This is a genomic window from Pseudaestuariivita sp., assembly GCF_052825805.1.
Window position 1 is genome coordinate 504753 of the sequence record NZ_JBRBVB010000003.1, and the last position, 112561, is coordinate 617313.

Annotated in this window: 109 protein-coding genes (2 of these 109 only partly in view); 48 read left to right on the top strand and 61 right to left on the bottom strand. The window is 64.4% G+C overall.

All coding sequences use genetic code 11. The features are described 5' to 3' along the window. Window positions 1-47 carry the 3' portion of an aldose epimerase family protein gene (locus ACU0B3_RS06710; RefSeq protein WP_446260051.1) on the top strand. Its footprint begins 913 nt before the window's first position, so only the last 47 of its 960 coding nucleotides appear in the window; its start codon lies off the left edge, out of view; it ends in the stop codon at window positions 45-47. Next, window positions 44-1297, top strand: coding sequence for a cytochrome-c peroxidase (locus tag ACU0B3_RS06715; protein ID WP_446260052.1), 1254 nt, complete (start codon window positions 44-46; stop codon window positions 1295-1297). The genes ACU0B3_RS06710 and ACU0B3_RS06715 overlap by 4 nt, the downstream gene beginning before the upstream one ends. Before the next feature lie 19 nt (window positions 1298-1316). On the opposite strand, the gene ACU0B3_RS06720 is transcribed toward ACU0B3_RS06715, so the two are convergent. Continuing rightward, window positions 1317-2813 (bottom strand): CRTAC1 family protein, encoded by a 1497-nt coding sequence (locus ACU0B3_RS06720; RefSeq protein WP_446260053.1) that lies wholly within the window; start codon window positions 2811-2813, stop codon window positions 1317-1319. Continuing rightward, complete coding sequence (locus tag ACU0B3_RS06725; RefSeq protein ID WP_446260054.1) at window positions 2803-3993, bottom strand: ROK family protein; 1191 nt, start codon at window positions 3991-3993, stop codon at window positions 2803-2805. Before ACU0B3_RS06725 ends, ACU0B3_RS06720 begins: the two co-directional genes overlap by 11 nt. A gap of 167 nt (window positions 3994-4160) precedes the next feature. Between ACU0B3_RS06725 and ACU0B3_RS06730 the strand changes: the two genes are divergently transcribed. From ACU0B3_RS06730 to ACU0B3_RS06745, 4 genes are all read left to right on the top strand, one after another. Next, entirely contained in the window at window positions 4161-5192 is a 1032-nt protein-coding gene (locus ACU0B3_RS06730) for a substrate-binding domain-containing protein (protein WP_446260055.1), read from the top strand. Between the two features lie 146 nt (window positions 5193-5338). After that, window positions 5339-6652 (top strand): sugar ABC transporter permease, encoded by a 1314-nt coding sequence (locus tag ACU0B3_RS06735; RefSeq protein ID WP_446260056.1) that lies wholly within the window; start codon window positions 5339-5341, stop codon window positions 6650-6652. A gap of 12 nt (window positions 6653-6664) precedes the next feature. Then, window positions 6665-7414, top strand: a complete 750-nt coding sequence (locus tag ACU0B3_RS06740) for an ATP-binding cassette domain-containing protein (protein WP_446260057.1) — start codon at window positions 6665-6667, stop codon at window positions 7412-7414. Window positions 7415-7694: 280 nt separating this feature from the next. Further along, window positions 7695-8489 carry a HalD/BesD family halogenase gene (locus ACU0B3_RS06745; protein ID WP_446260058.1) on the top strand — a complete coding sequence of 265 codons (795 nt, stop codon included), beginning with the start codon at window positions 7695-7697 and terminating at the stop codon, window positions 8487-8489. 47 nt (window positions 8490-8536) lie between these two features. On the opposite strand, the gene ACU0B3_RS06750 is transcribed toward ACU0B3_RS06745, so the two are convergent. The 19 genes from ACU0B3_RS06750 to bchF form a co-directional block, all read right to left on the bottom strand. Beyond that, the gene (locus ACU0B3_RS06750; RefSeq protein ID WP_446260059.1) at window positions 8537-9322 is read right to left on the bottom strand and encodes an FAD binding domain-containing protein; all 786 of its coding nucleotides are present in this window, start codon (window positions 9320-9322) and stop codon (window positions 8537-8539) included. 85 nt (window positions 9323-9407) lie between these two features. Then, on the bottom strand, window positions 9408-11777 hold the full coding sequence (locus tag ACU0B3_RS06755; RefSeq protein ID WP_446260060.1) for a xanthine dehydrogenase family protein molybdopterin-binding subunit: 2370 nt from the start codon (window positions 11775-11777) through the stop codon (window positions 9408-9410). A 1-nt stretch (window position 11778) separates the two neighbouring features. Continuing rightward, window positions 11779-12255 carry a VOC family protein gene (locus ACU0B3_RS06760; RefSeq protein WP_446260061.1) on the bottom strand — a complete coding sequence of 159 codons (477 nt, stop codon included), beginning with the start codon at window positions 12253-12255 and terminating at the stop codon, window positions 11779-11781. A 110-nt stretch (window positions 12256-12365) separates the two neighbouring features. Beyond that, the gene (locus ACU0B3_RS06765; RefSeq protein ID WP_446260062.1) at window positions 12366-12851 is read right to left on the bottom strand and encodes a (2Fe-2S)-binding protein; all 486 of its coding nucleotides are present in this window, start codon (window positions 12849-12851) and stop codon (window positions 12366-12368) included. Window positions 12852-12895: 44 nt separating this feature from the next. Then, complete coding sequence (locus ACU0B3_RS06770; RefSeq protein ID WP_446260063.1) at window positions 12896-13411, bottom strand: CoxG family protein; 516 nt, start codon at window positions 13409-13411, stop codon at window positions 12896-12898. Window positions 13412-13558: 147 nt separating this feature from the next. Beyond that, the gene (hemA, locus tag ACU0B3_RS06775) at window positions 13559-14773 is read right to left on the bottom strand and encodes a 5-aminolevulinate synthase (RefSeq protein ID WP_446260064.1); all 1215 of its coding nucleotides are present in this window, start codon (window positions 14771-14773) and stop codon (window positions 13559-13561) included. Further along, on the bottom strand, window positions 14763-15563 hold the full coding sequence (puhE, locus tag ACU0B3_RS06780) for a putative photosynthetic complex assembly protein PuhE (protein WP_446260065.1): 801 nt from the start codon (window positions 15561-15563) through the stop codon (window positions 14763-14765). Before puhE ends, hemA begins: the two co-directional genes overlap by 11 nt. A 49-nt stretch (window positions 15564-15612) precedes the next feature. After that, on the bottom strand, window positions 15613-16728 hold the full coding sequence (gene acsF, locus ACU0B3_RS06785; protein WP_446260066.1) for a magnesium-protoporphyrin IX monomethyl ester (oxidative) cyclase: 1116 nt from the start codon (window positions 16726-16728) through the stop codon (window positions 15613-15615). Then, complete coding sequence (locus ACU0B3_RS06790; protein WP_446260067.1) at window positions 16725-17024, bottom strand: hypothetical protein; 300 nt, start codon at window positions 17022-17024, stop codon at window positions 16725-16727. The genes acsF and ACU0B3_RS06790 overlap by 4 nt, the downstream gene beginning before the upstream one ends. A 15-nt stretch (window positions 17025-17039) precedes the next feature. After that, window positions 17040-17501 (bottom strand): photosynthetic complex assembly protein PuhC, encoded by a 462-nt coding sequence (gene puhC, locus ACU0B3_RS06795; RefSeq protein ID WP_446260068.1) that lies wholly within the window; start codon window positions 17499-17501, stop codon window positions 17040-17042. A gap of 6 nt (window positions 17502-17507) precedes the next feature. Further along, window positions 17508-18131: a photosynthetic complex putative assembly protein PuhB gene (puhB, locus tag ACU0B3_RS06800; protein WP_446260069.1), complete on the bottom strand. Its 624-nt coding sequence runs from the start codon at window positions 18129-18131 to the stop codon at window positions 17508-17510. A gap of 40 nt (window positions 18132-18171) precedes the next feature. Continuing rightward, a complete protein-coding gene (gene puhA, locus ACU0B3_RS06805) occupies window positions 18172-18939 on the bottom strand; it encodes a photosynthetic reaction center subunit H (RefSeq protein ID WP_446260070.1) in 768 nt (255 codons plus the stop codon). Window positions 18940-18960: 21 nt separating this feature from the next. Continuing rightward, window positions 18961-20397, bottom strand: coding sequence for a PucC family protein (locus ACU0B3_RS06810; protein ID WP_446260071.1), 1437 nt, complete (start codon window positions 20395-20397; stop codon window positions 18961-18963). Then, window positions 20394-21143 (bottom strand): magnesium protoporphyrin IX methyltransferase, encoded by a 750-nt coding sequence (gene bchM / locus ACU0B3_RS06815; protein WP_446260072.1) that lies wholly within the window; start codon window positions 21141-21143, stop codon window positions 20394-20396. The genes ACU0B3_RS06810 and bchM overlap by 4 nt, the downstream gene beginning before the upstream one ends. Continuing rightward, window positions 21143-22042: a ferredoxin:protochlorophyllide reductase (ATP-dependent) iron-sulfur ATP-binding protein gene (bchL, locus tag ACU0B3_RS06820; RefSeq protein WP_446260073.1), complete on the bottom strand. Its 900-nt coding sequence runs from the start codon at window positions 22040-22042 to the stop codon at window positions 21143-21145. Before bchL ends, bchM begins: the two co-directional genes overlap by 1 nt. 109 nt (window positions 22043-22151) lie before the next feature. Continuing rightward, entirely contained in the window at window positions 22152-25658 is a 3507-nt protein-coding gene (locus tag ACU0B3_RS06825; RefSeq protein WP_446260074.1) for a magnesium chelatase subunit H, read from the bottom strand. Then, entirely contained in the window at window positions 25648-27210 is a 1563-nt protein-coding gene (gene bchB / locus ACU0B3_RS06830) for a ferredoxin:protochlorophyllide reductase (ATP-dependent) subunit B (RefSeq protein ID WP_446260075.1), read from the bottom strand. The genes ACU0B3_RS06825 and bchB overlap by 11 nt, the downstream gene beginning before the upstream one ends. A gap of 97 nt (window positions 27211-27307) precedes the next feature. After that, window positions 27308-28594, bottom strand: coding sequence for a ferredoxin:protochlorophyllide reductase (ATP-dependent) subunit N (locus ACU0B3_RS06835; protein ID WP_446260076.1), 1287 nt, complete (start codon window positions 28592-28594; stop codon window positions 27308-27310). Then, window positions 28591-29079: a 2-vinyl bacteriochlorophyllide hydratase gene (gene bchF, locus ACU0B3_RS06840; protein ID WP_446260077.1), complete on the bottom strand. Its 489-nt coding sequence runs from the start codon at window positions 29077-29079 to the stop codon at window positions 28591-28593. The genes ACU0B3_RS06835 and bchF overlap by 4 nt, the downstream gene beginning before the upstream one ends. Before the next feature lie 328 nt (window positions 29080-29407). On the opposite strand from bchF, the gene ACU0B3_RS06845 reads away from it, so the two are divergent. The 8 genes from ACU0B3_RS06845 to ACU0B3_RS06880 all read left to right on the top strand — a co-directional run bounded on the left by ACU0B3_RS06845 (window position 29408) and on the right by ACU0B3_RS06880 (window position 37220). Further along, window positions 29408-30187 carry a cobalamin B12-binding domain-containing protein gene (locus ACU0B3_RS06845; RefSeq protein ID WP_446260078.1) on the top strand — a complete coding sequence of 260 codons (780 nt, stop codon included), beginning with the start codon at window positions 29408-29410 and terminating at the stop codon, window positions 30185-30187. After that, window positions 30184-31602, top strand: coding sequence for a transcriptional regulator PpsR (ppsR, locus tag ACU0B3_RS06850; RefSeq protein ID WP_446260079.1), 1419 nt, complete (start codon window positions 30184-30186; stop codon window positions 31600-31602). The genes ACU0B3_RS06845 and ppsR overlap by 4 nt, the downstream gene beginning before the upstream one ends. A gap of 71 nt (window positions 31603-31673) precedes the next feature. Further along, window positions 31674-32573, top strand: a complete 900-nt coding sequence (gene chlG, locus ACU0B3_RS06855) for a chlorophyll synthase ChlG (protein WP_446260080.1) — start codon at window positions 31674-31676, stop codon at window positions 32571-32573. Then, window positions 32570-33838 (top strand): MFS transporter, encoded by a 1269-nt coding sequence (locus tag ACU0B3_RS06860; protein WP_446260081.1) that lies wholly within the window; start codon window positions 32570-32572, stop codon window positions 33836-33838. Before chlG ends, ACU0B3_RS06860 begins: the two co-directional genes overlap by 4 nt. Window positions 33839-33840: 2 nt before the next feature. Then, on the top strand, window positions 33841-35019 hold the full coding sequence (locus ACU0B3_RS06865) for a geranylgeranyl diphosphate reductase (protein ID WP_446260082.1): 1179 nt from the start codon (window positions 33841-33843) through the stop codon (window positions 35017-35019). Then, on the top strand, window positions 35016-35540 hold the full coding sequence (gene idi, locus ACU0B3_RS06870) for an isopentenyl-diphosphate Delta-isomerase (protein ID WP_446260083.1): 525 nt from the start codon (window positions 35016-35018) through the stop codon (window positions 35538-35540). The genes ACU0B3_RS06865 and idi overlap by 4 nt, the downstream gene beginning before the upstream one ends. Before the next feature lie 94 nt (window positions 35541-35634). Further along, entirely contained in the window at window positions 35635-36315 is a 681-nt protein-coding gene (locus ACU0B3_RS06875) for a D-lyxose/D-mannose family sugar isomerase (RefSeq protein WP_446260084.1), read from the top strand. Further along, the gene (locus ACU0B3_RS06880; RefSeq protein ID WP_446260215.1) at window positions 36312-37220 is read left to right on the top strand and encodes a carbohydrate kinase family protein; all 909 of its coding nucleotides are present in this window, start codon (window positions 36312-36314) and stop codon (window positions 37218-37220) included. Before ACU0B3_RS06875 ends, ACU0B3_RS06880 begins: the two co-directional genes overlap by 4 nt. 34 nt (window positions 37221-37254) lie before the next feature. Here ACU0B3_RS06880 and dxs read toward each other — a convergent pair whose 3' ends face one another. The 14 genes from dxs to ACU0B3_RS06950 all read right to left on the bottom strand — a co-directional run bounded on the left by dxs (window position 37255) and on the right by ACU0B3_RS06950 (window position 50468). After that, window positions 37255-39174, bottom strand: coding sequence for a 1-deoxy-D-xylulose-5-phosphate synthase (gene dxs, locus ACU0B3_RS06885; RefSeq protein ID WP_446260085.1), 1920 nt, complete (start codon window positions 39172-39174; stop codon window positions 37255-37257). Window positions 39175-39378: 204 nt separating this feature from the next. Continuing rightward, window positions 39379-40416: a photosynthetic reaction center cytochrome PufC gene (gene pufC, locus ACU0B3_RS06890; RefSeq protein ID WP_446260086.1), complete on the bottom strand. Its 1038-nt coding sequence runs from the start codon at window positions 40414-40416 to the stop codon at window positions 39379-39381. Between the two features lie 3 nt (window positions 40417-40419). Continuing rightward, a complete protein-coding gene (gene pufM, locus ACU0B3_RS06895; RefSeq protein ID WP_446260216.1) occupies window positions 40420-41397 on the bottom strand; it encodes a photosynthetic reaction center subunit M in 978 nt (325 codons plus the stop codon). 6 nt (window positions 41398-41403) lie between these two features. Next, window positions 41404-42246 carry a photosynthetic reaction center subunit L gene (gene pufL / locus ACU0B3_RS06900; RefSeq protein WP_446260087.1) on the bottom strand — a complete coding sequence of 281 codons (843 nt, stop codon included), beginning with the start codon at window positions 42244-42246 and terminating at the stop codon, window positions 41404-41406. 96 nt (window positions 42247-42342) lie between these two features. Beyond that, a complete protein-coding gene (gene pufA, locus ACU0B3_RS06905) occupies window positions 42343-42504 on the bottom strand; it encodes a light-harvesting antenna LH1, alpha subunit (protein WP_446260088.1) in 162 nt (53 codons plus the stop codon). A gap of 14 nt (window positions 42505-42518) precedes the next feature. Beyond that, entirely contained in the window at window positions 42519-42668 is a 150-nt protein-coding gene (gene pufB / locus ACU0B3_RS06910) for a light-harvesting antenna LH1, beta subunit (RefSeq protein WP_446260089.1), read from the bottom strand. A 129-nt stretch (window positions 42669-42797) separates the two neighbouring features. Then, complete coding sequence (pufQ, locus tag ACU0B3_RS06915) at window positions 42798-43016, bottom strand: cytochrome PufQ (RefSeq protein ID WP_446260090.1); 219 nt, start codon at window positions 43014-43016, stop codon at window positions 42798-42800. Then, window positions 43013-44485, bottom strand: coding sequence for a chlorophyllide a reductase subunit Z (bchZ, locus tag ACU0B3_RS06920; RefSeq protein ID WP_446260091.1), 1473 nt, complete (start codon window positions 44483-44485; stop codon window positions 43013-43015). Before bchZ ends, pufQ begins: the two co-directional genes overlap by 4 nt. Window positions 44486-44639: 154 nt before the next feature. Beyond that, window positions 44640-46205: a chlorophyllide a reductase subunit Y gene (gene bchY / locus ACU0B3_RS06925; protein WP_446260092.1), complete on the bottom strand. Its 1566-nt coding sequence runs from the start codon at window positions 46203-46205 to the stop codon at window positions 44640-44642. Next, window positions 46202-46372 (bottom strand): hypothetical protein, encoded by a 171-nt coding sequence (locus ACU0B3_RS06930; RefSeq protein ID WP_446260093.1) that lies wholly within the window; start codon window positions 46370-46372, stop codon window positions 46202-46204. Before ACU0B3_RS06930 ends, bchY begins: the two co-directional genes overlap by 4 nt. Next, the gene (locus ACU0B3_RS06935) at window positions 46365-47345 is read right to left on the bottom strand and encodes a chlorophyllide a reductase iron protein subunit X (RefSeq protein ID WP_446260217.1); all 981 of its coding nucleotides are present in this window, start codon (window positions 47343-47345) and stop codon (window positions 46365-46367) included. Before ACU0B3_RS06935 ends, ACU0B3_RS06930 begins: the two co-directional genes overlap by 8 nt. A gap of 50 nt (window positions 47346-47395) precedes the next feature. Then, a complete protein-coding gene (gene bchC / locus ACU0B3_RS06940; RefSeq protein WP_446260094.1) occupies window positions 47396-48337 on the bottom strand; it encodes a chlorophyll synthesis pathway protein BchC in 942 nt (313 codons plus the stop codon). A gap of 119 nt (window positions 48338-48456) precedes the next feature. Further along, entirely contained in the window at window positions 48457-49593 is a 1137-nt protein-coding gene (locus ACU0B3_RS06945; protein ID WP_446260095.1) for a methyltransferase, read from the bottom strand. Between the two features lie 5 nt (window positions 49594-49598). Further along, entirely contained in the window at window positions 49599-50468 is an 870-nt protein-coding gene (locus ACU0B3_RS06950) for a polyprenyl synthetase family protein (protein WP_446260218.1), read from the bottom strand. 103 nt (window positions 50469-50571) lie between these two features. On the opposite strand from ACU0B3_RS06950, the gene crtD reads away from it, so the two are divergent. Next, complete coding sequence (crtD, locus tag ACU0B3_RS06955; RefSeq protein ID WP_446260096.1) at window positions 50572-52125, top strand: 1-hydroxycarotenoid 3,4-desaturase CrtD; 1554 nt, start codon at window positions 50572-50574, stop codon at window positions 52123-52125. Between the two features lie 26 nt (window positions 52126-52151). Beyond that, window positions 52152-52997, top strand: a complete 846-nt coding sequence (gene crtC / locus ACU0B3_RS06960) for a carotenoid 1,2-hydratase (RefSeq protein WP_446260219.1) — start codon at window positions 52152-52154, stop codon at window positions 52995-52997. Between the two features lie 180 nt (window positions 52998-53177). Here the strand turns inward: crtC and tspO are convergent, their stop codons facing one another. From tspO to ACU0B3_RS06975, 3 genes are read right to left on the bottom strand one after another with little or no spacing between them, the layout of a single operon-like run. After that, window positions 53178-53642: a tryptophan-rich sensory protein TspO gene (gene tspO, locus ACU0B3_RS06965; RefSeq protein ID WP_446260097.1), complete on the bottom strand. Its 465-nt coding sequence runs from the start codon at window positions 53640-53642 to the stop codon at window positions 53178-53180. A 31-nt stretch (window positions 53643-53673) separates the two neighbouring features. Beyond that, a complete protein-coding gene (crtB, locus tag ACU0B3_RS06970) occupies window positions 53674-54678 on the bottom strand; it encodes a 15-cis-phytoene synthase (RefSeq protein WP_446260098.1) in 1005 nt (334 codons plus the stop codon). After that, a complete protein-coding gene (locus ACU0B3_RS06975) occupies window positions 54675-56225 on the bottom strand; it encodes a phytoene desaturase (protein WP_446260099.1) in 1551 nt (516 codons plus the stop codon). The genes crtB and ACU0B3_RS06975 overlap by 4 nt, the downstream gene beginning before the upstream one ends. A gap of 77 nt (window positions 56226-56302) precedes the next feature. Between ACU0B3_RS06975 and crtA the strand changes: the two genes are divergently transcribed. The 5 genes from crtA to ACU0B3_RS07000 all read left to right on the top strand — a co-directional run bounded on the left by crtA (window position 56303) and on the right by ACU0B3_RS07000 (window position 60894). After that, window positions 56303-57034, top strand: coding sequence for a spheroidene monooxygenase (gene crtA, locus ACU0B3_RS06980; protein ID WP_446260100.1), 732 nt, complete (start codon window positions 56303-56305; stop codon window positions 57032-57034). Further along, entirely contained in the window at window positions 57034-58038 is a 1005-nt protein-coding gene (gene bchI / locus ACU0B3_RS06985; RefSeq protein WP_446260101.1) for a magnesium chelatase ATPase subunit I, read from the top strand. The genes crtA and bchI overlap by 1 nt, the downstream gene beginning before the upstream one ends. A gap of 10 nt (window positions 58039-58048) precedes the next feature. Next, entirely contained in the window at window positions 58049-59665 is a 1617-nt protein-coding gene (locus ACU0B3_RS06990) for a VWA domain-containing protein (RefSeq protein ID WP_446260102.1), read from the top strand. After that, the gene (gene bchO, locus ACU0B3_RS06995) at window positions 59665-60543 is read left to right on the top strand and encodes an alpha/beta fold hydrolase BchO (RefSeq protein ID WP_446260103.1); all 879 of its coding nucleotides are present in this window, start codon (window positions 59665-59667) and stop codon (window positions 60541-60543) included. Before ACU0B3_RS06990 ends, bchO begins: the two co-directional genes overlap by 1 nt. A 135-nt stretch (window positions 60544-60678) precedes the next feature. Next, window positions 60679-60894, top strand: a complete 216-nt coding sequence (locus ACU0B3_RS07000) for a hypothetical protein (RefSeq protein WP_446260104.1) — start codon at window positions 60679-60681, stop codon at window positions 60892-60894. A 2-nt stretch (window positions 60895-60896) separates the two neighbouring features. On the opposite strand, the gene ACU0B3_RS07005 is transcribed toward ACU0B3_RS07000, so the two are convergent. From ACU0B3_RS07005 to ubiE, 3 genes are read right to left on the bottom strand one after another with little or no spacing between them, the layout of a single operon-like run. After that, window positions 60897-61913, bottom strand: a complete 1017-nt coding sequence (locus ACU0B3_RS07005) for an NAD-dependent epimerase/dehydratase family protein (protein WP_446260105.1) — start codon at window positions 61911-61913, stop codon at window positions 60897-60899. Window positions 61914-61931: 18 nt separating this feature from the next. After that, the gene (ubiB, locus tag ACU0B3_RS07010; protein ID WP_446260106.1) at window positions 61932-63470 is read right to left on the bottom strand and encodes a 2-polyprenylphenol 6-hydroxylase; all 1539 of its coding nucleotides are present in this window, start codon (window positions 63468-63470) and stop codon (window positions 61932-61934) included. A gap of 38 nt (window positions 63471-63508) precedes the next feature. Next, window positions 63509-64255 carry a bifunctional demethylmenaquinone methyltransferase/2-methoxy-6-polyprenyl-1,4-benzoquinol methylase UbiE gene (ubiE, locus tag ACU0B3_RS07015; RefSeq protein ID WP_446260107.1) on the bottom strand — a complete coding sequence of 249 codons (747 nt, stop codon included), beginning with the start codon at window positions 64253-64255 and terminating at the stop codon, window positions 63509-63511. Between the two features lie 141 nt (window positions 64256-64396). Between ubiE and mutM the strand changes: the two genes are divergently transcribed. The 6 genes from mutM to recF all read left to right on the top strand — a co-directional run bounded on the left by mutM (window position 64397) and on the right by recF (window position 70636). Beyond that, window positions 64397-65248: a bifunctional DNA-formamidopyrimidine glycosylase/DNA-(apurinic or apyrimidinic site) lyase gene (gene mutM / locus ACU0B3_RS07020; protein ID WP_446260108.1), complete on the top strand. Its 852-nt coding sequence runs from the start codon at window positions 64397-64399 to the stop codon at window positions 65246-65248. A 64-nt stretch (window positions 65249-65312) separates the two neighbouring features. Continuing rightward, window positions 65313-66089 (top strand): enoyl-CoA hydratase-related protein, encoded by a 777-nt coding sequence (locus tag ACU0B3_RS07025; protein ID WP_446260109.1) that lies wholly within the window; start codon window positions 65313-65315, stop codon window positions 66087-66089. 98 nt (window positions 66090-66187) lie between these two features. Then, window positions 66188-66451, top strand: a complete 264-nt coding sequence (gene rpsT, locus ACU0B3_RS07030) for a 30S ribosomal protein S20 (RefSeq protein WP_446260110.1) — start codon at window positions 66188-66190, stop codon at window positions 66449-66451. 440 nt (window positions 66452-66891) lie between these two features. Further along, window positions 66892-68265, top strand: coding sequence for a chromosomal replication initiator protein DnaA (gene dnaA, locus ACU0B3_RS07035; RefSeq protein ID WP_446260111.1), 1374 nt, complete (start codon window positions 66892-66894; stop codon window positions 68263-68265). Between the two features lie 111 nt (window positions 68266-68376). Then, a complete protein-coding gene (gene dnaN, locus ACU0B3_RS07040) occupies window positions 68377-69495 on the top strand; it encodes a DNA polymerase III subunit beta (protein WP_446260112.1) in 1119 nt (372 codons plus the stop codon). A 43-nt stretch (window positions 69496-69538) separates the two neighbouring features. After that, window positions 69539-70636: a DNA replication/repair protein RecF gene (recF, locus tag ACU0B3_RS07045; RefSeq protein WP_446260113.1), complete on the top strand. Its 1098-nt coding sequence runs from the start codon at window positions 69539-69541 to the stop codon at window positions 70634-70636. 2 nt (window positions 70637-70638) lie between these two features. On the opposite strand, the gene ACU0B3_RS07050 is transcribed toward recF, so the two are convergent. Continuing rightward, entirely contained in the window at window positions 70639-71292 is a 654-nt protein-coding gene (locus ACU0B3_RS07050) for a DUF2848 domain-containing protein (protein WP_446260114.1), read from the bottom strand. Window positions 71293-71391: 99 nt separating this feature from the next. Between ACU0B3_RS07050 and gyrB the strand changes: the two genes are divergently transcribed. The 3 genes from gyrB to ACU0B3_RS07065 all read left to right on the top strand — a co-directional run bounded on the left by gyrB (window position 71392) and on the right by ACU0B3_RS07065 (window position 76748). Continuing rightward, complete coding sequence (gyrB, locus tag ACU0B3_RS07055; RefSeq protein WP_446260115.1) at window positions 71392-73809, top strand: DNA topoisomerase (ATP-hydrolyzing) subunit B; 2418 nt, start codon at window positions 71392-71394, stop codon at window positions 73807-73809. A gap of 138 nt (window positions 73810-73947) precedes the next feature. Then, the gene (locus tag ACU0B3_RS07060) at window positions 73948-76092 is read left to right on the top strand and encodes a YjbH domain-containing protein (RefSeq protein ID WP_446260116.1); all 2145 of its coding nucleotides are present in this window, start codon (window positions 73948-73950) and stop codon (window positions 76090-76092) included. Then, the gene (locus ACU0B3_RS07065) at window positions 76089-76748 is read left to right on the top strand and encodes a YjbF family lipoprotein (protein WP_446260117.1); all 660 of its coding nucleotides are present in this window, start codon (window positions 76089-76091) and stop codon (window positions 76746-76748) included. The genes ACU0B3_RS07060 and ACU0B3_RS07065 overlap by 4 nt, the downstream gene beginning before the upstream one ends. Here ACU0B3_RS07065 and ACU0B3_RS07070 read toward each other — a convergent pair. Continuing rightward, complete coding sequence (locus ACU0B3_RS07070) at window positions 76745-77368, bottom strand: sugar transferase (RefSeq protein WP_446260118.1); 624 nt, start codon at window positions 77366-77368, stop codon at window positions 76745-76747. The genes ACU0B3_RS07065 and ACU0B3_RS07070 overlap by 4 nt on opposite strands. Beyond that, window positions 77365-78168 (bottom strand): NAD-dependent epimerase/dehydratase family protein, encoded by an 804-nt coding sequence (locus ACU0B3_RS07075; RefSeq protein WP_446260119.1) that lies wholly within the window; start codon window positions 78166-78168, stop codon window positions 77365-77367. The genes ACU0B3_RS07070 and ACU0B3_RS07075 overlap by 4 nt, the downstream gene beginning before the upstream one ends. Window positions 78169-78425: 257 nt before the next feature. Between ACU0B3_RS07075 and ACU0B3_RS07080 the strand changes: the two genes are divergently transcribed. Next, window positions 78426-79427, top strand: coding sequence for a polysaccharide biosynthesis/export family protein (locus tag ACU0B3_RS07080; RefSeq protein ID WP_446260120.1), 1002 nt, complete (start codon window positions 78426-78428; stop codon window positions 79425-79427). A 21-nt stretch (window positions 79428-79448) separates the two neighbouring features. Here ACU0B3_RS07080 and ACU0B3_RS07085 read toward each other — a convergent pair whose 3' ends face one another. Then, window positions 79449-80777: a UDP-glucose dehydrogenase family protein gene (locus ACU0B3_RS07085; RefSeq protein WP_446260121.1), complete on the bottom strand. Its 1329-nt coding sequence runs from the start codon at window positions 80775-80777 to the stop codon at window positions 79449-79451. Between the two features lie 119 nt (window positions 80778-80896). Next, window positions 80897-81355 (bottom strand): c-type cytochrome, encoded by a 459-nt coding sequence (locus ACU0B3_RS07090; RefSeq protein WP_446260122.1) that lies wholly within the window; start codon window positions 81353-81355, stop codon window positions 80897-80899. Window positions 81356-81463: 108 nt separating this feature from the next. Between ACU0B3_RS07090 and ACU0B3_RS07095 the strand changes: the two genes are divergently transcribed. After that, a complete protein-coding gene (locus ACU0B3_RS07095; protein ID WP_446260123.1) occupies window positions 81464-82699 on the top strand; it encodes an MFS transporter in 1236 nt (411 codons plus the stop codon). Here the strand turns inward: ACU0B3_RS07095 and ACU0B3_RS07100 are convergent. The 3 genes from ACU0B3_RS07100 to ACU0B3_RS07110 are packed head-to-tail and all read right to left on the bottom strand — an operon-like array spanning window position 82683 to window position 84969. Continuing rightward, window positions 82683-83264 (bottom strand): Smr/MutS family protein, encoded by a 582-nt coding sequence (locus ACU0B3_RS07100; protein WP_446260124.1) that lies wholly within the window; start codon window positions 83262-83264, stop codon window positions 82683-82685. The two genes, ACU0B3_RS07095 and ACU0B3_RS07100, sit on opposite strands and share 17 nt — an antisense overlap. Further along, window positions 83264-84310 carry a murein transglycosylase A gene (gene mltA / locus ACU0B3_RS07105; protein ID WP_446260125.1) on the bottom strand — a complete coding sequence of 349 codons (1047 nt, stop codon included), beginning with the start codon at window positions 84308-84310 and terminating at the stop codon, window positions 83264-83266. Before mltA ends, ACU0B3_RS07100 begins: the two co-directional genes overlap by 1 nt. Next, a complete protein-coding gene (locus ACU0B3_RS07110) occupies window positions 84307-84969 on the bottom strand; it encodes a Tim44/TimA family putative adaptor protein (RefSeq protein WP_446260126.1) in 663 nt (220 codons plus the stop codon). The genes mltA and ACU0B3_RS07110 overlap by 4 nt, the downstream gene beginning before the upstream one ends. Before the next feature lie 120 nt (window positions 84970-85089). On the opposite strand from ACU0B3_RS07110, the gene ACU0B3_RS07115 reads away from it, so the two are divergent. Next, complete coding sequence (locus ACU0B3_RS07115) at window positions 85090-85611, top strand: FxsA family protein (protein ID WP_446260127.1); 522 nt, start codon at window positions 85090-85092, stop codon at window positions 85609-85611. A 57-nt stretch (window positions 85612-85668) separates the two neighbouring features. Beyond that, a complete protein-coding gene (gene secB / locus ACU0B3_RS07120) occupies window positions 85669-86181 on the top strand; it encodes a protein-export chaperone SecB (protein WP_446260128.1) in 513 nt (170 codons plus the stop codon). 20 nt (window positions 86182-86201) lie between these two features. Here the strand turns inward: secB and dnaQ are convergent, their stop codons facing one another. Genes dnaQ through ACU0B3_RS07140 form a run of 4 tightly spaced genes read right to left on the bottom strand, consistent with a single transcriptional unit; the run spans window position 86202 to window position 88900 of the window. Further along, window positions 86202-86894 (bottom strand): DNA polymerase III subunit epsilon, encoded by a 693-nt coding sequence (gene dnaQ, locus ACU0B3_RS07125; protein WP_446260129.1) that lies wholly within the window; start codon window positions 86892-86894, stop codon window positions 86202-86204. After that, window positions 86887-87480: a dephospho-CoA kinase gene (gene coaE, locus ACU0B3_RS07130; RefSeq protein WP_446260130.1), complete on the bottom strand. Its 594-nt coding sequence runs from the start codon at window positions 87478-87480 to the stop codon at window positions 86887-86889. Before coaE ends, dnaQ begins: the two co-directional genes overlap by 8 nt. Continuing rightward, window positions 87477-88307 (bottom strand): shikimate dehydrogenase, encoded by an 831-nt coding sequence (locus ACU0B3_RS07135; RefSeq protein ID WP_446260131.1) that lies wholly within the window; start codon window positions 88305-88307, stop codon window positions 87477-87479. Before ACU0B3_RS07135 ends, coaE begins: the two co-directional genes overlap by 4 nt. Beyond that, entirely contained in the window at window positions 88304-88900 is a 597-nt protein-coding gene (locus ACU0B3_RS07140; RefSeq protein ID WP_446260132.1) for a Maf family protein, read from the bottom strand. Before ACU0B3_RS07140 ends, ACU0B3_RS07135 begins: the two co-directional genes overlap by 4 nt. Before the next feature lie 387 nt (window positions 88901-89287). On the opposite strand from ACU0B3_RS07140, the gene hemJ reads away from it, so the two are divergent. The 7 genes from hemJ (at window position 89288) to ACU0B3_RS07175 (ending at window position 96577) form a co-directional block, all read left to right on the top strand. Next, on the top strand, window positions 89288-89737 hold the full coding sequence (gene hemJ, locus ACU0B3_RS07145; RefSeq protein WP_446260133.1) for a protoporphyrinogen oxidase HemJ: 450 nt from the start codon (window positions 89288-89290) through the stop codon (window positions 89735-89737). A 112-nt stretch (window positions 89738-89849) separates the two neighbouring features. Continuing rightward, entirely contained in the window at window positions 89850-91121 is a 1272-nt protein-coding gene (rho, locus tag ACU0B3_RS07150) for a transcription termination factor Rho (protein ID WP_446260134.1), read from the top strand. Between the two features lie 15 nt (window positions 91122-91136). After that, window positions 91137-92414, top strand: coding sequence for a tRNA uridine-5-carboxymethylaminomethyl(34) synthesis GTPase MnmE (mnmE, locus tag ACU0B3_RS07155; protein ID WP_446260135.1), 1278 nt, complete (start codon window positions 91137-91139; stop codon window positions 92412-92414). An 11-nt stretch (window positions 92415-92425) separates the two neighbouring features. Continuing rightward, complete coding sequence (gene mnmG, locus ACU0B3_RS07160; RefSeq protein WP_446260136.1) at window positions 92426-94285, top strand: tRNA uridine-5-carboxymethylaminomethyl(34) synthesis enzyme MnmG; 1860 nt, start codon at window positions 92426-92428, stop codon at window positions 94283-94285. Next, window positions 94282-94875, top strand: coding sequence for a 16S rRNA (guanine(527)-N(7))-methyltransferase RsmG (rsmG, locus tag ACU0B3_RS07165; protein ID WP_446260137.1), 594 nt, complete (start codon window positions 94282-94284; stop codon window positions 94873-94875). Before mnmG ends, rsmG begins: the two co-directional genes overlap by 4 nt. Then, the gene (locus tag ACU0B3_RS07170; protein ID WP_446260220.1) at window positions 94871-95683 is read left to right on the top strand and encodes a ParA family protein; all 813 of its coding nucleotides are present in this window, start codon (window positions 94871-94873) and stop codon (window positions 95681-95683) included. The genes rsmG and ACU0B3_RS07170 overlap by 5 nt, the downstream gene beginning before the upstream one ends. A gap of 15 nt (window positions 95684-95698) precedes the next feature. Beyond that, on the top strand, window positions 95699-96577 hold the full coding sequence (locus ACU0B3_RS07175) for a ParB/RepB/Spo0J family partition protein (RefSeq protein WP_446260138.1): 879 nt from the start codon (window positions 95699-95701) through the stop codon (window positions 96575-96577). Between the two features lie 3 nt (window positions 96578-96580). Here the strand turns inward: ACU0B3_RS07175 and hemW are convergent, their stop codons facing one another. The 3 genes from hemW to rph are packed head-to-tail and all read right to left on the bottom strand — an operon-like array spanning window position 96581 to window position 99052. Then, on the bottom strand, window positions 96581-97738 hold the full coding sequence (hemW, locus tag ACU0B3_RS07180; RefSeq protein ID WP_446260139.1) for a radical SAM family heme chaperone HemW: 1158 nt from the start codon (window positions 97736-97738) through the stop codon (window positions 96581-96583). Next, the gene (gene rdgB / locus ACU0B3_RS07185; RefSeq protein WP_446260140.1) at window positions 97731-98342 is read right to left on the bottom strand and encodes an RdgB/HAM1 family non-canonical purine NTP pyrophosphatase; all 612 of its coding nucleotides are present in this window, start codon (window positions 98340-98342) and stop codon (window positions 97731-97733) included. The genes hemW and rdgB overlap by 8 nt, the downstream gene beginning before the upstream one ends. Further along, window positions 98339-99052 (bottom strand): ribonuclease PH, encoded by a 714-nt coding sequence (gene rph / locus ACU0B3_RS07190; RefSeq protein WP_446260141.1) that lies wholly within the window; start codon window positions 99050-99052, stop codon window positions 98339-98341. Before rph ends, rdgB begins: the two co-directional genes overlap by 4 nt. Before the next feature lie 104 nt (window positions 99053-99156). Here rph and hrcA point away from each other — a divergent pair, with 104 nt between their 5' ends. Further along, window positions 99157-100212 (top strand): heat-inducible transcriptional repressor HrcA, encoded by a 1056-nt coding sequence (gene hrcA / locus ACU0B3_RS07195; protein WP_446260142.1) that lies wholly within the window; start codon window positions 99157-99159, stop codon window positions 100210-100212. Window positions 100213-100221: 9 nt separating this feature from the next. Beyond that, window positions 100222-100782, top strand: a complete 561-nt coding sequence (locus ACU0B3_RS07200) for a nucleotide exchange factor GrpE (RefSeq protein ID WP_446260143.1) — start codon at window positions 100222-100224, stop codon at window positions 100780-100782. A 134-nt stretch (window positions 100783-100916) separates the two neighbouring features. Here the strand turns inward: ACU0B3_RS07200 and mutS are convergent, their stop codons facing one another. Further along, window positions 100917-103529: a DNA mismatch repair protein MutS gene (gene mutS, locus ACU0B3_RS07205; protein ID WP_446260221.1), complete on the bottom strand. Its 2613-nt coding sequence runs from the start codon at window positions 103527-103529 to the stop codon at window positions 100917-100919. 91 nt (window positions 103530-103620) lie between these two features. On the opposite strand from mutS, the gene ACU0B3_RS07210 reads away from it, so the two are divergent. Beyond that, the gene (locus ACU0B3_RS07210) at window positions 103621-105873 is read left to right on the top strand and encodes an NADP-dependent malic enzyme (protein WP_446260144.1); all 2253 of its coding nucleotides are present in this window, start codon (window positions 103621-103623) and stop codon (window positions 105871-105873) included. Here the strand turns inward: ACU0B3_RS07210 and msrA are convergent. Next, a complete protein-coding gene (gene msrA, locus ACU0B3_RS07215; RefSeq protein ID WP_446260145.1) occupies window positions 105870-106508 on the bottom strand; it encodes a peptide-methionine (S)-S-oxide reductase MsrA in 639 nt (212 codons plus the stop codon). The two genes, ACU0B3_RS07210 and msrA, sit on opposite strands and share 4 nt — an antisense overlap. Before the next feature lie 102 nt (window positions 106509-106610). Between msrA and ACU0B3_RS07220 the strand changes: the two genes are divergently transcribed. Beyond that, entirely contained in the window at window positions 106611-107330 is a 720-nt protein-coding gene (locus ACU0B3_RS07220) for a sulfotransferase-like domain-containing protein (protein WP_446260146.1), read from the top strand. Window positions 107331-107357: 27 nt separating this feature from the next. Here ACU0B3_RS07220 and ACU0B3_RS07225 read toward each other — a convergent pair whose 3' ends face one another. Further along, window positions 107358-108575 carry an argininosuccinate synthase gene (locus ACU0B3_RS07225; RefSeq protein ID WP_446260147.1) on the bottom strand — a complete coding sequence of 406 codons (1218 nt, stop codon included), beginning with the start codon at window positions 108573-108575 and terminating at the stop codon, window positions 107358-107360. Between the two features lie 116 nt (window positions 108576-108691). On the opposite strand from ACU0B3_RS07225, the gene ACU0B3_RS07230 reads away from it, so the two are divergent. Further along, on the top strand, window positions 108692-109441 hold the full coding sequence (locus tag ACU0B3_RS07230; RefSeq protein ID WP_446260148.1) for a hypothetical protein: 750 nt from the start codon (window positions 108692-108694) through the stop codon (window positions 109439-109441). Next, on the top strand, window positions 109438-110676 hold the full coding sequence (gene ilvA / locus ACU0B3_RS07235; RefSeq protein ID WP_446260149.1) for a threonine ammonia-lyase IlvA: 1239 nt from the start codon (window positions 109438-109440) through the stop codon (window positions 110674-110676). Before ACU0B3_RS07230 ends, ilvA begins: the two co-directional genes overlap by 4 nt. A gap of 2 nt (window positions 110677-110678) precedes the next feature. Here ilvA and ACU0B3_RS07240 read toward each other — a convergent pair whose 3' ends face one another. After that, a complete protein-coding gene (locus ACU0B3_RS07240; RefSeq protein WP_446260150.1) occupies window positions 110679-111011 on the bottom strand; it encodes an Hpt domain-containing protein in 333 nt (110 codons plus the stop codon). A 187-nt stretch (window positions 111012-111198) separates the two neighbouring features. Here ACU0B3_RS07240 and ACU0B3_RS07245 point away from each other — a divergent pair, with 187 nt between their 5' ends. Further along, window positions 111199-112455 carry a PP2C family protein-serine/threonine phosphatase gene (locus ACU0B3_RS07245; protein ID WP_446260222.1) on the top strand — a complete coding sequence of 419 codons (1257 nt, stop codon included), beginning with the start codon at window positions 111199-111201 and terminating at the stop codon, window positions 112453-112455. Here the strand turns inward: ACU0B3_RS07245 and ACU0B3_RS07250 are convergent. Then, on the bottom strand, window positions 112445-112561 hold the 3' portion of the coding sequence (locus ACU0B3_RS07250) for an NUDIX domain-containing protein (RefSeq protein ID WP_446260151.1). Its footprint extends 336 nt past the window's final position; 117 of the gene's 453 nt are visible here — the last part of the coding sequence; its start codon lies off the right edge, out of view; its stop codon occupies window positions 112445-112447. The two genes, ACU0B3_RS07245 and ACU0B3_RS07250, sit on opposite strands and share 11 nt — an antisense overlap.

A 112561-nucleotide genomic window follows, 5' to 3' on the forward strand; every position in this document is an offset into this window, starting at 1 on the left:
GACCGGACAAGCCCTACCGCCAAGTCACCGAGATTGAGATCACATGAGACGTCTTGCGCTCTGTTTCGCCCTGCTCGCCGCGCCCGCGTTTGCGGACACGCCCGTCATCAAGCTCGGCCAGGCGCTCTTTTTCGACCCGATCCTGTCCGGCTCCAAGACCGTCGCCTGCGCCACGTGCCACCACCCGGACCACGGCACCGGGGACGGGCTGTCGCTCGGCATCGGCGACGGCGGTATCGGCCTTGGCCCGAAACGCACGCTTGACGCGGCCAACATGCCCGAGCAGCGCATCCCCCGGAACGCGCCCGCGCTCTTCAACCTCGGCCAGCCCGAGTTCACCGTCATGTTCCACGATGGCAGGCTCGAGGCCGACGCCTACCGCCCCTCCGGCATCCGCACACCCCTCGGCGCAGATATGGAGGACGGGTTCGCCGGCGTCATCTCCGCCCAGTCGATGTTTCCCGTGCTCTCGGGCGACGAGATGGCCGGGCACTACGCCGAGAACGAGATTTCCAAGGCCGTCCGGCAGGGCCTCATCACTGGACCCGGCGGCGCCTGGGCTCTGCTTTCCGCAAGGTTAGAGACGATTCCGGCCTACCGCGCGCAGTTCGATGCCGCCTTTGGCCCCGGCCCGATCCACTTCACCCAAGTCTCCGACGCGCTCGCATCCTTCATGGAGTTCGAGTGGGAAAGCACGGACAGCCCCTACGACCGCTACCTCGCCGGAACGCCCCTGCCCGAAGCCGCCGAACGCGGGCGCGTCCTCTTCGAGGGCAAGGCGCAATGCAGCACCTGCCACGCCGGAAAATTCCAGACCGATCACAAGTTTCACGCCATCGCCATGCCGCAGCTGGGACCCGGCAAGGCTGCCCGGTTCGAGCGCCACGCCCGCGACACCGGACGCATGCGCGTGACGGGTGACCCGGCCGACGCCTACGCCTTCCGCACCCCCTCCTTGCGCAACGTGACGGCAACCGCGCCCTATGGCCACGCCGGCGCCTACGCGACGCTCGAGGCCGTGGTGCGCCACCACCTCGACCCCGTGGCGAGCCTCACCAGCTACGACCGAACTCAAGCCATCCTGCCCGACCTGCCAGGCGCCAACGACTGGCGCGTGCTCGACGACCCGGCTGAGCTTCAAGCCATTGCAGATGCGAACACGCTGGAGCCGATCTCTCTCACCGATTCCGAGGTCGAGGACATCCTCGCCTTCCTCGAGGCGCTCACCGATCCCGCTTCGATCAAGGGAAAGCTGGGGGTGCCGGTGTCTGTGCCGAGCGGGTTGGCTGTGCCGTAGGATGGGTGCTTGCACCCATCTACCTGTCCAGCGTCACCGTTTGTTGGACGGAGACCGTCTGCCAGTCTGAGGTCTCACCATCCGGCCAGACCACGCGCAGCTCAGCCTCCTGCACATCCCCAAGCCCGAAATGCGCCGGCCCCAAAGTGCCGCCCGCATGTCCTCCGCCCAGTGTCACCTCCCGCCGGATCACGGCGCCTGCGACCTTCACCTCGATCCAGGCACCGATCCCGAACACGTTGCCCGACCCCCCATCGCGCAGCGCGACCTTGAGCCACGCGCCATCCGCCCGACTCACGTTCTGCCAGACCTCCAAAGGCGCGCGGCGGTTCACCACCGCCACATCGAGCAGGCCGTCGCCGTTGAAATCCTCCAGCGCCGCGCCGCGACCGCGATGGAAAGAGGCAAGCCCAGCGCCCTCCGTCACGTCGTCCCACCGCATCGGAGCCGTCTGCACAAGCAAGGCGTTGGGATCCTCCATCGCCAGCCCCGGCATCTGGTCGACGTTGCCCTTGGCCACAAAGATGTCGTCGCGCCCGTCGTTCGTGACGTCGCCAAACGCCACATGCCAACCGGTCGAGGGGCGCCCGTCCCCGCCAAAGGCCGGGCGGTGCGTGGTGGTCCCCAGATCGAACGGCACATCGGCATAGGTCGGCAAATCAGGATCAACGCGCCGCTGCATCCGCTGATCTCCCATCGAGGTCAGATAGACCTCCTGCAGGCCGTCCCCGGTCATGTCGCGGGCGGCAATCCCCATCCCCCAAAGGCGGTGCCGCTGCCAGCCGTCCGCTTCGGTGAGCAGGCGCGGCACGTCGTCCAGCCGCCACATCTGCTCCTCGCCTTCGGAGACGTAATAGTGCCGGTCATTTGACACGCGCAGGTCGAGAACACCCGCGCCCCAGTCGGAGAACAGGATCGACAGCGGGCAGTATCCCGGCGCCAGCTCAGTCACGACATAACCGTCGCCCTCGGGGCGCATCAGGTGGTTGACGTCACACGCCTCGAACGGACCCTCGGGATCGCTGCGGTCCACGTAATTGCCAAAGGCCAGCGTCGGGCGCGTCTGACCCTGCTCCCACGTGGCGCTGAAGGCGGTGGTCCAACGATCGCCCAGGTCCGGGATCAGATCCGTCTCGGCAAAGGTGCAGTCCGGGCCGCCAAGAAATGCCTTGTTCGGGCCAGCGCGCAGCACGATCAGGTCGGAAAAGGTGTTGCCGTCGAGGTCCACGGGATACGCACCCGTCACCGAGGTCAGCGCAAGAAGATCGGGCGTTACCGCCTCGAAGTGCACCGCTTTCGCCGTGCTCACATTGGCAAAGAGCGTCGCGGGGTTTGCACCGCCAGCGGCATAAAGCTCGGGCAAACCGTCTTCGTTGCAGTCGAAGACCGCCAGGCCGCCGCCGACAAAATGCTCCCACCCGCCGCCGTAGACATGTTCCGGCATGGTCACGGGAACGAACCTCGGCTCGGCGCTTGCGGCGCCGGCCAGCAGGACAAGACACGCGCTACGCCACATGATCGGTCTCCGCCTTGAGCGTCAGGTCCAGCACACCGTCGAGCGCAAACGCGCCAGCGCCTTGCGCCCACATCAGGTCGTCCCAGGTGTGCCGGATCACCTTGGGCGGTGCGAGGTCCACTTCAACGATGGAGGCGCGGATGAGCTCGAGCATATCGTCAGACTGCAGATGCTCGGACTGCAGCTGCTCACCCGCCACGATGATCAGCTGCGGGTCGAATATGTTGACGATGTTGGCCAGACCCATCGCGAACATGCGCGTCGCACGGGTGAGGATCGAGCCGGCCATCTGGTCCCCGGACCGCGCGAGCGACAGGAGCGCGTCGATCGTCGGCACCCCGCGCCCGCCGTTGAGGATCTGCGCCTCCCGCATCAACGCGTAATCGGCGACGTAGGCTTCGAGGCAACCGCGCTGACCACAGCGGCAGAGCGCTCCGTCAAGCTGCACCTTGGTGTGACCGAACTCGGCGCCGCATCCGCGTGTGCCGCGGTAAAGGCGGTTGCCGAGGACGATGCCCATACCGACGCCTGCCTCGACCGTGACCACGACAAAGTTGGTGACCCCACGCCCGGCGCCAAAGTACTGCTCGGCCATGGCCACCAGGTTGGCGTCGTTGTCGAGGAAAACCGGCAGCGCCAGCGTGCGCGAGAGCAGGTCGCGAAACGCGACGTTGCGCCGGTCGAGCGAGGGCGACCAGTGGCAGAGCCCGGCCAGCGCGTCGATGAACCCGGCGATGCCGACGCCCACGCCGCTCAGCTGCGACAGGCGCACGCCGGCCTTGCCCGCCGCGGCCTCGACGGCCTGCCGCACGATCCAGCCCAGCGCATCGGGCGGACGCGACAGATCGGCGAGCGGGACCTTGTGATGGGCGCGCTGGGTGCCCTCGAAATCAAGCACCACGACCGAGACGGAGCGCCCGGCAATCTTGACCCCCGCGACCAGATGCGCATCGCCGCGCAGCTTGAGGTCGACACGCGGACGGCCCCGGCGCGTCGCCTTTCCCTCGCCCTCAGCGACCTCCTCGATCAGGCCCTGGCGCAGCATCTCGGCGGTGAGCGTCGTCACCGTCGCCTGGCTGATGCCCGACGCGCGCGCCAGATCGATCCGCGCGATCCGGCCCGCACGGCGGATGTGATCCAGAATCACCCGACGCGATCGGGTGCGCTGGTCCTGGCTCATCGGTGGTCCTCCCCCTCCCGTGCTAAATTAATTTAGCCGCCAAATCAAATATCAAGCCGCGTCAGCCCGCCGCAGGCCAAGATTTAATTTGCTTTACGAATTTAATCTGCTACCGCTAAGCTACTCGAGGGGCATCCGGTGTGATGTCCCCATCAAGGGAGGACATCATGAAGAAACACATCACTGCTCTGGCAGCAGCATTCACCATGTCCGCGGCCACGTTTGCCTATGCAGACGGCCACGGCGTGACGGTCGGCGTGAGCTGGTCGAACTTCCAGGAAGAGCGCTGGAAAACCGATGAAGCCGCGATCAAGGCAAAGCTGGACGAGCTTGGCGCCAACTATATCTCGGCAGACGCGCAAGCCTCGGCAGCCAAGCAATTGACCGACGTCGAAGCGCTCATCGCGCAAGGCGCGGACGCGCTTATCATCCTTGCAATGGACAAGGACGCGATCGGTCCCGCGGTCGATCAGGCCGACAACGAAGGCATCCCGGTCGTCGGCTATGACCGCCTGATCGAAGATGACCGCACGTTCTACCTGACATTCGACAACAAGGGCGTTGGCCGGATCATCGCCGAAACCGTGAAAGCGGCGCAGCCGGAAGGCAACTACGCGATCATCAAAGGCGACAAGGGCGACCCGAACGCGGGCTTCCTGCTCGAAGGCATGATGGAAGTCATCGGTGACGACGTTGCCGCGGGCAAGATCACCATCGTCGGCGAGGCGTTCTCGGACGGCTGGAAGCCGGACAACGCGCAAAAGAACATGGAGCAGATCCTGACCGCCAACAACAACAACGTTGACGCGGTTCTGTCCCAGAACGACGGCATGGCCGGTGGCGCGATCGCAGCCCTCGAAGCGCAAGGTCTGGCCATCCCGGTCGGCGGCCAGGACGGTGACCACGCCGCTCTGAACCGTGTGGCACGCGGCACGCAAACCGTGTCGGTCTGGAAGAACTCCAACGACCTGGGCGCGGCCGCAGCTGAAATCGCAGTTGCTCTGGCAGGCGGTGCCGCACTCGACAGCGTCGAAGGTGCGGTCAAGTGGTCCGGCGGTGAGAACGGCGTCGAGATGAACGCCATCTTCCTCGACCCGACGCCGATCACCAAGGACAACATCTCGGCCGTGATCGACGCAGGTCACATCGCCAAGGACAAAGTCTGCGAAGGCGCAATGGACGGTGTGGACGGCTGCTAAGCCCTCCACCAGACCTTTCGGCTCGGCGAAGTTCCTTCGCCGGGCCACCTCCACCCACGGGTGGATCACAGATTTTCCCACTCCATTTCTGACGCTGAGCGTGCCTCTCACTGGCCCGCACGGGTGTCGTGCATCCGGGTGATACGATGACGGACACAACCTCTTCCTCGACGCCAAAGGCGGGCTCGCGGGTCAAACGGTTCATGACAGCGACCGAGCTCGACAGCCGCCTTTTGGGAATGCTGGGCGCGATTGCGCTGATCTGGGTCGGCTTTCACCTTTATGGTGCGCTGGTCAACGGGTTCGGCGCCTTCCTGACACCGCGCAACCTGTGGAACCTCAGCGTGCAGACCTCTTCCATCGGGATCATGGCCTGCGGGATGGTTCTGGTCATCATCACCCGCCACATCGACCTTTCGGTTGGCTCCTTGCTCGGGTTCTGCGCTGTCGTGATGGGTACGCTGCAGGTCTGGGTGCTGCCGGACATTCTGGGCCTGGGCCATCCGATGATCTGGGTGATCGCCGTCATCGTCGGCTGCATCACCGGCACGATCATCGGCGCCTTCCACGGCTGGCTCGTCGCCTATCGCGGCATCCCCGCATTCATCGTGACGCTCGGCGGATTGCTCGTCTGGCGCGGCGCTGCCTTCCTGATCACCCGGGGCGAGACCATCTCTCCGGTCGATGAGACGTTCAAGCTTTTGGGCGGCGGACCCTTTGGTGCCGTCGGCAACCTCGGCAGCTGGCTCATCGGCATTGGTGTGTCGCTCATCGCGGTGACGCTTGTGGTCATGGGACGGAAGCAACGTCGAAAGCACGGTTTTGCCCTGCGTCCTGTCTGGGCTGATGCCTTCATCGCCGGGCTCTGCGTGGTCGCCGCCATCGGCGCAACGCTCCTCGTGAACGCCTACCCCTGGCCTCGCGGCATCGTCCGCCGTTACGCCGCTGCCGAAGGGATCGAAATTCCCGAGGGCGGGCTCTTTATCAGCCATGGCTTTGCCATCCCCCTCCTGATCCTCGGCGCCGTCGTCGTGGTCATGACCATTGTCATGCGCCGCACAAGGTTCGGGCGCTACGTCTACGCCATTGGCGGCAACCCCGAGGCGGCAGCCTTTGCCGGGATCAACACCAAGTGGATGACGGTCAAGATCTTTGCCCTCATGGGGTTCCTCTGCGGGCTCTCCGCCTGCGTCGCCTCCGCGCGGCTCGGCTCGGCCACCAACGCGCTTGGCACTCTTGACGAGCTTTACGTGATCGCCGCCGCCGTGATCGGAGGCACGTCCCTCGCGGGCGGGGTCGGCACAATCTACGGCGCGGTGCTTGGCGCATTCGTCATGCAATCGCTGCAGACGGGCATGGTGCTGATCGGCTTCGACGCCGCCGTGCAGCAAGTCGTCGTCGGCTCGGTGCTGGTGCTCGCGGTCTACCTCGACAACCTCTACCGCAACGCAGCCAAATAAGGAGACGAGACCATGAGCACACCACTTGTCGAACTCAAGGACATCTCCATCGCCTTTGGCGGGATCAAGGCGGTCGACCAGGTGTCGGTCGATCTGCACCCGGGCGAAGTCGTCGGCCTCCTCGGTCACAACGGCGCCGGCAAATCCACGCTGATCAAGTGCCTCTCGGGCGCCTATCAGATGGACTCGGGCGAGATACGGATCAACGGCGAAAAGGCAACGATCAACAACCCCCGCGACGCGCGCAAATACAACATCGAGACGATCTATCAGACGCTCGCGCTGGCCGATAACCTCGACGCGGCGTCCAACCTCTTCCTCGGGCGGGAGCTGGTGAACGGCCTCGGCATGGTCGACGACGACGCGATGGAGGCGGAAACGCGCAAGATCATGGCGCGGCTCAACCCGAACTTCAAAAAGTTCGCTGAGCCGGTGTCAGCCCTCTCGGGCGGTCAACGCCAGTCGGTGGCCATTGCCCGCGCCGTCTACTTCAACGCGCGCATCCTGATCATGGACGAACCAACCGCCGCACTGGGTCCACACGAGACGCAGATGGTGTCCGAACTGATCCAGCAGCTCAAGGCCGAGGGGATCGGCATCTTCCTGATCAGCCACGACATCCACGACGTGATGGACCTTTGCGACCGCGCTTCGGTGATGAAGAACGGCCAGCTTGTCGGCACGGTCGACGTCAAGGAGGTCACTGACGACGACCTGCTTGGCATGATTATCCTCGGCAAACACCCGCACCAGCAGGGCTAAAGCGGGCGGCCTTAAATCTGATACATGAGAAACAGAAGTTCACGCGCCGTCCCGCGGGGTGGCGCAATCGCGCCGCCCGTTTTGCCGGAGGCAAACCTTCGGTTTGACGGGGGCGGGTCATGCCGGAGGCATGCCTTTGGCATGACGCGGCCTGACGTAAACGTCAGGCGGGCGCTTTGATTAAAGCCAGCGTGTGTCAGGTTTAAGGTGGGCTGCTTTAGGCGCCTCTTGAACCCGGGCGTCACCTTGCGTCAGATGCTTTGCAAACGGAGGAGCTGCCATGCGTGACGCCCTGAACCTCGCCGCCTTCCCCCTCGATGCGCCCGGGACGGACGCCTATGCCGCGCTCGTGCAGCGCTGTAAACGAGAGATGGCGTCAGGCGGCATGTTCAATCTCGATGCGTTTGTGCACGCAGGCGCCGCGCAAGCCGAAGCCGACCGACACAAGCCCAAGATGGCGGCCGAAAGCTTCAACCACGCGCGCACGCACAACGTTTACTTCAAGAAAGAGGTGCCCGGCCTCGCCCCCGATCACCCCGCGTTGCAGCTCTTCGAGACGTCAAACAATACGCTCTGCGCCGACCAGATCAAAGGCTCGCTCGTCGATCAAATCTACCGCTGGCCGCCTCTGACCCGCTTTCTGGCGGAGGTGATGGACAAGCTCGCGCTCTACCCGATGGATGACCCGCTCGCCGCCTTCAACGTGATGCAATATGCCGAAGGGCAGGCGCTCAACTGGCACTTCGACCGGTCCGAATTCACCGTGACGTTGCTTCTGCAAGCCCCCTCCGCCGGTGGCGCGTTCGAGTACCGCACGGACCTGCGCACTCCGGAGGACGCCAACTACGATGGCGTCGCCCGGCTGCTGCAAGGGAAAGACCCGGCGATGCGGTCGATGTCCGTGGTCCCCGGCACACTTAACGTCTTCAAAGGGGTCAACACACCTCACCGCGTGACGCCCGTGCAAGGCGACCGCCCGCGCATGATCGCTGTGCTCACCTACTACGAAGAGCCCGGCGCCATGTTCACCCGCGAAGAGCAGCTCGGCTTCTACGGACGCACCACCTACGCGTAAAAAGGGCGCGCGAGCCTCGCCCACGCGCCTCCATCATCTGCCTTGGATCAGCTTGCCGCTGCCACAGCCCGTGCCGTCAGAACCTTCACCAGATGCGCGCGATACGCCTTGGACCCGTGCAGGTCGGCAATCATCCCATCCGCTGACGGCGCGTCCGGCACCGCGCTTGCATCGAAGTTCGACGACAGCGCCGCCTCCGCCTCGGACCAGCGGAAGACACCGTCCTCCGACGCGCCCGTCACCGCAACGCGCACTCCATCCGCATACTTGGCGACAAACACCCCGACGAGCGCGAACCGCGATGCGGGCTGGACAAACTTCTGATAATTCGCCTTTTCCGGCACCGGAAACCGCACTTCGGTGATGATCTCACCCTCGTCGAGCGCAGTCGCGAACATGCCCTGAAAGTAATCGTCCGCCGCAATCTCACGCGTGTTCGTCACAATCGTCGCGCCCGAGCCCAGCGCCGCCGACGGATAACAGGCCGACGGATCGTTGTTGGCCAGCGACCCGCCAATCGTCCCGCGGTTGCGCACCGCCGGATCACCGATATGCGAGGCCATCGCCGCCAGCGCCGGATACGCACCTGCACCCGCCGCAACCTCGGCGTGCGTCGTCGCACCGCCAATGCAGAGCGCGCCGTCGTCACCCGTACAAATGCCCTGCATCTCGGAAATGCCCGACAGGCTCACCAACGTCGCGGGCGACGCCAAACGCTGCTTCATCGTCGGAAGCAAAGTCTGCCCTCCGCCCAACGCCTGCGCCTCGTCGCCTTTGAGCGCCGCCACCGCATCCGCGACCGAACCCGGCTTCACAAAGTCAAAGTTGTACATCTCATCCTCCCGGCCAGTCTCTTCTTCTGGCCCAAAATATCCCGGGGAGCGCGAGGGGCTGGCCCCTCGCACCTGTCCTCAAAACCTACTGCATCGCGGCCCAAACGCGATCCGGCGACAACGGCATGTCGATGTGCATGACACCTGTCTTGCCCCCCGAATGCAGCGCGTCGATCACAGCGTTTACGACCGCCGGCGGCGAGCCAATCGCGCCGGCCTCACCGCAACCCTTCACCCCAAGCGGGTTGTGCGTGCAGGGCGTCTGGCAGGAATGATCGACGTCATAGAACGGCACATCATCCGCCCGCGGCATCGCGTAATCCATATAAGACGCACTGAGCAGCTGCCCGGTCTCGTCGTACGCACAGTTCTCGAGCAACGCCTGCCCGATCCCCTGCGCCAGACCGCCGTGCACCTGACCTGACACGATCATCGGGTTGATCACGTTGCCAAAGTCATCCGCCGCCGCAAAGCGCTCGATGGTGACCTTGCCCGTGTCCGGGTCGACCTCCACTTCGCAGGCATAGGCACCCGACGGATAGGTAAAGTTGGCCGGATCGTAGAACGCCGTCTCCTCGAGCCCCGGCTCGATGTCCTCGAGCGGATAGTTGTGCGGCACATAGGCCGCCAGACAGACGTCGCCCCAAGCCACGGACTTGTCCGTGCCAGCGACGCTGAACGCCCCGTCCTTCAGCTCGATATCCGCCTCCGAGGCTTCCATCAGGTGCGCTGCGATCTTCTTGGTCTTGTTGATGATCTTCTCCGCGGCCCGCACCATGGCAGAGCCTCCGACCGCGATGGACCGCGACCCGTAGGTCCCCATCCCCATCGGCACCTTGTCGGTGTCGCCGTGCACGATCTCGACCATATTTTCGTCGATCCCAATCATCTCGGCAATCACCTGCGGGAAGGTCGTCTCGTGCCCCTGCCCGTGGCTGTGCGAGCCGGTCATCACGACCAGACCGCCCGTCGCATTGACCCGCACCGTTGCGCTCTCGTAGAGCCCCGCGCGCGCACCCAGCTGACCTACCAGGTTCGACGGCGCAATCCCGCACGCCTCGATGTAGCAGTTCACGCCCAGCCCGCGCCACTTGCCACGTGCCTCACTCTCCTTGCGCCGCGCCTCGAACCCGCTGAGATCGCCGATCTCCTCGAGCTTCTGCATCGTCGCTTCGTAGTCGCCCGTGTCGTACTCGACGGCGACCGGCGTGGCGTAGGGGAACTGATCCGGCTGGATAAAGTTCTGGCGCCGCAGCGCAATCGGATCGACACCCAGCTCGCGCGCCGCCTTGTCGATCACCCGCTCCAGCTGGAACGTCGCCTCGGGGCGCCCCGCACCGCGGTAGGCATCCACCGGCACCGTGTTCGTAAACACCGCCTTGACGTTCACATAAATGATCGGAGTGCGGTAGTTGCCCGCCATCAGCGTGCCGTGCAGCCAGGTCGGCACCGACGGTGCAAACGTGCTGAGATACGCGCCCATGTTGGCGTAGGTCTCGGTACGGATCGCGGTAAAGTTGTTGTCCGCATCCAGCGCCAGCTCGATCTTGGTCACGTGATCGCGGCCATGCGCGTCCGAGATGAACGCCTCCGACCGGCTCGCCGTCCACTTGACCGGACGGTTGCACGCCTTGGCGGCAAAGGTGCAGAACGCCTCCTCGGCATAGTGAAAGATCTTGGTGCCAAACCCGCCACCCACGTCAGGCGCAACGACCCGCAGCTTGTGCTCGGGAATGCCCAGCACAAACGCGCCCATCAGCAGGCGGATCACATGCGGGTTCTGGCTGGTGGTGTAGAGCGTCGAATCGTCCGTCGCGCGGTTGTAATCGCCCACGGCCACACGCGGCTCCATCGGGTTCGCGACAAGGCGGTTGTTCACCAGCTCCAGCGTCGTGACATGCGCGGCGTCCTTGATCGCCTGATCGACGGCGTCGCGGTTCTCCTCGACGAAGCCCCAATCGTAACACAGGTTGCTCGTCAGGTCGTCGTGCACCTTGGTGGCCCCATCCTCGAGCGCCGCCTTCATGTCCACGACCGCCGGCAGCTCGGTCATGTCGACCTCGATCGCCTCGGCCGCATCCCGCGCCTGTTCGGGCGTCTCGGCGACAACGGCAGCGATCGGATCACCCACATGCCGCGCCTTGCCCTGGCACAGGATCGGGTGCGCCGGCTCCTGCATCGCCTCGCCGTGCCGGTCGGTCACCTGCCAGCCGCACGGCAGCCCGCCAACGCCCTCAAAGTCGGCACCCGTAAAGATGCGCACGACACCCGGCATCCCGGCGGCGGCACTGGTGTCGATGCTGTTGATCGCCCCGTGCGCCATGTCCGAGCGCAGGAAATGCACATACGCCTGACCGTTCACGTTGATGTCGTCCGTGTAATTCCCGGCACCGGTCAAAAACCGGACGTCCTCCCGGCGCTTCGGCGCCGCGCCAATTCCATGATCCTTCGGCATACTAAAGTCCTCCCCGTTGGCTTGCCGCAACCGCCTCGTCGAGCGCCGCGATCTCTATCTTGTTCATCTTCATCATCGCAGCCTGCGCCGCCTCCGCATGCGGCCCGGCCTGAAGTTCCAAAAGGCGGCGCGGAACGATCTGCCAGCTGACGCCAAAGCGATCCGTCAGCCACCCGCACATCGACGGCTCACCACCGGCGATCAGCGCCTCCCAAAGGCGATCCGTCTCCGCCTGATCCTCCGTCAGGACCGAGATTGACGCCGCCGGGCTCAGCGTGTGATGCGGCCCGGCTTGCAGGAACTGGTAGGGCGCACCGCCCAGCACCAGCTCCACCACGGCAACGCCGCCGCCCATGTCGGTCGAGGCCACAACCTCGCTCCCCGGCAAAAGCGACACGTAAAACCGTGCCGCTTCCTCCGCGTCCTGGTGAAACCACAGACACGTCCGCACTTTGGGTGGATCGGTCAACATCGGCATCGGCACATCCCGCGCCCGCGTTGAGCCATTCCACACCCGAACCCCCACACCTTCTTCTGGCAAGAAATATCCCGGGGGGTCCGGGGGGCTGGCCCCCCGGCGGGTCGCCGCTACTCGGCAGCGATCGCCGTGACGTCCTGACCAGATGCAGCCATGATCGCCTTGACGATGTTGTGGTACCCCGTGCACCGGCAGATGTTGCCCTCGAGATACTCCCGGATCTCCTGCTCGGAGGGGCTGGGGTTCTCTTCCAAAAGCGCCGCCGCAGACATCACCATGCCGGGCGTGCAGAACCCGCACTGAAGCCCGTGGTGATCCTGGAACGCCTGCTGCACGGTGTTGAGCGTGCCGTCGGGCGCAGCCATCCCCTCGATCGTGGTGACCTCGGCGCCGTCCGCCTCGGCCGCGAGCATCGTGCAGGCTTTCACGGCCTTGCCGTTCACATGCACCACGCAGGCGCCGCACTGCGAGGTGTCGCAGCCCACGTGGGTGCCGGTCAGGCCCAGGTCCTCGCGCAGGAACTGCACCAGCAGCGTGCGGCCCTCGACCGAGCCGGTCGCAGCCTTGCCGTTCACCGTCATTGAAACGTCAGTCATGTCTTCTCCTCCCTGGAGCCCTTTGCGGCCCTTGGTTCAGTCGTTCAGCCGGCGTCTTTCCTGCGGAACCATCCCTTCTTCGGGGTGTCTTCCGCCTCGGCTGTGTCCTCTTCCGGCGCAGGTCCCTCGACCGCGGCCTGGAAATTCTCAAAGAACTGGTCCGCCATCTTGCGCGCGAACCCGTCGATGATGCGGCTGCCGAGCTGGGCGAGCTTGCCGCCGACCTTAGCCTCCACGTCGTAATCAAGCTGCGTGCCCTCCGGCACATCTGTCAAGCGCACGTCCGCGCCACCCTTGGCAAAACCCGCAGCTCCGCCCTTGCCTGCGCCAGTCAGTCGCAGGCTTTCGGGCGGTGTGCGGTCCTCCAAGGTCACGTTGCCTTTGAACGTCGCCTTCACCGGGCCGACCTTTTGCACCACGGTGGCCTCAAAGCCATCATCGGCGTTGCCGGACATCTCGGTGCAGCCCGGCACGCAGGCTTTCAGAACCTCTGGATCGAGAAGCGCCGCCCAGACCGTGTCGCGATCTGCGGCAATCACCTTGCTGCCCGACATCTCCATGCTGCGCGCGCTCCTTCCCAAGCTCCGAGACTCGGAGCCTAGGCCAAGAAACCGCGGCAAGGCCAGAAAAACGTGCGAGAAAATGCGGAAGGATTTTCCCGGGCGCCCGCATAATCTTCGTCAGAAGATTATGCGCCCCCGCTCAGATCACGCGACTTGATGCGCAATCGCACACTGCTTCCACAGCGTCTTGAGCGCCGCCACCAGCCGCTCGATATCGCCATCACTGTGCAGCGGACCCGGCGTGAACCGCAGCCGCTCGGTGCCTTTCGGCACGGTCGGGTAATTGATCGGCTGCACATAGATCCCGTAGTCCTGCATCAGGATATCGCTGATCTGGCGGCATTTGACCGGGTCCTTGATCATCACCGGAATGATGTGGGACGGGTTCTCCAGATGCGGGATGCCCTCGCGGTCCAGCGCCGCCCGCAGCTTGGCGACTTGCGCACGCTGCTGATGCCGCTCTGTGCTCGACGCCTTGAGGTGCCGGATCGAGGTCGTCGCCCCCGCCGCCACCGCAGGCGGAAGTGCCGTCGTAAAGATGAAGCCCGACGCAAAGGACCGGACAAAGTCACAGAGCGCCTCGGATCCGGTGATGTACCCGCCGACCACACCAAAAGCCTTGCCCAAAGTGCCTTCGATCAGGGTGATGCGATCCTGCAGGCCCTCGCGCTCGGAAATGCCGCCGCCTCGTGCGCCATAGAGGCCCACCGCGTGCACCTCATCAAGGTAGGTCAGAGCGCCGTGTTTTTCCGCGACCTCGACGATCTCCTGCATCGGGCAGATGTCGCCATCCATCGAGTAGACCGACTCGAACGCCACGATCTTGGTCGCGTTCGACGGCAGGGCCGACAGTTTGCGATCGAGGTCTTCGGGATCGTTGTGCTTCCAGATCTGCTTGGCGCAGCGGGCGTGGCGGATGCCTTCGATCATCGAGGCGTGGTTCAGCTCGTCCGACAGGATCACCGCGTCCGGCAGGCGCGATCCAAGCGTCGAGAGCGCCGCCCAATTCGACACATAGCCCGAGGTAAAGAGCAGCGCGCTTTCCTTGGCGTGCAGATCGGCAAGCTCCGCCTCCAGCTCCTTGTGATAGACGTTGGTGCCCGAGATGTTGCGCGTCCCGCCAGCGCCTGCGCCGCAAAGGTCGATGACCTCCTTCATCCGGGCGCGCACCTCGGCGTTCTGTCCCATGCCGAGGTAGTCGTTCGAGCACCAGACCGTGACTTCGTCCGGCGCGTCGTCGTCGTGGCTCTTGGCGCGGGGGAACGTCCCGCAGCGGCGCTCCAGCTCCGCAAAGATGCGGTAATTGCCCTCTTCCTTGAGCGCGTCGAGTTGTTCGGTGAACAGACCGTCAAAGTCCATCTGCCATCTCCCTTGTCGTCTTTGGGGTCTTAGGCGCGGGCAGCATCCAACGCCAGAGTTTTGCATCCGGCAATGGCAGCACCATCAGCCAGTGTTCGAGAAGCGCAAGCGCGGTGATCGCCGCCAAAAGCGCGAATCCGGTGATCTCGCCGGGCGCGGACACGGCGTAGAGCCGTTCGAGCCAGCAGGCGACCGCAAAGCTGAGCGCGGTGATTGAGATCGGGAAAATCCAGTTGAGCGGCGCGAGGCGGAAATGGCTTTTGAGGTGCTGGAGCTTGGCCGGCAGGAACTCAGTATTGATACGCGGCACGCCAGCATAAAGATTCAGCTTGGCCGAGATGCGCGCAAAATAGAGCACCACGAACGTCCAGAGACCAAACGCATTCTCCGCACCCCAGCCCGCCCAGAGCACCGCGATCAAGGCCGCCGTCAGCAGGATCTCGTGATAGGCGAGCGTCCCCCAGGCACGGATGAACCGCTCCCATTCTGGAATGTCTTCGGGGCAGTCGCTTGTGTTCGGGCCAGTGATCTCCCCGGTGAGGAAGGCCATCTCGATCCAGCCCCATACGGCCAGCGCCGACAGGAATGCCCAGACGGCGCCCATGGGCGTGACATCGTGAAAGGTGTAGATCAGGCCCCAGACGCCCAGCGCGAGGATCGGCAGCGAGGCAACGGTGACAAACGCACCTCTGCCGTGTCGGTCTGCAAGACGCACGGCAAAGAGGATCGCCCCGGTGGAAAACCACCAGGCAAAGAGCGCGAACGCCGCTGCGATCCAGGGACTGGTCACCGCGCGCCTCCCTCACGAGGCGCGCCACGAAGGGCGCGATGAGGGGCCATCAGTACACCGGCTCCAACCGCACGTTGTCGGGTGCTTTGTGCTTGTGCGCGGGGATCGTCAGAAGCGACAGGAAGGCTGCGCCAGCCCGGGCCTGAGCAACAATTTTCGACACAAAATTGTTCGCGTTCGCCAGATCGACATTTGCCTTTTGCAGGCGCACCAGGCCCCTTTGCCAACGCGGATGCTCGATATCGAGCGTGATGGGGAAGATCTGCTCGGAGAGCTTCGACGTCTTGGTGTAGACCTCGTGCGCGTACCAGTCGGGGTCGACGCCCAGCGCCTTGTGGAACGCGGGCCGCTGGTGGTCGCGCACGTACATGGTGGCATAGACAGCGGTCAGGAAGAACTTGATCCAGTAGACGTTCACGCCGGAGGTCAGCTTGGGGTCCGTCTTCATCAGCAGGGCGAACGCCTCGCCGTGGCGGAACTCGTCCCCGCACCACTCCTCGAACCATTTGAAGATCGGGTGGAAGCGATGCTCCGGATTCGCCTGCAAGTGGCGGAAGATCGTGATGTAGCGCGCGTATCCAATTTTTTCGCTGAGGTAGGTCGCGTAATAGATGAACTTGGGGCGGAAGTACGTGTACTTCTTCTTCTGCGTCAGAAAGCCCAGGTTCACCGCCACACCCGCCTCACGCAGGGCATCGTTGATGAACCCGGCGTGCCGCGCCTCGTCGCGCGCCATCAGTTGAAAGAGCTGGACGATGTCGCCGTTCTTGCCGCGCCGCTTCATCTCCTTGTAGAGGACGCAGCCCGAGAATTCGGCGGTGCAGGAGCTGATGAGGAAGTCGATGAACTCCTTCTTCAGCTGCGGCTCCATCCCGTCCCAGTCGATCTGGTCCCAGTCCTCGTTCTTCTTGAAGTGGCCCTTGTTGGGGTCCGCCTCCATCTCGTCGATGAGATCGTCCCACTCCTTGCGGACAGAGCTCACGTCGATGGCGTCCATCTCGTCGAAATCGGTGGTGTAGAACCGCGGCGTCAGCAGGGTGTTCTGCATCGCCACGTCGGTGGCAAAGGCGCTGTCGTATTTCGCCTGCGCCTCCTGGATGGCGAGGCCCTCCTCGACGGTGGTCGCGTCGGCGGTGTGTTTGGCGGTTGGGTTCTGGATGTTCACAGGTTCACCTCCTCGGAGAAGGAAAATTCGCACAGCTCCATGACCTCGAGGTCACCGGTTAGGCGCGTCCATTGGCGTTCAAGCCAGGAGGCACGCACGATGGTGGCCTTGCGCTGTTCGATCACGATCTCGCCGAAGGGCGCCATGATCTCTCCACCGTGGACCTGCACCTCGTCACCGGGGTTCACGACCGAGCCGTCGTCGAAGCGCACGTGAGCGTGCAGGCTTTCGAACTTGTGACTGACTTCGACCGTGCAGGGCACGTTCTTTTCCAATTCTCGGGTCAGCAATCCCATCGTGTGGGTCCCTTTCTATTGCGCCAGAAGCCGGGCGAAGGCTCTGGCATTGTCGGCGCCGAACCCCATGAGGTCGGCGCTCCATCCGGTGGACGGGTCGTTGATCGACAGCCGTCCGTTCTCGTGCCGGGCGACTTGCACCGGCGCATTCAGCGGCACGCGCGCCTTGGTGCGCTCACGCTCGATCACGCGGGCAACGCCGGCGATGAAACCGCCCTGGTCCTCACCCAGATGCGCAACGGCCTCTCCCATCGGGTTGAGGACGATGATCTGGCCCGACTGGTCGGCGCGCAGGACAAAGTCGCGGCTTTCCACCACTTCCGAGACGGGCGGGGTCGCGGAGAGCGGCTGGTCGGTGAGCCGGGCAAAGCCCGCAATCGCAAGCGCGCCAAGCATCAGGGCCACCATCATCTTGCCCATGAAGGGCGGGATCATGGTCGGGTGTTGGTGCGGGCGGGGGTGTGTCTGATCGCTCATCGTCACTTACTCCGCCGGCACTGCTGCGTCGGGGAGGCGCACCTCGGGGGTCGAAATGCGCGCCTGCGCGGCCTCGCCGATGAGACCCGCGATCCGTGCGGCATCGGGGATGCAGCGGAGGGTCGGCTGGGTCTTCTTCATCTTCCACGGACGGACGTGCGGCCACAGCATCAGGTAGCTGAACCGCGTCTCCCCGAGCGTGTCGAAACTGATCGAGCCGATTCCGGACTTGCGCAGACGCAAATCCGCCGAACCGATCTGACGGTAGGGCAGGTTGAGCGTGATCGTCAGCGCCGCGCCCACGCGCATCGCCACGCGCCGGTTGGTCACGGTGTAAACAGTCGCCCAAGCCTGCACGGCGGCGATCACCACGAGCAGCGCCACCACGATCAGGCCAAGGATGAGGAACGGCGTCGAGACGGCAATTGCCCGATCCATCGGCATCAGGTCGACCGCCGCCCCAAACCGCCAGAGCGCAAGCACGATGAAATACCCGATGACCCAAGGCAGGCTGAGGCTCTCCCAGGCCAACGCCCACCAGTTGGGTCTTCCCTGCCAGAGGATCTTCTCCCCCTCTGGCGGAAGTTCGGGCAAACCAGGAACGGGTTCTTGGTCGAAATCGTCGTGCATGCGTTTGGCTCCCCTTAACGTGGCTCCGAGCTGGCGAGGCTCAGAGCAGCGGCTCCTGCCGCGCTTCGCTCGCATAAAGGTAGCCGCCGGCGTAGTAGGCGCTGATCTTGTCCTCTTCGAGCTTGGTCACCTGCGTCTCCGACGCGGTGGTCGGGATGCCGGCAAAGTTGTGGGCGTAGAGCGACTTGACGAAGACCTTGCCCATCCAGATGCGCGCCAGCGTGATCGGGACGATCCGGCTGCCACCTCCGTGCTCGGCGCTGAGCGTGTACTCGAGGTAGCGCACCAGCTGTTCGGGCTCGTCAACCCACATGTCGGTGACGGTGCCGACTTCGACCTTGTCGCCCGAGATGACCGGCATGCCGCGCGGGTCAAAGCCCGCGGCGTGCACGAACTCGGTCGTGCGCATCGGGATGATCTTGGGGTGGCCCTTCCAGTCGAGCTCCGGGATGTCCTCGCGCGGCGCCCAGGAAGCCGGACCCACGCCATCCGCCATCGGGTCCCCCGTCGGCTCGAGCGGGTAGCCGTTGCCCGGACCCACGCGCTTGAGCGCGATGTCAGCCCGCTCGGGCGTCTGCCCGGACGGCACCGACTTGGGACCGCGCCCGTTCGGCAGGATGAACGTCTTGTCCTCCGGCACCGGGAAGGGGCCCTGGTTGGCCGCCTCGTTCCCGTCGTCGTCGGTCATCGGGTAGCCTTCACGCATGTTCTCGCGCTGGATGTAGAAGATCAGCAGCGCGAAGAAGCCGTAGAAGAGCCACAGCGTCAGGCTTGCCAGATCGAAATTGCCAAAGAACGGTTCCACCATGGGAGGTCTCCTTTGCGGTCCTTAGGTCGGGAATTCAGCCAGCCCTAGACGGGTCTGGCGGGAGTTGAGGGTTCGGGTCCCGGTCCGCACGAGCGGGCCAAGAATGATGAGCGTCACGAACAGCAGCGCGATCTCGGTGTGGTAGACGGCGGAATATCCCGTCGCCGGCGTGTTGAGCGCCTCGCCCCAGCGGCCTGACGTGGCAGCGGCGCCGACGATGTCGCGCACGCCCCCGCCCAGCGCGATGGAAAGCCCGGCAGCAGTCGCCTGCGCAGCGCCCCAGGCGCCCAGCGCCAGCCCGCGCCCGGCCAGCCCTTCGGCAGGGAGGGACATGGCAGCCATGAGCGTGGCAACGGCAAAGTACCCCCCGCCAAAGCCAATGAGCACGGCACCTGCCAAGAAGAGCCCGGTTGAGTTCAAAGGCGCGGCAAAGATCACGAGCGAGAACGCCGCCAGCCCGGCAACAAGGCCAAAGCCCGCCATGCGGAAGGGATTGCCGCCGCTCGCCAGCCTTTTCCCGGCCAATGCAAAGCCTGCCAGCGCACCTCCCGCCCAGAGCGCGGTCAGCCAAGTTGTCTGCGACACCGACAGGCCAAGGATCTCGCCCCCATAAGGCTCCAAGAGCACGTCCTGCATGTTGAAGGCCATGGTCCCGGCAAAGACGACCGCGAGCAGTCGCCCGGCGGTCCCGCCGTTCGCGTAATCCTTCCAGGCGTCCGCAAACCTGGCACGAGGCGCTGCGCGCTCCGCCTTGGTCATGGGCCTCACCTGCTCCTGCTTCCAGAGCGCGATCAGGTTGAGCATGATCCCGAAGAGCGCCGCGCCCTGCACGACGCGCACCAGCCGCTCCTGGCTGAAGTCCTGCAGCAGGTACCCGATCACCAACGACGCCGCGCCCATGCCGAGCAGGAACATCACGTAAAGGAGCGCCACCACCCGCGGCCGCGTCTCCTCATCCGCGCGGTCGGCGGCAAGCGCCAGCCCGGCGGTCTGCGTCATGTGGAGGCCAAGCCCTGTCATCAGGAAAGCCAGTGCTGCCAGCACTTCGCCCGCCCAAGTCGGACCCAGCGTCTGGTCACCCGACAGCACTATTAGCGCAAATGGCATCACCGCCAGCCCGCCCATCTGCCAGAGCGAGCCGAACCACAGGTACGGCACGCGCTTCCAGCCGATGGCGGAGCGGTAGGTGTCCGACTTGAACCCCAGCAAGGCGCGGAAGGGCGCGATCAGCACCGGCAGCGCGATCATCAGCGCAACGATCAGCGCCGGCACGCTCAGCTCGACGATCATCACCCGGTTGAGCGTACCGAGCAGCATCACCGTCGCCATCCCCACCGACACTTGGAACAGCGACAGCCGAAGGAGCTGGCGCAGCGGCAGCCCCTCGCTCGCCGCATCCGCAAAGGGCAGCGCGCGCAGCGTGAGCCGCGTCAGGGGATGCGGCGCTTTGGCCGTCATGCGCTCAGCTCCATCGCCTGAGAGATGTAGAAACCCCGGCTCACCCGCGTGACCGGGCGCAGCATCCGGCGCACTCCGATCTCGCGGCACGCCTTGGCCAGCCCCGTATGCGTATGCGGCACCATCGTCGGTGACCGGTCCCCGCGCGGGAAGAGCTTGCCCGCCCGCCACATCAGCATCAGCAGCGGCGTGCGCGGCGCGACAGTAAAAGCAATCGTGCCGGAGGTCCGAAACTCCAGCTCGTGCAGCGCCCGCGCGATATCCTTGGCATCGTAGTAAATCAGGCTGTCCATCGCGACGACGTGGTCGAAATAACCCAGATCAGCGCTCAGCATGTCGCCGGCGTGGTACTGCACGTTGTGGCGGTACATCCGCGGCAGGCGCGTCTGCGCGATCCCGATCAGCGAGGGGGAAATGTCGACCCCGACAACCTCCGCGCCGCGCCGCGCCAACTCGACCGAGAGCACGCCCGGACCGCAACCTGCATCCAGCACGCGCTGTCCGCTCAGGTCCGCAGGCAGCCGCGACAGCAGCATCATCCGCATCTCGTCCCGCCCGGCGCGCACCGTCTGGCGGATGCGCGAGACCGGCGCGTCGGACGTGAGCTTGTCCCAGGTGTCCGTTGCGGTGTCGTCGAAATAGCGCTCCACCCGCGCACGCGTGCGTGCGTAGTCCGAGCGCGCCTCGGGGCGCTCGGCAAGGTCCCGGTTCAGGACCTCCAGATGCGGGCGGGCGCCGTCAGCCATCAGTCAAATCCCAACAGCTCGAATATCTCGCGATCCGGCAGCGGCGCGGGCGCCAAAGGCTCCGTCCCGTTCCAAAGCGTCTCCGCCATGCGGATGTACTCGGCGCGCGCAAGGATGATGTCGTCCTCGTCCGGCATCTCAAAGAGCGTCTTCTTCTTGAGGCGCGAGCGGCGGATCGCATCGAAATCCGGCATATGCGCAATGCGCTTGAAGCCCACGACGTCGCAGAACTTGTCGACCTCGTCCGTGGCTTTGGACCGGTTCGCGACACAGCCGGCGAGCCGCACCTTGTAGTTCGACGACTTGGCCTGCACCGCCGCAATGATCCGGTTCATCGCGTAGATGCTGTCAAAATCGTTGGCCGTCACGATGAGCGCCCGATCCGCGTGCTGCAAAGGCGCAGCGAACCCGCCGCAGACCACGTCACCCAGCACGTCAAAGATCACCACGTCGGTGTCTTCCAACATGTGGTGCTGCTTCAAGAGTTTAACCGTCTGGCCCACGACATAGCCACCGCAACCTGTGCCCGCAGGCGGGCCTCCCGCCTCCACGCACTGCACGCCGCCCCACCCTTCGGTGACAAAATCCTCGGGACGCAGCTCTTCGGGGTGGAAATCCACCTCCTTGAGGATGTCGATCACCGTCGGCTGCAGCTGCCCCGTCAGGGTAAAGGTACTGTCGTGCTTGGGGTCACAGCCGATCTGCAGCACCCGCTTGCCCATCTTGGCAAACGCCGCCGACAGGTTCGACGACGTCGTCGACTTGCCGATCCCGCCCTTGCCGTACACGGAAAAGACCTTGGCCCCTTCGATCTTCATCGAAGAATCCTGATGCACCTGCACCGAGCCTTCACCATCCTGCCCCCGCAGCACCGGGGGATTGCGATCCAATGGGCTCATACGCCCCTCCTCTCCGAAAGACGCAAGGTCCTTCTTCTGGCTAAAAATATCCCGGGGAGTGTGAGGGGCTGGCCCCTCACGCACGCCCGCAGTTCAGAGCAACGCACGATCATTCCGCCGCTACCCCTTCCATCCGGTCTTCCAGCGCGTCCGCCGCCGCCTGAAGGGCATCCAGCGTCTCGGCATCCGGCGTCCAATACGCGCGGTCGCTTGCCTCCAAGAGACGGTTCGCCATCCGCGACGACGCCACCGGGTTCAGCTCCGCCAGCCGCGTGCGCATCGCGTCATCGAGCACAAAGGTCTCGCTGATCCGCTGGTAGACCCACGGCTCCACCTGGCCCGTCGTCGCCGACCAGCCCATCGTGTTCGTCACATGCGCCTCGATCTGGCGCACGCCCTCCGCCCCGTGGCTGAGCAGCGCTTCGTAAAACTTGGGGTTGAGCGAGCGCGACCGTGTCTCCAGCGCCACCTGATCGGCAAGCGTCCTGACCTTGCCCGTGCCGCGTGTCGTGTCGCTGATATAGACCGCGGCATCCTCGCCCTTGGCTCGCTTCACCGCGCGAGAAATCCCACCGAGCGTGTCAAAGTAGTGATCGACCGTGGTGACCCCCAGCTCGACCGATTCGAGGTTCTGGTACGCCAGGTCAACATCCGCCAGCGCCCGCGTGAGCAGCTCGGCGTTCTTGCGCGCCTTCCCATCCGTGCCATAAGCAAAGGACTTGCGCGCCTCGTAGGCATCGGCCAGCTCGTCCTCCTCGCCAAAGGCGGAGGCATCGACCAGCTGGTTCACGTTCGACCCATAAGCGCCCTCGGCGTTCGAGAACACCCGCAGCGCCGCCGTCTCCAGATTGCACCCATGCTCAGCCGCATATGACAGCGCATGCGCCCGGACAAAGTTCATCTCCGCAGGCTCGTCCGCTTCCGCCGCCAAAAGCGCCGCCTCCGCCAGCAGCCTGGTCTGCAAAGGCAAGAGATCGCGGAAGATCCCCGACAGCGTCATCACCACGTCGATCCTCGGACGCCCCAGCTCTTCGGGCGGGATCAGCTCCGCGCCGCACATCCGGCCAAAGGCATCGAACCGCGGTTTGGCTCCAATGAGCGCGAGCGCCTGTCCAATCGGCTCCCCGTCCGACTTGATGTTGTCCGATCCCCACAGCACCACCGCCACCGACCTTGGCAGCGTCTTGTGGGTCTCGAGCAACAGCCGGGCCTGCTCCGCGCCCGCGCGGCAGGCATATTCCGAAGGCATCCGAAACGGATCGAACGCATGGATGTTCCGTCCCGTCGGCAGGATGTCCGCATTGCGCACGATGTCTCCGCCCGGGACCGGCGCCGTGTAATGCCCGCCCAGCGCCCGCAGGATCGCCGGCAGTTCGCTGTCCTCCGCCAGCGCGGCGCGCGCCGCCTCCGTCGCCTCCGGCATCGCGTCCAGATACGCCGCCTGCCGCGCATCACTCAAAGTCGCACCAACGATGTGCAAGCCCTCGGGGATCAGCGCATCTTCGGTATCGAGCAACCTGAGCCACAGACCCTCCGGGTCACCGGCCAAATCCACCGCCGCCGCCTGCTCCGCAATCAGCGTCTCCAGCTCCGAATCCCGCTCTTCGGGTGCCAGACCACGCCAGCGCGTGACCGAGTCCTTGAGCTCCGCGAGCCCCTTATAAAGGCCCGCCTGCGCAAGTGGCGGCGTCAAATGCGTCACGGTAACAGCGCCCGACCGACGCTTGGCCAAGGTCGCCTCCGACGGGTTGTTCGCAGCATAAAGATAGACGTTTGGCACATCCCCGATCAGCCGATCCGGCCAGCACGCGCCGCTGACACCGGCCTGCTTTCCGGGCATGAACTCGAGCGCGCCGTGCATACCAAAGTGCAAAAGCACATCCGCACCAAACGTCTCTCGCATCCACAGGTAAAAAGCACTGAACGCATGCGTCGGCGCAAAGCCACCCTCAAAGAGCAGCCGCATCGGGTCGCCCTCGTAGCCAAAGGCCGGCTGCACGCCCACAACGACGTTCCCAAACTTGGCACCCAGCACAAAGACACCACGCCCGTCCGCCTGTACCTTCCCTGGTGCCGGTCCCCAGACCGCCTCGATCTCGTTCAACCAAGGCGTGCGTTCGACCAACGTGTCCGCACTCACATGCGCCAGCACATTCGCCTCTTGCCCATAGGTCTCTGCCGAGCCTTTCAGGACAGCCGCCCTGAGCGCCTCGACACTCTCCGGCACGTCGACGGTATACCCGTCCGCCTCGAGCCCCTTGAGTGTGTTGAAAAGCGACTGGAAGACATCCAAGTAAGCCGCCGTTCCGGTCGCCCCGGCATTCGGCGGAAACCCGAAAAGCACGATTCCGACCTTGCGGTCGGCCTTCTCCGCCCGCCGGTTCAGCGCCTGGCGCAGCACCCGGTCCGCCAACGCCTTAACCCGCTCGGGACAAGGCGCCATCGCGGACGGTCGCGGCCCTGCATCGCACCGCTTAGCGCAGCCCGTGCAGCCACTCTCCCCATGGCGCCCGGCGAAGACTGTCGGCACAGTCGCGCCATCCAGCTCAGGCAAGGCAATCAGCATCGTCGTCTCGATTGGACCGAGGCCACCCTTGGACTTGGCCCACTGGTCGAGCGTCTGAAACTCAAGCGGATGCGCCGCAATATACGGCACGTCGAGCCGCGTCAGCACGTCGATCGCCGCGGCATTGTCGTTGTAGGCAGGCCCGCCCACGAGGCTGAACCCCGTCAGCGAAACCAGCGCGTCGATGCCGTCGAAATACTCCTCAATCGCCGGGCGCCCGTCGAGCCCTCCGGCAAAGGCAGGCACAACCGTCATGCCCCGCGCCTCGAACGCCCGGATGACCGCGTCGTAATGCGCCGTATCGGACGACAGCACATAGGAGCGCATCATCAGCACCCCGACGCGCGGCCCGCCACGATCCGGCAGATCAGCCGCCTCCGTCACAATTCCCGTGTCAGGATGATACAAACCCACATCCGGGTATTCCGTCGGCAGCGGCGCCTCCGCCCCCTGCCAATCCGGCCGGCTCGCATAACGCGAGATGAGGAACCGCACGAGCCCCTCGATATTGTCGTCGCTCGCGCCCAGCCAGTACTGCATCACGAGGAACCAAGCGCGCAGGTCCTGCGCCTTGCCCGGGATCAGCCGCAAGATCTTCGGCAGACGCCGCAGCATCCGCATCTTTTTGGCGCCGTCCTCGGTCTTGGGTTCAGACGAGCCGCGCAGCTTCTTCAAAAGCTGCATCGTCGCCGAGGTCGGCGCCGACATGTCGAGCGCGCCCATCCGCGTCAGCTTGACGATCTGCGCATCCGCGATGATCCCCGCCATCGCATCACAGTGATCGCGCCGCGCCTCGAGCGCCGGCTTGATCGCCCGGATGTGATCGTCGAGAAACAAAAGCGACGTGACGATGATGTCGCCCCGCGCCACATCCGCCTTCGCAGCCTCAAGCGCCGCCGGGCTCTCGCCCCACTCCGCCGCTGCATGCACGCAGATCTCGAGGCCCGGGAACTCCCCGGCCAGCCGCGCAGCCGCGACCTCACACGGTCCTGCCGCATGCCGGTCCAGCGTCAACAGGACCACGCGATATGGCTGGACGCTACCGCGCATAATGCGCCTTCGCCTCGTAAAGCGTCTCGACCGAAATCTCCGACACGCCCTTCTCCACCGCAAAGGCTTCGGTGTTCCGCCGCGCCTTGCCCCGCACAAAGAAGGGCACCTTCTTCAGCTCACGTTCCGCCGGCTCCAGCCAAACGACGTTGCCGGCTTCGACCCGGTCCTGCTTCTCTGGTTCCGAAATACCTCGGGGAGTGTGAGGGGCTGGCCCCTCACTCCCGCGATCAACCACAGGCGCATGCCCACCGTGATGCGAGGCCCCGGCGCCATCATGGAATTCGAAATCCTCGCGGAACATTGTCAGCAGATGCTCTTCGAGCCCCATCACCAGCGGATGCACCAAAGTGTCAAAAAGGACGTTGGCCCCTTCGAGCCCCATCACCGGCGAGTACCGCGCGGGGAAGTCCTGCACGTGCACCGGCGCGGAAATCACCGCACAGGGGATACCCAGACGCTTGCCGATATGGCGCTCCATCTGGGTGCCGAGGATCATCTCCGGCGCGGCGGCCTCGATGGCCTGCTCGACCTCGAGGTAATCGTCCGTGATCAGCGCCTCGAGGCCGTATTCCTTGGCCGTGCTCCGCATCGCGCGGGCCTGCTCGCGGTTGTAGCAGCCGAGGCCCACGACCTCGAAGCCCATCTCGTCGCGCGCCACACGCGCCATGGCCATCGCGTGCGTGCCGTCGCCAAAGATAAAGACGCGCTTTCCCGTGAGGTACGTGCTGTCGACCGAGGCCGAGTACCACGGCAGACGCAGGCGGCTCTCATCCAGCCGCGGCGTGATCTCGAGCATATCGGCCAACTCGCGGATGAAATCACGCGTGGCGCCGACGCCGATGGGGACGGTCTTGGTGAACGGCTGGCCGAGCTCGCGCTGCATCCAGCGGCACGCGGCCTCGCCCGTTTCGGGGTACATCAACACGTTGGCCCAGGCCGCGCCGAGGGTTGCGATGTCGCTCGGAGACGCACCGTAAGGCGCGGCGACGTTCACCGAGACGCCCATTTCTTCGAGAAGGCCGGTCAGTTCGGTGATGTCGTCTCGATGGCGAAAGCCGAGGCCGGTGGGGCCGATCAGGTTCACGCTGGGGTGTTTGGTGCGTTCGGTCGGCTTCGCCAGCGCGCGCACGATCTGGAAGAACGTCTCGTCAGCGCCGTAGTTTTCCTTGCGCTGATAAGACGGCAGCTCGAGCGGGATGACCGGGACGGGCAGGCCCATCGTCTCGGACATGCCGCCCGGGTCGTCCTGAATCAGCTCGGCCGTGCAAGAGGCGCCGACAATCATCGCCTCGGGCTGGAAGCGGTCGTAGGCCTCCTGGCAGGCGGTCTTGAAGAGATTTGCCGTGTCCGATCCCAGATCGCGCGCCTGAAAGGTCGTGTAGGTCACCGGCGGGCGGTGATCGCGCCGCTCGATCATGGTGAAGAGGAGGTCAGCATAGGTGTCGCCCTGCGGGGCGTGCAGCACGTAGTGCAGCCCCTTCATCGCGGTTGCGACGCGCATGGCGCCCACGTGGGGCGGGCCCTCGTATGTCCAGACGGTGAGCTTCATTGAGGCGTCCTGGGGCTCTGCCCGTCGTCCATTGGGCTTGAACCAAGGGCGCCCAATGGACGACCCCGGAGTTTACCTGGGAAGATGAAGAGAGCTTTCATTCCGCTGCCTCCAATTGGAGGAGCGATTTGCGGCGGACGGGGCGGGCGAAGAGAGAGGCGAGGTCGCCCGCTTGTTCGTAGAAGTGGACCGGGGTGAAGACGAGTTCGATGGCCCATTTGGTGGTCAGGCCCTGCGCCTCAAGCGGGTTGGCGAGGCCGAGGCCGCAGACTGTCAGGTCAGGGGCGGCGGCACGGCAGCGGTCGAGCTGTTTGTCGACGTTCTGGCCTTCGGCGATGGTGGGGCCTTCGGGCAGGAGCGCGAGCTCGTCACCCATAAGCTGGCTGTGGATGAAGGGGGCGCCGACCTCGACGGCCGACATGCCGCATTCGCGTGTCAGGAACCGCGCGAGGGGGATTTCCAGCTGGCTGTCGGGAAAGAAGAAGACGGATTTGTCCCGCAGCGGTGCGGCGGCTTGCGCGAGGGCCTTCCGCGCCCGGGCGCGGGGGGCGTCGGTGACGGCGGCAAAGCGGTCTTCGGGGACGTCGAACTCGGTTGCGATGGCACGGAGCCACGCGGTGGTGCCTTCCTCGCCAAACGGGAACGGTGCCGCGATGTGGCGGGCGCCGCGGCGCGTCAGGGCGGCGTGCGTATCGCCAAGGAACGGCTGGGTGAGGGCAAAGACGGTGTTCTCGCCGATCCCTACTTCGTCCGCGGCGCGGGGCGCGGGCAGGACAGAGACATTGTCGATCCCCATACCACGCACGAGGTCGAGCATCTGGTCCTCCACGACGTCGGGCAGCGCCCCGACCAGAAGAAGCTGGCGCGCGTTGGTTTCCGGCAGGACCGGGACCATCGAGGCGAGGCAGGCGTCCTCCCCTTGCGTAAAGGTCGTTTCGATTCCCGAACCAGAGAAATTCAGAACCCGCACATGTGGCGCATATTTCTGGGTGAGGCGTTCGGCCGCGCGGGACAGGTCCAGCTTGATCACTTCGGAAGGGCAGGACCCCACGAGGAAGAGTTGACGTATGTCAGAGCGCCGTGACAGCAGCCTTGACACTTCGCGGTCAAGCTCCTCGTGCGCGTCGGCCAGACCGGCCAGATCCGTCTCTTCGAGAATCGCCGTCCCGAAGCGCGGCTCGGCAAAGATCATCACGCCGGCTGCCGACTGCAGAAGATGGGCACAGGTGCGCGATCCGACCACCAGGAAGAAGGCGTCCTGCATCTTGCGGTGCAGCCAGATGATGCCGGTCAGCCCGCAGAACACTTCGTGCTGACCGCGCTCCTTGAGCACGGGGGTGTTTTGGCAACCGGGTCCCGAGGGGGGCTTGAGGGGGCGGTTCATGCCGATGCCTCCGCCTGCAGGCGCGCGCAGCGCAGCTTCCAGAGGAACTGCCCGGCGTTCACGACGTAGAGCGCGTAGGCCGCCAGCGCGAGGAACATTTGTTCAACGGGGGCAAGCGCTTGGGTCAGGAGTGCGATCAGGTAGGCGGTGTGCAGGAAGATCACGCCGAAGCTCACCACGTCCTCCCAAAAGAAGGCGGGCGCCAGGAGGTACTGGCCGAACACCTCCTTCTCCCAGATCGCGCCGGTGACCATAATGAGGTAGAGCACGCCGGTCTTGGCCACGATGGACCAGGTGGCGGCGGTGTAGCCGGCATCGGTGGCGAGATAGCGCAGCACGAGCGCCAGCGAGACGAGGAACACCACGAACTGCAGGGGCGCTAGAACGCCCTGCACCACCGTCCAACGCGAGGCGTCGCGGCGGCGTTTTTGGTCGGGTGTGTACAGCGCACCGCGGGGCGGCGAGCTGCTGGAAAGGCCGGTCATCTACCGACTCCTTGTCATGACATCCTGTCAGACCGTACCGGCGCAGGCCGGAAAGTGTCAATGTAAACTTACAGGTTCACAATTGACACAAATAGCGATTTCGGGCGGGATTTTGCCAATAATGTAAAGCATTTTTGCCAGGCACGCGCACGCAAGGAGAGGTGCTTCTCCTACGCGCCCTGTGGCATCTGGCGGCTCGTTTTGTCTAATTGCTTTGACATTGGTGTGGATATCGCAGAGTGTGTGGCCGTTGTTCACGCCGCACGACTCAGGAACTCGCCGATGGCTTTCCCGGTTGTGGTACCGAGCAACAGCTAGGATGGCTTAAATGTCGAAGGACCTACCGCGCCAGAAAACGGCTTGGGCACCCGCGCCCAGGCCCGGCGTCAGCGCACTTGCAGCGCAGGCGTTGTCCGTGGTGCGTCCGAAAGCCAAGTCCCAGTCGCGCGGGATCGATCAGGACATCGTGGACGATCTGCGCCGGATGGTGCTTGCCAGTCCCACCCTTGCCGCCGAAGAGATCGTGAGCACGCTGCGAGATGCGGGAATTTCAGACGCGAGCATCGTGGATGACTTCATTCCAACAGTGGCGCGCACGCTCGGCGACTGCTGGTTGAGCGACGAGTTGCCGTTTGCGCAGGTGTCGATCGGGGCGGCGCGGCTTCAGGGCCTGCTGCCTCTGCTCGACGACAGTGCATCGCCGCATGCGGCGGCTCCGTGCGGGGTCGCGCTGCTCTTGGTGACGGAAGCCGACGATCACACGCTGGGTGCGTTTGTACTGGCGCATCAGCTGCGCCGGGTGGGCATTGATATCCACGTCGTTGTCGGGGCGCGACCGGATGAGGTGGCGTCCCTCGTGCAACAGGGCGGTTTCGACGTCGTCATGATCTCGTGTTCGCAGGCGTCCGCGCTTGAAACGATTGAGGAATTGGTCGATAAGGTCCGTCAATCCTGCGACGCGGTCCCCCCTATCCTATTGGGTGGCGGCGGTGTCAGCGGGATCGAGGGTTTGGAGCAAAAAACAGGCGTGGACCGTGTGCTGACCGGTTTCGAAGACATGCTCAATCTTATTAGCGAGCTGTCCGCAGGGCCGGCGGGCCGCGCATGACGACCGAGGGCTCGACATTCTGGTCGTCGGGGTCCGTTCCCCTGATCGAGCCTGAATTTCTGTCGAGCATTATCTCGGCCGCGTCCGATATCGCGCTGGTCATTTCGCCCGATTACGTGATCCTGTCTGTACTGACCAATTCGCATGTCGCACCGTTCGGGAACCTGTCCCACTGGGAGGGGCGCTCGATCAGGGACGTGTTGACCCGGGAGAGCCTGTCCAAACTGGACGGCGCCATGACATTGATGTCGACGGCGGACGATGCGCACGCGTCGGTGGAGATCAATCACCAGGACGGCGCAGATTGGCAGTTTCCGGTCAGCTATTCGTTCCACCGCATCGGTCACGAAGGCGCGGTGTTGATGCTCGGGCGCGACCTGCGCCCCATTGCGGAGACCCAGCAGCAGCTGGTACAAACGCAGATTGCCCTGGAGAAGGGGTACGAAGCGCGGCGCGGTTTTGACGCACGGTTCCGCTCGATGCTGAACCAGGTGCGGGACGCCGTCGTCTTTGTCGCGGTTTCAGATGGCCGGGTGGACGATCTGTCCAGCGCGGCTGCGGATATCCTTGGCGGGACGATCGAGACGCTCAAGGGCAGCACCTTTGCACATCTGTTCAAGGACCGCCGGCGCGGCGAGTTCATGGACGATCTGACGAGTGCAAGTGGTGTGGAGGGCGGCACCGATTTGCGTGCGGAGGTCAAACGGACGGAAAAGCCGGTTCTGCTGGAAACGACTTTGTTCCGTGCCGCAGGCGAGCGTTTGATCCTTGCGCGGCTTGTGCCGCTGGGTGACGGCCAAACCGATCCGCTGGGTGCGCCATCACATCTGGATGCGTTTTTCTCGAGCGCGGCGGATGCCATCCTCTTTACGTCGTCCAAGGGCGTGATCGAAGCGGTCAACGACAGCTTTCTGGACCTTGCCGACATCGTCAGTGACCGCCACCTGGCTGGTCGCAACCTGTCTGAATTCCTCGGCCATGGTCAGATCGACCTGAACGTGCTGATCGAGAATGCACAGCGGACAGGGCAGATGCGCCATTATGCGACGCATCTTGTGAATGATCTCGGGATTCGGCGGCCGGTCGAGATGTCGGCGACGACGCTTGGCGATCTCGATCCCCCGCAGATGGTGTTCGTGATGCGCGACGCGGAGCGGTCAGAGAACGTGCGCCAGCCGGTCGCCGACGCCTCGAGCGAGAGCGCGCAGCGGTCGGTGATGGAGCTTGTCGGCTCCACCCCGCTGAAAGACATCGTCGCGGAGACGACCGACGTCGTGGAAAAAATCTGCATCGAGACGGCTGTGAACCTGACGCGCAACAACCGCGTCGCCGCGGCAGAGATGCTGGGCCTGTCCCGCCAGTCGCTCTACGTCAAGCTGCGCAAGTACGGGATGCTGTCCAAGGACGGCGACTGACCCCGGCAGGCGCGCGGCGCCTCGGCTGACATTTTCTTGCACAGGGCTAATGTGTCAGTCATAATTGACAGATGTCTCTGTCAACTCTTCTGCCATCGCGCAACTGGCCGGAACCTTCGGCACTTTTGACGCTGATCAAGCCGATCACGTGGTTTCCGCCCATGTGGGCGTATCTGTGCGGCGTGGTCTCGTCCGGCGAATCGGTGGGTGCGGCCTGGGGGCTGGTGGTGCTGGGTATCCTGCTCGCCGGACCCGTGACTTGCGGCATGAGCCAGGCGGCCAACGATTGGTGCGACCGGCATGTGGACGCAATCAACGAGCCGCACCGCCCGATCCCGTCCGGCCGCGTGCCCGGGCGCTGGGGGCTGTGGGTGGCTCTGGCGATGTCCGGGCTGTCGCTGCTGATCGGTTGGCAGCTGGGTCCGTGGGGCTTTGGCGCGACGGTGGTGGCCGTGGCCGCCGCCTGGGCCTACTCGGCGGAGCCGGTGCGGATGAAGCGTTCGGGGCTTTGGGGTCCCGGCCTTGTCGGGCTGAGTTATGAGAGCCTGCCGTGGTTTACCGGCGCCGCAGTGCTGAGCGCGGGGGCACCGCGGTGGGAGGTCGTCGTGATCGCGCTGCTCTACGGGATTGGCGCGCACGGCATCATGACTCTCAATGATTTCAAGGCATTGGAGGGCGATCGCCAGATGGGTGTGAACTCCCTCCCCGTCACGATGGGTCCGGCGCGCGCGGCGCAGCTTGCGTGCTGGGTCATGGCGGTGCCGCAAGGCGTGGTGATCGGGCTCTTGCTGATGTGGGCGCAGCCCTGGCATGCCGCCGGCGTGCTGGCCTTGCTGATCGCACAGAGCGCCGCGATGCGGGTGATGCTGCGTGATCCCAAGGCCAAGGCGCCGTGGTACAACGGCACCGGCGTCGTCCTTTACATCTCGGGCATGATGATCGCGGCCTTTGCCCTGCGGGGGCTGGCATGATCGGCTGGGGCGGCATCGCGCGGCTGTGTCTGGCCAATGCCGCGATTGGTGGGTTGGCGGCGCTGCCGGTGAACCTCTTCAACCGGCTGATGACGGTGGAGCTGGCCCTGCCGGCGCTGCTGCCGGGCCTCTTGGTGGCGTTGCACTATGGCGTGCAGCTGACGCGGCCGGTCTGGGGTCACCGCTCCGACACGCGTGGGGGGCGGACGCCCTTTGTGCTGGGCGGTGTGGCTGTGGTCGGGCTTGGCGTGATCCTGGCCGCGTGGGGAATCAGTGTGGCCGAGACCTCGGGCGCCTCGGCGCTGATCATCTGGATCGCCGCCTACGTGTTCATCGGGCTCGGCATCGGCGCGGCGGGCACGTCGTTCCTCGCGCTCCTTGCAACCGCCGCCCCCGATGCGCGCAAGGGCGCGGCTGCGACCTTTGCCTGGCTCATGCTGATCGCGGGGGCCATTGCCGCCTCCGTCGGGGCGGGCATCGCACTCGAGCCATACTCGACCGCGCGCCTGCTCACGGTGATCCCGTGTGTCGTGGCGGTGGCGCTGATCCTGACCGCAATCGCCGTCTGGGGAATCGAGCGGCGCTGCGGGCCGGCACCCGCCCCCGAAGAGACGGCGCTGGGACCCGCGTTGCGCGCGACTTGGGCGGACCCGGCGGCCAAAGCCTTTACCGGGTTCGTGTTCCTGTCGATCCTCGCGTTCTACCTGTCCGAACTGGTGCTGGAGCCCTTTGCCGGGCATGTGCATGGCCTGACCCCGGACGCCTCGACCAAGCTGTCGGGTGGCAAGGACGGGGCAGCGCTCCTTGGGATGATCGGTGCCGGTCTGCTTTCGACGTTGGGTCTCGGGTCGCTTCGCGCCTGGGCGGTGACAGGATGCATCATCTCGGCAGCCGGGCTGGTGGCCCTTGGCGCGGGTGCACCGCTGGTACCGGCCACCGTGACGCTTGGCCTCGGCAACGGATTGTTCGTCGTCGGCGCCATCGGCTCGATGATGCGCCTCGCCGCCGCTAAGGAGGGCGCGACTGGCACCCGCATGGGCGTATTTGGCGCGGCGCAGGCGATTGCGGCGGGCCTTGCGGGGCTGATCGCGACGGGCATCCTAGATATTGCGCGGCTCACCATGCCGGACAGCGCGGCTTATGCGACGGTATTTGCCATCGAGGCGGCGCTCTTCCTCTGGGCAGCGCTTGTGGCGCTGCGCCTGCTCGACCCTCACAAGACACCTGCCACCACTCCGGCACCCATGATCCAACCGGGAGAATAACCATGTACGATGTCGTCGTCGTTGGCGGAGGGCCCTCGGGCGCGACAGCCGCCCTGGAGCTTGCCCGGTCGGGCAAACGCGTGGCGCTCCTGGACCGCGCCGGGCGGATCAAGCCCTGCGGCGGCGCGATCCCGCCGCGTCTCATCAACGATTTCGACATCCCGGACGAGCAGCTGATCGCCAAGGTCACGACCGCGCGGATGATCTCCCCCACCGGTCGCAAGGTCGATATCCCGATCGAGAACGGCTACGTGGGGATGGTGGATCGCAAGGACTTTGACCCGTTCCTGCGCGCGCGTGCGGCGGAGGCGGGCGCGGAGCGGTTCACCGGCACCTACACCGGGATCGAACGGGACGCAGATGGCACGCACGTCCTCTACCGCGACAAGTCCTCGGGCGAGACGGAACGCCTGACCACCAGGCTGGTGATCGGCGCGGACGGCGCGCGGTCCCGCGTTGCGGCGGATTCGGTACCCGGTGGCGACACGATCCCCTACGTCATCGCCTATCACGAGATCATTGCCGCCCCGCCCAAGACGGACACCTACGATCCCGAACGCTGCGACGTGATCTACGACGGCAAGATCAGCCCGGACTTCTACGGATGGGTGTTTCCCCACGGGGCAAGCTGTTCGGTCGGGATGGGAACGGGCGTCGACGGGGTAGACCTCAAGAAAGCAACCGCCGACCTCCGCGACGCATCCGGCCTCTCAGATTGTGAAACGTTGCGCAAAGAGGGCGCGCCGATCCCGCTCAAGCCGCTCGACCGCTGGGACAACGGAAAGGACGTCGTGCTGGCCGGAGACGCCGCGGGCGTCGTTGCACCGTCGTCGGGCGAGGGCATCTACTACGCCATGTTCGGCGGACATGTCGCGGCGATGGCCGCCTCCGCCTGCCTCAGCACCGGCAAGGCCAGCGACCTGCAACTGGCGCGCGCCGTCTTTATGAAGGATCACAAGATGGTCTTCCGCGTGCTCGGCTCGATGCAGAACGCCTATTACCGCTCGGACGCGCGGCGCGAGCGGTTCGTGTCGCTGTGCCACGATGTGGACGTGCAGCGGCTGACCTTCGAGGCGTACATGAACAAGGAGCTGGTCAAGGCGCGTCCCATGGCCCACCTCAAGATCGGGCTCAAGAACATTGCGCACCTGACCGGCCTCGTGCGAGAGACCTTCGTATGACGATCATGATCCCCGCCTGGGTGGACGGCGAAATCACCCCCGTCGAAAAGCTCGAGGTGCACGAACGTGGCCTGCGGCACAAGGCGGTGTCGGTGTTTGTCATGGACGGGGACAAGGTGCTGCTGCAGCGCCGCGCGCTGACCAAGTATCACACGCCCGGCCTCTGGGCGAACACCTGCTGCACGCATCCGGACTTTGGCGAAGAGCCCGAAGAATGCGCGCGCCGCCGCCTGTTCGAGGAGCTGGGGATCACTGGCGTGCGCCCGGTGCATCGCGGCCAGGTCGAGTATCGCGCCGATGTGGGTGGCGGCTTGATCGAGCACGAAGTGGTCGAGATCTACCGCGCCGACGCACGTTCGGACATCGAGATGACGCTCAACCCCGACGAGGTGAGCGACACCCGCTGGGTGGACCTCGACACGCTCGGCGAGGAGATCGCGGCGACGCCCGAGGTGTTTACGCCTTGGCTCCGCATCTATCTGGCCGAGCATCGAGGTTTGATCGCGCCTGAGTCGGCCTGACGGCAACCCACGCCATACCTCAGCGCGGGTCTAACTTGACTCGCGTCAACCCGCAGCGCATCTCCGGTGTTACCGCAAACAACGGAGGCGCGCGATGAAACGCTCCCGCATTAACGAGATCCTGCGCGAGGGCGACGCCTTCATCCGCTCGTTCGGCTACATCATGCCGCCCTTTGCGTATTGGACGCCGGAGCAATTTCAAGCCGCGGACCACAAAATGCACGTCGCGCGCGGCATGGGCTGGGACATCACCGACTATGGCCAGGAAAAGTTCGACGAGATGGGGCTGTTTCTGTTCACGACGCGGAACGGCGACCCCAGCCACCTCGGCCAGCCGACGGGTATGATGTACGCCGAAAAGATCATGATCTCGCGCAAGGACCAGTATTCGCCCATGCACCGGCACGTGGTGAAAGCCGAGGACATCATCAACAAAGGTGGCGGCAAGCTGGTGCTCGAGCTTTTCAACATGGCCCCGGATGGCGGTCTGGACCGCGAGAGCGATGTAACCGTGATGTGCGACGGCTCCCCACGCACCGTGCAGGCGGGCGGGCTGATCAAGCTTGATCCAGGTGAATCAGTGACGCTTATGCCGGGTGACTGGCATGCGTTCTGGGGGGAGGGCGACGATGTGCTGATCGGCGAAGTCTCCACCGTGAACGACGACAAAACGGACAACGTCTTTGACATGGACATCGGCCGGTTCGCCAACGTCGAGGAGGACGAGGCACCGCTGCACCTCCTCGTCTCCGATTACGAAAAGTGGCTGACATGATCCTGTGCTGCGGAGAGGCGCTGATCGACATGGTCCCGCGCCTGACGACCGAGGGTGAAGAGGCGTTCCTGCCGCTGCCGGGCGGGGCAGTCTACAACACCGCGCTGTCGCTGGGGCGGCTGGGCGTGCCGGTGGGGTTCTTCGCGGGGCTCTCGACGGATGTGTTCGGGCGCAAACTCAAGACGTTTCATGAGGCGAGCGGCGTCGACACGTCCTTTGCCGCCGTGTCCGATCGCCCGACGACGCTCGCAATTGTCGAGCTCAAGAACGGGCACGCGACTTACTCCTTCATGGACGAGAACTCGGCCGGGCGGATGCTGTCCGAGGGTGACATTCCCGATGTGACCGGGGTGGAGGCACTTTATTTCGGTGGGATTTCCCTTTGTGCCGAGCCTGCCGCGAGCACCTACGCAGCCATGTGTCAGCGTCACGCCAAAGGGCGGGTGGTGATGCTCGACCCGAACATTCGGCCCGGGTTCATCACCGACGAGGCCGCCTACCGCAGCCGGATCGAGGCGATGCTCGCGGTGACCGACATCGTGAAGGTCTCGGACGAAGACCTCGACTGGCTTTATCCCGGCGCCGGGCCTGAGACACTGCTCGAGCGCGGACCCAGGATTGTCTTGATGACCAAAGGCGCGGACGGCGCCGAGGCGCATCGCGCCTCTGGCGTGGTCGAGGTGCCGGGCGTCCCGGCAACCGTGGTCGATACCGTCGGCGCCGGGGACACGTTCAACGCTGGCTTCATGGCGGCTCTGGCCAAGGCTGACGCGCTCTCCAACGAAGCCATCGCCAACTTGAGCGAAGACGCCTTGAAAGACGCGCTGAGCATGGGGGCAAAGGTCGCCTCCGTCACGGTCAGCCGCGCAGGCGCCAACCCGCCCTGGCTTTCAGAACTGACCTAAACAGAATTTTCGCAGGAAAATTCTGGGCGTCTCGCTACCGCTTCAACGTGGTCACATTGCTGACCGTTGGCTGCAACGCCTCTTGCACGGTATGCACCATGTCCTGCGCGGTGAGCCCGGCATCGAGGTACATCTGATCCGGCGAGGCCTGGTCGATAAAGCGATCCGGCAGCGTCATCGTGCGCACCTTGAGCCCGCGATCCAAGAGCCCTTCGCCCGCCAGATGATGCAGCACCATCGCGCCAAACCCACCGACCGAGCCTTGCTCGACCGTGACCAGCATCTGGTGCGTGGTCGCGAGCCGCTCGAGGAGTGCGGTGTCCAAAGGCTTGGCAAAACGTGCATCCGCGACGGTGACGGACAGCCCCTGCTCTTCGAGCATACGCGCCGCGCGCCAGGTTTCGTCCAGATGCGCGCCAAAGGAGAGCAACGCGACATCCGACCCCTCTTGCAGCACCTTGCCCTTGCCGATCTCGAGCGGCGTCCCGCGTTCGGGCATCTCGACACCCGTGCCGGACCCACGTGGGTAGCGGAAAGCGATGGGGCCTTTGTCATACGCCGCGGCGGTGGCGACCATGTCTTGCAACTCGGCTTCGTCCGACGCAGCCATCACGACCATGTTCGGCAGCGCACTCAAATAACCCACGTCAAAAGCTCCGGCATGAGTTGCACCATCCGCACCCACCAGCCCTGCCCGGTCGATGGCAAACCGCACCGGCAAGTTTTGCAAGGCGACGTCGTGCACGATTTGGTCGTACCCACGCTGAAGGAACGTCGAGTAGATCGCGCAGAAGGGCTTGAGCCCGCTCGCCGCCATCCCCGCCGCGCAGGTCACGGCGTGCTGTTCGGCAATGCCGACGTCAAAGACGCGCGCCGGAAGGCGGTCGGCCATGATGTTGACGCCCGTGCCAGAGGGCATGGCGGCGGTGATCGCAACAACCGAGGGATCGCGTGCGGCCTCGGCGGTGAGCGATTGGCCGAAGACCGAGGTGTAAGACGGCGCGTTGGGTTTGGACTTGGCCTGCGTGCCCGTGGCGACGTCGAATTTGGACACGCCGTGGTACTTGTCAGCAGATTGCTCGGCGGGGGCGTAGCCCTTCCCTTTCACCGTGCAGACGTGGATCAGCACCGGCCCGGTTGCACGTGCTCGCGCGGTGCGCAAAACGGGGAGCAGCTGGCTCATGTCATGCCCATCAATTGGACCGACATACTCGAAACCCAGATCCTCGAACAAAGTGCCGCGCGGATGTGCGCCGGTGACCAGCGCCTTGGCTCGTTTCAGGCCGTCCCGCATGGGACCCGGCATCGCATCGGCAAACTCGTCCGCCATCGTGCGCATCATGGCAAGCGGCTCGTTTGCGTAAAGCTGGCTGAGGTAGCTCGACATCGCGCCCACGGGCGGGGCAATCGACATCTCGTTGTCGTTGAGAATCACGAACATGCGGCGCCCCTCGGCACCGGCGTTGTTGAGCGCCTCGTAGGCCATGCCCGCCGAGATCGAGCCGTCGCCGATCACCGCAATCGCATCACCCGTGGGCTGGCCCATGTCGCGCCCGATGGTGAAGCCGAGCGCAGCCGAGATCGACGTCGACGAGTGTGCCGCGCCAAAGGGATCGTAGGGACTCTCGCTGCGCCTGGTAAAGCCTGACAGCCCGTCCTTCTGGCGCAGGGTCCGCATCCGGTCGCGCCTGCCGGTCAGCACCTTATGTGGGTAGCACTGGTGACCGACGTCCCAGATGAGCTTGTCCGCGGGGGTGTTGAACACGGCGTGGATCGCGACGGAGAGCTCGACGACGCCAAGCGACGAGCCGAGGTGACCGCCCGTTTCCGAGACGGCAGAAACGACTTCGGAGCGCAACTCGTCTGCCAGTTTGGCGAGGTTCGCATCGCTCAATTCGCGCAGATCAGCCGGGCCGGCGACGCGGTCGAGAAGCGGAGTTTCGGGGCGTGTCATGGTCACCTCCAGGTCAGCCGCAGACAAAGCCACGGTCTTATGGTAAAAAGGCGTCGCACGAGGTGCCCCGTGCGACGCCCAGTTTCCTGTCGCCAACAGGAAGGGAACCGGGGTGGAAGCCCCGTATCCTTGGATGTGCTGTCACCCAAGGATGGCGAAGAGGCACGCGGGTTAAGCGGGAGGCTGTTTCCGCGTGCCTCTGTTCTATCCCCCGATGGTCGCGAGTTCGGGGTAAGCTTCGAGCCACAGGTGCCCGCCAACTGGACGGTTCTGCCCTTGGTGGCATGTCTTGCAGGCCGCTTTCGGCGCGTCGCCCATGATCGGACCCAGCCGGTTCTCCGGCAGGCTGTCGACCAGCGGCACGAGGTAGTCGTTGTTCAGCGTCTGAACCATCTCGCGCGCACCCTGGGCCGTGCCCCACTGCGGGGTCACCTGCGCACCGTCGTAGAAGGCGCGGCTGTTGTGACAGAACACGCAGTTCACGCCCAGCGAGGTGTCGTAGTAGTTCATCAGGCTGAACGTCATCTCGGTCTGTTGGATCGAGGCGACCTCGCCTTCGGCGATCGACCCTTCGACCCGGCTGTCGAGATCGTGGACCTGGATGATCGCGTCGCCGAGCAGGTACTCTTCGAGCGCGTTGGACGGCAGCGACGTGGACTGCGACTGGACCGTCGCGCGGTTCTGCACCGCCGACCAGCCGGAGGCTGCCTCATTGACTGCGCCCAGCTTGAACCAGACGCCATTCGGCACGGCCTGACCCCGGTGGCAGGTGTAGCAGGTCACACCCACTCCCTCGCCGGACGCATTGACGTGGTAGTCGTACTCCTCGTTAAGGAACTGCGTCATCGAGATCATCAGATACGCGATGTTGGTCTGGTAATTGTCCTCGGCAAAGAGGTTGGGAATTCCCGTCCACGAGCGCATCGCCGCGACCAGTTCATCCGAGCTGCCGGGCCCGAACTCGTCGTAGGGCGGGACCTCTCCGATGGCGGGTATCACGAAGTTCGCCGCCGCCAGCGTCTCATCGGGTTTTGCTGCCTCGAGCGCCTTGACGAACTTGGTCTGGCTCATGCCCGTGCCGCGCGGCCCGGACTGCTGGGACGTGGTCTCGTAGGGTTGCCCCCATGTGACCAGCATCGCCGCGACGAACAAGGCTCCTCCGAGGGACCCCACCAGGATGGCGGGGCCAAAGATGTTCGTGGGGTTGTCCCTGTTCCACTTGTCGAACCATTTGGGAAACATGACTTAGTTCTCCTGTCCGAACTGGGTGTCGTAGGCGTCGTAGCCGTAGTCACCGGTGTACTCGGGGGCAAAGTTGTGCTCCTGCGCCCAGATGAACCAGTTGTCGACGACGGTGCCGGTGAGAAGGATGCCGATGCCGCCCGTGATCGGGGTGAGCACCGCAAACCACCACGCCCAGCGGTGAATGCCTTCCATCGTGGCGTTGAACCCCATGGTCCAGCGCCAGAAGAGAGCGGCGCGTTCCGTGGCTGTCCCGCGATCGTAGATTTGCTCCAGCTCGCGGTCGCCGCCAAAGCGGGTCACGGCGAGGATCGTGGCGCCGTGCATCGCAAAGAGCAGCACCGAGCCATAGAGGAACACGATCGAGAGGCAGTGGAACGGGTTGTAGTAGAGGTTGCCGTACCGGATCGAGAACGCCGTCGTCCAATCGAGGTGCGGGAAGATGCCGTAAGGCACGGCCTCCGACCAAGAGCCCATCAGGACCGGACGAAAGAGACCCAGCACCAGGAACAGCCAGATCGCCGAGCCGAACGCCCAAAAGATGTGTTTGCCCATCTTGTGCTGCTCGGCCAGGAACCAGGTCCGCGCCCACCAGGTCATGACGCTGACCAGCAGGAACATGGACGCGATGATGTACCAGCCCCCGTCGTCGAGCGGCGGCATGCTCAGCCCGTACTCCGGTGACGGCGGCTCGAGCGCCAGCCAAAAGAGCTGCCGCAGGAACTCCGGGATCGACCAGCCGACATGCGCCAGCATGTTGAGCCCGATGATGTTGAACGCCAGGATGCCGGTAAAGAGCGACACCAGACCCGTCCAGCCGAGGTAGATCGGCCCGATCTGCGCATTGCCGGCCCAGCCAACGAGGGTGCTGAAGAAGGGCTTCTTGGTGCGCTCCTCCATCATGTTGTTCTCGTTGTCGGTCCCCATCTCGGGGGTGCCTTGAACCTGAACCTGGTTAAAGATGTTCTGATATTCGACGATCATGGCTTACATCCCCGCTTGGCTTGGCCACAGAGGCAGCTCGAGCCACCAGTTCCACCAGCTCGGCCAGCTTTCGGTCCAGACGGGACCGGAAATGATGATACAGACCGCACTCCAGAACCCGGCGTTCAGCGCAAGCAGCAGACCCACACGGTGGATGCCGAGCGTGCCGACCGAATAGCCGATGAAGTCCCTGAAGAACGTGTCCTCGTTGTCGGGGCTGAGGCTCTCCATCCCCTTCTCGGCCGGATTGGCCGCCGAGAGGACGAGACCGCCGTGCAGCGCCAACGCCAGAGTGGTGGTGAAAAAGAACGTCACCGCCAGCATGTGCGCCGGGTTGTAGTGGAAGTGCAGGTAGGCGTAGCCGGTGTTCGACACCCAGTCGAGGTGGCTGAAAATCCCGTACGGGAACCCATGCCCCCAGGCGCCCATCAGCCACGGCCGGAACACCACCAGCGTCACATAGGCAAAGATCGCAAAGCTGAAGGCAAATGGCACGTGTAGGCCCATCCCCAGCTTGCGGCAAATCTCGACCTCCCGCAGCGCCCAGGAGCCGAACGCCCCCACCGCGCAGATGGTGATGATCTGCCAGAGCCCGCCTTCGAGCAGCGGCGCCAGCCCCAGACCATAGCTCAGGTCGGGAGGCGCGATGTTGATCAGCCAGGGGTTGAACGTTCCTTGCTGCGAGGCGCCCCAAAAGATGAGCACCGTGCCAAGCAAGGAAAAGAAGGCACCCGTGACCCCGAAGAACCCCACGTAGAAGGGCCCCACCCAGAAGTCGAACAGGTCGCCGCCGATCAGCGTCCCTCCGCGGACGCGATATTTTCTCTCAAAACTCAAGAGCGCCATGTTGTTCTCCGCGTCTGCTGACAGGCCCCATGCCCCAGCTTCGTGCATTCGGTTTGCCGCGGGCGAGGGCCAGCCCCGCCCGCAGCGGCAACTGTCTTAGCCGCCAGCCTTTTGGGCTGCGATTTCGAACCAGTTGAAGTGCTCGGTGCTCAGGAGCACCAGGTGGATCATCGCTGCGAGCAGGAACAGGAACACGCCCTGAGCCACAAACACGCGACGGGGATCAAAGATGAGCCAGACTTTGTAGAACTTTGCCATTCTTCAATCCTTCCTCAGAGCCACGGGCGCCAGATGAACACGGCCAGGTGAGCCACGACTGCGACTGCCGAAAACAGCCAGAGCCCGCTCATGTAGACCGAGTGCAGTTCTTGCGCCTGCTCGTCTGTGAGACCTGTGAAGGACAGGTCGGAGTTATCAGCCATTAACTTTCCTCCGGAATGTTAAGCCGATGCCGCGACACCCTCGCGGCAGGGTCCGTTGGGGCTGCTAGACCCCGCGGGGCTCTGACCGCCAGAACAGCGGCCAGTGCTGTTTCCCGGACGCAGCTTGCGCTACGCCGAGAAGATCATGGGCGTCACGGTCCGGGCCTGAGACCAGGCGCGGGCGATCGGGCCCTTGTTCGGTTCGCCCTTGCGGTGCAGCGGGTGCGTGATCCAGGCGATCAGCGCGAACGGCAACGCAGCGGCAAAGATGATGGCGAAATAGACCCGAAACTCGGCTTTGCTGGCCTTCGGTTTCGCGGATGGGGGTTGGGACGTGATGTCGGTCATGTCCGATCTCCTCCTGTTGAAATTGCTGGGTCGAGCGCCTCGACCGTTTCCCGCACCACGCGCTCGGCGCCTTGCGCGAGCGCCGCGCGCTCCGCCTCGTCCCGCAGGGACTTGGCCGCCGAAATGCGGGTAAGGATGGGGTGCTGGGACACGATCTTGTCGAGCGCGGCCTGCGCATCGGCATCCCAGGGAAAATCGCGCCGCAGCGAGGTCGGCGTCGCCTCCGCCGCGTCCATCTGCGTGCCAAGCGGGAGGATGTGAAAGAGCGAGTCAAAGAGCCCGTTGCACACTTCCTGCAGAAGGTACGTCGCGCCCGCATAACCCATGAAGGGCGTGCCGGTGTGCCGCCGGATCGCAGCGCCGGGAAAGCTCGCCGGGATGAACGCCGGACTCGGCCCGTGCCCACCCTTGAGCTCCGCCATGTACATCTTCTCGTTGATCGACCCGAACACGACGAGCGGCCGGTGCTTGGCCATCTCGGCGCGGACCTGGTCATTGTTCGTCTTTGTCCCGCGCGACCGGGCCACGGCAAAGGCACAGGGCAGCCCGAGATCACTCTCGAAATAGTGTCGGATCCCGCGCGCATAGGTCTCCGTCGCCACGATCCCAAAGGACGCGGTGGCAAAGAAATCCTGCGTCACCGACCGCCACAGGTCCCAGACCGGCTTGATCGTCGAATGCTTCTCCCGCTCGATGAACGGCTCAGGGTCCAGCCCCGTCAACTCACCCAGCATCCGCAGGAACTTCGTCGTCGAATCGATGCCAATCGGCGCCTGCAGGTACGGCTTGCCCAATACTTCGCACAGACCCCGGCCAAACTCGCGGTACATGCAGACGTTCACGTCCGCATTGACCAGGTCCCGCATCTCGGCCACATGCGCGCCCAGCGGCATGACCATGTTGATCTCCGCGCCGATCCCTTCGACCAGCCGCCGGATCTCCGCCAGATCACTCGGCATGTTGAACGTGCCGTACATCGGCCCGAGGATATTGACCCGCGGCTTGGCGCCCTCTTCGCGCGCCTTCTCCTTCGGCATGCGCCCCTTGGTCATGCCGAACTCGGTAAAGATCCAGGTCATCGCCCTGTCCGCCGCTTCCCACTGATCCTCGTCGATGGTGCGCGGCAGAAAGCGCTGAATGTTGGTGCCCTGCGGCGTGACCCCGCCCCCGATCATCTCGGCAATCGAGCCCGTCACAACCACCGCCGGCAGCGCCGGATCAAGCGTACCCCAGGCCCGCTTCATCGCGCCTTCGGTCCCGTCCCGGCCCAGCTCTTCCTCGCCAAGCCCCGTCACCACGATCGGCAACTCATGCGGCGGCAAACCATCGGTGTAATGCAGCACCGAGGTCACCGGCAGGTTCTCACACCCAACAGGTCCGTCGATCACGCACTGTAATCCCTTGACGGCACAAAAGGCATAGACAGCCCCCCAGTACCCACCGGCCCGGTCATGGTCCTGGATCAACATGGGAGCGCCCTCCCGTGCTTCTTCTGGCCCGAAATATCCCGGGGAGCGTGAGGGGCTGGCCCCTCACTCCGAACGCGACCACCAGGTGCGCCCGCAGATTTGCAGGCAAATCCGCTTTCGCGCACGCGGCGAATATGAAGCATATTCGCCGTCATCAGATCATCTCCGCGGCCTTCGCCGCTTTCGCGGCCCGCTCCATCTTCTTCTGGTTTAACGCGCGGAAGTCGGGCCGGAGGTTCGGCTCCCCTTCCCAAACTCCAGCGGTGTCATGTGCACCGACGCCCTCGAAGAAGGCGCGCATGCCGTCCATGCGGTCCTTGTTGGCCATGGCCGCCTTGATCACTTCGATCAGGGAGCCCGCACCCGCCGGCCCCATCAGCGGCCGCGCCGAGATGAGGTTGGTGAAGTAGAGGGACGGCACCGCCATCTCCTTCGCCTTCTGCACAACCGGCGTCGTGCCGATGGCCAGATCTGGCTTCAGCCCCTCGACTGCGGCGCAATCGTCTTCGAGCGAGGCACGGAATTTGACCGTCACGCCCTGCGCAGCAAGCCAGTCCGCGTCATAGGCATTCCAAGCGGATTTCGCGCAAGCCGTGCCGACGTAAGGCACGTCAGCCCCCGCCTCGATCAACAGACGCGCGACCAAAAGCTCGCTGCCTTCGTAGCCCGACAGTGTGATCGTGCCCTTGAGATCCGCGCCGCCCAACGCCTCGCGGATCGACGGCAGGAACGCATTCTGCGAACGCGCCACGTCGTCCTTGCCGAGGCCGAATGCATCGCCAATCGACGCGAGCCACTGGTGCGTGCCGTCGATGCCGACGGGCGCGGAGCCGACGATGGGGCGACCCGCCGCCTCGAACTCGCGCACGGCGGAGGTGTAAAACGGGTGGATCGCGGCTACAGCTCCGCAGTCAAGCGCGGCGTAAAGCTCGCGCCACTCGCGGCACGGCACAACTGGCCCTGCGGCCAGACCCATAGGCGCCAGCATCGCGCCGATCATCATCGGGTCTGCGGGGAACATCTCCCCCAAAAGCGTGACCGTCGGGCGATCGGAGACGCTCCCGGAAGGGGCGGCGACGGGCCCGGCCTCGACCTCTTTGCGGGCGTAGCTCAGCATCGCGCCGGCGAGGACGTCCTTGGCCTCGGCATGGGTCGGCACGCCGAACCCGGGCACGTCGATGCCGACCACGCGCACGCCGTTGATCTCGTCCGGCAAGAGGCGCAGAGGCACGCCCGACGCGGTCGGAACACACAGGTTCGTCACCACGATGGCGTCGTATTTCTCAGGGTCCGCCAGTTCGTGCACCGAGTCGCGGATGTCTTCGTAAAGCTTCCCGGTCACCAGCGTTTCGGAGTTGAACGGCACGTAGCCCACCGAGCGCCGCGCGCCGTAGAAGTGCGAGACGAACGTCAGGCCGTAGACACAGCAGGCGGAGCCCGACAGGACCGTCGCCACGCGGCGCATCCGCAGGCCCACGCGCAGCGAGCCAAAGGCCGGACACATGGATTGCGGCTTGTCATGCGGGCCGGTCGGGTAGTCGCGGGCAAAGCCTTCGAGCAGCTCGGACTGGCCTGCCATGCGCGCGGCCTGCTCAAGGTCTGCGCCCGAATGGCAGCCCATCGCGGGCGTTCCCTCGGATGGCTCGGAAGCTTCTACGCGGGCCTCGCCCAGCGTTACCTCGGTGTCACCGGCGGCATCGTATGTGACTTCTCCGCTCACGCGAAATCCATCAAGTCTTGGGATTGCACGGCGGCCAGCTGCGCTGCCTGCAGCCGGGTGTGTGCGTCGTTCAAAAGCTGGTCGCGCTCGCGCACCAAGGCTTCCGATTGAACCTGAAGCGCTTCGAGGCCACGGTCCCAGGCGTCCATTTCGTCAAGATCAAACATCGTCGTAAATGACCTCCAGGCTTTGTTTCGGCTTGGCGTGCTTGCCGCGCATGTCGGCGTCGGTGGCCGGGTCAAGCTTGATGCCGGCGCCTGTCTCGGAGCCGTCGAAGAGTTCGAGCAGGCCGTCCTGGCTGAGCGGGGTCGGGCGCACGGGCGGCGCCTCGGCGACGTTCATGCCGAGCTCGGCAAAGAGCGCGCCCCACTGGCTCTCGGAGGTGCCGACGATCTGGTAGTTTGCGGATTTCTTGCGCAGGTCGTCGTCCTGCGGGATCGAAGCGAGGACGGGAATGCCGGCGGCTTTGGCAAACGCCTGCGCCTCGCCGGAATTGTCGTCCTTGTTCACCACAAGGCCCGCGACACCGACGTTGCCGCCCAGCTTGCGGAAGTATTCCACAGCCGAGCACACGTTGTTGGCCACGTAGAGTGATTGCAGGTCGTTCGAGCCGACCAGGATGACCTTCTGAGCCATGTCGCGCGCGATGGGCAGGCCAAAGCCGCCGCAGACAACGTCCCCGAGAAAGTCGAGCAGGACGTAGTCGAAGTCCCAGTCGTGAAAGCCGAGTTTCTCGAGAAGCTCGAAGCCGTGGATGATGCCGCGTCCACCGCAACCGCGACCCACTTCGGGACCGCCCAGCTCCATGGCAAAGACGCCGCCACGTTTGAAACAAACGTCGCCGATCGCGACCTCCTCACCGGCAAGTTTCTTGCGAGTCGAGGTCTCGATGATCGTCGGGCAGGCTTTGCCGCCGAAGAGCAGGGAGGTCGTGTCGGATTTCGGGTCGCACCCGATGAGGAGCACGCGTTTGCCCTGCTCGGCCATCATGTGGCTGAGGTTGGCGAGGGTGAAGGATTTGCCGATGCCGCCTTTGCCGTAGATCGCGATGATCTGCGTCTTCTTGGTGGCTTCGGTCGGGAGCACGTCGGCCAGGTCCTCGTTCGCCTCGTCGCGTAGACGGTCTGTGAACTCGGTCAGCTTGGGCGGTGCGCCCCGGTCCTTTTTGGAGTCTTTGATGACGTCGTCTTTCACGCCGCGTCCTTCCAGTTGAGGATCATTTTCAGGCAAGCCGGATCCTGGAATGCCGTGGGGTATGCCTCTGCCGCATCGCGCGCGGGGCGCGTGTGCGTGACAAGGCCGTCGAGAGACAGCGCGCCGCACTCGATCAGGCTGCGCGTGGCCATCAGGTCTTGCGGGGTCCACTCTGCCGCGATGCGCAGGCGCGCCTCCTTCATGAAGGCGGGCGGGAAGGCGAAGCTGAGCGGCTCGGGATAGAACCCAGCCAGCACGATCTCGCCGCCCTTCGCGATGCGCCCGATCAGAACGTTGAGCAGGCTGGCCTGGCCAGATGCGTCGTAGATCGAGGTGTAGTCGCGGCGCGGATCTTCTTCGGGGGAGAGGACCTCGTAGCCCTCCGCGCCGGATGTGCGTTTCGCGTCGATTTCCCAGACCGTCGGGGCGGGTGCGCCGGAGGCGATGGTGAGCCGCGCCAGGAGGCGGCCCAGTACGCCGTGACCGACGATCAGGTCGGGCGGCGTGTTCTTGAGACCCGCCATCGCGTGACGTGCGGTGGCGGCAAGCGCAAGCAGCGCGCCATCCGGGCCCATCTGCGAATCGATTCGCGTGACGCGGCTGGCCGCGCTGACGATTTGCTGCGAGGCACCGCCAAAGAGGCCGTGTGCGCCGTCATAGCAGGACCCGCCGGGGACAAAGACCATGTCGCCGGGTTTGAACCCGCTGAGGGCACCAGCCTCGACCACCTCGCCGGCGGCCTCGTAGCCGGGGACCAGTGGGTAACCCATGCCGGGGAACGGCGGCATATCGCCGGTCCAGAACAGCTTTTCGGTGCCGGTCGAGATCCCGGAATGATGCACGTCCACCACGACGTCGTCCGCCGCCGGTGGGGTCAACGTCAGTGTCTCGACGGACAGGTCCTGCGGACCTGCCAACAAAACAGCTTCGGTTTGCATCTTGAGCCTTCTCCCCGATGAGCGCGCGCAAGCCCGCCTCACCTTGTCTTGTGGTAGTGTCACCTTATCTGGACACACACGTTTGTCAAACGGATTAGACAGATCGGTTCAGTGAAGTGTCAGGCTGGCTTTACAGATGTCAGCACTTGCGTGACGTAGCTGCGGCGCGGGGGCGTGATGCGGATGCCCGTGAATCCGGCCTCTTCGCAAAGCGCCTTGATATGCGCGGCAGAGCGCGTCTTTCCGGTCTGCATCGCCAGCGTATACACGGCAAAGTAGACATCGGTGGTGGGGTCTGGGTGTTCGCCGCCGGACATCGGCTCGGACACGATCAGCCGGCCGCCCGCAGGCAGGGCTGCATAGGTTTTGGCCAGAAGGTCGCGCACCGTGTCGTCGCTGTGATCGTAGAGCACCCGCACGAGCGAGATCGCGTCGCTGCCGGTCGGCAGTGCCTCCGATTTGAACGACCCAGCATGGACCGAGAGCCGGCCTTGCGATTCTGCAACCTTGAGGCGATCCGGCACCTCGGCAACCACATTCGGCAGGTCAAAGAGCGCCAACTGCAGCTGCGGCGCGGCCTGGCTTGCCGCCTCGAGGAAGACGCCCGAGCCGCCGCCGACGTCCATCAGCTGGCGCACGCCCTTGAGCGAAATCGCGTCCAGCGTATCGGCGGCAACAAGTTGCTGACTTTGCGCCATCAGATCGGTGTAAACCTGCGCCTCGGGTCCCGGCACCTCGCGCCCGGCGCCAAACACGTAGGGCCAGAACGCCGCAAGCTCGGTTGTCTCCGGCCCTCTGAAGAAGGCCACTGGATCGGCAAGATCGCGGTAGAGCACGTCGTGGTGCCGGATCATCGCCTGCAGGCCGGGCACGCCGACCAGTGCGGCGCCCTTGCGCGCCAGCGTGACAGTCCGGTCGCGGCGGCGCTTGAGCAGGCCCATCGCGATTCCCGCCTGGATCAGGATGTGCAGGCGCGGTTCAGGGATGTGGGTGCGCTGCGCGAGCTGGGACATCGTCAGCGGCGTGTCGAGCAGCAACTGCGGGATCTCGAGCCGCACGAGCGCCATCAGCGCCTGGCTTTGCACGAACCCCTGCACGAGGTCGAACATCTCCGCGCCGTCGCGCGCCGCAAGCCGCCGCACAAGCGGCATCCGTGCCGCCCAGCGCTGAAAGCCGGGGCTGGCGACGAGTTGCGTAAAGCTGGGAAAGGGTCGGCGCCGGGAGGGGCGTGGACCGTTCGAGGAGACCTCGACCACGCGGATCAGGCCCGGCTGTGAGCGGGCGCGACCGGCGTGAGACGCTCGGCATAGGCGCGCACCATGTGGGCCAGCTGCGCCTCCCCCGGACAGGCCGGGATCGAGGCGATGGCGCCAGACAGGATGTCCTTGAGATGCCGGATCGCGCCGTCGACACCGAACTCGGTCACCGCCGAGGGTCGTCCGTGCAGATCGTCCTGACCCACCGGCTTGCCCAGCGTGTCCGCGTCGTAGAGCGCGTCGCGCAGATCGTCGGCCACCTGGAAGGCTTCGCCGATGCGCGCGCCCAGCTCCTCCCAAGGTTCGGCCTCCTGACCTGCCGCAACCGCGCCCATCTGCGTCGCCGCGATAAAGAGCGCGCCGGTCTTGGACATGTGATAGGCGCGCAGGTCGATCTCCGCCTCGCTCTCCCACCCCTGTCCGGCGCAAATGCCCATCGGCATGCCCGACCGTTTGGCGAGAATGCGCAAGAGCTCGAGCCCGCGCTTGGGCGCAGGATCTGACGCCTCGGCCAGCACGTCAAAGGCGAGCATGATGAGGCTGTCGCCGGCAAGCACCGCAAGGGGCTCTCCAAACGCGCGGTGCGCGGACGGTTTGCCGCGGCGGGTGTCGGCATTGTCGAAACAGGGCAGGTCGTCGTGCACGAGCGAGGCGCAGTGCATCAGCTCGAGCGCGGCTGCGGCGGCGTCGGCAAGCCCCGGCTGGTCGTCGCCGCAAGCTTGCGCCACGGACATCAGGATCGTCGGGCGGATGCGCGCACCGCCCGGGGTTGTGGCGTAGTCCAGCGCGCTGGCCAATTGCTTGGGCGCGGGCTGCGCTCCGGCGCCTTTGATCGCTGAGGACAGCGCCGCGTCGATCCGAGCCTTGGGGGCCATATCCATGGGCAGCCTTTCCGTATCAGGTCGCATTGTCACTCTAGGATGACATCTAACTGTCAATCATACTGGACATATTCACAGGACGAGTCAACAATCGCCCATGGACGGAAGTCATCTCGCAGCGCAGGCGGACACCCGCCCGAGGGTGATCGTGATCGGCGCCGGCATCGGCGGGCTGAGCGCGGCGTTGCGGCTTGCGCATGCAGGATGCGCGGTCACAATCCTCGAACGGCAGAGCGCGCCCGGTGGCAAGATGCGGGTTGTGCCATCCGATGCTGGCGCGGTGGACACCGGGCCGACGGTGCTCACGCTGAAGCGCGAATTCGACGCGCTCTTTGCCGATGTGGGCGCGCGGCTCGAGGACCACGTGACCCTGATCCAGCAGGACGTTATCGCCCGCCATTTCTGGCCGGACGGGAGCCAGCTGGACCTGTCCAGCGATCCGGGCGTGTCCCTCGCCAATGTGAGGGCGTTTGGCGGCGACCAGGCTGCACGGGATTTCGAACGGTTCAAGGCGGAGACGGCAAGGCTCTTTGACGCGTTCGACGCGCCGATGATGCAGGCCCCTGCGCCGAGTCCGTCGGCCCTCACGCGGCACGTCGTGGCGCGCCCGCATCTGGTACCTGCGATGGCGCCCCTCTCGAAACTCGCGCAGCGTCTGGCCCGCCGGTTTCACGATCCCCGCCTCGCCCAGCTCTTTGCGCGCTACGCGACCTATGTGGGTGGCTCGCCTTTCCAGTCACCCGCGCTGCTGGCGCTGATCTCCGAGGCGGAGGCGCGCGGCGTATGGGTGCCCGAGGGCGGGATGCACGCGGTGGCGCAGGCCATCGCCAAACTCGCGCAGAGCAAAGGCGCCGAGCTGCGCTGCAACGCGCATGTGGACGAGCTGTTGGTCGCGGATGGACGCTGCGTAGGCGTGCGCCTGCAAGGCGAGCGGCTTTCTGCCGATGCCGTGCTTTACAACGGCGATCCCCGCGCGCTTGGCCTTGGCCTTCTGGGTCAGGACGTCACCGATCTCGCACCCCGCACGCAGTCGGATGCGCGCAGCCTCTCGGCACAGGTCTGGGCGTTTGCGGCGACGCCATCAGGGCCAGAGCTGGCGCATCACAACGTGGTTTTCAGCGCGGACAGCCGGGCAGAGTGGCAAGCGCTCGATGCAGGCCATCTGCCACAGACGCCGACACTCTACATCTGCGCGCAGGACCGGGGGCTGGCGCGGCCTCCGCCGACGCTCGAACGGTTCGAGATCATCCTGAACGCCCCGCCGCTCACGCAGCGCACCCCTGACGCGAATGAGGCCGCCACATGTCACCAACAGACCTTCCAGACGCTCGCGCGCTTCGGCCTGCGCTTTACCCCGACGCCGGACACGGACGCGGTCACGCTGCCAGCGGAGTGGGAGGCGCGGTTCCCGGGGTCGGCCGGTTCCCTCTACGGGCAGAGCCCGCATGGGATGATGGCGGCGTTCCATCGCCCGACGGCGCGGAGCGGGAGGCCGGGGCTCTACCTCGCGGGGGGCGGCACGCACCCGGGGGCAGGCGTTCCCATGGCGACACGTTCCGGGAAGCACGCGGCCGAGGCGATCTTGAGCGACCTTGCTTTGACCTCGACGTCCCGCCCAATGGCTATGCCTGGTGGTATGTCGACGGGGTAAGCAGCTGCGGCGAGCGCGCCATCTCGATCATCGGGTTCATCGGCTCGGTCTTTTCACCGTGGTACCGCTGGTCAGGGCGTAAGGACCCGGCCAACCACTGCTGCATCAACGTCGCCACCTACGGCCCCGGCGGACGGTTCACCATGACCGATCGGGGACGCTCTGCATTACGGGTGAGCGATGACATTCTGCGGGTCGGGCCTTCTTCGATGCGGTGGACCGGGCAGGAGTTGGTGATCGACATCGACGAGATCGGCGCCCTGCCGATGGTGTCCCGTGTGCGCGGGCAAGTCCGCGTCACACCGCGCGCGAACACGAGCGTCGAGCTGCCTTTGACGCCGGACGGGGCGCATGTCTGGCGCCCCTTTGCGCCGGTCAGCGACATCTCGGTCTCGCTGGAGGCGAAGGGCTGGCAGTGGTCGGGCCACGGGTATTTCGACGCGAACTTCGGCACACGCGCGCTCGAGGAGGACTTTGGCTACTGGACCTGGGGTCGGTTCCCCACGGCGTCCGGCGCGACCTGCTTTTATGACGCGACCCGGCTGGATGGGAGCACGCTGACCTGTGCGGCGAGTTTCGATGCTGCGGGGAACGTGTCGGAGGTGGATCTGCCGCAGACCAAGCCGATGTCGCGGTCTTTGTGGGCTTTGCGGCGGGAGTGCCGGGCCGATCCGGGCCACACCGCGCGGCAGGTCAAGCCGATGCTGGACGCGCCGTTCTACAATCGGGCGCTGGTCAAGACGCGGCTCAATGGCGAGTGGACGACAGGTGTGCATGAAGCGCTGGATTTGCGGCGGTTTCGGTCGCCACTTTTGAAGCCAATGCTGGCGGTGCGGGTGCCTCGGGTGCCGAAGTGGCGGTTTAACGGGTGATCGGTGTCCCAGCGCGGAATCAAGCCGCAGGCGCCGCGCTATCGACGGGCCGCACCCACGGCACGTCGATACGGTGAGGGCAGCGCATCGCTCGGAGGTCTTCCGAACGTGGCAAGGATAAAGGTGTCTAGAACTCCCGTGGATCGACGCACCGCGGCCCGTCGATAGCGCTCTCTCACCTCAATCCGCACTCGCCTCGGGGTTCAACCGCCACACGGACCAGTTCAAAGCGGCAGCCACGCTCACCCACACCAGATACGGCATGAAAAGCGCGCCTGCGATCCAATCGACCTGCCAGTGTGTGACCATCGCACCAAACACACCGAGCCAGAGAAAGGCGATGATGATCAGCCCTGCCTTCATCCGTTTCAGGCCGAAGAACACCGGCGTCCAGAGCGTGTTGAACGCGATCTGGATCGCCCAAAAGATCAGCGGCAAAGACGCGCCCGGCAGACCGGCAACCCGCGCGCCGGCGACCGACATGCAGATGTAGAGCACCGTCCACGCAACGGGAAACAGCCACTTCGGCGGGTTCCACGAGGGCTTTTCCAGATCGTCGTACCACTTGCCGGGATCGAACATCGCACCCGTCGTCGCCGCCGCGCCGCAAGCCACAAGAAAGAGGGAGAAGTAGAGCCAGAACATACCCCGTCACCTAGACGGGCATGGGCGGGGATCAACCCACCTTTTCATGCGTCTTGAGCGTGGCAAAGGTGGCATAGAGCGTGTCGCTCCAGTCATGCGCGGGCGCAGCAATCGCTGCGGCGGCATCGACGAGGAAGGCGACCTCGGGCAAGGGTTTGGCATAGACGACCGCCGATTTCGGCATGGCGACGGAGACGGCCGTGCGGGCCATGGCGACGCCGAGCAGGCCGAGCTTGGTCGCTTTGGTGGTGACGGCACGGCGGGTGATGTTGTCATACCCAGCGCGCGCGACCTTGGGACCGATGGCGGCGTAGATGTGCCGTGCGGCGTAGATGCCCGTGCGGGCCTTGATAGGCAGCTCCGGCACGCCAGCCTCGGAACGGTGATAGAGCGCCTGCGCCTCGCGCAAAAGACGCTTGGTCATCGCCCGGATTTCGGGGCTGGCGGTGGGGTTGGCGAGGAACTCCGCCTCGCTCACGCCCGCCTCCACAAACCAATCGCGCGGCAGGTAGAGGCGGTTCTCCCGCGCGTCCTCTCCGACGTCACGCGCTATATTTGTCAGCTGCATCGCCACGCCCAGATCGCAGGCCCGCGCCAGGGCATCCCGGTCGCGCACGCGCATCAGCACGCACATCATCGCACCTACCGCCGCCGCCACGCGCGCCGAGTAGCTGCGCACGTCCGACAGCGTATCGTAGCGCCGCTCCATCGCGTCCCAGGCCAGCCCTTCGAGGAGGGCTTCGGGCAAGGCGCGCGGCATCTCGAACTCCTCGACAATCGCGGCAAAGGCGCGGTCGGCAGGGGCGTTGCGTGGAGTGCCCTGGTAGGCCAGATCGAGCCGGTCCTTGAGGTCCGTCACGGCGGCGACCTTAGCATCACCCAGATCGACCTCGTCATCGGCTAGACGGCAGAACGCATAGAGCGCAAGCGCCGGGTCCCGCACGGAGGCGGGCAACAGCCGGGACGCCGTGTAGAACGACAGCGAGCCATGGCGGATCGCCTCCCGGCAATGCTCGAGGTCTTGCGGCGCAATCATCGCGTGCGCACCGTCTCGGCATCCGGCACAAGCTGCGCCATCACGTCGGCGCTTGCCACCACTCCCGGCAGGCCAGCGCCGGGGTGCGTGCCAGCGCCCGCGAGGTAGAGGTTCTTGACCTCCTCGCTGATGTTGTGCGGACGGAACCAAGCGCTTTGGAAAATGCGCGGCTCCAAGGAGAACCCCGTCCCGAAGGGCGACAGGTATCGGTCCCGGAACGTCTCGGGCGTAAAGCACATCGAGGTCGACAGGTGATCGCCCAGGCCGGGCAGCAGCTCCGCCTCGAGCATGTCCTGCACGGACTTGCGATACTCCTCCGTGATCTCGCCCCACTCGGCAGCGTCGTGACCCAGATGCGGCACAGGGCTGAGCGCGTAGAACGTGTCGTCACCCTTCGGCGCCGCGCTCGGGTCCGTTACCGTCGGGCGGTGTACGTAGAGGCTCATGTCCTTGGCCAGCACACCCTTGCGGAAGATATCCTTGACCAGCTCTCCATAGCGAGGGCCGTTGAGGATCGTGTGCTGACCCACGTCCTTCCATTTGTCCTGCGTGCCTTTGGTGCCGAAATACCAGACAAAGAGGCTCATCGACCAACGGGAGCGTTTGAGCCGCGCATTGGTCCAGCGTCTCTTTTTCGTGTGGCGCAAAAGGTGGGTGTAGGTGTGGCCCGCGTCCGCGTTCGAGACGACCACATCGGCGGTGATCACGTCGCCGCCGGTCAGCTTGACGCCCGCCGCGGTGCCGTCCCGCACGAGGATCTCGTCCACCTCGACGCCTTGCCGCACGATGCCGCCTTGATCCTCGATCACGCCGGCCATCGCCTTGGCAATCGCGGCCACCCCGCCCAGCGCGCAATGCACGCCGTATTCTTTCTCGAGATGGCTGACGAGGATGTACATCGACGTCACCCGAAAGGGATCGCCCCCGATAAAGAGCGGATGGAAGGAGAGCGCCATCCGCAGCCGTTCGTCTTTGACCCGGCGCGCAGCGTGGGCATAGACCGAGCGATCCGCGCGCAGCATGCCGAATTTCGGCAGGACCTGGATCAGCTCCAGAAGCTTGTTCATCGGACGCTTGCCGAGATCCTCGAACCCGAAGTCGTAGCGCTTGCGGCTGTCCTCGAGGAACTTGTCGTAGCCTGCGAGATCTCCGGGCGAAAGGCGCGCCACCTCCGCCCGCATCCCCTCATCGCTCGATGTTGCGTTGAAGTGCGATCCATCCGGCCAGCGGATTTGGTAAAACGGGTCCAGCGATTTGAGCGTCACGTCCTTGTCAAAGTCGCGCCCGCAGGCCGCCCACAGCTCGCGAAAGACCTGCGGCACGGTCACGATCGTCGGACCCAGATCGAATCGGTGACCGTCCTGCCAGATCGCCGAGCCGCGCCCTCCGGGACCGTCGAGCCGGTCCAGAACCGTTACTCGGTACCCCTTGGCGCCCAGACGCATCGCGGCCGCGAGACCGCCCAATCCTGCCCCAATAACAACGGCATGCGGCGCAAACGCCCGCGCCGCCTCGGCCTGCAGGCCTGGATCGACTCGTGTCATCATACGCTTACCCTAGATCTGTCCATTTTGATTTACAAATAGTGTTTGCGGGCAAGTGGATTGTCAGAATAAGCTGACAGGTGGAACCAAACTGGAAGGATGCTCTCATCCAAACGGTCACGCTCACGCTCTATCGTTTCGACAGCTGGCGCACTCGAGCCTGGGCGCTGGGCATGATGGGGGCTGGGCGCTTCCTCCTTCCAAGGGTGCCGGACATCGGCTTCTGGAAGCTCTGCGGCGCCGGCAAGGGCGAGGGGTTCACGCCCACCGCCAACATGGCAACCGTCGCGATCCTTGCCACCTGGCCAGACCGCGCGGCGGCGGAGACAGGCACACAGACCTGCGATCCGTTCACCCGCTACGCCGCCAAGGCGGACGAGAGCTGGACGGTGTATCTCAACACAATCCGCAGCTTTGGCGCGTGGTCCGGGACCGCCCCTTTCGAAGTCACCGCACCGACCACCACCGGCCCCCTGGCCGCCCTCACCCGCGCGACGCTGAAACCCGGCATCGCCGCACAATTCTGGAAGCATGTGCCGGGCATCAGCTCGGTGATCGGAAGCGATCCCAACGTCGCGTTCAAGATCGGCATCGGGGAAGTCCCGCTCATGCACCAGGTCACCTTTTCCATCTGGCCCGACACCGCCGCCATGGCCGCGTTCGCCCGCAAGGACGGACCCCATGCCCGCGCCATCCAGGCCGTCCGCACCGGACAATGGTTCCGCGAAGAGCTCTACGCCCGCTTTGCCATCGCCGGCGACCATGGCACCTGGGGCGGGGTCAGCCCTCTTTCACGACTGGAGGCCGCGTGATGCGCCACGCCTTTCCCTTTTCCGCAATCGTAGGTCAGGAGGCGATGAAGCGCGCCATGATCCTGACCGCCATCGACCCCTCCATCGGCGGGGTGCTGGTGTTTGGCGACCGAGGCACCGGAAAGTCCACCGCCGTCCGCGCCCTCGCCGCTTTGTTGCCGCCGATCACGGTGGTCAAAGGCTGCCCGATCCAGTCTGCGAACGCAGCAGATGTGCCGGATTGGACTGGATTAGAGACTGATACGACCGTCGAAGTGCCCACTCCCGTGGTCGACCTTCCCCTCGGCGTGAGCCAGGACCGCGTGACCGGCGCACTTGACATCGAACGCGCCCTGACGCGCGGAGAAAAGGCGTTCGAACCGGGTCTGCTGGCGCAAGCCAACCGCGGCTATCTCTACATCGACGAAGTCAATCTGCTCGAAGATCACATCGTGGACCTCCTCCTCGACGTCGCACAGTCAGGCGAGAACGTGGTCGAGCGCGACGGCCTCTCGATCCGGCACGCGGCCAAGTTTGTCCTCGTCGGCTCGGGCAACCCGGAGGAGGGCGATCTGCGCCCGCAGCTCCTCGACCGGTTCGGATTGTCTGTAGAAGTCGCCTCCCCGAACAACCTCGCCGACCGGGTGGAGGTCATCAAGCGCCGCGACGCGTTCGACCGAGACCCGGCAGGCTTTGTGGGCAGTTGGTCCGCCACAGACGCCGAAATCCGCTCACGCATCATCGGCGCACGAGACCGGATCAGGACGCTCGAGGCCGGCGACAGCGTGCTCGAGGATTGCGCCAAACTCTGCCTCGCACTCGGCTCGGACGGCCTTCGTGGAGAGCTCACACTCCTCCGCGCCGCCCGCGCCCTCGCCGCCTTTGAAGAGGCAGACGAAGTCACCACGTTCCATGTCTCAGATGTCGCCCCTCTCGCCCTGTCGCACCGGCTCCGCCGCGACCCACTGGATGACGCAGGCTCTGCCACGCGCGTCGCGCGGGTGCTCGCCGACGTCTTTGCATGAGCACGCGCGCATGAGCAGTCCGGGCGCCTGGCAAAGCCTGCGCCGCGCGGTGCCGCTGATAGTGGCAAACCCCCGGCTGGGCGGGATCGTGCTGCGCATGCGGCCGGGCCCGGTCTGGGACGCCGCGCTGGTCGAGCTGCGCGCAGCCTTCCCCGATCTGCGCCGCTGGCCTGCGAGCCTCGCGCTCAGCGATCTGTCAGGCGGTTTGGACAGCACGGCCACCCTCGCAGCCGGGAAAGCCGTCTACACCAAGGGCCTGCTGCAGCGCGCGCAGCCTTTGCTTGTACCCTCTGCGGAGCGCCTCGACCGAACCGCCGCCGCGCTGATCGGGCAAGCCATGGATGCTGGCACCGCGCCGCCACTCTTTCTCATCGACGAAGGCGCCGACGCGCAGGAAGGCGTGAACGCCGCGCTCGCCGACCGCTGCGCGTTTCACTGTGACCTGACCGACGTGACGCTGCGCGACCTGCACGAGGGATTGCCCACTCCAAGCGACGGCACACCGGCAGAGGACGCCGCTGCCTTGCTCACCGCCCTCGCGGTGCGGCTCGGCGTGCCGGGCCTGCGCGCCCCGGTGCTCGCCCTGCAGACCGCGCAAACGCTGGCGCCGCAGATCACCATGGGCGCGGTCACCCAGGCCGCGGAGCTGGTGCTGGCGCCCCGTGCCACGCAACTGCCCGAGGACGCGCAGGACGACGCCCCGCCGCCGCCGGAAAGCGATCAATCAGACGACACGCAGGACCCGCAAAGCGCCGGCGACACGCTGCCGGAGGAGATCCTCGTCGAGGCGATCCGCGCACATCTGCCGGAAGACCTGCTCACCCGCTCGACCCGTACGCCGGCAAAGGCCGGGCGCGGGTTCGCGGGCAAAGGGCAAAAGCGGCGCGGGAACCGACGTGGACGACCCTTGCCTGCGGTGCACGGCCAGCTCGACGGACAGGTGCGGCTTGACCTGACGGCCACCCTGCGTGCGGCCGTGCCGTGGCAAACCCTGCGCCGGCGTCAGGTGCCAACAAGGACCGGCGTGATCCTCGCCCCGCGCGACATCCACGTGCAACGGATGGAGGAGCGCTCGGACCGGGTTCTCGTCTTTGCCGTCGACGCCTCCGGCTCTTCGGCGCTCGCGCGTTTGGGAGAGGTCAAAGGCGCCGTCGAACTGGTGCTGGCCCGGGCTTACGCCCAGCGCGATCACGTCGCCCTGGTGGCCTTCCGCAAGGACGGCGCGGACGTGCTCTTGCCCGCCACACGGTCTCTGACACAGGCCAAAAAGCACTTGGCGGCCCTGCCCGGCGGCGGTGGGACGCCCCTTGCCGCGGGGATCGACGCGGGCCTGAGGGAGGCGCTGTCGGCGCGCGCGCGCGGGCTGACGCCGCAGATGGTGCTTCTGACCGACGGGCGCGGCAACATCGCGCTCGACGGGTCCGCCAACCGCGCGCAGGCGCAGGCCGATGCAGAGGCGCTCGCCCGGCACATCGCCGCCTGCGACGTGGAGGCGCTTGTGATCGACACCGGGCGACGCCCGCACAGCCAGCTCGCCGAGATTGCCGCCACCATGCGCGCCGACTACGTGCCCCTGCCCCGCGCACAGGCCGCGCAAATCTCGGACGTCGTGACCGGGACGCGCTGATGCACTGGCCGCGCGATCTGGAGGGCTGGCCGCACCGCGACCGGTCCACCCGCGTGTCGGGCCCGGTGCATCGCTGGCATGTGCAGACCTTTGACGACGCGCCGCGAGCGCCGGAGCTGCTGCTCTTGCACGGCGCCGGGGGAAGCACGCACTCATGGGCGGCCCTTGCCCCGCTTCTTGCGCGCGAATGGAGGCTTAGAATCGTGGACCTGCCCGGACACGGCTTCACGACGCTCGGGACGCGCAATCGCTCTGGCCTGCAACCGATGGCGCGCGATGTCGCGGCGCTGGTTGCGGCGCAAGGCTGGCAACCCAAGGCAATCGTCGGGCATTCCGCCGGAGTGGCGATTGCCCTCCAGATGACGCTCGAAGGTCCGTTGCGCGGCCGTCCCGTCATCGGGATCAACGCCGCGCTTGGCCCGTTCCCGGGGCTGGCCGGCGTGATCTTTCCGGTGCTGGCGCAGGTCATGGCGTCGGCGCCCTTTGTCCCGCGGCTAGTGTCGCGCCAGATCGGCAACGACCGCCAGATCGCGCGCCTGATCGAGAGCACGGGCTCAACGCTCGACGCCGAGGGATGCGCGCTTTACCGGCGGCTCGCCTCGAACCCCGATCATATCGCCGGCACGCTGCGGATGATGGCGCAATGGGACCTTGCGCCCCTGCTCGAGGCCCTGAGCGCACATCCCTCGCGCGCGCTGCTGATCACGGGCGCGCAGGACAGCACCGTGCCGCCACACGTGTCGGACAAGGCTGCAGCGCAGATGCCGGACGCGGAGGCGGTACATTTGGCCGGGCTCGGCCATCTCGCGCATGAAGAGGCGCCTGAGTCGGTGCTTGCCACGTGTGCAGGAGCATTGGAGCGGATCAAAGCGTACTGAACCCCGCAGAACATGTGTCACCTGCGCAAAAACCGGCTGTTTTCGGCCAATTTGCCTGAATTCCCGTCAATATTCTGGGGATATCGGTCAAAAAGCGTGCACCGCCCCTTGGCCAAACACGCAAAGGCTGTGTAGATGGAGATCTGCCACGCGAGATATTCGATGCTGCGACTGACCACCCTGATCCTTGCCGCGTTCTGCGCCTCGTCGTCAATGGCCGACGAGGCAAAACCTGCGCCTGATCTTGATCCGTTCATCGCGACGTCCGGGGCGGAGATCGATCCGATCTACATCGCGCTGGGTCTGGCATTCCTCGCCATCGCGGTGGCCTCGGCCTCCGGCACCGACTGAGGTCAGTTCTCCCGGTACCGCGCGCGGTACCAACGCACGAACTCCCCGACACCCACCGACAGGTCCGTACGCGGCAACTCGCCCACGAGCCCGGTGAGCAATGTCGTGGCCGCCCAGGTTGCCGGCACGTCGCCCGCCTGCATCGGCATCAGGTTACGCGCGATCTCAAGGCCCAGCGCGTCCTCGATCGCCGCGATGAAATCCAACAGCGGAACAGGCGCGCCATTGCCGATGTTGACCACCCGCCAGGGTGCCACCGGGGACAGGGTGTCCGCTGCGCCGTGGCGCTCGCCCACCTTTGGGACGGCTTCCGATAGGCGGCAAATCCCCTCCACCAGATCGGCCACATACGTAAAGTCGCGCCGCATCTCCCCGTTGTTGTAGACGTCGATGGGCTGGCCCTTGAGCGCCGCGGACACGAACTTGAAGAGCGCCATGTCAGGCCGCCCCCACGGTCCGTAGACAGTGAAAAAGCGGAACATCGTCGTCGGGATGTCGTAAAGATGCGCGTAGGAATGCGCCATCGCCTCCGTCGCGCGCTTGGTGGCGGCGTAAAACGACATCTGGTGATCGGCCTGCATTGTCTCGCGATACGGCATTTCAGTGTTCGCGCCGTAAGCAGAACTTGTGGACGCGATGAGCAGATGTTGGGGTTTGTAAGCACGTGCAGCCTCGAGAACTTCAAACGTTCCGCAAAGGTTGGCCTGCACATAACTGCGCGGCGCCTCGATCGAATACCGCACGCCGGCTTGCGCGGCGAGGTGCACGACGATCTCGGGACAGTACTCCTCCATCAGCGACGCCAGCACACCCGGTTCCTCGACCGCCGCAATCGCCGGCACAAACGCCTCATACGCCTCAAGCGCCGCCAAACGGTCATCCTTGAGCGCGGGATCGTAGTACGGCGACATGTTGTCGAGCCCGACCACGCGCCACCCCTCTTTCAGCAAACGCAGGCTCAGGTGGTAGCCGATGAAACCCGCCGCCCCGGTCACGAGCGCGGTGCGAAGCTCAGACATGAAACGCGTCCTCCGGGATCACAGCGCCCACAGGTGAATGGCCGAACTGCCGATCACCCCCGCGGCGATCCCAAGCGTGCCCCAGAGGAGCCGCGCGCGCAACGACGTGCGCGGCTTTTTCGGCGGCTCGGGCGTCGCCTGGCGCAAGAGCGCGTCCTGCACCAACCCCGGCAGGCGGGGACCAAAGCGCGTGAGCACCAGTGCCGTTTTGGTCAAATCACTCACGACGGCGGCGGGACCGATGGATTTGCGGATGTAGTCTTCCACCACCGGCTGCGCGACCTGCCAGATGTTCATGTAGGGATCGAGCGAGCGCGCCACGCCCTCGACCACCACCATCGTCCGTTGCAGGAGGATCAGCTCGGTCCGCGTCTCCATCCCGAACCGCTCGGTCACCTCAAAGAGGTAGGCGAGGAGCCGACCCATGCTGATCTTGGTCGCGTCCATGCCGAAGATCGGCTCGCCCACGGCGCGCAAGGCCCGGGCGAACTCGTCCACGTCCTTGTCGGGCGGCACATAGCCCGCCTCGAAATGCACCTCGGCGACGCGTTTGTAATCCTTGCGGATAAACCCGAACAGGATCTCGGCATAGACCCGGCGGGTGTACTCGTCGATATGGCCCATGATCCCGAAATCATAGGCAATGATGTCCCCGTTCGGCGCGACCTTGAGGTTGCCCTGGTGCATGTCGGCGTGGAAGTAGCCGTCCCGCAGCGCGTGGTTGAGAAAGAGGTCGAGCACCCGTGCCGCCAGCACCCGACGGTCGTGCCCCGCCGCGTCGATGGCGGCGTTGTCGCCCATCGGCACGCCTTCGGCCCAACCCAGCGTCATCACGCGCTTGCCGGAGTAAGGCCACATGATGCGCGGCAGCTGGAAGCCCTGATCGTTGGCCGTGTTCGCCGCAAACTCGCTTGCAGCCGAGCTTTCGAGCCGCAGGTCCAGCTCTCCCTGCACCACGCCGTCAAAGTGTTCGATCACATCCATCGGGCGCAGACGGCGTGCCTGAGGGGCGGCCATCTCGATGATCCGCGCGGCAAGGTAAAAGGCATCGACATCCTTGCGGAACGCCTTTTCGATGCCGGGGCGCAGCACCTTGACCGCAACCGTCTCGCCCGTCTCGCGCAGCGTCGCCTTGTGGACCTGTGCAATCGAGGCCGCCGCGACCGGGTCCGAGAAACTGGAAAAGAGCGCGTCCGCATCGACCTCCAGCTCACGCGCAACGGCGGCCTTGGCCTCCTCGACCGAAAACGGCGGGAGCTTGTCCTGAAGGACGCGCAGCTGCAAAGCCAGCTCATCGCCGACCACGTCAGGACGGGTCGAGAGAACCTGACCGAACTTGATATAGGCTGGGCCCAGCGCCGTCAGCGCGCGGGTCGCGGGCGGCATCGACGGATCACCCTTGTAGCCCAGCCACTGGAACGGCCAGCCCAGCACCCACGCCACAGCGCGCAGGGGCGGCGGCGCCTTGAACGCGTCGAGCACGACGTTCATCGCGCCCGTCCGCACCAGCGTCGCCCCCGTCCGCACGAGGCGGATGATATTATGCGGCCCGCGCATCTAGCGAGGCCGCCCAGCCGGGCGGACGAGCGGCGCGGTCATAGCTTCCACCCCGAATGCAGGCACGCGATGCCCATCGATAGGTTGCGGTACTTGGCCTGATCAAAGCCCGCCTGGCGTACCATCCCGAGAAAGGTCTCCTGATCCGGGAACTGGCGGATGGATTCCACCAGGTACTGGTAGCTGTCGCGATCATTGGCGATCAGCTGGCCCATGCGCGGGATCACGTTAAAGGAGTAAAGGTCGTACGCTTTTTGCATCATGTCATTCGGGATCTGGCTGAACTCCAGCACCATGAGACGCCCGCCGGGCTTCAGCACGCGGAACGCCTCGTTCAGCGCCTCCTGCGGGCGGGTCACGTTCCGAATGCCAAAGCTGATCGTGTAGACGTCAAAGCTATTGTCTGGAAACGGCAGCGCCATCGCGTCGCCCACCACCCAGTCGAGGCTGTCCGGCATCGCCTCCGCCTCGGCGCGCTGGCGGCCCTCGACCAGCATCGGCTCGGTGAGGTCCAGAACTGTCGCGTGACCCCGCCCAGCGCGCTTGAGAAACCGGAAGGAGATGTCCCCGGTCCCGCCCGCCACGTCGAGCAGCCTTTGCCCCGGACGCGGCGCGAGCCAGTCCATCATCGCGTCTTTCCAGATCCGGTGAATGCCCACGGACATGACGTCGTTCATGATGTCGTACTTGGACGCCACCGAGTTGAAGACGCCCTGCACCATGCCCGCCTTGTCGTCCTCGCGCACGGTGCGGGTGCCGAAATGGGTGGTGCGGTCGTCGGTCATCGCTGGGGTCTTTCCGTGTGAAACAGGGGCCACTCTGCCCGGTGTCCCTGACACAGATGGGTGCGGGAGACAAATCGTCAAACGCCTCCGGTGTCGCAGGCCCGCCTTGGCTTTGCGCGGCGCGCGTGGAATAGACCACGGATGCCCGAATTGCCCGAAGTCGAAACCGTGCGCCGTGGCCTCGCCTCCGTCATGGAGGGCGGGACGATCGCCCGCGCCGAAGTGCGCCGCCCGGACCTGCGCTGGCCCTTCCCCGACGGCATGGCGGCGCGTTTGACAGGCCAAGGCGTGCGGGCCATCCGGCGCCGGTCCAAGTACATCCTGATCGATTTGGCGTCAGGCGAGAGCCTGCTGGTGCATCTGGGGATGTCCGGGCGCATGACGATCTCGGGCGATCCCTTGGGTAAATTCGTGCACGACCACCCGACCCGCGTCGCGCACGACCACGTGGTGTGGGACATGGCGGACGGCACCCGCGTGACGTTCAATGACGCACGGCGGTTCGGGGCGATGGACCTTTTGCCGACCGGCGACGAGACGGCGCATCCGCTGCTCGCCAAGCTGGGACCTGAACCACTCGGGAATGCCTTTAACGAAGAGGTGCTCATCAAGGCGTTCCAGAATCGCAACACACCAGTGAAATCGGCGCTGCTGGACCAACGGATCGTGGCCGGGCTCGGTAACATTTACGTCTGCGAGGCGCTCTTTCGCGCGGGAATTTCACCCACCCGCAAGGCCGGAAAGATCGGCAAATCGCGCGTCGCATCGCTGGTGCCGATCATCCGCGACGTGCTCACCGAGGCGATCGAGGCGGGCGGATCCTCGCTGCGCGACTACCGCCAAGCCGATGGAGAGCTTGGATATTTCCAACACTCCTTTGCCGTCTACGGCCAAGAGGGGCAGCCCTGCACCCGCGATGGGTGCACCGGAACGGTCAAGCGAATCGTGCAGTCCGGGCGGTCGAGCTTCTACTGCGCGCAATGCCAAAGATAACTTGCGCGCCGCATTTCGGCTGCTAACTCTGACGTCCTGACAGCAACAAACGCGAGCCGCGCCCATGGCCTACGAGACGATCAACGTCGAGATCGAAGACCATATCTGCACCGTCACCCTCAACCGCCCCGATGCCCTGAACGCGCTCAACGGCCAGCTTCTGGCTGAATTGATCGACGCGCTGCGGGACGCCGACCGGAACGACAAGGTGCGCTGCATCGTGCTGACCGGCTCGTCCAAGGCATTTGCCGCCGGCGCGGACATCTCGGAGATGGCGGACAAGACGTTCTGCGAGGTGCACAACACCAACCTCTTTGGCGACTTCCACGACGACTTCGTCCGGGTGCGCAAGCCGATCATCGCCGCCGTCGCGGGCTATGCACTCGGCGGCGGCTGCGAGGTCGCCATGATGTGCGACTTCATCATCGCGGCGGACAACGCCAAGTTCGGCCAGCCCGAGATCAACCTCGGCGTCGTCGCCGGGATCGGCGGCAGCCAGCGCCTGACGCACGCCGTCGGCAAGGCCAAGTCGATGGACATGCACCTGACCGGACGGTTCATGGACGCCGAGGAGGCCGAGCGGTCGGGCCTCGTCAGCCGCGTCGTGCCCGCCAAGAAACTGATGGAGGAGGCGCGCGGCGCCGCCGAGCGGATCGCCGAGAAATCCATGCTGACCGCGCGGGTCGTCAAGGAGTGCGTCAACCGCACCGACGAAGGCAGCCTCAGCGAGGGCATCCTCTTTGAACGGCGCGCGTTCCACGCGCTCTTTGCCTCCGAGGACCAGACCGAAGGCATGAACGCCTTTGTCGAAAAGCGCGAGGCGCAGTTCCGGGACAAGTGATCCCGGCTGCCATCCCATGAACGGTTGACTCGACGCAGGGCGCGCGGTACGCGGCGCGCTCACACTACCGCACCAACCTTTCATTGGGACGAGACAACATGGCAAATTCGCCTCAGGCCAAGAAGCGGGCCCGTCAGAACGACAAACGCTTCGCCGTGAACAAGGCGCGCCGCTCGCGCATCCGCACCTTCCTGCGCAAAGTCGAAGAGGCCATCGCGTCGGGCGACAAGTCCGCCGCCGAAGCCGCTTTGAAAGCCGCACAGCCCGAGCTGATGCGCGGCGTGACCAAAGGGGTGTATCATAAAAACACCGCCTCCCGGAAAGTCTCCCGCCTGTCCTCGCGGATCAAGGCACTCGGCTAAAACCGGTGAAAATTTTTGCAGGGCGGCGCTCGGAAACGAGCGCTGCCTTTTTTTGTTGGCGAGTCAAAATATTCGCCTCAAACGTTAACAAAATAAGGGCGGAGATTCTCTTGGGTCCAACCTGAGTCAAGCGCAAAGGTCTGTTGCCCCGTCCGCAGACGAGTTGCTAACTCTAGTCCATCGATTCACATCACGCTGGGGGGCGTAGGGGTCACGAGAGCATGCCGCGAGGCACCTTTGTTTGCTGTTGTCAGTGGGACCGACAGCACGAACCAGCGCTCTTCCACCTCTACCCAAGCTGCTGACTTTACCCGTTCCGCATCGCGGTCACCGGCTCTGCGCCAGAGCCCGGTAGGGTAGCTGCGTGTTTTGCGTCGACAGGCAAAGTCGGTGTCACCTGCGGCAGGTGGCGCACGGCATAAGAAACGCAGAGGACTGGGATGACGCACGATCAATGGGGGGCCTTGCAGCCGGCACTGCAGGACACGGTAGGCAAGAACAATTACGCGAACTGGATCAAGCCGCTCGAATTCGACGGGATCAGTGACGGGGTGGCGACCTTTCTGGTGCCGACCACCTTCCTCGGAAACTACGTCTCGCAGAACTTTGGCGACCTGCTGCTCTACCAGCTGAGCGCACAAGGCACGGACGTGCGCCGCGTCGCGTTCGAGGTCCCCTCGGACCGTCCTGCGGTGAACAAGCCTACCGCCCCCTCCGCCGCTCCCACCGCCAAACCCGCGCCTGCCCGCAAGCCGTCCAAGAGGTCCGACACCATGCTTTCTGCCCCCCTCGATGATCGTTTCACGTTCGACACGTTCATCGTCGGTAAGCCGAACGAGCTGGCCTATGCCGCCTCTCAGCGTGTCGCCGAAGGGGGTCCGGTGACCTTCAACCCGCTTTTCCTCTATGGCGGCGTCGGCCTCGGCAAGACACACCTGATGCACGCCATCGCGCACAAGCTGAAGACCGAACGCCCCGAGCTCAACGTGCTCTACCTTTCCGCCGAGCAGTTCATGTACCGGTTCGTGCAGGCGATCCGCGACAAGACCACCATGGATTTCAAGGAAATGTTCCGCTCTGTCGACGTGCTGATGGTCGATGACGTGCAGTTCATCGCCGGCAAGGATTCCACGCAGGAGGAATTTTTCCACACCTTCAACGCGCTTGTGGACCAGCAAAAGCAGATCATCATCTCGGCGGACCGCGCTCCGGGCGAAATCAAGGATCTGGAGAACCGGATCAAGTCGCGCCTGCAATCGGGTCTGATCGTGGACCTGCACCCGACCGACTACGAGCTGCGGCTTGGCATTCTGCAATCCAAGGTGCGCACGCAGGAGGCCAACTACCCGGACGTGTCGCTCGACGACGGCGTGCTCGAGTTCCTGGCGCACCGCATCACCTCGAACGTGCGCGTGCTCGAAGGCGCGCTGACGCGGCTCTTTGCCTTTGCCTCGCTTGTCGGCAAACCGATCACGATGGAGCTGACGCAGGACTGCCTCGCGGATGTCATCCGCGCCTCCGAACGCAAGATCACCGTCGAGGAGATCCAGCGCAAGGTGGCGGAGCATTTCAACATCCGCCTCAGCGACATGATCGGACCCAAGCGCCTGCGCGCCTTTGCCCGCCCCCGCCAGGTGGCGATGTGGCTCTGCAAAAAGCTGACGACGCGGTCCCTACCCGAAATCGGCCGCCGCTTTGGCGGACGCGACCACACCACCGTCATGCACGGCGTCAAACGGATCGAAGAGCTGCGCATCAGCGACCCGCAGATCGGCGAGGACATCGAGATCCTGCGCCGCTCGCTCGAAGGCTGACGCACCACAACCACGCTTTGACACGCGCGCCCCACACGGCGCGCGTTTTCGCTTGGCACGCCCTGCGGATCTTCTAAAGTTGCGCTCCCAAGGCCGTCTGGAGGGACAGGGATGAAGGTCAGCATCGAACGCGCAACGCTGCTCGGGGCGGTGTCCCAGGCACAGTCGGTTGTCGAGCGTCGCAACACGATCCCGATCCTCGCGAACGTGCTGATCGAGGCCGCCGAGAACACCGTCCAGTTCCGCGCCACCGACCTCGACATCGAAGTCGTGGACCAGACCGCCGCGATGGTCGAACGCGCCGGCGCGACCACCGTCAGCGCCGTGACCCTGCACGAGATCGTCCGCAAGCTGCCCGACGGCGCGCTCGTGACTCTGACCGAAGAGCCCGGCTCGGGACGACTCACGGTCGAGGCCGGACGCTCGAACTTCCAGCTGGCCACCTTGCCGAAAGAGGACTTCCCCGTGATGGCCTCCTCGGAATACGCCGCCAACTTTTCCGCCAAATCGGACGTGCTGCGCCGGCTCTTCGACAAATCGAAATTCGCCATTTCGACGGAGGAGACGCGGTACTACCTCAACGGCGTCTACATGCACGTCGCCACGACCGAGGACGGCCCAAAGCTGCGCTGCGTGGCCACCGACGGCCACCGCCTCGCCCGCATCGACGCTGCGCTTCCGTCCGGCGCAGACACCATGCCCGGCGTGATCGTGCCCCGCAAAACCGTGGGCGAGCTGCGCAAGCTCCTCGACGGCGACGACAAACCCATCGCGGTGTCCGTCAGCGAGACCAAAGTGCGCTTTGCCACCGAAGAGATCACGCTCACCTCCAAGGTGATCGACGGCACGTTCCCCGACTACAGCCGCGTCATCCCCACCGGGAACACACGAGAGTTGGAGGTAGAAGCAAGTGAATTCGCAAAGGCTGTCGATCGGGTTGCGACCGTCTCTTCTGAACGTTCTCGAGCAGTGAAAATGACATTAGACGATGATCGTCTAATCCTATCTGTGAACGCGCCGGACAGTGGTGCGGCACATGAAGAAATCAATGTCAGGTACGGCGACGACCGGCTCGAGATCGGGTTCAACGCCAAGTACCTGCTCGAGATCGCCAACCAGGTGGACCGCGAGAACGCGGTGTTCCTCTTCAACTCGTCCGGCGATCCGACGCTGATGCGTGAGGGCAACGACACCTCCGCCATCTACGTCGTCATGCCGATGCGGGTCTGACGCAGCAGAATTTTCGCAAGAAAATTCTGTACGGCGCCCGCTCATGTCGCTGTCGGTCACATCCCTCACGCTCTCGCATTTCCGCTCGCACCACGTCGCGCGGCTCAGCTGTGACACGCGGCCCGTCGCGCTTTACGGTGCCAACGGCGCGGGCAAGACCAACCTGATCGAGGCCGTCTCGCTGCTGTCCGCCGGACGTGGCCTCCGCCGTGCCTCCGCCGCCGACATGGTGCGCCGTCCCGAAGGCTTAGGGTGGAAGCTCAAAGCAACCCTTGCCCGAGGTCCCCGCCATTTCGAGGTGGAGACGTGGTCCGACGCCGGCGCCGCCCGGCAGATCAAGATCGACGACAAGCCGGCCTCGCAACTCGATCTGGCGAGCCAAGTGCGGGTGCTCTGGCTCATCCCAGCAATGGATCGCCTCTGGATCGAGGGGGCGGAAGGGCGGCGTCGCTTTCTCGACCGCGCGGCGCTCAGCCTCTTTCCCGACCACGCGCAACACGCGCTGACCTACGAAAAGGCGATGCGCGAGCGCAATCGCCTGCTCAAGGACCAGGTGCGCGACGCCCATTGGTACCGCGCCTTGGAGGCGCAGATGGCCGGCAGCGGCACCGCGCTGCACCACAACCGTCAAGCGACGCTCACCGCGCTTGCGGAGGCGCAACAGGGCGCCACTACCGCCTTCCCCGCTGCCGATCTCGCGCTGGTTGCCATCGACGCCGAGCTGCCAGACACGGCCGAGGACTTCGCGCAGGCGCTGCAGGACTCGCGGCTCCGAGACGTTGCCGCCGGGCGCACGCTGGTGGGGCCCCACCGCTGTGATCTGCAGGGCGTGTATGCGGCCAAAGGCGTGCCCGCCCGCGATTGCTCCACCGGTGAGCAAAAGGCGTTGCTGCTATCACTGATCCTGTCGAACGCCCGCGCGCTCACCGCCATGATCGGCACGCCGCCACTGCTGCTCCTCGACGAGGTCGCCGCCCATCTCGACGCGGGCCGGCGCGCGGCGCTCTACGACGAGATTTGCGAGCTCGGCGCACAGGCATGGATGACCGGCACAGGCCCCGAGCTTTTTGACGCCTTTGACGGACGCGCGCAGCTTGTCGAAGTGACAGAAGCGGACGGCATCAGCGCCATAAGCGGCTAACTTTACGCAACTTCCGGCAATGTTATGATCTTGTACTCCATCGACAGCTGTCGCCCGGTGGCCGGGTCCGTCAGCGACGCCTTGAACGCAGAGGCCGCCCGAACACCACCAATCGCCGGCAGCGTGCCGCACAGCATCACGCCCGGATCGCCCAGATCGGCGCCCGCCAGCAGGTCGCCCAGCGGACGGATCGCGGCGAGCGTGCCTTCCTGATACGGCGTCCAGGCGCCATCCTCCATGATCCACGCGCGCAACTCGAGCGTGTCGAGCCGATCCGCCACATCCGCAAACCGCCACAGTTCCTTGGCCACCGGCTTGCCGCATATTTGCTTTGAGAGCGCGACTGACGTGGCCTCCAACGCACGGTCCGTATGGTCCGACCCCAGACCGAGCCACAGCTCACCTCCCGACTGCACAAGCAATGGCTCCGCCTCGCCCGACGTCTGCGCCCCGACCACCGTCAAAACGGCGACCTGCGTGAGCATCTGACCGGACACTTGATAGTACAGCGGCACCTGCGACGGAGGCGCAACGCCCAGCGCGGTAAGCTCTTCGATGTGGTGCTGGACGCCTGCCGCGTCGCGCCCGGTCCAGCCTGCCACCACCATACGGTCCACGGCAATCTCGAGCGGGCCTTCCTCGGTTGTGAACTGCATCGCATCCCCCTGATCGACTTGCACAAAATCCGGTGGGTGCGCGTGACATTGCCCCCACTCCCTTGTATAAAATGGCATAAATTCAAAGAAAGGGCATCCATGTCCGACGTCGAGCAAAACAGCACCGAGTACGGCGCTGATTCCATCAAGGTTCTCAAAGGCTTGGAGGCGGTTCGCAGGCGCCCCGGCATGTATATCGGGGACACCGACGACGGCTCGGGCCTGCACCACATGGTCTACGAGGTCGTGGACAATGGCATCGACGAAGCTTTGGCCGGGCACGCCGACTTTGTGCGGGTGAAAATCCACGCCGACAGCAGCGTTTCAGTGCGCGACAACGGGCGCGGCATTCCGGTCGACATCCACGAGGAAGAGGGCGTCTCGGCCGCGGAGGTCATCATGACCCAGCTGCATGCGGGCGGCAAATTCGACAGCAACTCGTACAAGGTTTCCGGCGGTCTGCACGGCGTCGGTGTGTCGGTCGTGAACGCTCTCAGCGTCTGGCTCGAGCTGCGCGTCTGGCGCAACGGAAAGGAGCACGTGGCACGGTTCGAGCATGGCGAGACGGCGGAGCACCTCAAGGTCGTCGGCGACGCCGATGGCGAGACCGGGACCGAGGTGAGGTTTCTCGCGTCGACGGACACGTTCAGCAACCTCGACTATTCGTTCGAGACGCTCGAAAAACGGCTGCGCGAGCTGGCGTTCCTCAACTCTGGAGTGCGCATCATCCTCGAAGACGAGCGCCCGGCAGAGCCGCTCAGCACGGAGCTGTTTTACGAGGGCGGGGTCAAGGAGTTCGTGAAATACCTCGACCGTTCGAAATCGCCGATGATGCCCGAACCGATCCACGTGGTCGGCGAAAAGGACGACATCGGGGTCGAAGTCGCGATGTGGTGGAACGACAGCTACCACGAGAACGTCCTGCCGTTTACCAACAACATTCCACAACGCGACGGCGGCACGCACATGGCGGGCTTTCGCGGCGCGCTGACGCGGGTGATCCAGAAATACGCGCAGGAAAGCGGGATCGCCAAACGCGAGAAGGTGAATTTTACCGGCGACGATGCGCGCGAGGGACTGACCTGCGTGCTGTCGGTCAAGGTGCCGGACCCCAAGTTCAGCAGCCAGACCAAGGACAAGCTGGTGTCCTCCGAAGTGCGCCCTGCCGTCGAAGGGCTGGTCGGAGAAAAGCTGAGCGAGTGGTTCGAGGAGAACCCGAACGAGGCCAAGATGATCGTGGGCAAGATCGTCGAGGCCGCGCTGGCCCGCGAAGCCGCGCGCAAGGCCCGTGAGCTGACCCGGCGCAAGACGGCGATGGACGTGAACTTTCTCGCCGGCAAGCTCAAGGATTGCTCGGAAAAGGACCCGTCCAAGACCGAAGTCTTCCTCGTCGAGGGGGACAGCGCGGGCGGCTCGGCGCAGACCGGACGCGACCGGCGCACGCAGGCGGTCCTGCCTTTGCGCGGTAAAATCCTGAACGTCGAGCGGGCGCGGTTCGACCGGATGCTGTCGAGCCAGGAGATCGGCAACCTGGTGATGGCGCTGGGCACCGGGATCGGGCGCGACGAGTTCAACATCGATAAGCTGCGCTACCACAAGATCGTCATCATGACCGACGCCGACGTGGACGGCGCGCACATTCGCACGCTGCTGCTCACGTTCTTTTACCGGCAGATGCCGGAGCTGATCGAGGGCGGGTACCTCTACATTGCGCAACCGCCCCTCTTCAAAGTCACGCGGGGGCGGTCCGAGGTGTACCTCAAGGATCAGGCGGCGCTCGACGACTACCTGATCCAGCAAGGCACCGACGGCGCGGTGCTGCGGCTGGCCAGCGGTGAAGAGATCGTCGGCCAGGACCTTGTGCGCGTGGTCGAGGAGGCGCGGCAGCTGAAACGCGTGCTCGACGCCTTCCCGACGCATTATCCGCGGCACATCCTCGAACAGGCGGCGATTGCCGGCGCGTTTGTGCCGGGCGCGGTGGATTCGGACCTGCAAGGCGTGGCCGACAAGGTGGCGCAGCGGCTCGACCTGATCGCGCTGGAATACGAGCGCGGCTGGATGGGACGGATCACGCAGGACAAAGGGATTCGTCTGGCGCGGATCCTGCGCGGGGTCGAAGAGGTGCGCACGCTCGACGGGCCCATGCTGCGCTCGGGCGAGGCGCGCAAGACCGGCTCGTTTACCAAGTCGCTGCAGGACGTCTACAACGCCCCCGCCATGCTGCACCGCAAGGAGCGGCATCAGGTGATCCACGGACCGCTGACGCTGCTGCAGGCGATCCTCGAAGAGGGGGAAAAGGGCAACCAGCTGCAACGCTACAAGGGTCTGGGCGAGATGAACCCCGACCAGCTGTGGGAGACGACGCTCGACCCCGACGCGCGCACGCTTCTGCAAGTGCGGGTGGAGGATATGGCGGAGGCGGACGACCTCTTTACCAAGCTGATGGGCGACGTGGTCGAACCGCGCCGCGCCTTTATCCAGGAGAACGCACTGAGCGTGGAGAACCTGGATTTTTGACAGGATCTTGGCGGAAACCCGCGGAATCTGCGGCGCTTTGTCCACAAGTTTGCGCACAAAGCGAGCAGGGCGATAGACTTGGCCCCGGATCTGCCGTACCGCAGGTTTGACCTTGCTCGGTGACTGGACCTTTCAGCCATGGCCAATTCGATCTTTTCGCGGCGCACACGCTCGGTTTGCTTTGTCTCTTCGGTGTCGCTGGCGCTGATGGCCTCGGCCGGGATGGCGCAGGAGCGACCGACCAGTTTCTCGCTCTACGGGGTGCCGGGTCTGATCGACATGCCGAACGCGCGCATGGCGCCAGATGCGACGCTGTCAACGACGATCAGCAACTTTGGCAACAACACCCGCACGACGCTGGCCTTTCAGATCGCGCCGCGCTTGCAGGGGGCGTTCCGGTATTCGGCCATTCGCGAGCTGCCGATCGGTGGCTCGGTCGATGGCGTGTATTATGACCGCAGCTTTGACGTGCGCTATCAGGTGCTCAAGGAAGGGCAATACTGGCCGAGCGTCGTGATCGGTCTGCAGGACGCCATCGGGACGGGACTTTACGGCGCCGAGTACATCGTGGCCACCAAGGAGGTCGTGCCGGGCCTGTCGCTGACGGGCGGCATCGGCTGGGGGCGGCTCGGCTCGAACGGAGCGTTCGGGAACACCGGGACCCGCCCGGATGACCTCTTGGCCGAAGGCGGCGTGCCGACCTACGACCGCTGGTTCCGCGGCGATGTCGCGGGCTTTGGCGGGATCAGCTACAGCCCGAACGACCGGCTCACGCTCAAGGCGGAGTATTCCTCCGACGCCTATGACCTCGAGACCGAAGATGGCGGGTTCGAGCGTCAATCCGACTGGAACTTTGGCCTCGACTACCGGTTCAAGCGCGGCAACCAGCTGTCGTTCTACTATGCCTACGGAGCAGAGATCGGCGCGCAGTTCACGTTGCACACCAATCCCAAACTGGCCCGCGTGCCAGGCGGGGTTGAGACCGCGCCGAACCCGGTGCAACGCCGTGACGCGGTCGCCGCGCGCGATCTGGGTTGGGTGACCGAGCCAAACACGCAGACCTCCGTGCGCCAGGCGCTCAAGACGTCACTGGCGCGTGACGGGCTCGAGTATCAGGGATTTGAAAGCGATGGCCGCCGTGCAGTTCTGCGGATGCGCAACGGGACGTACCAGTCTTCGGCGCAGGCTGTGGGGCGCGCGGCGCGGATCATGACGCGGCTGGTGCCGGATTCGGTCAGCGAATTCGTGATCATCCCGGTCGTGAACGGGCTCGCGCTGTCGGCGATCACCCTGCAACGCGGCGATCTGGAGAACCTCGAGAACGCCAAGGCGACCGCGATGCTGGAGCGTGCGGTCTTTACCGACGCGTTTGGCCAGACGCCGGAGCTCGACACGGATGTCTACCCCAAGTTCCGCTGGTCGCTGTCGCCCTACCTGAGCCTGTCGGTCTTTGACCCTGACAGCCCTGTGCGCGCGGACGTCGGAGCACGGCTCAAGGCACGGTACGAATTCACGCCCAACCTCGTCGCGTCCGGCTCGGTCACACAGCGGCTGGGCGGGGACCTCGATTCGATCGAGCGTCCGTCGAACTCGGTCCTGCCGCGGGTGCGGACGAATTTTAACCGGTTCTCCAACTCGGGGGACACCACGCTCGAGCATCTGACGCTGACGGGCTACACGCGGCTGGGTCCTGAATTCTATGGCCGGGCCACGATCGGCTATCTCGAGCCGATGTACGCGGGCGCCTCGGCCGAGGTGCTGTGGAAACCGGTCAATTCGCGTCTGGCGCTGGGCGCCGAGGTCAATGCCGTGCGTCAGCGCGATTACGATCAGGGCTTTGGCCTGGGGGATTGCGACGATCTGGTTGCGAACGAAAACTTCGAGGATTGCACGCTGATCACCGGGCATCTGTCGGCCTACTACGATTTCGGCAACGGCTACCACGGTCAGCTCGACGTAGGGCAGTACCTGGCCGGCGACCGCGGCGCGACGGTGGCGCTGGACCGCGAATTCGGCAACGGCTGGCGCGTGGGCGCCTACGCGACCTTTACCGATGTCAGCGCCGAGGATTTCGGCGAGGGCTCGTTCGACAAGGGCATCCGCGTCACCATCCCGCTGGGCTGGGCGACCGGCACCCCGAGCCGCCGCACCAACGACGTGGTCATCCAGTCGCTCACCCGCGACGGGGGTGCGAAACTCGACGTGGGCGGGCGCCTCTACGAACGGGTGCGGGACTACCACCGCCCCGACATGGAGAAGAGCTGGGGGAGGTTCTGGAGATGATCCGCGTGTCGAAACTGCGCATCGCCGTTCTGTCCCTCGCGCTGGGCGCATTGACCGCTTGCGGGAACGAGGCCGATACCCAAGCCACCCAAGGGCTGATCAAGGGGCTGGTGCAGCTCGCGCGCGTGTCGCAGGACGCGCCGCCTCCGGCTGCGATGACACCGGAAGACATGGGGCGTGTGCTGGCGGCGACGCCGAACTCGGTTATGCTCTTCACGCCCGAAAAATCCGGGCAGCAAGTGCCGATCATCCAGATCGAGCGCAACCTGGCCTACCGCACCTACGCCACGGGCGGGCGGCAGGCAGTTGTGGTCAAGAACGGGTTTGTCACCGGCACGCGCGGGCTAGGCGGGGACCTGATGTCCGCCGATCTGGACCAGACGCTGAACCTCGTCGCGGCGCGGCAGGAAGGGACTTCGATCCGCAAGATGCGGTTCCTGACAGGCGACGATCAGACGGCGGAGTTCACCTTTCAATGCACCGTCTCGCGGCAAGTCTCCCAAGGCGGGCTGCAGGGCATGCGGGAGGCGTGCGCGTCGAAAAGCGGCTCGTTCGAGAACACCTTTGCGGTGAATGCACAGGGCCAGGTGCTCGCCTCGCAGCAATGGCTCGGCTTCACCAACGGCATGGCGTCGCTGGTTCTGCTGCGCGACTAAGCGCGCCTTTTGCGTAAAGGCACGCGGCGGAACACCGTCGCCACCATCAGCTGCACATCGTAGCACAGCGACCGATTGCGGGCGTAGATTAGGTCGAGCCGCGCCTTGGTCGGCACGCAGCGCCGGACGTAGACGTTTTCGGTCTCGTCGGCAGTGGCACAGGTGGCCAATAGCTCTTCTTCGCGCCGGTGGAAGGCGAGGGTCGCCAGACCTGTCACACCCGGGCGTGACTTCAGCACTTCGGCATAAAGGTCCGGGCGCAGGTCCACGTAGCGGCGCAGCGGCGGGCGCGGGCCGACAAAGCTGATGTCGCCGCGCAGGATGTTCCAAAGCTGCGGGATTTCATCGAGGCGTTTGGCGCGCATCATTGCACCGGTCCGGGTGATCCGGTGCGCCTTGTCCCCGCCCGACACGCCGCGGTCCTGCGTATCGGTGGTCATCGTGCGAAACTTGATGAGGTTAAACGGTGTCACCGGGTCCTTCATCCGTTCGGACACATAAAAGATCGGCCGTCCGTCGCGCAGCAGGATCAGCGCGGAGAGCACCAGCACCAACGGCAGCAGCAGAAGGCTGAGCGCGAGCGCTGCGACGATGTCGAAAACGCGTTTGGCCGGGGTCATGTATGGGGGCTCCACCTGCGCCAGTCGGCGATCATCTGTGTGGGTGTGATCGCGGTGCAGACTTGCCCGATTGCACGGGTCAACCGGGCGGTGTCGAGGCACGCGCGCTGTTGCGCGTTTTCGGGGGCGGGCGTGAATACCGGTGTGATGCCATCGGCTTGCACGAGGTCACCCATGGTGATGGGCTCGGGCGCTGCGACGTTGAGGACGGGTGGAAGTTGCGGGGCGCCTGCAAGGGCGAGCAGCACGCGCGCGAGGTCGCCGGGCGCGATGTAGCTGCGCAGCGGCGTGGTGCCATCCGGGAACTGGTGCAGTGTCGCGCGTCCTTGCGTCAGGGGGCCTTTCAGTGAATCGGCGCCGACGACATTTCCGAGTCGGAGGACGGTCTGCTTTGGGTCCCTTGCGCGCAGAACGGCGTCCTCCATCGCGTGTTTGGCTTGGCCGTAGATGGACGCGGGAGCGAGGGGGGTGTCCTCGACGTGCGGCGTATCGGATGCGGGGTACACGGCGGCGGATGAAAAGTGCAAAACGCGGTTTGCCTGCGCTTCGGCTGCCCATTGCATGGTGGCGAGGGCGAGATTGGTGTTGCACTGCGCCTTTGGCGGGTCGTTCGACACCACGCCCCAGAACGCAATCACTGCGTCGCAAGGCTCGAGATTTGGGATCGGGTTACCCTGCCCCCACACGCGATCCGCCGGTCCAGTCCGCGCGACGGTCACGCAATCTGCGCCCAGCGCGCGCAGCGCGGGGATCACGCTCTGCGCCACCGTTCCATTTGCCCCGAGACAGAGCAGCCGCATGTTTGCCACGAACCCGCCACAAAATTGTCCACACCCTTGTGGGCAACTTGCCGAAAGCGCGCACTTGTGTCTATCACTCAAGAAAAAACAAGGCGGTGGAGCGCAATATGCTCCCACAAAGATATTTAGGGGGTCAGGTGATGAGGGTCACCCTGCGCGCATTTCTTGCTTCTTGCCTTTTGATTTTCCTGGCCGCGTGTGGATTGCCACGTGGCGCGGCGTTAGAACGTGAGATTATCAAGGACGCCGAGTCCGAGATGCCGACGGTCGATCTGGTGCAGGTCACCCGGGCGCAGATCCCAGTTGTCAGTGCCTGGCCGGTCACCGGCTGGAAAGGTCACTACCGTTGGCTGGCAGCGTCGCATGGGTACAATGCGCGGATCGTGCGTCCCGGTGACCGTATCGACCTTGTGATCTGGGACAGCCAGCTGAACTCCCTGCTCACAAGTGAAGCGGAGAAGGCAGTGCGGATGGACGGGCTCGAGGTGTCCTCGGGTGGCGCGATCTTTGTGCCGTACATCAACACGGTCAAGATCAGCGGCCTGACGCCGGACCAGGCGCGGCGGCGGATCCAGACACGGCTGCAGCCGGTGGTGCCGTCGGCGCAGGTGCAGCTGAACATGTCAGCTGGTGTGGGGAATTCGGTTGATCTGGTGAGTGGTGTTGGCGCGCCGGGCTCGTACCCGATGCCGAACCAGAACTTTTCCGTGCTGGGATTGATCGCCAAAGGCGGCGGGATCAGTGACGCGCTGCGCAATCCGCTGGTGCGGCTGATCCGGGGGTCCAAGACGTTTGAAATCCGCGCGGACACGCTCTTTGCGAGCGCGGACAAGAACACGCGTCTGGTTGGCGGTGACAAGGTTATCGTGACCGAAGACGAGCGCAGCTTTATGGCGATTGGCGCGTCCGGGAAGGAAGACCTGATCTACTTTCCCAAGGATCACGTGACGGCGCTGGAGGCGGTGTCGCTGATGGGTGGTCTGCTGGACGCGCGCGCCGATCCCAAGGGTCTGCTGGTCTTGCGGGAGTACCCGCTGGAGGCCGTGCGCTCGGACGGCTCGGGTCCGACGCATCCGCACGTGATCTTTTCTTTCGATCTGACGACGGCGGACGGGCTGTTCGCGGCGCGCAATTTCGAGATCAACCCGAACGACACAGTGCTCGCCACCGAAGCGCCGGCGGTACAAACCCGCGCAGCGCTGGCCTTGTTCGGGGCGGTTCTGGGTGCGAACAACGCGATCCAGGCAGCGACGAACTAGGCTGCCTGGGGCACTTGATACTTAGTGCGATCCGGGTCCGAAGCCGGGACGGCCGACGGCGACGTAAGACTGAAAACCAGCGTCACCGACATCGGACGCCTCATACATATTGCGTAGATCGGCCATGCGCGCCGACGCCATGAGCGAGGCAATCCGCTTGAGGTTGAGCGCGCGGAATTCGTTCCATTCCGTGAGCATGACGATAACGTCGGCGTCCGTCGCTGCCTCGTAGGCATCCGCGCACCACGTCACGCTGGGGAGCAGAGCCTCACCTTCGTGCTTGCCTTGCGGGTCAGTGGCTTTGACGGACGCACCGCCCCCAACCAGTGCCGGGACCAGCGTGAGCGATGGGGCGTCGCGCATGTCGTCGGTGTTGGGTTTGAACGTCACGCCAAGCACGGCGATCGTCTTGCCGTTGAACGACCCGCCACAGAGGTCGCGGACCTTGTCAATCATGCGGCGTTTGACCTCTTCGTTCACCGTGATGACCGACTCTGTGATGTGCATGGGGACTGCGTTGTCCTGACCGATGCGGGCAAGTGCCTTGGTGTCCTTGGGAAAACACGACCCGCCATATCCGGGACCGGCGTGTAGGAAGCGGTTGCCGATGCGGTTGTCCATTCCCATGCCTTTGGACACTTGTTTGACGTCGGCGCCTGTGCGTTCGCACAATGCAGCGATCTCGTTGATGAACGTGATCTTGGTCGCGAGGAAGGCATTCGCCGCGTACTTGATCATCTCGGCGGACTCGAGGTCGGTCGTGATGATCGGGAATTCGCGCAGGTAGAGCGGGCGGTAAATGTCGGCCATGACGCCGGCGGCGCGGTCGGTTTCGACACCCACGACGACGCGGTCGGGCTTCATGAAATCCTCGATCGCGGCACCTTCGCGCAGGAACTCGGGGTTGGAGGCGACATCGAAATCGAGGTCCGGGTTGGCCTTGGCCACGACCTCCTTGACCTGCCGATTGGTGCCAACCGGGACCGTCGATTTGGTCACGATGACGATGTAATCCTTGGCCGTCCGCGCGATCTCTTCGGCGGCGGCCATGACAAAACGCAGGTCCGCGTGGCCGTCACCGCGCCGGGTGGGTGTGCCGACGGCGATGAACACCGCGTCCGCGCCATCTATGGCCTCGGCAAGATCAAGCGTGAAGGTCAGGCGGCCCGCTTCGACGTTGCGCGCCATGAGCGTGTCGAGGCCAGGCTCGTAGATCGGTACCTCGCCGCGGTGCAGCTTGTCGATTTTGGTCGCGTCCTTGTCGACGCAGACGACGTCGTGACCGAAATCAGAAAAACAAACGCCAGACACCAGCCCAACGTAGCCGGTTCCAATCATTGCAATTTTCATGGGAGCCCTCTTGCTCGATCAATGCGGGGTCTATGCCGCAATCGGGCCGGAGGATCAATGTCGCCGAAGCGCTGCGCGGGCGCCGCATCAGCGAACACCCGCACATGATTGTTTATGGATCAGCTGTCGCTGGCTTCGGTCACTTCCGGGCCGACGGAGACAAGGTACGCCCAGAGGTTCTTGGCGTCGTCCTCGTCACGCAAGCGGAAGGACATCTTCGAGCGTGCGCCGTTGTCGTCGAGCGTTTCACGCAGCCAGCCGCGAGGGTCCGCGACGTAGGCGACGAAGTTCTCTTCATCCCAGCCGCCTTCGAGCACTTCACCGGCCTCGACGAGCGAGTCGCCATAGCGGAAGTCCTCGACCGAGCCGGGCTGGCGCTGGTAGATGCCATAAAGGTTCGGGCCGGTGCGGCCGCCCTTTTGGATGTCGTTGCCGTCGGCATCGACGATCATGTGGCACGATTTGCACTTGCGGAAGACCTTTTCTCCCTCTGCCGCATCCCCTGTTGCATGACCGTCGGCCATCACTGGGGTCGCAAGAACGAGCGTCGTCATCAGCATCGCAATCTGAGTTTTCATTCTACACCTCGTGAGACTGTATGTTATCCCTCACCCACATTCACGCGGGTGCGTTTTTTCGCCAGTGTTAAGTATTCCAATCATTTTCCAAGGCAAGTCACCATCGTGATGCAGGCGGGATTCTTCACATTTCTGGGAGCAAATGCGCGCTGGCTCGGGGCGGGTGCGTTGCTGACCTTTCTGTCGGGGTTCGGGCAGACCTATTTCATCGCGATCTTTGCGGGCGCCCTCAGGGCTGACTTTGAGCTGTCGCACGGAGCCTGGGGCGGGATCTACACGATCGGCACGCTCAGCTCGGCGGCGGTCATGGTCTGGGCGGGGGGACTTGCGGACAGGTACCGCGTGCGCGCGCTGGGCGTTGCGATCCTGCTCGGGCTGGCGGTGTCCTGTCTGGCGATGGCCGCGAACCCGTCGGTCTGGTTACTCCCGCTGGTGATCTTTGCGCTGCGGTTCTTTGGCCAGGGCATGTGTTCGCACATGGCGGCAGTGGCGATGGCGCGCTGGTTCGTGGCGACGCGAGGGCGGGCGCTCGCGATTGCCGCGCTGGGATTTTCGGTGGGCGAGGGGGCTTTGCCGGTGCTGTGCGTGGCGTTGATGCAGGCGTTCGACTTTCGCCTGATCTGGGTGGCCGCCGCAGGGATCGCAGTGCTGGGGGCGCTGGTGCTGCGCCGCCTGCTGACCGAGGAGCGCACGCCTGCCGCGATGGCCGAAGAGACGGCGCAGACGGGGATGAACGCGCGGTTCTGGACACGGGCGGAGGCGCTGCGCCACCCGCTGTTCTGGAGCGTGCTGCCAATGATCGCGGGGATTTCGGCGTTCGGCACTGTCTTCTTTTTCCAGCAGGTGCCGTTTGCGGAGGCCAAGGCGCTGACGCACTTGGAGCTGACGACGCTCTTTCCCCTCTTTCCGCTGGTCTCGATGGGCGCGATGTTGTTTTGGGGTTGGGCGCTCGATCAGGTTGGGACTGCGCGCCTGATGCCGCTGGTGTTGCTGCCGTTCATCGGTGCCTTTGCGATCTTCGCCTATGCGGATGGGGTGCCGGGCATCCTGCTCGGGCTCGTCGTGTTCGGCATTGGCGCGGGGGCGACGGCCACGGTGCCGACGGCGTTCTGGTCCGAATTTTACGGCACCCGTCACATCGGCGCGATCAAGGCGCTGGCGACGGCGGTGATGGTGTTTGGCTCCGCGGTCGGGCCCGGCATCTCGGGCGTGATGCTGGATGCGGGGGTCGGGCTCGAGACGCAGTTCGGCGGGTTTAGTGTCTATTTTGCGGTCTGCGCGGTGCTGATCGTGGTCGCCATCCGCCGTGCTGCGCGCGATCTGCCGGCTACCGCTGCCGCTTGAGATAGACGTAGTAAGCGCCGTCCCCGCCATGGCGCAGATGCGCCGGAACCACCTGCAGCACGACACGTCCGCAGGGACCCTGTCGTAGCCAGTCCGGGACCAGCTGGCGCAACACGCCGCGCCGGCGGGGGATCGGCCAGGCGGCCTCGTCCGGGGAGCCCTTGCCGGTGATCACCAGCACCAGCCGTTTGCCCGAGGCGTGCGCCTTGAGCACGAAGCCGATCAGCGCGGGATGCGCGTCCGCCTGCGTCATGCCGTGCAGGTCGATGCGCGCTTCGGGCTTGAGCTTGCCCCGTTTCATCTTGCCATGGGTGCGGGCGTCCATCGCGACGGGCGCAGATGACAAGCGGTCCCGCATGCGGCGGGTTGTCTGGTGCACTTCGGCAAGGGGGAGCGCGGCGCTGCCAAGCTCGAACGGGTCAAGCCGTGGCTTGAGCGTGGGTTTTGGTTTCGCGGGCGACTGGCGCGCACCCGTGGTTGGCATTGGCGGCAGGACGCCACGCTCGGTAGTGGCGGCGACCTTGTTCCAGAGCTCGACCTCGTCGGGACGCAGCTTGCGCGGCATCACTGGATCGCCTCGGGCAAAAGGGCGTAGGCGCGCTGGATCGGCATGAGCACAACCATGCGTCCGGGATCGCGCATGCGACCGGCCTTGCGGCCTGCGGCGTCGCCGGTCCCGACAAACACGTCCGCGCGCTGGGCGCCCTTGATCGCGGAGCCGGTGTCCTGCGCGATCATCAGACGCCTGAGCGGGTCGACGCCGTCCTTTTCAATCCAGACAGGTGCGCCGAGGGTCACGAACTTTGGGTCGACCGCGATGGAGCGCATGTCGGTGATCGAGCGATTCATCGCGCCGAGGGGGCCCTTGTCAGCGGGCACCTGGCTGACCTCGCGGAAAAAGACGTAGCTGGGGTTGTGGTAGAGGAGTTCTTCGCCGGCTGTGCCGTTACGGGCCACCCAATTCTTGATCACCTCTGCGGAGACCTGATGGGGCGCGTAGATGCCGCGGCGGACAAGCTCCTGCCCGACGGAGCGGTATTCGTGTCCGTTTTTGCCGCCGTAGCCAACGCGGATGCGACCGCCGTCGGGCAAACGGATGCGTCCAGAGCCCTGAATTTGCAGGAAGAAAAGCTCGACCGGGTCGTCGACCCAGGCGATTTCGAGCCCGCGTCCGTCGAGGATGTTGCTTTCGAGGATATCGCGGCGGCTGATCCAGCGTCCGCTGCGCGCCTCGGCGGGTAGGGCGTGTACGGGGTATCTATAGCGCTCGGTGCGGGTGCGGCTGCCGTTCAGCTCGGGCTCGAAATACCCGGTGAACATGGCGTCCCTGCCGTCCTCGATCAGGACCGGGCGAAAGAAGAGTTCGAAGAACGCGCGTCCGTTGGTCTGGTCAAAGGCCGCCGCACAGAGCGATTGCCAGTCGGCGGTCCTGAGGTCGGGGCAAGTGTTGCGGAACACGTCGAGCGCGGCGTCGTGGTCATCCTCCGCCCAGCCGTCCAGCTGGTCGAAATCGAGGATCGCGTGGGTGACGTCGGTGGCTTTCGCTTCGTCCGCCATACCCGTCACCGCCACGCAAAGGACAACCCAAGCCGCGCCGAGCGCGCGTTTCATTCGCCCGTGGCGACCAGCTGCCAATTGGGATCGTCCGCGCCCATCGTGCGCGCAAAGGTCCAGACGTCCTTTTGGCGTTTGATCTTGCCCGGCTCGCCCTCGACGATGGTCCCGCCTGCGTCGCGCACGACGGAGGTCATCTCGCCGATGAATTTGACAGTGACCTCGCCAATGCTGGTGGCAGGGTCAAATTCCGCATCGGTTAGCGAAAGTTCGCGAACTCCGACAAACTCAGCCTCAACCTTCAGGCCCTGTTGCTCGCGGTTTTCCACAACCTCGGCGAAGCTCTCGTAAACGTCGTCAGAGAGGAACGGCTTGATCTCAGCCATGTCGCCGCGCTCGAACCCCATCAGGATCATCTCGTAGGCCCCGCGCGCGCCGCCGAGGAAGTCGGACACGCCAAAGCTTGGCTCTGCGCCCTTCATCTGGGCGAGCGCCTCGGCGGCGGGGCTGCCTGCGGGGACGTGGTCGACGATGTCGGGATCGGGCCCGCCCTCGATCACCTCGAAACTGCGCTGGCGCGACGGGCCCGCGGTAGCAGGCGCGTCCGCGGGCGGCTTTTCAAACCCCTCGCGCGTGCCAAGCACGGATTTCAGCCGCAGAATGAGAAACACGGCAATCCCGGCCAAAACCAAAAGTTGCAAAAGCGGCGAATTCATACGGAGCCTCGTTGAGCGCATGGAAAGGACGGCAACGGGTCACTATGTAAGTTGCGTGGCGGGCCAAGTCCACCACAGCCCACTGCGACGTGATCGCTTCCTTGCTTTTGGAGCCTGCCCATGTGGCTGTTTCTTGCTTTCCTGATGGTCCCGCTCATTGAGATCGCCCTGTTTATTCAGATTGGCGGAGCAATTGGCCTGTGGCCGACGCTGGGAATCGTGGTGCTGACGGCGATTGCCGGGACGCTTCTGGTGCGGGCGCAAGGCGCGCTGGCGCTGGGCCAGCTGCGCGGCTCGCTCTCGCAGTTGCAGGATCCGAGCGGGCCTCTGGCGCACGGGGCGATGATCCTGTTTGCCGGGGCGCTGCTGCTGACGCCGGGGTTCTTTACGGACGCCGTCGGGTTTTCGCTGCTGCTGCCGCCGGTGCGCGATGCCGTGATCAAGTTTGCCAAGCAGCGGATCACGATGCACGCGATGCCAATGGGGGATCAAGCGCAGCCGAACCCGCGTGGACCGCAACCGCGGCAGAGCGACGTGATCGACGGGGACTTCACGGAGGTGCGGGAAGAGCCGCAGCCGGACGTGGAGCCGCCCGAGGTCAAACGTCCGACGCACCGCCCTTCGGGCTGGACCAAGCATTGAGGGTCCACGGCTAAGCTGGTATCGCTCCGCCCAAGTTGAGACGACAGAGAGGCCATCATGGCAGACGACACCACCCCCGAGGCGCAGCCGAACGCCGCGCCGCAACAACAGCCGCAAGTCCAGATGAACATCCTCGCGCAGTTCATCCGCGACATGTCGTTTGAAAACATTCTGAGCCAGAAGGGCGCCACCGGCGAGGTGCAGCCCGACGTGCAGGTGCAGGTGAATCTCGACGCCAAAAAGCGGTCGACGGAGCACCAGTACGAGGTCGCGATCAAGCTGAACGTGACCTCCAAGGCCAAGGATGGCGACGCAGTCCTGTTCGTGCTCGAGCTCGACTACGCCGGTGTCTTCCGCATCGAGGGGATCCCGGACGAGCAGATGCACCCGTTCCTGCTGATCGAGTGTCCGCGGATGCTGTTCCCGTTTGTGCGCCGCATCGTGAGCGACGTGACGCGCGACGGTGGTTTCCCGCCGCTGAACCTTGAAACCATTGATTTCGTGGGTCTTTATCGGACCGAGCTGATGAAGCGTCAGGCCGCGCAGGCCGGGCCGACCGGCACCGCGTAACGTCTACCGTCTGGCGCGGGTCATCCGAACTTGCGCCAGACTGCGTCATCTCCCAGCTTTTCGACAAATGCGCTGTGCGCGGCTTGTTCTTCCTCGCTGACGCGGGAGGGGAGCGCGCGCGGGCGTTTGGGTGCACGCCATTCGGCGTCTGAACCGGTTGGCCCGGTGCCGTGTCCGGCTGATCCGAGGCCAAAGTCGGGCTGCCGCCCGCCGATCAGCTCGAGGTAGACCTCCGCCAGGATTTCACTGTCGAGAAGCGCGCCGTGCAGTGTGCGTGCGGTGTTGTCGATCCCGAACCGGCGGCAGAGCGCATCGAGGGAGGCCGGTGAGCCGGGAAAGCGCTTGCGTGCGATGGCGAGGGTGTCGACGGCCTGTTCCCAGGGGAGTTGCCGCGCCTTCATCCAGCCGAGTTCGGCGTTGAGGAATTTCATGTCGAACGCGGCGTTGTGAATCACCAGTTTGGCGTCGCCGACAAAATCCAGGAACGCCTGCCCGATTTCGGCAAATTTGGGTTTGTCGCGCAGAAAGTCATCGCCCAGCCCGTGCACCTCGAACGCCTCCTGCGGCATCGCCCGCTCAGGGTTGATGTACTGGTGGTAGGTGCGCCCGGTGGGCAGGTGGCCTTGCAGCTCGACCGCGCCGATCTCGACGATGCGGTCGCCTTGCTCTGGGTCAAAGCCGGTTGTTTCGGTATCGAGAACAATCTCACGCATCGGTTTCCACTCCCCGGATGTCCGCCACGATCTGCTGCACCTGACGGCGCGCATGGTCGAGCGTGTCGGTGTGAATGTGATAGTGCGCGCGGGCAAGCTTGTCTTCAATCGGCATTTGCTTGGCCCGGATCGCGTCGAACTGCGCTTCGGTCATCGTGCCGCGGGCAAGGACGCGGGCACGTTGGATGTCAGGGTCGACCCAGACACAGGCGACGGCGTCGAAGCTGTTTTCTGAGCCTGTCTCGAAGAGGAGGGGGATGTCGAAAACCGCGATTTGGGCTGTAACAGTGTCGAAAAAGGCTTGGCGGTCTGCTTGCACGAGTGGGTGCACGATGGCTTCGATGCGTTCCAGCAAGGATCGGTCGGCGCTGATCGCATCGCGCAGCTTGGCGCGGGAGACGGCGCCGTCCTCGATAGCGTCCGGGCAGAGGTCGGAAAGTGCCGGAACGGCCGCTCCTCCGCTGGAATAGAGCCGATGTACGGCGGCATCCGCATCCCAAAGCGCGCAGCCTGCATCGATGAACATCTGCGCCGTCGTTGATTTTCCCATGCCGATGGACCCGGTCAGGCCGAGCCGGAAGGTCATGCCAGCGCGGCGCGGCGCGTTGCCTCGTCCACGGTGGGGCGCATGCCGAAGAACCGCTCGAACGCGGGGACCGCCTGATGGAGAAGCATGCCAAGCCCATCGACGCAATGACAGCCACGCTCCGCAGCGACGGTCAACAGGCGTGTGTCAAGCGGAGTGTAGACCAGATCGCTGACCACAGTGTTTTCGCGCAATCCATCGAGCGGCACGCGCATCTCGGGCTTGCCGACCATGCCAAGGGCGGTGGTGTTGATGACGGTGGTCGCCGTCTCCATCAGATTGCCGGCCTGCACCCATTCGGCAACGCGCACCCGTTTGCCGAATGCGTCCGAGAGCTGGTCCGCGCGGATGCGCGTGCGGTTGGTGATGACCACGTCCTGCACGCCTGCGTCGAGCAGCGCCGCGATGACCGCACGCGACGCGCCGCCCGCGCCGAGCACAAGGGCCGGGCCGGCGTCCGGCTCCCACATCGGCGCTTGCTGCTTGAGATTGGCGAGAAATCCGTACCCGTCGGTGTTGTCCGCGTGCAACTTGCCATCGGCGCGAAAGATGATCGTGTTCGCGGCCCCCATCAACGTCGCTCGGTCGGTTGCTTGGTCGGCGATCTCGAGCACGCGCTCTTTGTGGGGAATCGTCACGTTCACACCGCGAAACCCCATCCTCGGCAGCATGCGCAGGACCTCCTCGAGATCGGACGCCTGCACCTCCATCGGGATGTAGTGACCACGGATGCCCAGCTGGCGCAGCCAGTGGGTGTGCAGCTGCGGGGAGCGCGAATGGCCGATCGGCGCACCGATCACACCGGCAAGGAGGGGGGCATTGCTCATGCGCGCAGAATGTCGCGGGTGACGAGGTAGGACAATATCGGAAGCAACGGCAGGCCGAGAATTGTGAAATAATCGCCGTCGATGCGGGTGAAGAATCGCACGCCTTCTTCCTCGAGCTTGTAGCCGCCAACGGAGTGACGAATGCTGTCCCAGTGGCGCGCCACGTAGTCGGCGATATAGGCATCCGTCAAAAGCCGCATGCTAAGATGCGCCTGCCCGACGTGCCGCCAGATGGGCGCCCCGTCCTCGCAGATGACAGCCGCGGAATAAAGCGTGTGGCGTTTGCCGCGGAGCATCGTGATCTGGTCTATCGCTTCTTCGGGTGTGGCTGGCTTGCTGAGGATGGCGCCTTCGAAGGCGAGCACCTGGTCGCTGCCGAGCACCAGCGCGCCGGGTGATTTTTCACTCACCTTGCGGGCCTTGAGCTCGGCCAGGGCGTCGGCGATGTCACGGGGCGGCGCCTCTTCGGCGAGGAGCGCAGCCTTGACGGCGTCCTCGTCCACGCGCGGCTTTTGCACGGTAAACGGCACGCCCGCGTTTGTCAGAAGGGTCGCGCGGATGGCGGAGCCGGAGGCAAGGATAACGTCGGACATCTGGATAACCCTTGGAAAAGCCTTGGGGCGCGGACGCGGATAGACGGGGACGGTCGCAAGGTCCACCGGGTTTGCTTTGCGGTGTTGGGGGCAATAGGGATTTTCGGTGGCGTTTGTGCCGAGTGGAGAAGGACAAGTCGGACGTGGTGAGGAAAGGGAGTTGGTCTGGAGATGTCCTGAGGGTTTTGCACACCCATGCACCTTCCGTGAGATATCAAGCCATTGAAAGTTATATCTATTACCACTCATTCACCGTTTCTTCACTCTTTCCCCCACATTGCGCGACGCGTGGGGGTAAGTCGGCGGGCAACCGGATAATCCACGGTTTTGGCGCTCACATCTCAATCATCTTTCTTTTCTTTCTATATTATTTATAGGGAAGAGATCATGGCTGATTTCCTTTCGACAGCGTATCCTTGGACCAAGAGCCTGCACATCATTTCGGTGGTGGCCTGGATGGCGGGGCTGTTCTACCTGCCTCGCCTCTTTGTCTATCACGCTGAGAGGGCGACAGAGCCGGGCATCTTGCACGACACGTTTGTGGTGATGGAGCGGCGGCTGCTGCGCGCCATCATGAACCCGGCTATGATCGCGACCTGGGTGTTCGGGCTGGCTCTGGTGGCGACGCCCGGCATCGTCGACTGGGGATCGGTCTGGCCATGGGTCAAGGCGGCCTCGGTTATCGCGATGACGTGGTTTCACATGTGGTGCGCAGGCCGTCGCAAGGAGCTGGCCGCAGGCACCAGCCAACATTCGGGCCGCACATTCCGCATGATGAACGAAGTGCCGACGCTGCTCTTGATCGTCATCGTCTGCGCGGTGGTGGTGAAGTTCTGAACTTGACGCGCGCCGCGCTCCCGCTTAACTGAGCGCGTCTCTGTCCTGAGACGTTTTCCCCCAAGACCCATTTGCGCCGCGCCGACTGGCTGTGGCCCTCGTTAGGTGTGACATGTCCGAAGAAACGCTGAGCCTCGCCGATCTCAAGGCGCAAAGCCCCAAGGCGCTGCTGTCGCTAGCGGAAGAGTTGGAAATCGAGAACGCCTCGACCATGCGCAAGGGCGAGATGATGTTCCAGATCCTGCGCGAACGCGCGGATGAAGGGTGGGAGATCTCGGGCGACGGCGTGCTGGAGGTGCTGCAGGACGGGTTCGGGTTCCTGCGCTCGCCGGAGGCGAACTACCTGCCGGGCCCGGACGACATCTATGTCTCCCCGGACATGATCCGCAAATTCTCGCTGCGCACAGGCGACACGGTCGACGGGGTGATCAAGGCACCGGACGACAATGAACGGTACTTTGCGCTGATGAACGCGCGCTCGATCAATTTCGAGGACCCGGAAAAGGCGAAACACAAGATTGCCTTTGACAACCTCACGCCGCTCTACCCCGACGAGCGGCTCAAGATGGAGATCGAGGATCCCACGATCAAGGACAAGTCCGCGCGCGTCATCGACCTGGTGGCGCCGATCGGGAAGGGTCAGCGCTCGCTGATCACCGCACCGCCGCGGACCGGCAAGACGGTGATCTTGCAGAACATCGCGCACTCGATCGAGGCGAACCACCCGGAGTGCTACCTGATCGTGCTGCTGATCGACGAACGGCCTGAAGAGGTCACCGATATGCAGCGCTCAGTCAAAGGGGAGGTGATCTCGTCGACCTTTGACGAACCGGCGCAGCGGCACGTGGCAGTCTCCGAGATGGTGATCGAAAAGGCGAAACGGCTGGTCGAGCACAAACGAGATGTTGTGATTTTGCTCGATTCAATCACCAGACTTGGACGCGCCTACAACACTGTGGTGCCATCGTCGGGTAAGGTGCTAACTGGCGGTGTGGATGCCAACGCGCTGCAACGCCCGAAACGATTCTTTGGCGCGGCGCGCAACATTGAAGAGGGCGGCTCGCTCACCATCATCTCCACCGCGCTGATCGACACAGGCAGCCGGATGGACGAGGTGATTTTCGAAGAATTCAAAGGCACCGGTAACTCGGAGATCATCCTGGACCGCAAGGTGGCCGACAAACGCGTGTTCCCGGCGATCGACATCCTCAAGTCCGGCACGCGTAAGGAAGACCTGCTCATCGACAAGGTGGACCTGCAAAAGACATTTGTCTTGCGCCGAATCCTCAACCCGATGGGAACGACGGACGCGGTGGAGTTCCTGCTGAGCAAGCTCAAGCAGACCAAGACGAACTCGGAATTCTTCGACTCGATGAACACCTAAACCGGGGAGGGCGCGATGGACACGATCTTTGCGCTCGCGACGGCGCAAGGGAAGTCCGGCGTCGCGGTGGTTCGTCTTTCGGGACCAGATTCCTGGTCTGTAGCGGAAAGTCTGTGCGGTACGCTGCCTCCGGCGCGGTCCAGTGCTGTTCGCATCTTGCAGGACGAGGGTGGGGAGCCTCTCGACGAAGCGCTGGTTTTGCCGTTCGAGAAAGGCGCGAGCTTTACAGGCGAACGCGTCGTCGAGCTGCACACTCATGGCTCTGTTGCTGTCGTGCGCGCAGTCTTGAACGCTCTGAGTGCGACCGGCCGGTGCCGTCTCGCTGAGCCGGGAGAGTTCACGCGCCGGGCGATGGAGCATGGCCGCCTCTCGATCACCGAGATCGAAGGACTGTCCGACTTGATCGAGGCAGAGACGGAGGCGCAACGTCGCCAGGCGCAGGCGCTCTTTTCCGGGGCGTTGCGCGACACCGCGGGGATATGGCGTAGGGATTTGATCGAAGTGTCTGCTTTGATCGAAGCCAGCATCGATTTTGCCGATGAGGAAATCCCAGAGGATGTTTTATCGACAGCGACCGCGAAGATCGCACACATTTTGAATGAGGTTACTGAGCAACTCGATGGGTTCGCGGGAGCACAGGCGATCCGTAGCGGGTTCGAAGTGGCCATTGTCGGCCAACCCAACGCTGGAAAATCAACGCTGATCAACGCTATCGCGCGCCGGGAGGTGGCGATCGTGACGGATGTGCCTGGCACGACCCGGGACGTGGTGGAGGCCAGGGTCGATTTGGCCGGCTTGTCGGTGACGTTCCTCGACACTGCCGGGTTACGCGAGACGTCGGATAGGGTTGAAAGCCTCGGGGTGGATTTGGCGCGGCGGCGTGCGAAAGAGGCGCACCTGCGTATTTTCCTGGGAGCGCAGCTCGAGGCGGATCAAGCTTTGATGCGGCCGGGTGATATTGAAGTTGCTGCAAAAGCCGACCTTGGTGGTGAGGGGGTGTCAGGTCTCACGGGTCAGGGTGTTCCTGATCTGATGCAACAGGTTACCTCCCAACTTGTGACCTACTCCGCAGGCGCTGGCCTAGTCGCCCACAGTCGGCAGCAGCACGATTTGTCGCGGTCCGCTGAGGACTTGCGGAGGTGTCTAGAGTTTCTGACGAAGGATGCCATGGAGCTCGACTTCGCGGCCGAACACCTCAGAGCGGCAGTGAGAGCACTTGAGTCACTGGTAGGTCATGTTGGTATAGAAGACGTGTATGATCAGATATTCTCGTCGTTCTGCCTTGGGAAATAGGAGCGTTTCACGTGAAACACTTTGATGTTCTTGTCATCGGCGCCGGTCACGCCGGAAGCGAAGCCGCCGCTGCGTCCGTACGCACGGGTGTAAAAACCGCGCTTGTCACTATGCGTGCGTCAGATATCGGCGTTATGTCGTGCAATCCTGCAATAGGGGGATTGGGCAAAGGACACCTGGTCCGCGAAATCGACGCCATGGACGGTGTCATGGGTCACGTGGCGGACAAAGCGGGCATACAATTCCGATTGCTCAACAGACGTAAGGGACCTGCCGTGCAAGGACCACGCGCGCAGGCAGACCGCGTTCTTTACCAAAAACACATGAACGCCGCGCTATCGTCCTGCGCGAACCTTGAGCTGATTTTTGGCGAGGTCGTCGACATCCATATCGCGCCGCAGGGCGTGTCAGGCATTTCACTTGCCGATGGTTCGATAATCAACGCGCCTCGCGTCATTCTGACTGCCGGCACCTTTCTTAACGGGCTCGTGCACATCGGCGATGTCAGCTATCCGTCGGGTCGCATGGGTGACGAGGCGTCTACGCGTCTGTCTCAACGTCTCCAACATCTCGATCTGCCGGTCGCACGCCTCAAAACCGGCACGCCTCCGCGCTTGAGTGCGAAGTCGATCAACTGGGAGGGACTAGAGGAGCAGCCGGGCGACGAGGTGCCGACGTTGTTCTCGTTCATGTCAACCGCACCCTCGGCGCCGCAGGTGACGTGTGGCATTACACATACGAACGAAGAGACACATGCGATAATCGAGACCAACCTCGCCAAATCAGCAATGTACGGGGGCCATATCGATGGTAAGGGCCCACGCTACTGTCCGTCGATCGAAGACAAGATTGTGCGTTTCGCAGAGAAGACGTCCCACCAAATCTTCCTCGAGCCGGAGAGCCTGTCGACCGATGTCATCTACCCCAACGGTATTTCGACGTCTCTTCCCGAAGCTGTTCAATGGGACTATGTGCGCACGATCAAGGGATTGGAAGCGGCTGAAATCCTTCAGCCCGGCTATGCGATCGAGTATGATTTCTTCGATCCGCGCAATCTGAAAACGTCGCTTGAGCTTCCTCAGGTAAGTGGTCTCTATTTTGCCGGTCAGATCAATGGCACAACGGGGTACGAAGAGGCAGCCGCGCAGGGCCTGGTGGCTGGGTTGTCTGCAGCTTCGTCTGTGCTTGAGCGGGATGCACCGGCCTTCTCGCGGTCGAACTCCTATATTGGTGTGATGATCGATGACCTCACGAGTCGGGGTGTGACAGAGCCGTATCGCATGTTCACGTCGCGTGCAGAGTTCCGTCTTTCGCTCCGTGCTGACAACGCTGACCAACGACTTACACCGATGGCAATAGGTCTCGGGTGTGTGAGTGATGAACGACGGACTGCGTTTGAGGTCAAGATGGAAAGCCTGGACCATGGCAAAAAGGTCCTGTGTCGCGACACATACTCGCCTCAGCAGTTGCAGGCCGCTGGCTTCCAAGTCAGCCATGATGGGTCCCGGCGAACAGCCATGGAGGTGCTGTCTTTTCCGAATGTTGATGTAAGTCGCGTGCGCGCGCTTTGTGGTGAAGCCATGCAAGTGTCCGACGAAACGCTGCACCAACTCCACCGCGACGCGCTTTACGCAAATTATGTGGATCGTCAGGCTCGTGATTTGGACGCGCTCAAGCGCGATGAAAACATCAAGATTCCAGCTGACTTTGACTATACCCGGATCGACGGTCTTTCGAACGAGCTGAAATCGCGCTTGTGTGCCACACGGCCAGAGACTCTCGCTCAAGCGTCGAGGATTGAGGCGATGACGCCAGCGGCGCTGCTTGTGATCCTGGCGCGCATTAAACGGCTGGACGCCGTCGGAAATTGAGCGCCGCCTTTGATGAAAAAGACGCGCTCACAAGTTACGCCGCATTGCTGCGAAAGTGGTCGTCCAAGATAAATCTCGTCTCTCGGGGGGACCTTGAGCGCCTCGAAGAACGTCACATTCAGGACTCCGCGCAAGTGTTTCACGTGAAACATGAGCACGCTGCTACGTGGCTGGACGTTGGAAGCGGTGGAGGACTACCCGCCATCGTGTGCGCAATCCTGGCAAAGCAAGCCAACCATCCCACGCACTTCACGCTCGTGGAAAGCGATCAACGCAAAGCAACCTTCCTGCGCACGGCCATTCGTGAACTCGACCTCGACGCGTCTGTGATCGCCAAACGTATTGAAGCCGTCCATCCAAGTCCATACGACATCATCTCTGCCCGAGCCTTAGCATCGCTCGCGCAATTGTTCGAGTGGACTACACCGTTCGCCACACCTCAAACCACGTTCCTGCTCCCAAAAGGCGCAACCTGGCGTTCTGAGGTAGAGGCCGCACGCCAATCGTGGAAATTCGACTACGATGTGGTAAACAGCGTGACACAGGCCGATTCCGTTATTCTCAAAGTCAAAGAGGTCCGACGTGATTGATCACGCCACCGCGCCACCGCGCCCCAAGATCATCGCAATCGCGAACCAAAAAGGCGGCGTGGGCAAGACGACCAGCGCGATCAATCTTTCTGCGGCGCTCGCTGAGGAAGGGCAAAGCGTTCTCCTCATCGATCTCGATCCGCAAGGCAACGCTTCGACGGGGCTTGGAATTGGCCTCGACCGACGTGAATTCACGACCTACGAGCTGCTGCTCGAAGACATCGAGCTTGCCGAGTTGATCCAGGAAACCGAGGTTCCCAACATCTCCGTCATTCCGGCGACCGTCGATCTGAGCTCGGCAGACGTCGAGCTGGTGGCGAACGAGAAACGCAGCCACCTGCTCTACGACGCGCTCCGCCAGCCCGAGATGGAGCACTTCGACTTTGATTATATTCTGATCGACTGCCCGCCCTCCCTCAATCTGCTGACCGTCAACGCCATGATCGCGGCGCACTCCGTACTGGTTCCACTGCAAAGCGAGTTCTTCGCGCTCGAAGGGCTGTCGCAACTCATGCTGACCGTTCGCGACATTCGCGATCAAGCCAATCCAAACCTGCGGATCGAAGGTGTCGTCCTCACGATGCATGACATGCGGAACCGGCTGTCACAACAGGTTGAGAATGACGCGCGCGCGAACCTTGGGGACCTTGTTTTCGAGACTGTTATTCCCCGAAACGTCCGCGTAAGCGAGGCGCCGTCCTTCGCGATGCCCGTGCTTGACTACGATACGGCGTCCAAAGGCGCTGCCGCGTATCGGGCGCTGGCGCAGGAAATTCTGACCAACAACCAGCGCCGCGCGGCTGCTTAACGGGAGATCACGCCCATGGCTGACAAGAAACGAGGGCTGGGACGCGGTTTGTCCGCTTTGATGTCCGACGTCGACCTCAATGCACGCGCGCCTGCGGAACAGGCACGGCCAGACACGCATCTGCCGATCGAAAAAGTCCAACCCAACCCGGACCAGCCGCGCCGTTCCTTTGATAAGGATCAGCTTGAGGAACTCGCGCGCTCGATCGAGGCGCGCGGGATCGTCCAGCCTATCGTCGTGCGACCAGCGCCCGGCGCGGCGGGGATTTACCAGATCGTTGCCGGTGAGCGTCGCTGGCGTGCCGCACAGATCGCGCAGCTGCACGAGGTTCCCGTCGTCGTGCGTGACTTCAATGATCTCGAAGTCCTCGAAATCGCGATCATCGAGAACGTCCAGCGCGCTGACCTCAACCCGATCGAAGAGGGGCTGGGTTATCGCCAGCTGCTCGATAAATTCGGCCACACGCAAGAACAGCTCGCCGAGTCGCTTGGCAAAAGCCGCAGTCACATCGCCAACGTGATGCGCCTTTTGCAGCTGCCCGACGGGGTGCAGGACCTGGTCAAGGACGGCAAGCTCAGCTCCGGCCACGCGCGCGCGCTGATCACGTCCGACAACGCGCAAGCGCTGGCGCAAAAGGTGGTGGCGCAGGGCCTGTCTGTCCGCGAGACCGAGCGGCTGGCCAAGACCGTCTCGGCGCCGCAGCCCAAGCAAACGCGTCAGGGCGGCTCCGAGAAAGATGCGGACACCAAGGCGCTCGAAAACGATCTGTCCGCCGGCCTTGGTATGAATGTCGAGATACAGCACAAGCCGGGGACCGAGGCGGGTGCCCTCACGATCCGCTACCGCAGCCTGGACGAGCTCGATGGCCTCTGCCGTCTCCTCAGCGCCACGTAGCTGTTAATCGTCAAGCAGCTGACGCAAGATATAGTTGAGAAGCGGCATACCCTCCGCTGTCGCACGCAACATATGGTGTTCCCGCGCGACCAAACCACGCTTTATCAAATCCGAGACAACGTCCCCTGAAAGAGCTTCTCCGGAAACCTGCTCATACCGCCGCAGATCGACCCCGTCATAGCGCCGGAGCCCCATGAGCAGCAGCTCCTGAGCCTGCTCCCCAGCGCTCAATGCAGTCTGGCACTTGTATCCCGACCCAGCCTCCGCTGCCGATAACCAAGTATCCGGCGCAAGGTAACTCTCCGTCGCCAAACGCCTGCCATCTCGCGTCACACGCCCGTGCGCCCCTGGTCCAATCCCGACGTAGTCGCCACATGTCCAATAAATCAAATTGTGGCGCGACTCCGCGCCTAGCCTTGCGTGGTTCGACACCTCGTACGCCGGAAATCCAGCCTCCGCGCAAACCCTTTGCGTGACCTCGAACATATCCGCGCCCAGATCTTCATCCGGCAACCCATGCAGGCGACCCGCCGCATGTCGCTCCCCAAACGCCGTGCCTGGCTCGATGGTCAGCTGATAAAGTGACAGGTGATCCACGGCATAGCTCAACGCTTGCCTCAGCTCGCTCTCCCATGCCTGCACCGACTGATCTTGCCGCGCATAAATCAGATCGAAACTGACCCGCGCAAAAACATCCCGCGCGACGTCAAAGGCCCGCAGCGCATCCTCGCGCGAGTGCAGCCGTCCCAGCCGCCTGAGGTCTGCATCATTCAGCGCCTGGATACCCATCGACACCCGGTTGACGCCGCCTTCGGCAAAGGCTTGAAACCGTCCGCGCTCGACGGACCCGGGGTTCGCTTCCAGCGTGATCTCGATGTCGTTGGCCGGCGTCCAGTGGGTGCACGCCGCCTCGATGACCGCCGCCACGACCAAAGGCTCCATCAGGCTTGGCGTGCCGCCCCCGAAAAAGATCGAGTTGAGCACTCGCGGCCCGATTTCGTCTCTAACCCTGCGCAACTCGCCTAAGAAGGTAGACTGCCACCTGTCGTGATCGACGCTGCGCGTGACGTGGCTGTTAAAATCGCAGTAGGGGCATTTGGCGGCGCAAAACGGCCAGTGTACGTAAAGCCCGAACCCGCCGTGCACCCAGTCCTCAGCCAAAGCAGCCGGCGATCAACTTGCGAAACGCATCGGCGCGGTGACTGATCCTGTTCTTCTCCCACCGGTCCATCTCGCCAAACGTGATGTCGTACCCGTCCGGTTGAAAGATCGGATCGTACCCGTGGCCTTGCTCGCCCCGCATCGGCCAGACGACCTGACCCGGCATGATGCCCGGAAACACCTCGTCATGTCCATCGGGCCATGCGAGCACCAGCGTGCAGCAAAACCGGGCGGTCCGGGGAAACGGCGCCTGCTCCACCTCGAGCAAGTCATGCGTCTTTTGCATCGCCATGACAAAGTCACGGCCACTCTCCGTCTCCGCCCAGTCTGCGGTGTAAACACCCGGCGCTCCGGCGAGCGCGTCGATCTCGATCCCGGAATCGTCGCTCAGCGCCGGCAGACCCGTCGCCTGCGCCGCCGCGTGCGCCTTGATCCGCGCGTTCTCGACAAACGTCGTCCCGTCCTCGATGGGTTCAGGAAGATCAAACGCCTTGGCACCGGTGACAATCACGCCGTGCGGTTCAAACAGGTGCGCCATCTCCTGCAATTTGCCATCGTTGTGCGTCGCCACCAGCAACGTGTCGCCGGCAAAACGCCGCGTCATGTGGTCGCTTCCGTCTGCGCAGCGACCAGCTCCGCAACGCCCGCTTCGGCGAGGTCCAGCAGCGTGTTCATCTGATCGCGCGAAAAGGTCGATCCCTCGGCCGACATTTGCACTTCAATCAGCTGCTTGGACCCCGTCATGATAAAGTTGCCGTCCATGCCCGCCTCGCTGTCTTCGGGATAGTCGAGGTCCAGCACAGCCTGTCCCGCATACAAACCACACGAGACCGCGGCCACATGATCCGTCAACGGATCAGAAACAATCGCACCTGTTTTGAGCAGTTTGTTCACAGCGAGTCGCAGGGCAACCCATCCTCCGGTGATCGAAGCACACCGCGTGCCACCGTCGGCCTGGATCACGTCGCAATCCACCGTGATCTGCCGCTCGCCCAGCGCGTTGCGGTCCACGCCCGCGCGCAACGACCGCCCAATCAGACGCTGGATTTCCACCGTACGCCCGCCTTGCTTGCCCGCGCTCGCCTCGCGGCGCATCCGCGTGTTGGTCGAGCGCGGAAGCATCCCGTATTCCGCCGTCACCCAGCCCTGGCCGGACCCCTTGATGAACGGCGGGACGCGCTCTTCGAGCGTGGCGGTGCACAGCACATGCGTGTCGCCCATCTTGATCAGGCAAGAGCCTTCGGCGTGTTTCGTCACCCCCGTCTCGATCGAGACAGGTCGCATTTCACCAAGCTGGCGGCCAGAAGGGCGCATGGGTCATCTCCTGTAGGATTTGCCCCCCGATACCGCCCGGGGAGGTTGAAAGGCAAGACTGATTGCCCTTTGTTTGTGTCATCCGGTGTGGCACGAGGCAGCCGATGGTGGATCACGCAACTCTGCTCGACGACATGACCGCCCGCTCGCGGGAGGTGTTCCGCCATGTGGTGGACACCTACCTCGCCACCGGCGCGCCCGTCGGCTCGCGCACGCTCACCCGCACCCTCGAGGAAAAGGTGAGCGCCGCCACGATCCGCAACGTCATGCAGGACCTCGAATACCTCGGTCTCCTCGCCGCGCCGCATGTCAGTGCTGGCCGTATCCCGACCGAGCTGGGATTGCGCCTCTTCGTCGATGGCCTGCTCGAGACTGGCGATATCGGCGATGAAGAGCGACAACGGATCGAGACCTCCGTGTCCTCCAACAGCCAGGACGTCTCCGACGTGCTGGACCATGTCGGCCAGGCACTCTCCGGTCTGACCCAGGGCGCGTCGCTGGTGCTGACGCCGAAACGCGAGGCCCCGATCAAGCATATCGAGTTTGTCAGCCTCGGCCCTGACCGCGCGCTCGTGGTGCTGGTGTTCGCGGACGGCACTGTCGAGAACCGCGTCTTCGCGCCGCCCCCGGGCCAGACGCCGTCCTCGATGCGCGAGGCGGCAAACTTTCTGAACGCGTTGATGGAGGGGCGGACCCTCAGCGATCTGCGCCACGTGATGGCGCGCGAGATCAGCACCCGCCGTCAGGAAATCGACGTGCTTGCCCAGCAGCTGATCGATTCGGGTATGGCCGTCTGGCAGGGCGAGACCGAAGACATCAACCGGCTCATCGTGCGCGGCCGAGCCAACCTCTTGGACGATGACGGCGACCTTGCCCGCATCCGCGAACTCTTCGATGACCTCGAACGCAAACGCGACATCGCGCAGTTTCTTGAGCTGACCGAAGAGGGTGACGGCGTGCGGATCTTCATCGGGTCCGAGAACAAACTTTTCTCACTTTCGGGTTCCTCTTTGGTCGTGTCTCCTTATATGAACGCGGACCGTAGGATTATCGGGGCCGTGGGTGTGATCGGGCCGACTCGTCTGAATTACGGACGGATCGTGCCCATCGTGGATTACACGGCTCAACTGGTCGGGCGAATGGTGTCCGACCGGAGCTAGAGGTTTGAGATGAGCACGCCGAAAGAAGACGAGTTTCTCGAAGACATCGCCGAAGCCGAGGCCGAGGCATACGCCGATGAGGTGGACGAGATCGACGACGAGGCGCTTGAGCTGGACACCCTGCGCGCGGAGCGGGACGAGCTCAAAGACCGCTTCATGCGCGCCCTCGCGGATGCCGAAAACGTCCGCAAGCGGGCCCAGAAAGAGCGCAAGGAGGCCGAGCAGTACGGCGGCTCGAAGCTGGCCCGCGACCTGCTGCCCGTCTACGACAACATGGCCCGCGCCGTTGCCTCGGTAACGGACGAGCAAAAAGAGGCGTCCGCGGCTTTGATCGAAGGGGTCGAGCTGACGATGCGCGAGCTCGTCAACGTGTTCAAGAAACACGGAATCGAGCCTATCCAACCGCAAGTCGGCGATAAATTCGACCCGCAGCAGCACGAGGCCATGTTCGAAGCGCCGCTGCCGGGCACCAAGGCAGGGGAGATCATCCAGGTCTCCGCCGACGGGTTCATGCTGCACGACCGGCTCTTGCGCCCGGCACAGGTGGGCGTTTCGTCGTTCACCGGTTAAGCAATACCTCAGGTGCAGTCTTTCAAGGCTCGGCCCAGCACCAACAACTGCGCGACTTAATGATCTACTGACCCTATTCGGCAGTGCCCACCTTACTGGTAAGGTGGGCACTGCCGATTTCGGTTAACGCGCCCTCAATCGCGCGATGCCTTTTTTAGATCATAGAGCACCTGCAAAGCCTCCCGCGGGGTCAACGCATCCGGCTCGATGTCCTGCAACATGGTCTCCGCCAGCGAAGCCTTCGCCTCCGGTGGAGGAGGGGGCGCGGCAGAGAACAGTGGCAGATCGTCAATCAACGCCTTCGGCGCCGTTCCGCCCTCCCGCTCACCTTGCTCCAACGCATCCAGCACAACCCGCGCCCGCGCCACGACCGACGCCGGCAGGCCCGCTAATTTGGCCACCTGGACACCATACGACCGATCCGCCGCGCCCTTGCGCACTTCGTGGAGGAAGATCACGTCCCCTTCCCACTCCTTGACCGCGACAGTGGCGTTTTCCACCCCGTCCAGCGTGTCCGCAAGCGCCGTAAGCTCATGGTAGTGCGTTGCAAACAGCGCCCGGCACCGGTTGCCCTCGTTCAGGTGTTCGAGCGTGGCCCAGGCGATCGACAGCCCGTCGTATGTCGCCGTCCCACGCCCGATCTCGTCGAGGATCACCAGCGCCTGCGCATCCGCCTGGTTCAGGATCGCCGCCGTTTCGACCATTTCAACCATGAACGTCGAGCGGCCCCGCGCCAGATCGTCCGATGCCCCGACCCGGCTGAAAAGCTGGCTGACCACGCCGATATGCGCCGACGCCGCAGGCACAAAACTTCCCATCTGCGCCAGCACTGCGATCAGCGCGTTCTGCCGCAGAAACGTCGACTTCCCCGCCATGTTTGGTCCGGTCAGCAGCCAGACCGCCCCCGTCTTGGTGTCCGGCAGGGTGCAGCTGTTGGCGATAAACACCGCGCCCTCGGTTTTTAGAGCGGCTTCGACGACCGGGTGTCGCCCGTCCGTCACATCGAATATGCGGCTGGTGTCGAGCGTCGGCCTGCACCAGTTCTCCGCTCGCGCAAGGTCCGACAAAGCAGCGGTTACGTCGAATTCCGCCAGCGCGCGCGCCGTCTCGCCCAAGGCAGCCGCCGCTTCCAGAATGGCGCCTTTCAGGCTGGAATAGAGCCGCATCTCGATGTCTAAAGCCTGCGCGCCCGCGTTCAGGATCCGCGTCTCCAGCGCGCTCAACTGAACGGTGGTGAACCGAACTTGGTTCGCCGTGGTTTGACGATGAATGAACGTCTGCGAGAGCGGCTCGGACAGCATCTTGTCCGCATGTGTTGCAGTGGTCTCGACGAAGTAGCCCAGCACGTTGTTGTGCTTGATCTTGAGGGAGGTGATGCCCGTCTGCTCGCGAAACTGCGCCTCCATCCCGGCAATGACGCCGCGCCCCTCGTCGCGCAGCTGACGGACCTCATCCAGCTCCGCGTCGTACCCGGCCGCGATGAACCCACCATCCCGTGCAAGCAGCGGAGGTTCGGCGATCAGCGCAGCATCCAGCAGTCCCATAAGTGTCTCATGGCCGGACAGCGCGGTCACGCTTTCTGACAAAACTTCGGGCAGAGTTGCGGTGGAACAGAGCCGAAAAATCTCCTCCGCCTGTCCAAGCGCAGTACGTATCGCCGTCATGTCCCGAGGGCCGCCGCGGTCCAGCGACAAGCGTGAGAGCGCCCGGTCGAGGTCCGGCACCGCGCGCAGCGCATAACGCAAATCCTCGGCAAAGGACGTCGCCTCGACAAGGCTCTCAACCGCATCATGCCGCGCATTGATAAGCGACAGATCGCGTGAGGGACTCGCCAAACGTCGCTCCAGCAGCCGCGCGCCGCCTGCCGTCACGGTCCGGTCGATCGTGGCGAGCAGCGAACCCGCCCGACCGCCGGACATCGAAGTTGCCAGTTCGAGATTGCGCCGGGTGGCCGCGTCGATCTGCATGAACGCCGCGCCGTGCTCTTTGACCGGCGGACGCAGCAGCGGCATCTGACCTTTCTGCGTGATGTCGATATAATCGACGAGCGCGCCCATCGCCGACAGCTCTGCACGGTCAAAACTTCCGAACGCCTCCAGCGTCGCAACACCCAGCGCGTCCCCGATCCGCCGTGCGGCAGAGGCACTGTCAAACGCACTGCGCGCGTGTTGGCTCGGTGCGGCACCACCCTCGGAAATCGTCTCTATTACAGCGAAATCCGCATCTTGCGGAACAATCACTTCAGCAGGGCGCAAGCGCGCCAGCTCGGGTCCGAGACGAACGGGTGGCAGGCTCAGCACGTGAAACGCCCCCGTCGAGATATCCACCCACGCCAGCGCCGCCGTATCCCGGATCGCGCTGTAGGCCGCCAGGTAATTGTGCCGGCGCGGCTCGAGCAGCGTGTCCTCGGTCAGCGTCCCCGGTGTCACCAGCCGCACCACGTCGCGCTTGACGACGGCCTTGTACCCGCGCTTTTTCGCCTCCGCCGGGCTCTCCAACTGTTCGCACACCGCGACCCGGAACCCCTTGCGGATGAGCGTCAGCAGATAGCCTTCGGCGGCATGTACCGGCACGCCGCACATCGCGATATCCTCGCCGTCGTGCTTGCCGCGCTTGGTGAGCGCGATGTCGAGCGCCGCCGCCGCCGCCACGGCATCGTCAAAGAACAGCTCGTAGAAATCGCCCATGCGGTAAAACAGCAGGGCGCCATCGTGCCGCGCCTTGATCTCGAGATATTGCGCCATCATCGGCGTGATCTTGTTAGCGCTCACGTCCCTTCCCCCACGGCTTGGCCCGTGACATTAAGGCGGACCAGTCTCGTGCGAAAGGCGAAGTTCCATGGCCAAGGTCAAAGTCACCCGCGAAGACGCGCTCGCGTTCCATCTCGAGCCGTCTCCCGGCAAGTTTGAGATCCAGGCGACCGTGCCGATGACCACCCAGCGCGACCTCTCGCTGGCCTACTCGCCGGGCGTTGCCTTCCCGTGTGAGGAGATCGCCGAACAGCCCGAGCTCGCTTACGACTACACCAACAAAGGAAACCTGGTGGCTGTCATTTCCAACGGCACAGCGGTGCTCGGATTGGGCAATCTAGGTGCGTTAGGGTCGAAACCGGTGATGGAGGGGAAGTCCGTCCTCTTCAAACGGTTCGCCGACGTGAACTCAATCGACATCGAGCTCGACACCGAGGACCCGGACGCGTTTTGCCAGGCGGTCAAGCTGATGGGACCGACATTCGGCGGGGTCAATCTCGAGGACATCAAGGCGCCCGAGTGCTTTATCATCGAGCAGCGCCTGAAGGAGGAGATGGACATCCCCGTCTTTCACGATGACCAGCACGGCACGGCGGTCATCTGCGCGGCGGGCCTTCTGAACGCCCTGCAGATCAGCGGGAAAAAGATGGAGGACGTCAAGATCGTGCTCAACGGTGCGGGCGCGGCAGGGATCGCCTGCATCGAGCTGCTCAAGGCGATGGGCGCGCGGCACGAGAACTGCATCGTCTGTGACACCAAGGGCGTCATTTACCAAGGCCGCACCGAGGGGATGAACCAGTGGAAATCGGCGCACGCGGTCAACACCTCCCTCCGCTCGCTCGAAGAGGCGATGGAGGGGGCGGATGTCTTCCTCGGCGTGTCGGTCAAAGGGGCGGTGACGCCTGAAATGGTGGCGAGCATGGGCGACAACCCGGTGATCTTTGCCATGGCCAACCCCGACCCCGAGATCACGCCCGAAGAGGCGCATGACGTGCGCGCCGACGCCATCGTCGCCACCGGGCGCAGCGATTACCCGAACCAGGTCAACAACGTGCTGGGCTTTCCCTACCTTTTTCGCGGGGCGCTCGACGTGCACGCCCGCGCCATCAACGACGAGATGAAGATTGCCTGCGCCCGCGCCCTTGCCGACCTCGCCCGCGAGGACGTGCCGGACGAGGTGGCGATGGCCTACGGGCGCAAGTTGAGCTTTGGTAGAGACTATATCATCCCTACGCCCTTTGATCCGCGGCTGATCCACCGCATCCCGCCGGCGGTCGCCAAGGCGGGGATGGACACGGGCGCCGCGCGCCGTCCGATCATCGACATGGAGGCGTATGAGGAGGGGCTGAAACAGCGCATGGACCCGACCGCCTCGATCCTCCGCGGGATCAATGCGCGCGCGCGGCAGGCGCAGGCGCGGATGATCTTTGCCGAGGGCGACGATCCCCGCGTGTTGCGCGCGGCAGTGACGTATCAGCGGTCCGGCTTTGGCAAGGCTCTGGTAGTCGGGCGCACGGACGATGTGAAGGCCAAGCTGGAGGCGGCAGGTCTGGGTGACGCCGCGCGCGAGCTTGAGGTCGTGAACGCCGCCAACACGCCGCATCTGGAGACGTACAAGGAGCACCTTTACTCCCGCCTCCAGCGCAAGGGGTTCGACGCGCAGGACATCCACCGGCTCGCCGCGCGCGACCGGCACGTCTTCTCGGCGTTGATGCTCGCGCACGGCCATGGCGACGCGCTGGTAACCGGGGCGACGCGCAAGTCGGCGCATGTGCTTAACCGGCTCAACACCGTGTTCGACGCCTCGTCCTCGGATGGCGCGGTGGGGGTGACGGCGGTGCTGGCCAAGGGCAAGATCGTCCTGATCTCGGACACGCTGGTGCACGAATGGCCCGACGAGGAGGACCTCGCCACCATCGCCGAGCGCTCCGCCGAGGTCGCGCGGATGCTGGGGATGGAGCCGCGCGTGGCCTTCGTCAGCTTTTCGACGTTCGGTTATCCGGTGTCCGAGCGTGCGTCCAAGATGCACATCGCGCCCAAGGTGCTCGAGCGGCGCGGCGTTGATTTCGAGTACGAGGGCGAGATGACCGTGGACGTCGCGCTCAATATGGAGGCGCGGGAGAAATTCCCATTCTCCCGCCTGACAGCGCCCGCAAACATCCTGGTGGTGCCCGCCCGTCACTCCGCTTCGATCAGCGTGAAACTGATGCAGGAGATGGGCGACGCCACCGTGATCGGCCCGATTCTGGTGGGCGTCGACAAGTCCATTCAGATTTGCGGAACAGGCTCGACGGCGAACGACATCCTCAACATGGCCATCCTCGCCGCCTGCAAGTCCTAGTTGATGAACGGCGCGTCGCTGCCCCAAAGCTCTTTGACCTTCGCGTCACGCCCACAGGCTGCTCGGTAGCGCTTGTAGGCGTCTGCCTTGGTCTTGAGCCCGAAGCGGGTCAGGATGCGCTCGTCGCTTTTGTAGTAATCCTGATGATACGCCTCAGCCTCGAAAAACTGGGTTTTCGGCAGGATTGGGGTCACAATCGACTGTCCCAGCTCCGCCTGCGCGTCGGCCTTGGCGCGCTGGGCGGCGGCCTCTTGACCGGACGTGGCAAAGATCGCCGTGCGGTAGCTGTCACCCCGGTCGCAGAACTGCCCGCCGGCATCCGTCGGATCGACCGAGCGGAAGAAGAGTGACAAGAGCGTGTCCACCGACACCCGGCTCGCGTCATAAGTGATCTGCACCGCCTCGTAATGCCCGGTCCGCCCGCTGGTCACCTGCTTGTAGGTCGGGTTGTCGACCGAGCCGCCGGTGTAGCCGCTGACGGCTTCGATCACACCGGGCACCCGTTCGAAATCCTTTTCGACGCACCAAAAGCACCCGCCCGCCACGGTGAGCGTTTCCGTCTGTGCGGCGGCCGTCTTGGCATTGGCGATGAGGCCGACGGCGACCAGCACGGCGAGGACTTTGATCTTGAACATGGCAGGCTCCCTTGTCACGTCTTGCCAAGCAAGCTGCGGCACTGGTGCGGTTCGGGCAAGGCGCCGGGCCGCCGTCTCACGCAGCGGTGAACGGAGGTGAAGATGACGCGCCGCATCGCCATGTGGTCCGGCCCGCGCAACCTGTCGACCGCGATGATGTACGCCTTCGGCAATCGCGCCGATACTGCCGCCTCAGACGAGCCGTTCTACGGCGCTTACCTGCGCGCGACAGGCATAGACCATCCGATGCGGTCCGAAGTTTTGGCTGCCATGCCGGACACAGCCGATGAGGTCGCCGCCAAGCTGCTCGGTCCGGTCCCGGGTGGCGCGCCGATCTGGTATCAGAAGCACATGACCCACCATATGGTGGCTGGAATTCCGCGCGACTGGATGCGCGAGGTCACCAACGTCTTCCTCATCCGCCACCCGGCGCGCGTGATCGCCAGCTACGCTGCGAAACGGGAGGAGGCGACGGCAGACGACCTCGGCTTTGCCGCCCAGGCGCAGCTCCTCGACGAGGTCCGCGCGATGGGTCAAACGCCTATCGTAATCGACTCAGCCGACATCCGCCGCGCGCCCAAAGCCGCGCTCCGCGCGCTTTGCTCCGCCATCGACATCCCGTTCGACGACGCCATGCTTTCGTGGTCTGCCGGACCGCGCCCCTACGACGGTGCCTGGGCGCCACATTGGTACGACGCCGTTCATCGCTCGATTGGGTTTGCAGGCGCAGAAGGAGCGCTGCCAGACGTGCAAAGCCCGCTCCTCGAAGATGCAATGCGTCACTATTCCAGCCTGAAAGCCGTTTCGCTCAAAGTGGCATAGAGGCTCTGGGTCAAGCCCGGGACGGGGTCACTTCAAGCGGCGGTCGCGGGCAGCGAGGAGTTTCAACCGCAGTGCGTTGAGTTGGATGAAGCCTTTGGCGTCTTCCTGATCGTAAGCGCCGGCGTCGTCCTCGAAGGTGACGTGTGCCTCGGAGTAGAGCGTGTGGTCGGACCAGCGGCCGACGGTGCGCGCGGAGCCTTTGTAGAGTTTCAGCCGTACGGTGCCGGTCACGTGGGTTTGGCTGGCGTCGATGGCGGCTTGCAGCATTTCGCGTTCGGGTGAGTACCAGAAGCCGTTATAGATCAGCTCTGCGTAGCGCGGCATCAGCTCGTCCTTGAGGTGCGCGGCGCCCCGGTCGAGCGTGATGGATTCGATGCCGCGGTGCGCCTCCAGGAGGAGCGTGCCGCCGGGAGTTTCGTAGATGCCGCGGGACTTCATCCCGACGAACCGTCCCTCGACGAGGTCGAGGCGGCCGCAGCCGTGTTTGCCGCCGAGTTCGTTGAGTTTCGTGAGGAGCGTTGCGGGCGTCATGGCCTCGCCGTTGATCGAGACGGCGTCGCCTTTCTCGAACCCGATCTCCACGTATTCCGGCGTGTCGGGCGCGTGCTCGGGGTTGACCGTGCGCTGATAGACGTAGTCGGGCGCCATGTCGGCGGGGTCCTCGAGCACTTTGCCCTCGGAGGAGGTGTGCAGGAGGTTCGCGTCCACGCTGAACGGCGCCTCGCCGCGTTTGTCCTTGGCGATCGGGATTTGGTGCGCCTCGGCGAACTCGATCAGCTTGGTGCGGGAGGTCAGGTCCCACTCGCGCCAGGGCGCGATCACCTTGATGTCGGGGTTGAGCGCGTAGGCGGCGAGCTCGAACCGGACCTGGTCGTTGCCCTTGCCGGTCGCGCCGTGGGCGACGGCGTCCGCGCCCTCCATCTCGGCGATCTCGACCAGCCTTTTAGAGATTAAAGGCCGCGCGATGGATGTGCCGAGCAGGTACTGCCCCTCGTAGACCGCGTTGGCGCGGAACATCGGGAACACGAAATCGCGCACAAACTCTTCGCGCACGTCCTCGATGTGGATCGAGGTGGCACCCATCATCTCGGCTTTCTTGCGGGCTGGCTCGAGCTCTTCACCCTGGCCGAGGTCGGCGGTGAAGGTCACGACCTCGCAGCCGTATTCGGTCTGCAGCCATTTGAGGATGATCGAGGTGTCGAGACCGCCGGAGTAGGCAAGGACGACTTTCTTGGGTGCGGACATGGTGGGTTCCCTGATCTGGACGGCGACGGCGGTACCGGGAATCGGGTCAAAGAGCAAGGCGGGCGGCGGGTGTGCCGCTTCTTGGCAAGCCGGCCTGCCTGTGCGAAAGGCGAAGGATGCTTGGACTCAGACTTTTCCGCCATGCCGTGCTGATGCTGATCGACAACCTCGGGCCGGCGTTTCGCGTTTCGCTTTTGCCGGCTGCGATCTTTGGCTTGGCGGCGTACCTCAGTTTCGCGTCGTTTGCGTCAGGCATTCAGCCCGACGGTACGGTTTCGAACGGTCAGCTGCTTGTCATCGTGGTGTTTGCCCTGCTGGCGCTGGGCGTTGTGATTTTCTGCTGGGTCGCGACGGCGTGGCACCGGTATGTGCTGCTCGAGGAACAGCCGGGTGCGGCACTGCCAAAGTGGCACGGTGACGCGGTCAAGCGGTACCTTGGCGCCTCGCTCCGCGTGATCGGGATGACGATGCTGGTCGGGATCCCCTTGCTGGTCCTGTTCGCGGCGTTTGGTGGCGGCAGTTTCAGCACCGAGGACAGCTCGATAGCCTCGATCGCGTTCAATTTTCTCGTGTCGTATGTCTCGCTGCGGTTCTCGATGGTTCTGCCGGCGGCGGCCATCGGGACAACGATGACGGTCATGGACAGTTGGCGTGCCACCAGTGGGTTTGCATGGGCCATCCTTCTCGCCAATCTTTTGGTTAATTTGCTGGTCGGGATCCCGGGGCTGATCGCGGGCAGCCTGCTTGGCTCTGCGCTGGCGGCTGGGTCGTACTACCTCGTCGCAGGGTGGCTGCAGCTGATGCTGTCGATCTCGCTTTTGACGGCGCTTTACGGACATATCGTCGAGGGGCGCGCGCTCAGGTGACCGATTTCCAGGACCTTGCGTTGGCAGCGACGGCGCGGATGCGCAAGCTTTTCCCGGCGACGCCGTGCGCGCGGAACGAGTATTTGTCGGACCTCTATCAGGCGGACATCTGGCTCAAGCGCGAGGACCTGTCGCCGGTGCGGTCCTACAAGATCCGCGGTGCCTTTAACGCCATGCGCAAGGTGCTGGCCGAGACGCCGGACCAGTCGCTATTCGTCTGCGCGAGTGCCGGCAATCATGCGCAGGGCGTGGCGTTCAACTGCCGGCATTTCGGGGTGACGGGGGTCATCTTTATGCCGGTCACGACCCCGCAGCAAAAGATCGACAAGACGCGGGTGTTTGGTGGCGATCAGATCGAGATTCGCCTCGTCGGGGACTATTTCGACGACACGCTTGCGGCGGCGCAGGCGTTTTGCGCCGAGGCGGGTGGGCATTTTCTGTCGCCCTTTGACGATGCCGATGTGATCGAGGGGCAAGCGTCTGTCGCGGTCGAGATGGTGGACCAGCTGGGCAAGCTGCCGGACCGCGTGGTGTTGCCGGTTGGCGGGGGCGGTCTGTCGTCGGGGATGCGCGCGTACCTTGGCCCGGATGTCCCGTTGAGCTTTGTCGAGCCGGACCGCGCGGCGTCGCTGCACACGGCGCTGGTGCAGGGCGCGCCGGTGACGTTGCCGCGCATCAGCAGCTTTGTCGACGGCGCGGCGGTGGCGCGGATCGGGGCGGCGCCATTTGCGATCCTCAAGGACACGCGCTCGGAGGACGTGATCCTGGTGAACGAGGATCGCATCTGCACGACGATTGTCGAGATGCTCAACGTCGAGGGGATCGTGCTCGAGCCGGCGGGCGCGCTCGCGATCGACGCGCTGCGCGATCTGGCGGGCACGATCAAGGGTCAGACGGTGGTGTGCGTGGCGTCTGGCGGGAATTTTGATTTCGAACGCCTGCCCGAGGTCAAGGAGCGCGCGCAGCGGTTCGGCGGGGTCAAGAAGTACTTTATCCTGCGGATGCCGCAACGCCCCGGCGCGCTGAAGGAGTTCCTCAACTTCCTCGGTCCAAACGATGACATCGCGCGGTTCGAGTACCTCAAGAAGTCGGCACGCAACTTTGGGTCGGTCCTGATCGGGATCGAGACAAGCGTGCCGGAGGATTTCCAGACGTTCCTGGCCAAGCTGGACGGCGCGGGCTTTGCCTATACCGACATCACCAATGACGAGATGCTGGCGCAGTTCCTGATCTAGCCTCAGGCTGCGAATTTCACGCCCATCTCGCGCATCAGCTCGTCCTTTTCGGCCGCATAGGCGTCCATGATCTGCGCAAGGTCCACGTCGCCGGGGGTGCCCGCCCGAGCGGTGCTTTCGCCTGTCTGACAGAGCGCGGCAAACTGGGTGAACCCGAGGTTCAGCGCGCTGCCTTTGACAAAGTGCAGGCGCGATTCCAGCTGCGCGTCGTCCGGGCTCGCGGTGATCTCGTTAAGGACGGTTTCGACCTCGTCGAGGAACACCTCGATCAGGTCATCGAACTCGTCCGCGCCTACCGCCTCTCGCAACTCCGCCACCTGGTCCCAGTCGATCATGTCCGCTCCTCGCAACTGCCGGGGAGGGGGATAACCGCGACATGTGAACAAAGGCATAACGTCTAAAGTTTGCCGTATCCGGGTTGGGCTTTACGGGTTGTTAAACCGCCGTGCGCTAAGGCTGCAGCACCCAAGCCCCGAGGCCGTTCTTGTGAGTACCCCCCTTGCCCGTCAGACAGCGCCGCCCCTGGCGCCTGAGCCGCCCGGCGGGGATCTGCAGGGCATTCGGCGCGTGCTGGTGGCCGATGACAGCACGCTGCAAAGGCGCATCCTGACCTCGAGCCTCAAGCGCTGGGGGTTTGACGTCGTCGAGGCGGCAAGCGGGACCGAAGCGATGGCGCTCTGCGAGGAAGCGCTGCCCGATCTGGTGCTGAGCGACTGGATGATGCCGGGGATGGACGGACTCGAGTTCTGCACCGCCTTTCGCGCGCTTTGCGGTGACAAGCACTACGGCTACTTTATCCTGCTGACGTCCAAGCATGAAAAGGATGAGGTGGCGCGCGGCCTCGAGACGGGCGCGGACGATTTTCTGACCAAGCCCTTTGACGCCTCCGAGTTGCGCGCGCGCATCCGTGCGGGCGGGCGGCTGGTGTCGATGCAAAAGCAGCTGAGCGCGCAGAATGCCGTCGTGCAGGAGACGCTGAGCGAGCTGCAGACGGTCTATGACGCGCTCGACAAAGACATCGCGAACGCTCGCAAGATCCAGGAGGCGCTGATCCCGGAAAAATCGCGCAAGTTCGGCAAGTCCCGGGTGAGCCTGCTCCTCAAACCCTGCGGTCACGTGGGGGGCGACATGGTCGGCATGTTCTCCCCGGGACACGATATGGTCGGGTTTTACGGGATCGACGTGTCGGGTCATGGGATCACCTCGGCGATGATGACCGCGCGCGTGGGCGGGTACCTCAGCCCGACGCATCTGGATCAGAACGTCGCGATGCACCGCCGGATGGAGCGGTTCTACGCCATGCACCCGCCCGAGGTGTTGGCGCAGCACCTGAACGACCGGTTCACGACCGACAGCGGGGTGGAGGAGTATTTCACCATGGCCTACGCCGTGGTCGATCAGACCTCTGGCCTGCTGCGCGCAGTGCAGGCGGGTCATCCCCATCCGCTGGTGCTGCGTGTCGACGGACGGCGTGAGTTCCTCGGCGCAGGAGGCGTACCGATCGGCCTGCTCCCCGGTGTGCCGTTCGAGAGCTTTGAGACTGTGCTGAGCCCCGGTGACCGCGTGCTCTTTTATTCCGACGGCTTCACCGAGGCCGTGACCCAGTACGGCGCCATGCTCGAGGAAGAGGGTTTGATACGGCTCGTCGACGCCTGCAAGCCGGCGGCCTTTGGCACCGAATTCCTCGACGATCTCTACTGGCACCTGCGGCAAGAGCTTGGCCCCGGCACGCAGCCGGACGACGATGTCTCGGCGGTGCTCTACGAGTTCAACGGATAAGCCCGCGCTGCAGTGCTTCTGCCAGGACGGCCCGGTCACCGGGGCTTTTGATCACGTCAAGCGCCGCGCCTGCATCGAGCCAAAGCGCCGTGTGACCGGCCTCCTG

What these genes read in the sequence shown, in the direction of transcription:
- ACU0B3_RS06715 (WP_446260052.1), top strand. Translation starts at nt 44, where the DNA reads ATGAGACGTCTTGCGCTCTGTTTCGCCCTGCTCGCCGCGCCCGCGTTT.
- ACU0B3_RS06720 (WP_446260053.1), bottom strand. Translation starts at nt 2,813, where the DNA reads ATGTGGCGTAGCGCGTGTCTTGTCCTGCTGGCCGGCGCCGCAAGCGCC.
- ACU0B3_RS06725 (WP_446260054.1), bottom strand. Translation starts at nt 3,993, where the DNA reads ATGAGCCAGGACCAGCGCACCCGATCGCGTCGGGTGATTCTGGATCAC.
- ACU0B3_RS06730 (WP_446260055.1), top strand. Translation starts at nt 4,161, where the DNA reads ATGAAGAAACACATCACTGCTCTGGCAGCAGCATTCACCATGTCCGCG.
- ACU0B3_RS06735 (WP_446260056.1), top strand. Translation starts at nt 5,339, where the DNA reads ATGACGGACACAACCTCTTCCTCGACGCCAAAGGCGGGCTCGCGGGTC.
- ACU0B3_RS06740 (WP_446260057.1), top strand. Translation starts at nt 6,665, where the DNA reads ATGAGCACACCACTTGTCGAACTCAAGGACATCTCCATCGCCTTTGGC.
- ACU0B3_RS06745 (WP_446260058.1), top strand. Translation starts at nt 7,695, where the DNA reads ATGCGTGACGCCCTGAACCTCGCCGCCTTCCCCCTCGATGCGCCCGGG.
- ACU0B3_RS06750 (WP_446260059.1), bottom strand. Translation starts at nt 9,322, where the DNA reads ATGTACAACTTTGACTTTGTGAAGCCGGGTTCGGTCGCGGATGCGGTG.
- ACU0B3_RS06755 (WP_446260060.1), bottom strand. Translation starts at nt 11,777, where the DNA reads ATGCCGAAGGATCATGGAATTGGCGCGGCGCCGAAGCGCCGGGAGGAC.
- ACU0B3_RS06760 (WP_446260061.1), bottom strand. Translation starts at nt 12,255, where the DNA reads ATGCCGATGTTGACCGATCCACCCAAAGTGCGGACGTGTCTGTGGTTT.
- ACU0B3_RS06765 (WP_446260062.1), bottom strand. Translation starts at nt 12,851, where the DNA reads ATGACTGACGTTTCAATGACGGTGAACGGCAAGGCTGCGACCGGCTCG.
- ACU0B3_RS06770 (WP_446260063.1), bottom strand. Translation starts at nt 13,411, where the DNA reads ATGGAGATGTCGGGCAGCAAGGTGATTGCCGCAGATCGCGACACGGTC.
- hemA (WP_446260064.1), bottom strand. Translation starts at nt 14,773, where the DNA reads ATGGACTTTGACGGTCTGTTCACCGAACAACTCGACGCGCTCAAGGAA.
- ACU0B3_RS06790 (WP_446260067.1), bottom strand. Translation starts at nt 17,024, where the DNA reads ATGGGATTGCTGACCCGAGAATTGGAAAAGAACGTGCCCTGCACGGTC.
- puhC (WP_446260068.1), bottom strand. Translation starts at nt 17,501, where the DNA reads ATGAGCGATCAGACACACCCCCGCCCGCACCAACACCCGACCATGATC.
- puhB (WP_446260069.1), bottom strand. Translation starts at nt 18,131, where the DNA reads ATGCACGACGATTTCGACCAAGAACCCGTTCCTGGTTTGCCCGAACTT.
- puhA (WP_446260070.1), bottom strand. Translation starts at nt 18,939, where the DNA reads ATGGTGGAACCGTTCTTTGGCAATTTCGATCTGGCAAGCCTGACGCTG.
- ACU0B3_RS06810 (WP_446260071.1), bottom strand. Translation starts at nt 20,397, where the DNA reads ATGACGGCCAAAGCGCCGCATCCCCTGACGCGGCTCACGCTGCGCGCG.
- bchM (WP_446260072.1), bottom strand. Translation starts at nt 21,143, where the DNA reads ATGGCTGACGGCGCCCGCCCGCATCTGGAGGTCCTGAACCGGGACCTT.
- bchL (WP_446260073.1), bottom strand. Translation starts at nt 22,042, where the DNA reads ATGAGCCCATTGGATCGCAATCCCCCGGTGCTGCGGGGGCAGGATGGT.
- ACU0B3_RS06825 (WP_446260074.1), bottom strand. Translation starts at nt 25,658, where the DNA reads ATGCGCGGTAGCGTCCAGCCATATCGCGTGGTCCTGTTGACGCTGGAC.
- bchB (WP_446260075.1), bottom strand. Translation starts at nt 27,210, where the DNA reads ATGAAGCTCACCGTCTGGACATACGAGGGCCCGCCCCACGTGGGCGCC.
- ACU0B3_RS06835 (WP_446260076.1), bottom strand. Translation starts at nt 28,594, where the DNA reads ATGAACCGCCCCCTCAAGCCCCCCTCGGGACCCGGTTGCCAAAACACC.
- bchF (WP_446260077.1), bottom strand. Translation starts at nt 29,079, where the DNA reads ATGACCGGCCTTTCCAGCAGCTCGCCGCCCCGCGGTGCGCTGTACACA.
- ACU0B3_RS06845 (WP_446260078.1), top strand. Translation starts at nt 29,408, where the DNA reads ATGTCGAAGGACCTACCGCGCCAGAAAACGGCTTGGGCACCCGCGCCC.
- ppsR (WP_446260079.1), top strand. Translation starts at nt 30,184, where the DNA reads ATGACGACCGAGGGCTCGACATTCTGGTCGTCGGGGTCCGTTCCCCTG.
- chlG (WP_446260080.1), top strand. Translation starts at nt 31,674, where the DNA reads ATGTCTCTGTCAACTCTTCTGCCATCGCGCAACTGGCCGGAACCTTCG.
- ACU0B3_RS06860 (WP_446260081.1), top strand. Translation starts at nt 32,570, where the DNA reads ATGATCGGCTGGGGCGGCATCGCGCGGCTGTGTCTGGCCAATGCCGCG.
- ACU0B3_RS06865 (WP_446260082.1), top strand. Translation starts at nt 33,841, where the DNA reads ATGTACGATGTCGTCGTCGTTGGCGGAGGGCCCTCGGGCGCGACAGCC.
- idi (WP_446260083.1), top strand. Translation starts at nt 35,016, where the DNA reads ATGACGATCATGATCCCCGCCTGGGTGGACGGCGAAATCACCCCCGTC.
- ACU0B3_RS06875 (WP_446260084.1), top strand. Translation starts at nt 35,635, where the DNA reads ATGAAACGCTCCCGCATTAACGAGATCCTGCGCGAGGGCGACGCCTTC.
- ACU0B3_RS06880 (WP_446260215.1), top strand. Translation starts at nt 36,312, where the DNA reads ATGATCCTGTGCTGCGGAGAGGCGCTGATCGACATGGTCCCGCGCCTG.
- dxs (WP_446260085.1), bottom strand. Translation starts at nt 39,174, where the DNA reads ATGACACGCCCCGAAACTCCGCTTCTCGACCGCGTCGCCGGCCCGGCT.
- pufC (WP_446260086.1), bottom strand. Translation starts at nt 40,416, where the DNA reads ATGTTTCCCAAATGGTTCGACAAGTGGAACAGGGACAACCCCACGAAC.
- pufL (WP_446260087.1), bottom strand. Translation starts at nt 42,246, where the DNA reads ATGGCGCTCTTGAGTTTTGAGAGAAAATATCGCGTCCGCGGAGGGACG.
- pufA (WP_446260088.1), bottom strand. Translation starts at nt 42,504, where the DNA reads ATGGCAAAGTTCTACAAAGTCTGGCTCATCTTTGATCCCCGTCGCGTG.
- pufB (WP_446260089.1), bottom strand. Translation starts at nt 42,668, where the DNA reads ATGGCTGATAACTCCGACCTGTCCTTCACAGGTCTCACAGACGAGCAG.
- pufQ (WP_446260090.1), bottom strand. Translation starts at nt 43,016, where the DNA reads ATGACCGACATCACGTCCCAACCCCCATCCGCGAAACCGAAGGCCAGC.
- bchZ (WP_446260091.1), bottom strand. Translation starts at nt 44,485, where the DNA reads ATGTTGATCCAGGACCATGACCGGGCCGGTGGGTACTGGGGGGCTGTC.
- ACU0B3_RS06930 (WP_446260093.1), bottom strand. Translation starts at nt 46,372, where the DNA reads ATGTTTGATCTTGACGAAATGGACGCCTGGGACCGTGGCCTCGAAGCG.
- bchC (WP_446260094.1), bottom strand. Translation starts at nt 48,337, where the DNA reads ATGCAAACCGAAGCTGTTTTGTTGGCAGGTCCGCAGGACCTGTCCGTC.
- ACU0B3_RS06950 (WP_446260218.1), bottom strand. Translation starts at nt 50,468, where the DNA reads ATGGCCCCCAAGGCTCGGATCGACGCGGCGCTGTCCTCAGCGATCAAA.
- crtD (WP_446260096.1), top strand. Translation starts at nt 50,572, where the DNA reads ATGGACGGAAGTCATCTCGCAGCGCAGGCGGACACCCGCCCGAGGGTG.
- tspO (WP_446260097.1), bottom strand. Translation starts at nt 53,642, where the DNA reads ATGTTCTGGCTCTACTTCTCCCTCTTTCTTGTGGCTTGCGGCGCGGCG.
- crtB (WP_446260098.1), bottom strand. Translation starts at nt 54,678, where the DNA reads ATGATTGCGCCGCAAGACCTCGAGCATTGCCGGGAGGCGATCCGCCAT.
- ACU0B3_RS06975 (WP_446260099.1), bottom strand. Translation starts at nt 56,225, where the DNA reads ATGATGACACGAGTCGATCCAGGCCTGCAGGCCGAGGCGGCGCGGGCG.
- bchI (WP_446260101.1), top strand. Translation starts at nt 57,034, where the DNA reads ATGCGCCACGCCTTTCCCTTTTCCGCAATCGTAGGTCAGGAGGCGATG.
- ACU0B3_RS06990 (WP_446260102.1), top strand. Translation starts at nt 58,049, where the DNA reads ATGAGCAGTCCGGGCGCCTGGCAAAGCCTGCGCCGCGCGGTGCCGCTG.
- bchO (WP_446260103.1), top strand. Translation starts at nt 59,665, where the DNA reads ATGCACTGGCCGCGCGATCTGGAGGGCTGGCCGCACCGCGACCGGTCC.
- ACU0B3_RS07000 (WP_446260104.1), top strand. Translation starts at nt 60,679, where the DNA reads ATGGAGATCTGCCACGCGAGATATTCGATGCTGCGACTGACCACCCTG.
- ACU0B3_RS07005 (WP_446260105.1), bottom strand. Translation starts at nt 61,913, where the DNA reads ATGTCTGAGCTTCGCACCGCGCTCGTGACCGGGGCGGCGGGTTTCATC.
- ubiB (WP_446260106.1), bottom strand. Translation starts at nt 63,470, where the DNA reads ATGCGCGGGCCGCATAATATCATCCGCCTCGTGCGGACGGGGGCGACG.
- ubiE (WP_446260107.1), bottom strand. Translation starts at nt 64,255, where the DNA reads ATGACCGACGACCGCACCACCCATTTCGGCACCCGCACCGTGCGCGAG.
- mutM (WP_446260108.1), top strand. Translation starts at nt 64,397, where the DNA reads ATGCCCGAATTGCCCGAAGTCGAAACCGTGCGCCGTGGCCTCGCCTCC.
- ACU0B3_RS07025 (WP_446260109.1), top strand. Translation starts at nt 65,313, where the DNA reads ATGGCCTACGAGACGATCAACGTCGAGATCGAAGACCATATCTGCACC.
- rpsT (WP_446260110.1), top strand. Translation starts at nt 66,188, where the DNA reads ATGGCAAATTCGCCTCAGGCCAAGAAGCGGGCCCGTCAGAACGACAAA.
- dnaA (WP_446260111.1), top strand. Translation starts at nt 66,892, where the DNA reads ATGACGCACGATCAATGGGGGGCCTTGCAGCCGGCACTGCAGGACACG.
- dnaN (WP_446260112.1), top strand. Translation starts at nt 68,377, where the DNA reads ATGAAGGTCAGCATCGAACGCGCAACGCTGCTCGGGGCGGTGTCCCAG.
- recF (WP_446260113.1), top strand. Translation starts at nt 69,539, where the DNA reads ATGTCGCTGTCGGTCACATCCCTCACGCTCTCGCATTTCCGCTCGCAC.
- ACU0B3_RS07050 (WP_446260114.1), bottom strand. Translation starts at nt 71,292, where the DNA reads ATGCAGTTCACAACCGAGGAAGGCCCGCTCGAGATTGCCGTGGACCGT.
- gyrB (WP_446260115.1), top strand. Translation starts at nt 71,392, where the DNA reads ATGTCCGACGTCGAGCAAAACAGCACCGAGTACGGCGCTGATTCCATC.
- ACU0B3_RS07060 (WP_446260116.1), top strand. Translation starts at nt 73,948, where the DNA reads ATGGCCAATTCGATCTTTTCGCGGCGCACACGCTCGGTTTGCTTTGTC.
- ACU0B3_RS07065 (WP_446260117.1), top strand. Translation starts at nt 76,089, where the DNA reads ATGATCCGCGTGTCGAAACTGCGCATCGCCGTTCTGTCCCTCGCGCTG.
- ACU0B3_RS07070 (WP_446260118.1), bottom strand. Translation starts at nt 77,368, where the DNA reads ATGACCCCGGCCAAACGCGTTTTCGACATCGTCGCAGCGCTCGCGCTC.
- ACU0B3_RS07075 (WP_446260119.1), bottom strand. Translation starts at nt 78,168, where the DNA reads ATGCGGCTGCTCTGTCTCGGGGCAAATGGAACGGTGGCGCAGAGCGTG.
- ACU0B3_RS07080 (WP_446260120.1), top strand. Translation starts at nt 78,426, where the DNA reads ATGCCGACGGTCGATCTGGTGCAGGTCACCCGGGCGCAGATCCCAGTT.
- ACU0B3_RS07085 (WP_446260121.1), bottom strand. Translation starts at nt 80,777, where the DNA reads ATGAAAATTGCAATGATTGGAACCGGCTACGTTGGGCTGGTGTCTGGC.
- ACU0B3_RS07090 (WP_446260122.1), bottom strand. Translation starts at nt 81,355, where the DNA reads ATGAAAACTCAGATTGCGATGCTGATGACGACGCTCGTTCTTGCGACC.
- ACU0B3_RS07095 (WP_446260123.1), top strand. Translation starts at nt 81,464, where the DNA reads ATGCAGGCGGGATTCTTCACATTTCTGGGAGCAAATGCGCGCTGGCTC.
- ACU0B3_RS07100 (WP_446260124.1), bottom strand. Translation starts at nt 83,264, where the DNA reads ATGCCGCGCAAGCTGCGTCCCGACGAGGTCGAGCTCTGGAACAAGGTC.
- mltA (WP_446260125.1), bottom strand. Translation starts at nt 84,310, where the DNA reads ATGAAACGCGCGCTCGGCGCGGCTTGGGTTGTCCTTTGCGTGGCGGTG.
- ACU0B3_RS07110 (WP_446260126.1), bottom strand. Translation starts at nt 84,969, where the DNA reads ATGAATTCGCCGCTTTTGCAACTTTTGGTTTTGGCCGGGATTGCCGTG.
- ACU0B3_RS07115 (WP_446260127.1), top strand. Translation starts at nt 85,090, where the DNA reads ATGTGGCTGTTTCTTGCTTTCCTGATGGTCCCGCTCATTGAGATCGCC.
- secB (WP_446260128.1), top strand. Translation starts at nt 85,669, where the DNA reads ATGGCAGACGACACCACCCCCGAGGCGCAGCCGAACGCCGCGCCGCAA.
- dnaQ (WP_446260129.1), bottom strand. Translation starts at nt 86,894, where the DNA reads ATGCGTGAGATTGTTCTCGATACCGAAACAACCGGCTTTGACCCAGAG.
- coaE (WP_446260130.1), bottom strand. Translation starts at nt 87,480, where the DNA reads ATGACCTTCCGGCTCGGCCTGACCGGGTCCATCGGCATGGGAAAATCA.
- ACU0B3_RS07135 (WP_446260131.1), bottom strand. Translation starts at nt 88,307, where the DNA reads ATGAGCAATGCCCCCCTCCTTGCCGGTGTGATCGGTGCGCCGATCGGC.
- ACU0B3_RS07140 (WP_446260132.1), bottom strand. Translation starts at nt 88,900, where the DNA reads ATGTCCGACGTTATCCTTGCCTCCGGCTCCGCCATCCGCGCGACCCTT.
- hemJ (WP_446260133.1), top strand. Translation starts at nt 89,288, where the DNA reads ATGGCTGATTTCCTTTCGACAGCGTATCCTTGGACCAAGAGCCTGCAC.
- rho (WP_446260134.1), top strand. Translation starts at nt 89,850, where the DNA reads ATGTCCGAAGAAACGCTGAGCCTCGCCGATCTCAAGGCGCAAAGCCCC.
- mnmE (WP_446260135.1), top strand. Translation starts at nt 91,137, where the DNA reads ATGGACACGATCTTTGCGCTCGCGACGGCGCAAGGGAAGTCCGGCGTC.
- ACU0B3_RS07175 (WP_446260138.1), top strand. Translation starts at nt 95,699, where the DNA reads ATGGCTGACAAGAAACGAGGGCTGGGACGCGGTTTGTCCGCTTTGATG.
- rdgB (WP_446260140.1), bottom strand. Translation starts at nt 98,342, where the DNA reads ATGACGCGGCGTTTTGCCGGCGACACGTTGCTGGTGGCGACGCACAAC.
- rph (WP_446260141.1), bottom strand. Translation starts at nt 99,052, where the DNA reads ATGCGCCCTTCTGGCCGCCAGCTTGGTGAAATGCGACCTGTCTCGATC.
- hrcA (WP_446260142.1), top strand. Translation starts at nt 99,157, where the DNA reads ATGGTGGATCACGCAACTCTGCTCGACGACATGACCGCCCGCTCGCGG.
- ACU0B3_RS07200 (WP_446260143.1), top strand. Translation starts at nt 100,222, where the DNA reads ATGAGCACGCCGAAAGAAGACGAGTTTCTCGAAGACATCGCCGAAGCC.
- mutS (WP_446260221.1), bottom strand. Translation starts at nt 103,529, where the DNA reads ATGATGGCGCAATATCTCGAGATCAAGGCGCGGCACGATGGCGCCCTG.
- ACU0B3_RS07210 (WP_446260144.1), top strand. Translation starts at nt 103,621, where the DNA reads ATGGCCAAGGTCAAAGTCACCCGCGAAGACGCGCTCGCGTTCCATCTC.
- msrA (WP_446260145.1), bottom strand. Translation starts at nt 106,508, where the DNA reads ATGTTCAAGATCAAAGTCCTCGCCGTGCTGGTCGCCGTCGGCCTCATC.
- ACU0B3_RS07220 (WP_446260146.1), top strand. Translation starts at nt 106,611, where the DNA reads ATGACGCGCCGCATCGCCATGTGGTCCGGCCCGCGCAACCTGTCGACC.
- ACU0B3_RS07225 (WP_446260147.1), bottom strand. Translation starts at nt 108,575, where the DNA reads ATGTCCGCACCCAAGAAAGTCGTCCTTGCCTACTCCGGCGGTCTCGAC.
- ACU0B3_RS07230 (WP_446260148.1), top strand. Translation starts at nt 108,692, where the DNA reads ATGCTTGGACTCAGACTTTTCCGCCATGCCGTGCTGATGCTGATCGAC.
- ACU0B3_RS07240 (WP_446260150.1), bottom strand. Translation starts at nt 111,011, where the DNA reads ATGATCGACTGGGACCAGGTGGCGGAGTTGCGAGAGGCGGTAGGCGCG.